107 protein-coding genes (1 of these 107 cut by a window edge) are annotated in these 112003 nt (G+C 69.7%); 42 read left to right on the plus strand and 65 right to left on the minus strand.

Features of this window, described 5'->3' with window-relative positions; genetic code table 11:
- Positions 1-411 (plus strand): lipoyl synthase (locus ABD912_RS10970; protein WP_459076936.1); only part of this gene is annotated, 411 nt, incomplete at its 5' end.
- Positions 412-458: 47 nt separating this feature from the next.
- Here the strand turns inward: ABD912_RS10970 and ABD912_RS10975 are convergent.
- From ABD912_RS10975 to ABD912_RS10985, 3 genes are read right to left on the minus strand one after another with little or no spacing between them, the layout of a single operon-like run.
- A complete protein-coding gene (locus tag ABD912_RS10975; protein WP_345150772.1) occupies positions 459-1220 on the minus strand; it encodes a hypothetical protein in 762 nt (253 codons plus the stop codon).
- A gap of 51 nt (positions 1221-1271) precedes the next feature.
- On the minus strand, positions 1272-1946 hold the full coding sequence (locus ABD912_RS10980) for a hypothetical protein (RefSeq protein WP_345150774.1): 675 nt from the start codon (positions 1944-1946) through the stop codon (positions 1272-1274).
- A gap of 2 nt (positions 1947-1948) precedes the next feature.
- Complete coding sequence (locus tag ABD912_RS10985) at positions 1949-2362, minus strand: hypothetical protein (protein ID WP_345150776.1); 414 nt, start codon at positions 2360-2362, stop codon at positions 1949-1951.
- A gap of 152 nt (positions 2363-2514) precedes the next feature.
- Between ABD912_RS10985 and purB the strand changes: the two genes are divergently transcribed.
- The gene (gene purB, locus ABD912_RS10990; protein ID WP_345150778.1) at positions 2515-3924 is read left to right on the plus strand and encodes an adenylosuccinate lyase; all 1410 of its coding nucleotides are present in this window, start codon (positions 2515-2517) and stop codon (positions 3922-3924) included.
- Positions 3925-4097: 173 nt separating this feature from the next.
- Here the strand turns inward: purB and ABD912_RS10995 are convergent, their stop codons facing one another.
- From ABD912_RS10995 to ABD912_RS11005, 3 genes are read right to left on the minus strand one after another with little or no spacing between them, the layout of a single operon-like run.
- Entirely contained in the window at positions 4098-5510 is a 1413-nt protein-coding gene (locus tag ABD912_RS10995; RefSeq protein ID WP_345150780.1) for an amidase, read from the minus strand.
- Positions 5503-5691 (minus strand): hypothetical protein, encoded by a 189-nt coding sequence (locus ABD912_RS11000; RefSeq protein WP_345150781.1) that lies wholly within the window; start codon positions 5689-5691, stop codon positions 5503-5505. Before ABD912_RS11000 ends, ABD912_RS10995 begins: the two co-directional genes overlap by 8 nt.
- Positions 5688-7055, minus strand: a complete 1368-nt coding sequence (locus ABD912_RS11005) for an amidohydrolase family protein (protein WP_345150782.1) — start codon at positions 7053-7055, stop codon at positions 5688-5690. The genes ABD912_RS11000 and ABD912_RS11005 overlap by 4 nt, the downstream gene beginning before the upstream one ends.
- Before the next feature lie 116 nt (positions 7056-7171).
- On the opposite strand from ABD912_RS11005, the gene ABD912_RS11010 reads away from it, so the two are divergent.
- The gene (locus ABD912_RS11010) at positions 7172-8080 is read left to right on the plus strand and encodes a polysaccharide deacetylase family protein (RefSeq protein WP_345150783.1); all 909 of its coding nucleotides are present in this window, start codon (positions 7172-7174) and stop codon (positions 8078-8080) included.
- Between the two features lie 108 nt (positions 8081-8188).
- Here the strand turns inward: ABD912_RS11010 and ABD912_RS11015 are convergent, their stop codons facing one another.
- The 15 genes from ABD912_RS11015 to ABD912_RS11085 all read right to left on the minus strand — a co-directional run bounded on the left by ABD912_RS11015 (position 8189) and on the right by ABD912_RS11085 (position 21319).
- The gene (locus tag ABD912_RS11015) at positions 8189-8839 is read right to left on the minus strand and encodes a maleate cis-trans isomerase family protein (protein WP_345150785.1); all 651 of its coding nucleotides are present in this window, start codon (positions 8837-8839) and stop codon (positions 8189-8191) included.
- Positions 8840-8910: 71 nt separating this feature from the next.
- Positions 8911-9528: a helix-turn-helix domain-containing protein gene (locus tag ABD912_RS11020; RefSeq protein ID WP_345150786.1), complete on the minus strand. Its 618-nt coding sequence runs from the start codon at positions 9526-9528 to the stop codon at positions 8911-8913.
- A 112-nt stretch (positions 9529-9640) separates the two neighbouring features.
- On the minus strand, positions 9641-10366 hold the full coding sequence (locus ABD912_RS11025) for an aldolase/citrate lyase family protein (protein ID WP_345150787.1): 726 nt from the start codon (positions 10364-10366) through the stop codon (positions 9641-9643).
- 59 nt (positions 10367-10425) lie between these two features.
- Complete coding sequence (locus ABD912_RS11030; protein ID WP_345150789.1) at positions 10426-10854, minus strand: cupin domain-containing protein; 429 nt, start codon at positions 10852-10854, stop codon at positions 10426-10428.
- Positions 10851-11771: a polysaccharide deacetylase family protein gene (locus tag ABD912_RS11035; protein ID WP_345150791.1), complete on the minus strand. Its 921-nt coding sequence runs from the start codon at positions 11769-11771 to the stop codon at positions 10851-10853. The genes ABD912_RS11030 and ABD912_RS11035 overlap by 4 nt, the downstream gene beginning before the upstream one ends.
- Before the next feature lie 127 nt (positions 11772-11898).
- Entirely contained in the window at positions 11899-12717 is an 819-nt protein-coding gene (locus ABD912_RS11040; RefSeq protein WP_345150792.1) for an MBL fold metallo-hydrolase, read from the minus strand.
- Complete coding sequence (locus ABD912_RS11045; RefSeq protein WP_345150793.1) at positions 12714-13481, minus strand: MBL fold metallo-hydrolase; 768 nt, start codon at positions 13479-13481, stop codon at positions 12714-12716. Before ABD912_RS11045 ends, ABD912_RS11040 begins: the two co-directional genes overlap by 4 nt.
- A 15-nt stretch (positions 13482-13496) precedes the next feature.
- On the minus strand, positions 13497-14186 hold the full coding sequence (locus ABD912_RS11050) for a cysteine hydrolase family protein (RefSeq protein WP_345150794.1): 690 nt from the start codon (positions 14184-14186) through the stop codon (positions 13497-13499).
- Positions 14187-14260: 74 nt separating this feature from the next.
- The gene (locus ABD912_RS11055) at positions 14261-15847 is read right to left on the minus strand and encodes an ABC transporter substrate-binding protein (protein ID WP_345150795.1); all 1587 of its coding nucleotides are present in this window, start codon (positions 15845-15847) and stop codon (positions 14261-14263) included.
- An 81-nt stretch (positions 15848-15928) separates the two neighbouring features.
- Positions 15929-16741 carry an MBL fold metallo-hydrolase gene (locus ABD912_RS11060; protein ID WP_345150796.1) on the minus strand — a complete coding sequence of 271 codons (813 nt, stop codon included), beginning with the start codon at positions 16739-16741 and terminating at the stop codon, positions 15929-15931.
- Between the two features lie 8 nt (positions 16742-16749).
- Positions 16750-17598 carry a hypothetical protein gene (locus tag ABD912_RS11065; protein WP_345150797.1) on the minus strand — a complete coding sequence of 283 codons (849 nt, stop codon included), beginning with the start codon at positions 17596-17598 and terminating at the stop codon, positions 16750-16752.
- Between the two features lie 43 nt (positions 17599-17641).
- Entirely contained in the window at positions 17642-18703 is a 1062-nt protein-coding gene (locus ABD912_RS11070) for an ABC transporter permease (protein ID WP_345150799.1), read from the minus strand.
- Entirely contained in the window at positions 18700-19548 is an 849-nt protein-coding gene (locus tag ABD912_RS11075) for an ABC transporter ATP-binding protein (RefSeq protein WP_345150801.1), read from the minus strand. Before ABD912_RS11075 ends, ABD912_RS11070 begins: the two co-directional genes overlap by 4 nt.
- Complete coding sequence (locus ABD912_RS11080) at positions 19545-20435, minus strand: ABC transporter ATP-binding protein (RefSeq protein WP_345150802.1); 891 nt, start codon at positions 20433-20435, stop codon at positions 19545-19547. Before ABD912_RS11080 ends, ABD912_RS11075 begins: the two co-directional genes overlap by 4 nt.
- The gene (locus ABD912_RS11085; RefSeq protein ID WP_345150803.1) at positions 20432-21319 is read right to left on the minus strand and encodes an ABC transporter permease; all 888 of its coding nucleotides are present in this window, start codon (positions 21317-21319) and stop codon (positions 20432-20434) included. Before ABD912_RS11085 ends, ABD912_RS11080 begins: the two co-directional genes overlap by 4 nt.
- A gap of 337 nt (positions 21320-21656) precedes the next feature.
- On the opposite strand from ABD912_RS11085, the gene ABD912_RS11090 reads away from it, so the two are divergent.
- The 4 genes from ABD912_RS11090 (at position 21657) to ABD912_RS11105 (ending at position 25444) form a co-directional block, all read left to right on the plus strand.
- Positions 21657-22631: a branched-chain amino acid transaminase gene (locus ABD912_RS11090; protein ID WP_345150804.1), complete on the plus strand. Its 975-nt coding sequence runs from the start codon at positions 21657-21659 to the stop codon at positions 22629-22631.
- 12 nt (positions 22632-22643) lie between these two features.
- Positions 22644-23576 carry an acetamidase/formamidase family protein gene (locus ABD912_RS11095; protein WP_345150806.1) on the plus strand — a complete coding sequence of 311 codons (933 nt, stop codon included), beginning with the start codon at positions 22644-22646 and terminating at the stop codon, positions 23574-23576.
- 7 nt (positions 23577-23583) lie between these two features.
- A complete protein-coding gene (locus ABD912_RS11100; protein ID WP_345150807.1) occupies positions 23584-25008 on the plus strand; it encodes an amidohydrolase family protein in 1425 nt (474 codons plus the stop codon).
- A gap of 142 nt (positions 25009-25150) precedes the next feature.
- The gene (locus ABD912_RS11105) at positions 25151-25444 is read left to right on the plus strand and encodes a hypothetical protein (protein ID WP_345150808.1); all 294 of its coding nucleotides are present in this window, start codon (positions 25151-25153) and stop codon (positions 25442-25444) included.
- 241 nt (positions 25445-25685) lie between these two features.
- Here the strand turns inward: ABD912_RS11105 and ABD912_RS11110 are convergent, their stop codons facing one another.
- Genes ABD912_RS11110 through ABD912_RS11120 form a run of 3 tightly spaced genes read right to left on the minus strand, consistent with a single transcriptional unit; the run spans position 25686 to position 29544 of the window.
- A complete protein-coding gene (locus ABD912_RS11110) occupies positions 25686-27227 on the minus strand; it encodes a dihydrolipoamide acetyltransferase family protein (RefSeq protein WP_345150810.1) in 1542 nt (513 codons plus the stop codon).
- A gap of 2 nt (positions 27228-27229) precedes the next feature.
- Complete coding sequence (locus ABD912_RS11115) at positions 27230-28348, minus strand: alpha-ketoacid dehydrogenase subunit beta (protein WP_345150811.1); 1119 nt, start codon at positions 28346-28348, stop codon at positions 27230-27232.
- Positions 28345-29544 carry a thiamine pyrophosphate-dependent enzyme gene (locus ABD912_RS11120; RefSeq protein WP_345150813.1) on the minus strand — a complete coding sequence of 400 codons (1200 nt, stop codon included), beginning with the start codon at positions 29542-29544 and terminating at the stop codon, positions 28345-28347. Before ABD912_RS11120 ends, ABD912_RS11115 begins: the two co-directional genes overlap by 4 nt.
- A 213-nt stretch (positions 29545-29757) precedes the next feature.
- Here ABD912_RS11120 and ABD912_RS11125 point away from each other — a divergent pair, with 213 nt between their 5' ends.
- A complete protein-coding gene (locus tag ABD912_RS11125; RefSeq protein ID WP_345150814.1) occupies positions 29758-30216 on the plus strand; it encodes an Lrp/AsnC family transcriptional regulator in 459 nt (152 codons plus the stop codon).
- 62 nt (positions 30217-30278) lie between these two features.
- Here ABD912_RS11125 and ABD912_RS11130 read toward each other — a convergent pair whose 3' ends face one another.
- Positions 30279-31031: an ABC transporter permease gene (locus tag ABD912_RS11130; RefSeq protein WP_345150815.1), complete on the minus strand. Its 753-nt coding sequence runs from the start codon at positions 31029-31031 to the stop codon at positions 30279-30281.
- Positions 31028-31972 carry an ABC transporter ATP-binding protein gene (locus ABD912_RS11135; RefSeq protein ID WP_345150817.1) on the minus strand — a complete coding sequence of 315 codons (945 nt, stop codon included), beginning with the start codon at positions 31970-31972 and terminating at the stop codon, positions 31028-31030. Before ABD912_RS11135 ends, ABD912_RS11130 begins: the two co-directional genes overlap by 4 nt.
- A 223-nt stretch (positions 31973-32195) precedes the next feature.
- Here ABD912_RS11135 and ABD912_RS11140 point away from each other — a divergent pair, with 223 nt between their 5' ends.
- Positions 32196-32681 (plus strand): GNAT family N-acetyltransferase, encoded by a 486-nt coding sequence (locus tag ABD912_RS11140; protein WP_345150818.1) that lies wholly within the window; start codon positions 32196-32198, stop codon positions 32679-32681.
- Between the two features lie 10 nt (positions 32682-32691).
- On the opposite strand, the gene ABD912_RS11145 is transcribed toward ABD912_RS11140, so the two are convergent.
- Complete coding sequence (locus ABD912_RS11145) at positions 32692-34986, minus strand: FdhF/YdeP family oxidoreductase (RefSeq protein ID WP_345150819.1); 2295 nt, start codon at positions 34984-34986, stop codon at positions 32692-32694.
- 41 nt (positions 34987-35027) lie between these two features.
- Positions 35028-35543 (minus strand): SRPBCC family protein, encoded by a 516-nt coding sequence (locus ABD912_RS11150; RefSeq protein ID WP_345150821.1) that lies wholly within the window; start codon positions 35541-35543, stop codon positions 35028-35030.
- Between the two features lie 273 nt (positions 35544-35816).
- On the opposite strand from ABD912_RS11150, the gene ABD912_RS11155 reads away from it, so the two are divergent.
- From ABD912_RS11155 to ABD912_RS11170, 4 genes are all read left to right on the plus strand, one after another.
- Positions 35817-36254, plus strand: a complete 438-nt coding sequence (locus ABD912_RS11155) for an acyl-CoA thioesterase (protein ID WP_345150822.1) — start codon at positions 35817-35819, stop codon at positions 36252-36254.
- A 79-nt stretch (positions 36255-36333) separates the two neighbouring features.
- On the plus strand, positions 36334-37275 hold the full coding sequence (locus ABD912_RS11160) for an ABC transporter ATP-binding protein (RefSeq protein ID WP_345150823.1): 942 nt from the start codon (positions 36334-36336) through the stop codon (positions 37273-37275).
- A gap of 148 nt (positions 37276-37423) precedes the next feature.
- The gene (locus tag ABD912_RS11165) at positions 37424-38392 is read left to right on the plus strand and encodes an iron-siderophore ABC transporter substrate-binding protein (RefSeq protein WP_345150825.1); all 969 of its coding nucleotides are present in this window, start codon (positions 37424-37426) and stop codon (positions 38390-38392) included.
- A 15-nt stretch (positions 38393-38407) separates the two neighbouring features.
- Entirely contained in the window at positions 38408-40516 is a 2109-nt protein-coding gene (locus tag ABD912_RS11170) for an iron ABC transporter permease (RefSeq protein ID WP_345150826.1), read from the plus strand.
- Positions 40517-40590: 74 nt separating this feature from the next.
- On the opposite strand, the gene ABD912_RS11175 is transcribed toward ABD912_RS11170, so the two are convergent.
- Positions 40591-41349, minus strand: coding sequence for an IclR family transcriptional regulator (locus ABD912_RS11175; protein ID WP_345150827.1), 759 nt, complete (start codon positions 41347-41349; stop codon positions 40591-40593).
- Positions 41350-41450: 101 nt separating this feature from the next.
- Between ABD912_RS11175 and ABD912_RS11180 the strand changes: the two genes are divergently transcribed.
- Genes ABD912_RS11180 through ABD912_RS11195 form a run of 4 tightly spaced genes read left to right on the plus strand, consistent with a single transcriptional unit; the run spans position 41451 to position 45702 of the window.
- A complete protein-coding gene (locus tag ABD912_RS11180; protein WP_345150828.1) occupies positions 41451-42650 on the plus strand; it encodes a cytochrome P450 in 1200 nt (399 codons plus the stop codon).
- A gap of 51 nt (positions 42651-42701) precedes the next feature.
- Positions 42702-44087, plus strand: coding sequence for an MFS transporter (locus ABD912_RS11185; protein ID WP_345150829.1), 1386 nt, complete (start codon positions 42702-42704; stop codon positions 44085-44087).
- 30 nt (positions 44088-44117) lie between these two features.
- Complete coding sequence (locus ABD912_RS11190) at positions 44118-44441, plus strand: 2Fe-2S iron-sulfur cluster-binding protein (protein ID WP_345150830.1); 324 nt, start codon at positions 44118-44120, stop codon at positions 44439-44441.
- Between the two features lies 1 nt (position 44442).
- A complete protein-coding gene (locus ABD912_RS11195) occupies positions 44443-45702 on the plus strand; it encodes an NAD(P)/FAD-dependent oxidoreductase (protein ID WP_345150831.1) in 1260 nt (419 codons plus the stop codon).
- A 72-nt stretch (positions 45703-45774) separates the two neighbouring features.
- Here the strand turns inward: ABD912_RS11195 and ABD912_RS11200 are convergent, their stop codons facing one another.
- Both ABD912_RS11200 and ABD912_RS11205 read right to left on the minus strand, forming a co-directional pair.
- A complete protein-coding gene (locus ABD912_RS11200; protein WP_345150834.1) occupies positions 45775-47262 on the minus strand; it encodes an APC family permease in 1488 nt (495 codons plus the stop codon).
- 13 nt (positions 47263-47275) lie between these two features.
- On the minus strand, positions 47276-48697 hold the full coding sequence (locus ABD912_RS11205; protein WP_345150835.1) for an aldehyde dehydrogenase family protein: 1422 nt from the start codon (positions 48695-48697) through the stop codon (positions 47276-47278).
- A gap of 301 nt (positions 48698-48998) precedes the next feature.
- Here ABD912_RS11205 and ABD912_RS11210 point away from each other — a divergent pair, with 301 nt between their 5' ends.
- Positions 48999-49268 carry a hypothetical protein gene (locus ABD912_RS11210; protein WP_345150836.1) on the plus strand — a complete coding sequence of 90 codons (270 nt, stop codon included), beginning with the start codon at positions 48999-49001 and terminating at the stop codon, positions 49266-49268.
- Positions 49269-49369: 101 nt separating this feature from the next.
- Here the strand turns inward: ABD912_RS11210 and ABD912_RS11215 are convergent, their stop codons facing one another.
- The 3 genes from ABD912_RS11215 to ABD912_RS11225 form a co-directional block, all read right to left on the minus strand.
- Positions 49370-50866: an MFS transporter gene (locus ABD912_RS11215; protein WP_345150838.1), complete on the minus strand. Its 1497-nt coding sequence runs from the start codon at positions 50864-50866 to the stop codon at positions 49370-49372.
- 70 nt (positions 50867-50936) lie between these two features.
- On the minus strand, positions 50937-52241 hold the full coding sequence (locus ABD912_RS11220; RefSeq protein WP_345150839.1) for an amidase: 1305 nt from the start codon (positions 52239-52241) through the stop codon (positions 50937-50939).
- 23 nt (positions 52242-52264) lie between these two features.
- Complete coding sequence (locus tag ABD912_RS11225; RefSeq protein WP_345150841.1) at positions 52265-52780, minus strand: flavin reductase; 516 nt, start codon at positions 52778-52780, stop codon at positions 52265-52267.
- A 208-nt stretch (positions 52781-52988) separates the two neighbouring features.
- Here ABD912_RS11225 and ABD912_RS11230 point away from each other — a divergent pair, with 208 nt between their 5' ends.
- Complete coding sequence (locus ABD912_RS11230; protein ID WP_345150843.1) at positions 52989-53612, plus strand: response regulator transcription factor; 624 nt, start codon at positions 52989-52991, stop codon at positions 53610-53612.
- A 113-nt stretch (positions 53613-53725) separates the two neighbouring features.
- On the opposite strand, the gene catA is transcribed toward ABD912_RS11230, so the two are convergent.
- The 8 genes from catA to ABD912_RS11270 form a co-directional block, all read right to left on the minus strand.
- Positions 53726-54583 (minus strand): catechol 1,2-dioxygenase, encoded by an 858-nt coding sequence (catA, locus tag ABD912_RS11235; protein WP_345150845.1) that lies wholly within the window; start codon positions 54581-54583, stop codon positions 53726-53728.
- Between the two features lie 73 nt (positions 54584-54656).
- Positions 54657-55619 carry a PDR/VanB family oxidoreductase gene (locus ABD912_RS11240; RefSeq protein ID WP_345150846.1) on the minus strand — a complete coding sequence of 321 codons (963 nt, stop codon included), beginning with the start codon at positions 55617-55619 and terminating at the stop codon, positions 54657-54659.
- A gap of 55 nt (positions 55620-55674) precedes the next feature.
- Complete coding sequence (locus ABD912_RS11245) at positions 55675-56463, minus strand: SDR family NAD(P)-dependent oxidoreductase (protein WP_345150847.1); 789 nt, start codon at positions 56461-56463, stop codon at positions 55675-55677.
- Between the two features lie 13 nt (positions 56464-56476).
- Positions 56477-57037: an aromatic-ring-hydroxylating dioxygenase subunit beta gene (locus ABD912_RS11250; protein WP_345150848.1), complete on the minus strand. Its 561-nt coding sequence runs from the start codon at positions 57035-57037 to the stop codon at positions 56477-56479.
- Positions 57030-58307, minus strand: a complete 1278-nt coding sequence (locus tag ABD912_RS11255; RefSeq protein ID WP_345150850.1) for an aromatic ring-hydroxylating oxygenase subunit alpha — start codon at positions 58305-58307, stop codon at positions 57030-57032. Before ABD912_RS11255 ends, ABD912_RS11250 begins: the two co-directional genes overlap by 8 nt.
- Positions 58308-58333: 26 nt before the next feature.
- Complete coding sequence (locus tag ABD912_RS11260) at positions 58334-58885, minus strand: nuclear transport factor 2 family protein (protein ID WP_345150852.1); 552 nt, start codon at positions 58883-58885, stop codon at positions 58334-58336.
- A 2-nt stretch (positions 58886-58887) separates the two neighbouring features.
- Positions 58888-59262, minus strand: coding sequence for a hypothetical protein (locus ABD912_RS11265; protein WP_345150853.1), 375 nt, complete (start codon positions 59260-59262; stop codon positions 58888-58890).
- 49 nt (positions 59263-59311) lie between these two features.
- Positions 59312-60454: an acyl-CoA dehydrogenase family protein gene (locus ABD912_RS11270; RefSeq protein WP_345150855.1), complete on the minus strand. Its 1143-nt coding sequence runs from the start codon at positions 60452-60454 to the stop codon at positions 59312-59314.
- Between the two features lie 165 nt (positions 60455-60619).
- Between ABD912_RS11270 and ABD912_RS11275 the strand changes: the two genes are divergently transcribed.
- The 4 genes from ABD912_RS11275 (at position 60620) to ABD912_RS11290 (ending at position 64443) form a co-directional block, all read left to right on the plus strand.
- Positions 60620-62164: a PAS domain-containing sensor histidine kinase gene (locus ABD912_RS11275; protein ID WP_345150857.1), complete on the plus strand. Its 1545-nt coding sequence runs from the start codon at positions 60620-60622 to the stop codon at positions 62162-62164.
- 120 nt (positions 62165-62284) lie between these two features.
- The gene (locus ABD912_RS11280; protein WP_345150858.1) at positions 62285-62866 is read left to right on the plus strand and encodes a TetR/AcrR family transcriptional regulator; all 582 of its coding nucleotides are present in this window, start codon (positions 62285-62287) and stop codon (positions 62864-62866) included.
- Positions 62863-63804 (plus strand): DMT family transporter, encoded by a 942-nt coding sequence (locus tag ABD912_RS11285; RefSeq protein WP_345150859.1) that lies wholly within the window; start codon positions 62863-62865, stop codon positions 63802-63804. The genes ABD912_RS11280 and ABD912_RS11285 overlap by 4 nt, the downstream gene beginning before the upstream one ends.
- Before the next feature lie 177 nt (positions 63805-63981).
- Positions 63982-64443, plus strand: coding sequence for an SRPBCC family protein (locus ABD912_RS11290; protein WP_345150860.1), 462 nt, complete (start codon positions 63982-63984; stop codon positions 64441-64443).
- Between the two features lie 70 nt (positions 64444-64513).
- Here the strand turns inward: ABD912_RS11290 and ABD912_RS11295 are convergent, their stop codons facing one another.
- Positions 64514-64816 (minus strand): ArsR/SmtB family transcription factor, encoded by a 303-nt coding sequence (locus tag ABD912_RS11295; protein WP_345150861.1) that lies wholly within the window; start codon positions 64814-64816, stop codon positions 64514-64516.
- Between the two features lie 85 nt (positions 64817-64901).
- Here ABD912_RS11295 and ABD912_RS11300 point away from each other — a divergent pair, with 85 nt between their 5' ends.
- Together ABD912_RS11300 and ABD912_RS11305 are read left to right on the plus strand one after the other, a co-directional pair.
- Positions 64902-65993, plus strand: a complete 1092-nt coding sequence (locus ABD912_RS11300) for an NADH:flavin oxidoreductase/NADH oxidase (RefSeq protein ID WP_345150862.1) — start codon at positions 64902-64904, stop codon at positions 65991-65993.
- 34 nt (positions 65994-66027) lie between these two features.
- Positions 66028-66681: an NAD(P)H-binding protein gene (locus ABD912_RS11305; protein ID WP_345150863.1), complete on the plus strand. Its 654-nt coding sequence runs from the start codon at positions 66028-66030 to the stop codon at positions 66679-66681.
- Between the two features lie 197 nt (positions 66682-66878).
- Here ABD912_RS11305 and ABD912_RS11310 read toward each other — a convergent pair whose 3' ends face one another.
- From ABD912_RS11310 to ABD912_RS11340, 7 genes are all read right to left on the minus strand, one after another.
- Positions 66879-67769, minus strand: a complete 891-nt coding sequence (locus ABD912_RS11310; RefSeq protein ID WP_345150864.1) for a Cof-type HAD-IIB family hydrolase — start codon at positions 67767-67769, stop codon at positions 66879-66881.
- An 81-nt stretch (positions 67770-67850) separates the two neighbouring features.
- On the minus strand, positions 67851-69062 hold the full coding sequence (locus tag ABD912_RS11315; RefSeq protein ID WP_345150866.1) for an aminotransferase class I/II-fold pyridoxal phosphate-dependent enzyme: 1212 nt from the start codon (positions 69060-69062) through the stop codon (positions 67851-67853).
- Positions 69063-69273: 211 nt separating this feature from the next.
- Positions 69274-70692, minus strand: coding sequence for a pyruvate kinase (gene pyk, locus ABD912_RS11320; protein WP_345150868.1), 1419 nt, complete (start codon positions 70690-70692; stop codon positions 69274-69276).
- Complete coding sequence (locus ABD912_RS11325; RefSeq protein ID WP_345150870.1) at positions 70689-71837, minus strand: glycerate kinase; 1149 nt, start codon at positions 71835-71837, stop codon at positions 70689-70691. The genes pyk and ABD912_RS11325 overlap by 4 nt, the downstream gene beginning before the upstream one ends.
- Positions 71834-73363: a C4-dicarboxylate transporter DctA gene (gene dctA, locus ABD912_RS11330; RefSeq protein WP_345150871.1), complete on the minus strand. Its 1530-nt coding sequence runs from the start codon at positions 73361-73363 to the stop codon at positions 71834-71836. The genes ABD912_RS11325 and dctA overlap by 4 nt, the downstream gene beginning before the upstream one ends.
- 176 nt (positions 73364-73539) lie before the next feature.
- Complete coding sequence (locus ABD912_RS11335) at positions 73540-74637, minus strand: tartrate dehydrogenase (RefSeq protein ID WP_345150872.1); 1098 nt, start codon at positions 74635-74637, stop codon at positions 73540-73542.
- Between the two features lie 118 nt (positions 74638-74755).
- The gene (locus ABD912_RS11340; RefSeq protein ID WP_345150874.1) at positions 74756-75655 is read right to left on the minus strand and encodes a LysR family transcriptional regulator; all 900 of its coding nucleotides are present in this window, start codon (positions 75653-75655) and stop codon (positions 74756-74758) included.
- A 210-nt stretch (positions 75656-75865) separates the two neighbouring features.
- On the opposite strand from ABD912_RS11340, the gene ABD912_RS11345 reads away from it, so the two are divergent.
- The gene (locus tag ABD912_RS11345; RefSeq protein WP_345150875.1) at positions 75866-77494 is read left to right on the plus strand and encodes an SLC13 family permease; all 1629 of its coding nucleotides are present in this window, start codon (positions 75866-75868) and stop codon (positions 77492-77494) included.
- A 24-nt stretch (positions 77495-77518) separates the two neighbouring features.
- Here ABD912_RS11345 and ABD912_RS11350 read toward each other — a convergent pair whose 3' ends face one another.
- Together ABD912_RS11350 and ABD912_RS11355 are read right to left on the minus strand one after the other, a co-directional pair.
- Positions 77519-79603, minus strand: a complete 2085-nt coding sequence (locus tag ABD912_RS11350; RefSeq protein ID WP_345150876.1) for an amylo-alpha-1,6-glucosidase — start codon at positions 79601-79603, stop codon at positions 77519-77521.
- Positions 79603-80067, minus strand: coding sequence for an SCP2 sterol-binding domain-containing protein (locus ABD912_RS11355; RefSeq protein ID WP_345150877.1), 465 nt, complete (start codon positions 80065-80067; stop codon positions 79603-79605). Before ABD912_RS11355 ends, ABD912_RS11350 begins: the two co-directional genes overlap by 1 nt.
- 190 nt (positions 80068-80257) lie before the next feature.
- Here ABD912_RS11355 and ABD912_RS11360 point away from each other — a divergent pair, with 190 nt between their 5' ends.
- Together ABD912_RS11360 and ABD912_RS11365 are read left to right on the plus strand one after the other, a co-directional pair.
- The gene (locus ABD912_RS11360; protein ID WP_345150878.1) at positions 80258-82120 is read left to right on the plus strand and encodes a glycoside hydrolase family 15 protein; all 1863 of its coding nucleotides are present in this window, start codon (positions 80258-80260) and stop codon (positions 82118-82120) included.
- The gene (locus ABD912_RS11365) at positions 82117-83532 is read left to right on the plus strand and encodes an MFS transporter (protein WP_345150879.1); all 1416 of its coding nucleotides are present in this window, start codon (positions 82117-82119) and stop codon (positions 83530-83532) included. The genes ABD912_RS11360 and ABD912_RS11365 overlap by 4 nt, the downstream gene beginning before the upstream one ends.
- Before the next feature lie 33 nt (positions 83533-83565).
- Here ABD912_RS11365 and ABD912_RS11370 read toward each other — a convergent pair whose 3' ends face one another.
- The 3 genes from ABD912_RS11370 to ABD912_RS11380 all read right to left on the minus strand — a co-directional run bounded on the left by ABD912_RS11370 (position 83566) and on the right by ABD912_RS11380 (position 87367).
- Positions 83566-84339 carry an oxygenase MpaB family protein gene (locus ABD912_RS11370; protein WP_345150880.1) on the minus strand — a complete coding sequence of 258 codons (774 nt, stop codon included), beginning with the start codon at positions 84337-84339 and terminating at the stop codon, positions 83566-83568.
- A 169-nt stretch (positions 84340-84508) separates the two neighbouring features.
- Positions 84509-85897 (minus strand): dual-specificity RNA methyltransferase RlmN, encoded by a 1389-nt coding sequence (rlmN, locus tag ABD912_RS11375; RefSeq protein WP_345150881.1) that lies wholly within the window; start codon positions 85895-85897, stop codon positions 84509-84511.
- Positions 85898-86224: 327 nt separating this feature from the next.
- Complete coding sequence (locus tag ABD912_RS11380) at positions 86225-87367, minus strand: cation:proton antiporter (protein WP_345150882.1); 1143 nt, start codon at positions 87365-87367, stop codon at positions 86225-86227.
- 148 nt (positions 87368-87515) lie between these two features.
- Here ABD912_RS11380 and ABD912_RS11385 point away from each other — a divergent pair, with 148 nt between their 5' ends.
- The 13 genes from ABD912_RS11385 to ABD912_RS11445 all read left to right on the plus strand — a co-directional run bounded on the left by ABD912_RS11385 (position 87516) and on the right by ABD912_RS11445 (position 101660).
- Positions 87516-88310 (plus strand): IclR family transcriptional regulator, encoded by a 795-nt coding sequence (locus tag ABD912_RS11385; protein WP_345150883.1) that lies wholly within the window; start codon positions 87516-87518, stop codon positions 88308-88310.
- Positions 88311-88400: 90 nt separating this feature from the next.
- The gene (locus ABD912_RS11390) at positions 88401-89180 is read left to right on the plus strand and encodes an IclR family transcriptional regulator (RefSeq protein ID WP_345150884.1); all 780 of its coding nucleotides are present in this window, start codon (positions 88401-88403) and stop codon (positions 89178-89180) included.
- Positions 89181-89454: 274 nt separating this feature from the next.
- Positions 89455-90723, plus strand: coding sequence for a cytochrome P450 (locus tag ABD912_RS11395; RefSeq protein WP_345150885.1), 1269 nt, complete (start codon positions 89455-89457; stop codon positions 90721-90723).
- A complete protein-coding gene (locus tag ABD912_RS11400; protein ID WP_345150886.1) occupies positions 90716-91960 on the plus strand; it encodes an NAD(P)/FAD-dependent oxidoreductase in 1245 nt (414 codons plus the stop codon). Before ABD912_RS11395 ends, ABD912_RS11400 begins: the two co-directional genes overlap by 8 nt.
- A 42-nt stretch (positions 91961-92002) precedes the next feature.
- Entirely contained in the window at positions 92003-92320 is a 318-nt protein-coding gene (locus ABD912_RS11405; RefSeq protein ID WP_345150887.1) for a 2Fe-2S iron-sulfur cluster-binding protein, read from the plus strand.
- A 352-nt stretch (positions 92321-92672) separates the two neighbouring features.
- Positions 92673-93860, plus strand: a complete 1188-nt coding sequence (locus tag ABD912_RS11410; RefSeq protein WP_345150888.1) for a cytochrome P450 — start codon at positions 92673-92675, stop codon at positions 93858-93860.
- A gap of 5 nt (positions 93861-93865) precedes the next feature.
- Positions 93866-94951: a PEP/pyruvate-binding domain-containing protein gene (locus tag ABD912_RS11415; protein ID WP_345150890.1), complete on the plus strand. Its 1086-nt coding sequence runs from the start codon at positions 93866-93868 to the stop codon at positions 94949-94951.
- A gap of 53 nt (positions 94952-95004) precedes the next feature.
- Complete coding sequence (locus ABD912_RS11420) at positions 95005-96891, plus strand: PEP-utilizing enzyme (protein ID WP_345150892.1); 1887 nt, start codon at positions 95005-95007, stop codon at positions 96889-96891.
- Complete coding sequence (locus ABD912_RS11425) at positions 96884-97654, plus strand: SDR family NAD(P)-dependent oxidoreductase (protein WP_345150893.1); 771 nt, start codon at positions 96884-96886, stop codon at positions 97652-97654. Before ABD912_RS11420 ends, ABD912_RS11425 begins: the two co-directional genes overlap by 8 nt.
- A gap of 55 nt (positions 97655-97709) precedes the next feature.
- Positions 97710-98030, plus strand: coding sequence for a 2Fe-2S iron-sulfur cluster-binding protein (locus ABD912_RS11430; protein ID WP_345150894.1), 321 nt, complete (start codon positions 97710-97712; stop codon positions 98028-98030).
- Positions 98031-98032: 2 nt separating this feature from the next.
- A complete protein-coding gene (locus tag ABD912_RS11435) occupies positions 98033-99382 on the plus strand; it encodes an NAD(P)/FAD-dependent oxidoreductase (RefSeq protein ID WP_345150895.1) in 1350 nt (449 codons plus the stop codon).
- Complete coding sequence (locus ABD912_RS11440; RefSeq protein ID WP_345150896.1) at positions 99379-100125, plus strand: HD domain-containing protein; 747 nt, start codon at positions 99379-99381, stop codon at positions 100123-100125. The genes ABD912_RS11435 and ABD912_RS11440 overlap by 4 nt, the downstream gene beginning before the upstream one ends.
- Positions 100122-101660 carry an aldehyde dehydrogenase family protein gene (locus ABD912_RS11445; protein ID WP_345150897.1) on the plus strand — a complete coding sequence of 513 codons (1539 nt, stop codon included), beginning with the start codon at positions 100122-100124 and terminating at the stop codon, positions 101658-101660. Before ABD912_RS11440 ends, ABD912_RS11445 begins: the two co-directional genes overlap by 4 nt.
- A 76-nt stretch (positions 101661-101736) precedes the next feature.
- Here the strand turns inward: ABD912_RS11445 and ABD912_RS11450 are convergent, their stop codons facing one another.
- The 8 genes from ABD912_RS11450 to ABD912_RS11485 all read right to left on the minus strand — a co-directional run bounded on the left by ABD912_RS11450 (position 101737) and on the right by ABD912_RS11485 (position 109410).
- Positions 101737-102024, minus strand: coding sequence for a hypothetical protein (locus ABD912_RS11450; protein WP_345150898.1), 288 nt, complete (start codon positions 102022-102024; stop codon positions 101737-101739).
- A gap of 37 nt (positions 102025-102061) precedes the next feature.
- The gene (locus tag ABD912_RS11455; protein WP_345150899.1) at positions 102062-102574 is read right to left on the minus strand and encodes an SRPBCC family protein; all 513 of its coding nucleotides are present in this window, start codon (positions 102572-102574) and stop codon (positions 102062-102064) included.
- A 595-nt stretch (positions 102575-103169) separates the two neighbouring features.
- On the minus strand, positions 103170-103835 hold the full coding sequence (locus ABD912_RS11460; protein ID WP_345150900.1) for a trimeric intracellular cation channel family protein: 666 nt from the start codon (positions 103833-103835) through the stop codon (positions 103170-103172).
- A 133-nt stretch (positions 103836-103968) separates the two neighbouring features.
- A complete protein-coding gene (locus ABD912_RS11465) occupies positions 103969-104406 on the minus strand; it encodes a DUF779 domain-containing protein (protein ID WP_345150901.1) in 438 nt (145 codons plus the stop codon).
- Positions 104407-104496: 90 nt separating this feature from the next.
- A complete protein-coding gene (gene adh / locus ABD912_RS11470) occupies positions 104497-106020 on the minus strand; it encodes an aldehyde dehydrogenase (RefSeq protein ID WP_345150902.1) in 1524 nt (507 codons plus the stop codon).
- 143 nt (positions 106021-106163) lie between these two features.
- Positions 106164-107354, minus strand: coding sequence for an ABC transporter substrate-binding protein (locus tag ABD912_RS11475; protein ID WP_345150903.1), 1191 nt, complete (start codon positions 107352-107354; stop codon positions 106164-106166).
- Positions 107355-107439: 85 nt separating this feature from the next.
- The gene (locus ABD912_RS11480; RefSeq protein WP_345150904.1) at positions 107440-107811 is read right to left on the minus strand and encodes a TOBE domain-containing protein; all 372 of its coding nucleotides are present in this window, start codon (positions 107809-107811) and stop codon (positions 107440-107442) included.
- Between the two features lie 276 nt (positions 107812-108087).
- Complete coding sequence (locus ABD912_RS11485; RefSeq protein ID WP_345150906.1) at positions 108088-109410, minus strand: GAF domain-containing protein; 1323 nt, start codon at positions 109408-109410, stop codon at positions 108088-108090.
- A gap of 278 nt (positions 109411-109688) precedes the next feature.
- On the opposite strand from ABD912_RS11485, the gene ABD912_RS11490 reads away from it, so the two are divergent.
- On the plus strand, positions 109689-110123 hold the full coding sequence (locus tag ABD912_RS11490) for a VOC family protein (RefSeq protein ID WP_345150908.1): 435 nt from the start codon (positions 109689-109691) through the stop codon (positions 110121-110123).
- 29 nt (positions 110124-110152) lie between these two features.
- Here ABD912_RS11490 and ABD912_RS11495 read toward each other — a convergent pair whose 3' ends face one another.
- Both ABD912_RS11495 and ABD912_RS11500 read right to left on the minus strand, forming a co-directional pair.
- Complete coding sequence (locus tag ABD912_RS11495; protein ID WP_345150909.1) at positions 110153-110452, minus strand: hypothetical protein; 300 nt, start codon at positions 110450-110452, stop codon at positions 110153-110155.
- A 109-nt stretch (positions 110453-110561) separates the two neighbouring features.
- Positions 110562-112003: the 3' portion of a SulP family inorganic anion transporter gene (locus ABD912_RS11500; protein ID WP_345150910.1), read on the minus strand. Its footprint extends 73 nt past the window's final position; only the last 1442 of its 1515 coding nucleotides appear in the window; its start codon lies off the right edge, out of view; the stop codon is at positions 110562-110564.

A 112003-nucleotide genomic window follows, 5' to 3' on the forward strand; every position in this document is an offset into this window, starting at 1 on the left:
CGCTCCCTGGGCGTCATCACCCGGGGCCGGGACAACGGGATGATCACCAAGTCCAACCTGATCCTGGGCATGGGCGAGACCCGCGCCGAGGTCTCCGAGGCCATGGCGGACCTGGCGCAGGCCGGCTGCGACCTGCTCACCATCACCCAGTACCTGCGCCCCACCGAACGCCACCACCCGGTCGAGCGCTGGGTCAAGCCCCAGGAATTCGTCGAGCTGCAGCAGGAGGCCGAACAGCTCGGCTTCCTCGGGGTCATGTCCGGGCCCCTGGTGCGCTCCTCCTACCGGGCCGGACGGCTCTGGGCCGGCGCGATGCGCAAGAAGGGCCTGCCCATCCCCGAGGCCCTGGCCCACATCGAGTCCTCCGGGACCACCCGCCAGGAAGCCGCCAGCCTGATCCCCGCCCCCTGAACCCCGCCACCTGAACCGGCCAGCCGGGAACCGAGCCCTCCTTACCGTCACCGCGGCGCAGGGCCGGCGGCGCCCGGCCCTGCCGGTGGTCCCGACCGTCCCGGTGGACTCCGCCGCAGGGACACCGTGGCAACCCGCGCGGTAGCCGCGCCCGCGAACACCGCGGCAAGCGCCGCCTGGCCTTCGGCCGCCGCGGGTCCGGACAGCGCAACTCCAGGCAGCGCGGGTCCGGGCAGGGCAGCTTCAGACAGGGCAGGCCCGCGCCCGGGCGGGGAACCCGCGGCACCGGACCCCGCAGCCCCTGCCGACAGGTATGCATAGTTCCCCAGGCCGTGGGCCGCGCCGAACCCTCCGGCATTCCGGTCGGTGCCCGGGGCGTAGCCGTCCAGATAGACGGTGACCTGGTTTCGCGTGTCCGGGTTGGGGATCCCGTCCGCTCCGGGCACCGGGTCGTCGACGTGTTCCAGATGCAGGCCGCGCACCGTTTCCGGCAGCGGAACGTTGCCCACCGGGGATCCGGTGGTGACCACGTAGTCCACCTTGTAGGCGGCCGCGATCCGGGGATCCACGGCCACGTTGGCCGCATGCACGCCGCCCTGGCTGTATCCGGTCAGCACCAGCGATTCCCCCGGCCGCGCCCCCACTGCCTCCAGGGCCTCCAGCGTCGCCGCGGCAACGTGCTGGCTGCCCAGTCCCAGCGCTTCGGACACCCCTCCGGCGTCCCACGGATTCAGGCCAACCCCGAGTGCCTCTTCCGCCTGGGTTCCGGGGAACGTCACGACGTGGACCAGCCCGGCATCGGTCCGCACCGTGGTGACCAGCAGGGACCCCGAACCGGCCGCCCCGGCCTCGGCCCGGGTCTAGAGCCCCAGCAGTGCCCCGAGGCTGCCGTCGAACGGCTCCTCCGCGGCCTGGCCGACGGCAGCGACCTCCACCGGCCCCACCCGGACCCACTGCAGCCCCTCGCCCGCACGGGCCAGCACCGGGTAGAGCCGTTCGGCGACGGTGGTGTCGAAGAGCCCTCCGTGGGCCCGGTCCTGCAGCATCCAGGCCTGGGAGGCGACCGGGCGCAGCCACGGGAAGAGGAACCCGACCAGTTCCCCCGCCAGGACGGGCGAGCGGTTGATCAGGTCCTCCGTGGTTGCGGTGCGGGGGCGCAGCCCGTTGGTGGCGAGGTCACGGGTCAGCAGGTAGGGAAGCAGTAGGGCCCGGGCATCGTTGACCGCCCGTTGCACCGAGGCTTCCGCTGCCTCGTAGACCTGCCGGCTGTGGTCCACGGCCAGGGACACCAGCCCGATCTCCGTCCGGCACAGGAGGGCCATCGCCAACGCCTGCTGGCGCTGGACCTCCACCGGCACCAGGGCCGGGTTTCCGAGCAGCGCCAGCAGCCTGCCGGCCCGTTCCCACCATTCCCCCGCCAGCCGGTGCTCGGCCTCGGCGACGAGCGCGGCCGAGCGGTCCAGCACCGCCCCGGCCCGTTCGATCTCTCGCAGGGCGAAGTCGACGCTGCCGATCCCGCCCCGCTCCGCCCCCACCGTCAGGTCCCGGCCATCAGCGGCAGCCCCGCCGACGCCAGCCCCTGCAACGCGCCCAGCAGCGCCTGCAGGACCTCCGCGGGCATCCCGGAAGGGGCCTCGAACACCGCCGCCGCCGAGCGGGCCGCGGCACCGGTCTGCTCAATGAGCAGCTCCAGCGCGTTGACCTGTCCCCGCAGCCACGCCGCGCGCTCCCGGAATGCCTCTCCCGCCGGGGATTCCCAGCCCAGCGTGTCCAGCGATGCCAGGTCCCGCAACCCCTCCTGGACCAGCGCCGCCGCCGCGGCCGCCCGCCCGGCGACCTCGGCCAGCATCTGCCGGGCCAGCACGTCCAGCAACGACGCGCCTTCCAGCGCCGATGCGCCGTCCCAACCCGCTGCGTTCCACCCCACTGTGTCCCACCCCGCCCAGTCCATCCGCCCTCTCCTTCCCGTTCCCAAGCTAGGGACGCGGCGGCGGGCGCGGGGCCGCCGGCGTCGTTCTCGGGGACCGCGCACCGCCCGGGGCGGGCTGTGGAGGGGAAGTCACCGAATCCGCGCGCCCGGGCGGTCATGAAAGAATGGGGACCATGGCTGAAACCGCGCGCATTTCCCTTGCTTCCGAACCCCTCGCCCTTGGCGCCCTGGACGGCCGCTACCGGGCCGCCGTCGCACCGCTGGTCGACTACCTCTCCGAGGCCGCACTGAACCGCGACCGCGTCCACGTCGAGGTCGAGTGGCTGATCCACCTCACCGCCCAGTCCGTGCTTCCGGGCGCCAGCCCGCTCACCGCCGAGCAGCAGGACGCCCTGCGCGCGATCGTCACCTCCTTCGACGCCGCCTCCGTCACCGAACTCGCCGAGATCGAGGCCGTGACCGTCCACGACGTCAAGGCCGTCGAGTACTACATCGGCCGCCGCCTGGCCGGGATCGGCATCGAGAACCTGACCGCGATGGTGCACTTCGGCTGCACCTCCGAGGACATCAACAACCTCTCCTACGCCGTGGGCATCAAGGGCGCCGTGGAAAACGTCTGGCTGCCGGCCGCCCGCGCGCTGGTCGCCCAGATCACCGGGATGGCCGAGGAGACCCGCGAGGTCCCGATGCTCTCCCGCACCCACGGCCAGCCCGCCACCCCCACCACGCTGGGCAAGGAGCTCGCGGTCACCGCCTGGCGCCTGACCCGCCAGCTGGACCGCATCGCCAAGACCGAGTTCCTCGGCAAGATCAACGGCGCCACCGGCACCTACGCCGCGCACTACGCGTCCGTGCCGGCCGCCGACTGGCAGGAAGTCTCCCGGACCTTCGTCGAGGGCCTGGGCCTGACCTGGAACCCGCTGACCACCCAGATCGAGTCCCACGACTGGCAGGCGGAGCTGTACGCGGACATCGCGCGCTTCAACCGCATCCTGCACAACTTCTGCACCGACGTCTGGAGCTACATCTCCATCGGCTACTTCGCGCAGATCCCGGTCGCCGGCGCCACCGGTTCCTCCACGATGCCGCACAAGGTCAACCCGATCCGGTTCGAGAACGCCGAGGCCAACCTGGAGATCTCCAACGGCCTGCTGGACACCCTCGCCGCGACCCTGGTGACCTCCCGCTGGCAGCGCGACCTCACGGACTCCTCCTCCCAGCGCAACATCGGCACCGCGTTCGGCCACTCCCTGCTGGCGATCTCCAACGTCGCCAAGGGCCTGGAGCGCCTGGACGTGGCCGAGGGCGTGCTCGCCGAGGACCTGGACCACAACTGGGAGGTGCTCGGCGAGGCCATCCAGATGGTCATGCGCGCCGAGGCCATCGCCGGTGTGGAGGGCATGGAGAACCCGTACGAGCGCCTGAAGGACCTCACCCGCGGGCAGCGCGTCGACGCCGAGCGCATGAAGGAGTTCGTTTCCGGCCTGGGCCTGTCCACCGAGGCCGAGGCGCGCCTGCTGGCGCTGACCCCGGGCTCCTACAACGGCATCGCCCCGGTGCTGGTGGACCACCTGAAGAAGTAGCGGCACGAAGCCCGCCCGCGGCGTCCGCCGCGCATGCCCGTGCGTCGTCCGCAGCCTGACGCGTCGGCCTGCGGGGCACGCATGGGCATGCAGTCCCGGAACGACGACGGCGGCCCGCACCTCCCAAGGGGTGCGGGCCGCCGTCGTTCGGGTCGCGGCGGATCAGCCCGCGATCACCGGCCCGGAATGGGGGACGGCAGTTCCCTCACCGGCACATGGGTCCGCCAAGACGTCGCCGCCTCGTAGGCCCGGGCAACGGCCAGGATCGTGGCGTCGGAGAAACGACGCCCCATCACGTGCATACCCACGGGCTGCCCGCCGGCGAAGCCGCAGGGAACGCTCAACGCAGGCATCCCGGTGAGGTTGGCCGTGGTGAGCATCCGGAGGGCAGCCGCCAGGGAGCTTCCGTCCGCCTCCCCCGTCAGTTCATGGGCCATGCCCGCGGCCGGAGGTGCGATCGCCGGAAGGGTCGGCGAGACCAGGGCATCCACCCCCGCGGCCTCCATGGCATCGGCGATGAACGCGCGCAGGTACTCCCGCACCTCGTGCGCCAGGTCGACGTCGCGGGGATCGACCAGAGCGCCGGTTTCGATCATGACGCGGGTCCCCGGAAGGTACTTGTCCGGCGCCCGGCCCAGACGCGTGCGGTGGTGCCCGAACGCCTCCGAAAGCGAAATGGCAAGGCTTGCCGGCAAGGCCATGGAGAGCTCGGGCAGGGGCAGTTCGATGACGTCGACGCCGAGATCCCGCAGCACGGTGACGGCCCGCTCCATGACGGCAGCCACCTCCTGCGTCACGCCCCACTCCGACCACATCCCCCGGTCGACGGCGACCCGGATCGGCGAGCGCAGGCTTTCGATCCGGGGCAGCAGCGGCCCCGCCAGCAGCGCGGACGCGGATGAATCGATCATTCCGTCAAGGAGTGCGGCGCAGTCCGCAACGCTCCGGGCGATCGGGCCGATGTGGTCGAGGGTGTGGCTGATGTTGAGCACCCCCGATCCGTCGACCAGGCCGGAGGTCGGCTTGAAGCCGACCAACCCGTTGACGGCAGCGGGGTTCCGGACGGAGCCACCGGTGTCCGTGCCCAGAGAGCCGGGCACGCTCCCAACGGCGACCGCGACGCCGGACCCCACGCTCGATCCTCCGGCGTACCGGTGCGGATCCCACGGGTTGCGCGACGGCGGGGTGCCCTGTCCGAAGGCGAACTCGTGCGTCTGCGTCTTGCCGAGCAGCACAGCGCCGCTCCGGCGCAGCTGGCCGACGGCCCCGGCGTCGTCCGGTGCAACGTGGCCGCGGAGCGCCTTCGACCCGCCTTCGGTCGGCATGCCGCGGACGTCGATCACATCCTTCACTCCGATGGGGATGCCGTGCAGGCTCCCGCCGAACCTTCCGGCACAGGCGTTCGTGTCCGCCGCCACCGCCGCCGAGCGGGCGCCGGCCGCGTCGACATGGGCCCAGGCATGGGCAAAGTCCTCCGTCGCCCGCAACCGGTCGAGCACGGAGTCCAGCAGTTCGACGGCGGAAAGCTGACGTGCGCGAAGCAGCTCCGCGGCCTCGGCAATACCAAGCTCCCATGGTTCAGCCATCGCTGCCGCCCCTTTCGTCCGTGTTCGCCCGCAAACGGTCGAACTGCTCGCGGAGGCCGTCGATTCCGTTCCGGAAGTCTCGGTAGGAGCGCTCCAAGGCCTGCCAGTCCTGCTGTGCCGCGGCCTCGCCCACCATCGCCAGGATGCGGTCCCGCTGCTCTGGCCCCAATGCACCGCTCATCGATGCGCCTCCTCGGTGAGATTCCCTTCGCGCACCACGCACACGCCGTCCACGAACACGTACCTCACGTCCCTGAAATCGTCGGCGTCGCAGACGACGACGTCCGCCACCCGGCCGGCGTGGAGACTGCCGCTGTTCGGAGCGATGCCCGGGATCAGGTCCGCGACGGCGGATGTCGCCATGGCAACGGCCCCCGCAAGCGGGCGATGGCCCCGGGTGAAAACGTCGTGGACTGCGGCGATCAGTTCGTCGTGGTCGCCGTCCCGCCCGTAGTCGGTGGCGAGCACCGATACGAGGTCCGGTTCGCGGAGCAACAGGTCCCAGTGCTCGCGCGTGGTGACGGTGTGCTGGCGGTACAGGAGGTCGAACACGGATGCCTCCGCGTGCCAGCCGTGGTCGCGGCCCAGCACGGCGAGTTCGAGTGCCTCCGCCGGGGTGTGGGAGGGATGGTTGGCGTGGGCCGCGATCACTTGTGGCTGGCCCTGCCGCGTCTCGGCCATGAGTTCGCGCATGACGCGCGCCGTGGCGGAGGCGCTGTGCACGATGGCGGGCACGCCCAGGCGCGCCGCGGCCCGAACGCCTTCCCGGATCCCCTCGATTGCGGGAGCGAATGAGGGCAGGACGCAGTCCTCTATCAGCTTTCGGAGCTCGGAGGTCCCGATGCGGCCGGAGAGGCCCGCTTCGTTCGCGACACCGTTCAGGGATTCGACGTCGTAGGCGGAAACGTCAATGAACCGGCCGAGCACCGCTTCCTTCATCCGCCGGGCCTGATCCATCCGGACCCGGACGCCCGTCCGCTGCTCAACCGCGGCGGGGATGTACACCAGGTCCTGGCCTCCGCCACCCAGCGTCTGGCCTCCGCCAAGTTCCCCAATGGCCACGGCACCCTCGCCGAGCATCCATTCGACGTCGAGCCTGCGCTGCCGCTCCCTGAGGCCCCGACCGTCGGCTCCGTAGGCGGCCCGAAGCGCCTCGGGCAGGTGCGTCGTGGCGCCGCGCACGTGGACCGCGTGGCGCCGGTCCGCCTCACGCACCTCATCCATCCCGGCGAAGCCGCACAGGTTTAGGACGGTGGTCGTACCCGCCAGCAAATGGCGGTCGAGGTTGCCCATCCACGCGGCCTCGGGCAGGCGGGGTGCCCCGCTGGGAAACAGCGGTCCCGGCGTGACTCCGTGCGTGTGGCAATTGATCAGGCCGGGCATCACCACACACCCCGCCGCATCGACGACCTCTCCGTCGAAGCCCGAGGCCGGGTCCCACCGCGTGAGGACATCGGCAATCCTGCCGTCGCGCAGGACCAGTGCACCGTTCTCGACGACGGTCGAACCGGCGACCACGGTGCCGCCCTGGATGAGCGTAGACATCGTCCTCCCTGTGGACTATTTTCATGATATCGAAGTTTCTTCACGATAACCGTTAGAGCGGGAACTTGGAATACCCACTTCCGCACACCCCCTTTTCCGCACAGAGGAGATCCCACGTGTCCGGTCACACCCCTGCTCGCGACTTCATTGGCTACGGCGAGTGCCCGCCCGAGTTCCGGTGGCCCGACGGCGCCCGGGTGGCGGTCTCACTGGTGATCAATGTGGAAGAGGGCGCCGAGCGCAGCGTCGCCCGCGGTGATGCCGCCGATGACCTCGGGGCCCACTGGGTTCGAGCCGGCGCGTCCCCCGCCTCGCGGAACCTCACCTTGGAGTCCGCCTTCGAGTACGGCTCGAGGGCGGGCATCTGGCGCATGCTCCGCGTACTGGAGCGCCACAGGGTTCGGGCCACCGCCTTTTGTTGCGCCGCGGCGCTCCAGGCAAACCCGGAAATCGCGGCAGCGCTGGTGCGGAACCGCCATGAAATCGCCGACCACGGCCACCAGTGGGACACCCATGCGGGACTCGCCGCCGAGGATGAACGGACGCTGATTGTCCGGTCCCGCGATGCCATCGCCGCGAGCGCGGGGAGACGCCCCACCAGCTGGTACTCCCGTGACGGCCTCAACCCGCACACCCGGCGGATCCTTGCCGCCGAGGGTTTCACCTACGAATCCAACAGCTTCAATGACGACCTGCCGCACTGGGGATCCGGTCCCGAAAACCCGCGGCTGCCCGTGTTCCCCTATGCCGGCGACACGAACGACTCGGGCCTCCTCAACCAGTTCCCCACCGCGGCCGCCTTCGCCGGCCACCTCATCGGAGCGCTGGAGACCCTGCTTGCCGACACCCGCACGGGCCCCGCCACCATGAGCGTCGGGCTGCACCCGCGGCTGATCGGCAGGCCGGCCTATGCGACCGCCCTGGATCGCTTCCTGGAGCACGCCCGCGGAAAGGCCGCCTGGTTTGCCACGCGCGAGGAGATCGTCCGCTGGTGGCTGGCGAAAGGCCAGGAGGCGCCGGCCTGAGGACGGGCAGCAAACGGCCACGGTCCAGGGTTGGCCCCCGCAGCCGTCCTGCCAGCCGGCGGCCGGCTGGCAGGACGGCGCGCGGAACGCGTCGCCCGCCGCCCGGTCTCAGGACGCTGCCAGCAGCCGGCCCCAGCCGGGAATGGGACCGGATGCTCCCGCGATCCGCAGCAGGTGCCAAAGCGTCGCGGTCGCACTGTCAATGACGGGCACACCAAACTCGGCTTCGAACTCGGCGGCAAGGTAGCCGGAGCGGAGGTTGGTCCCCACACACACCACGGCCTCGACGTCGCCCCCGAACGCCGGCCTCATTAGCGCACCGATCTCCGCGCGGCTCAGCCTGGCGATCTGCGGGTTGGACATCACTGCAGCCGGCACCGACCGGTGCACCAGGTCAATGCCGTGGCCGGCATATTCCCGTTGGATCAGCGACACGATGTCGGCCGGGCCGGGGAACACCACGGCGATTCGCGTGAGCGAGAACTCCTGCAGGGCCGCCAGGACGGCCAAGGATGCGGTCGTCGCCGGCGCTCCCGTTGCCTGGGTCAACGCCGCGCAGAGCCTGCGGTCGCCGGCAAGTCCCGTCCATGATCCAGATGTCCCGTGGAACGCGAGCGCATCCACTTCGGCATCCCCAAGCAAAAGCGGGGCGTCGCCGAGGACGTCCAGGTCGATCGCGTCGTCGAGGTTCGGCGGCAGCCGGAAGCGGCTGTAATGGACTCCGATCTCCGGCCAGTCCGCAAGCATCGCGGCGGTCATCGATTCGGCGTTGGAATTGGACGAGGGCACCAGGATGCCCAGTCTCGACGACGGGCCCGGAGCACCCACGTCTAGTGAGCCGTGCCGAGCGACGGGGGCGTCGAGATGGCGAGCATCACGGCCGCCGAGTCCGTATGGTTGCTCCACCAGTGCGGCAGGGAAGCGTCGTAGGTCAGGCTGTCGCCCGGCCCCAGCGTGGAGTCCTGCCCTGCCACCGTGGCAACGAGGGTGCCGGCCTGGACCAGGACGCATTCCTCCCCCTTGTGCGAGTGGGGGACGTGCGAGCCGTCGAAGTTGGCCGGGATCGTCATGCTGACCACGCCCAGTTTGCGGTCGGTGTTCGGGACGATCAGTTCCATGATGACCCCCTGCGAGGGGATCTCAATCCGGCGCCGGTCCGTACGGCGCACGAGCATGTGCTCCCGGCCCTCGTTCGGGGTAACGAACATGCTCGCCAGCGGGAGGTCAAGCGAATTCGCCAGGCGCAGCAGCGTGGCAAAGGAGGGATTGCCGATGCCCCGCTCAATCTGGCTGATCAGGCCGGCACTGACCCCGGCACGGTCGGCGAGTTCCTCCACCGTGAAGCGGCCCACCCGCTGGTTCTTGACCATCGCCCCCAGATGGGAGATCCAGAAGTCGCGGTCCAGGTCCGCAGCCGCGTCATTGCCCACAGTCTCCGTGCCTTCCACAAGGTCTCCTTCATTGGTCACGGGTTTGTCATCAGTATATCGAAGAGACATGGTTGGCCCCTAGGCTTTCATTCGTAAGACGGCGTCATGGGGTGATGCAAGCGGCGGCACCTCAGGCGGACCGCGCGGCCGCGAAACCGGCCAGTATCGATCCCAGCTCCCGCTCCCAGTAGACGGCGCAGCGGTCGGCTCCCCGGGCGAAAACGCTCGCGGCGTTCTGCATCCCGGGCGCCGGAAGCCCCACGCTGTGGCCGGCCCCGGAAAGGGTGTCGACCACCGATTGGATGGCACCGTCCAGGTCGTCCGGGGTGGCGCGTCCCCGGCGGTGCAGTTCCCCCGCCAGGTCCGTCGGTCCGACCCATCCTCCGCTGAAGACGGGGGATGCGGCAAAGTCGGACACCCGGTCGACCGCCTCGGCGGTTTCGAACAGCACCGTGATCCGCGGCGGCCGGGAGTAGTCGGTGCCGAAGGCCGAGGCCTGCGACACCTGCTTCGGCCGCAACCCTTCGGGGGCGTACCGGGTCACCTCGTAGGCACGTTCCAACTCCTCGACGCTGCGCACCTGGGGAAGGACGATCTCCCCCACACCCGTGTTGGCAAACGCGACGAGCGTGTTCGGCTCCAGGTCGGGGACGCGAACCGCCACGTCCACCGCCGAACCCGCCAACCGCTGCACCACGTCACCGCACTGCTGGACCGAGAGTCCCGTCTGCTCGGCGTCGAGGACCAGGAAGTCCACCTGGGCGTGCGCCAGAAGGGCGAGCAGGGTCGGAGTCGGGTCGGCGGTGATGAGACCGACGCTGCGCGCCGGAGCCGGAATGCCGTTGTCCTGTGACATCAAGAATGCTCCTAGGTAATGGTCTTCGGGGTCGGCGGCCGTCGGAACCGCCCCTGTCCTCACTCGTCCGGGACGAACTGCCAGTCCGCAGGCTTGCTGACTCCGACGATCAGGTTGACTTCGGCATCGCCGTCGTTGGTGAGGCCGTGCTTCGTCCCCCGCGGGATGTAGATGCCGTCGCCGGGCTGCGCACGGTACTCGGCGTCACCGAGGTGGACGAGGGGTGTCCCGGAGAGGACGACGTAGAATTCCGACGCGTCGGGATGGTGGTGGCACAAATGGTGCTGCCCCGGAAGGATCCGGCCCCAGCTGACACACAGGTCGTCGGAACCGCTCAGGTCCCTGGAAATGAGCGTGGACACGAGACCCTGGTCCCGTTGGCCGCCCAGGCCAATCTTGTCCAGCTCAACGAAGCCCTGGCGGTGGACATTGTGGACCAGCCGGGAAAGATCGGCCTTGGTTCCCTCCCGTGCCGTGGGCGCCATCATGCCACGCCCTCGAAGGCCCGATCGGGGTGCCGCACCGGCGGGTGCTCGAGCCACCAGCGGGCGATCTCCTCACGGGTGGCGAACCAGACCCCCTGCTGGGCCAGCGCGTACTCCAGGAAGCGCCGCACCCCGTGGGCGACGCTGGGCCGCCCCCCGATCCGCAGATGCACACCGACCGACATCATCTTGGGCACCGCCTCGCCCTCGATCAGCAGGCAGTCGAGGGTGTCCTTCAGTACGGTGAAGAACTCGTCCGCCGTGCCCAGACTCGCGCTGCCCCAGAACCGGGCATCGTTCGTATCGCCCGAGTAGGGAAGGACGAGGTGCTGCGCAGCGCCCGCCTGCACGTGGTACGGCAGGTCGTCGGCATAGGAGTTCGAATCGTAGAGGAATCCCTCCTCCACGAGGATCGCCCGCGTGTTCTCGGTGATCCCCTCGCGGACGTACCACCCCACCGGGGTAACCCCCGAGGCCGCTTCGATCGCGGCGACGCTGGCCCGGATTTCGGCCCGCTCCTCGGCCGGGGTCATGCCGACGGTGCCTCGCCACTTGTAGCCGTGTGCGCAGATCTCGTGCCCGTCGCGGACGATCGCCCGGGCGGCTTCGGGGTTCCTTTCGAGGGCGGCGCCGCAGGCCATGAACGTTGCGGGGAGCTTGTACTCCCGCAGCATGCCCAGGTAACGCCAGATGCCCACCCGGCTGCCGTACTCGAAGAACGACTCCTTCATCAGGCTCCGTCGCCCCGGGTCGGCCGACCAGCCGCCGAAGACCGAGACGTCCTCGTCGCGCTCGTCGCCGGCCTCGATCGAGCTCTCCGCCCCTTCCTCGTAGTTCAGGACGAGGGAAACCGCGACTTTCGCGCCGTGCGGCCACCTGACTACCGGGGGATTCTCCCCATATCCGATGAGGTCTCGCATTTGGTATCTCACTCCTCGCAGTTCATTGGCATCCATCGCGGCATCGCGGTGGGCCGGTTCCCGCATGCCGGCCGGAAGCGGAACGCTGGCGGCGGGAAGCCTGATTGATTCTTCATTATATTGACTTCTATTCACTATATAACGGCTTACCTTCGTACACCTTCCGGTGCGCCGCCAGCGAGGTCCGCAACATGCCGTCGACGTCGTCGATCACGTTGCCGTGGGCGGGACCGATCAGGCGGGTGGGGAAGGCATCCAGGGTTTCGTCGATCCTTCGGAAGGCATCGCTGACGTCCACGAATTTGGTCCAGTAGAGCGCGCGCCCCGTTCCGTACGCCGCCTGCTCCACGGTCGGGGGCGCCGGCATTTCGCCGGAGAGCAGCCGGCACTGCCCGGGCAGATGCACCGGTTCGTCGTCGCCGTCCGGGGCAGGCACGTCATGGATGTAGGAAAAACCGTCCGAAACAAACAGCATCCCCGCGCCGCCGTCGTAGCCCCACAGCGTGTTCTCCAGGTCCCTGATGAAGGCTGGAAGGAACCGGAACTCGCGGCCGCCAAGATCAATGCATTCGCCGGCAACCATGGGCCTGAACCGCCCCTCGTGCTCGGGGAAATGCAGGGAATAGTCCCGCACGTCACCGACGACCAAAGCCGACGGATACCGGTCCAACAGCCAAGGAAGGTTCCCTGCGTGGGGGATCTCCGGGTGGGTGGGGAAGACGTAATCCAGGGAGCGGTTCCCGAGGACGGCGTCCAACTGGCCAATTACCGTGGGCAGGTGGGCCGGGTCTCCGGTGTCGACCAGGATCGCGGCCTCGGCTCCCACCACGAGGTAGGCGGACACGTGGTAATGGACCTCCTGCCCCTGGGCATTGGCCGGGAGGCATCCGCCCAGCCAGTGGACGCCGTCGGCGATCGGCCGGGCAGCCGTGGTTTCGTTGCTCACCGTATCCCCTGTTCCCTGATGGCGGCCGCCAAGCGTTCCGCCTCTTCGGCACATTCCCCGGCGCCGACGAACGGCGCTCCGTAGCCGGGTCCGATGGCGGTCACGTCCCGTTCCCGGACGATCCGCAGGACGTCCCGGGCGATCGGGCGCGTGTCCGCCTCCGAGAACCATCGGAACTTGCGGAGCCCGTCCCGCGGGTCGGAGCCGGCGCCGCCCCCATGCGTGAAGGCATCCGAGGTCAGCAGTGCCCCGGATTGCGGGTCGAAGATCCACAGCGTCGGAAGCAGGCGGAGCAGGGGCGAAATGAACTCAAGGACGACGCCGTCCATGACCTCAACCTCAAGCGCGGTCCCCGGCTCCACCGAGACCCGTTTGGCCGTTGCCGCCGCCCGGGGTACGGTGATGCCGCCGGTGTACCAGACCGCCTCCACCTGCCGGTGGGCTTCGATTGCCGGAAGGTTCAGGCAACATTCCATTTCGGTCCGGGTCAGCACGATGGACAGCGGTTCCCTTGGGGAGAGCACACGGTCGAGCTGCTCCAAAACCTCCGTCTCGTGGAGACGGATTCCGGTATCGACGAGCACGGAACCGGAACGTCCCCTGATCAGGTAGCAGTTGACCGGCTGGCTCCTCCGGACATCCGGAGGGCACCAGCTGATCCGCTCGTCCAGCAGGATGTCGCCACCCAACCGGTGGATCCGCCCGTTTCCCGGGAAACCGGCCTCCAGGCCGGAGGACAGCGGTTCGACAGTGGATGGGCTCATCGTTGGACGCCCCTTTCAGCCGTGCGCTCGTCCTACGGAGTCCGCGGACTCCCACACGGCAATGGCCTCATCGACGGCGCACACGTCATGGCGTGCCCGCATGACGGTCAATGCCGCATCGTGGACGACGGTGTCGTAGGCCCCGACGGCGTCCTCCAGCAGGACGGCATAGAAGTCGTTGTGTACCGCGTCGCGGAGCGTGGCCTCCACGCACCCCCCGGTCGAGACTCCAACCAGGGCAACGGACTCGATCCCCTGGCTACGAAGGAGCAGTGCCAGCTCGGTGCCGACGAACGCGCTGGGCCGGCGCTTGGTGATGACGGCTTCCCCCTCCTGCGGCATGCACGGCTCGCAGAAGTCGGTTGCCGGGTCGCCCTTGAGGCTCAGCCGGCCCAGGTCGATGGGTCGCCCATTGGCCGCCGTGTACAGGGCGCGCAGCCACGCGGGCGGCGAGCTCGCGCCGTCGGGAAGGTTTTCGACCCGAATGTGGAAGACCGGCACGCCGTTCCTGCGGGCGGCCGCTATCGCTTTCCCGCAGCGCTCGGCAACGGTCGGCATCATGCTCAGGTCGTGCCCCGAATCGCCAATGGCGCCTCCGGCAGAAACCGCACCCTTTTGCATGTCGATGACGACCAGCGCCGTCGTTGCGGGGTCCAGCAGTTCCTCAAGGGTGTCGCGTACAAGTTTTCCGCACAGTTCAATCATGGTGTTCTTCCTGGTTAGGGCCGGCGCCGGCCGGCGGTTGCTGCCGCTGGCCGGCGCCGGAGAGGGGCCTGTGGCTATCGGCCGAGGGCGTTGAAGTAGATCTGGCCGTTGGTCAGCGGGGCCGCCCCGGGCAGCCCCTCCTTCGCGACGAGCATCCCGCGGGTCTCGACCAGGGAGAGGATGGGCGCCCCGGCGTCCACCCGCGAGGTCATCTTGTTGAGCAGATCCGTCCGCTTCTCCGCCTCGTCGAGAGGGGTCGCGGCCAACTCGATGCGGGTCTTGTCGAACTCCGAGTCGGACCAGCCCGTGCTGTTGCTCGGCGCACCGGTGACGTAGAAGGCGTAGCTGTAGAACGCCGGGTCGGCGATCACGATCGGCTCCGCGTAGAGCGCCGCCTGGTAGCGGCCGTCGAGCAGCGCGGTGGAGAAGTCGGTGGTGCTGGCCACGTTCTTCAGTTCCACGTCGATACCGATCTCTTTCAGCATCGACTGGATGAGGACGGAGCTCTTGGCGGCGACCGGTCCCGGCCGGGTGGTGCTGTAGGTGAGCGTCAGGGGAAATCCGTTGGCGTAGCCGGCCTCCGCGAGCAGCTTCTTGGCACCTTCCGTGTCGAACTTGTAAGAGGCGGATCCCTCGACCATGGGGAAGATCGACCCGGCGGCCTCTCCGTATCCGGCATAGGCTCCCTTGACCAGGGCTTCGCGGTCGATCGCCATCGAGATGGCCTGGCGGACCTTCTCCTCGGCCAGCGGCCCGGTCTTGGTGTTGAACATCATGGTGTCGCGGGTCTGGCTTGGGCAGTTGATCACGGCGACGCCCGGCGCCCCCTCAAGGGACTTGTACTGGTCGTAGTCAAACCCGTTGCCCACCTGCACCTCACCGCTCTCGACCAGCTGGCTGCGGGTCGCCGTGTTCGGCACGGCCTTGACGACGACGCGCCTCACGGCCCCGCGTTCTCCGCCCCAGTCCGGGTCGGCCGTTACGGTGAGGGACGTTCCGGGGCTGAACTCCTCAAGGTCCCACCCGCTGTAGTCGGCAAGGTTCTTCGAGAGCCAGTTGTTGGCCGTGGGGTCATCCGCCGTGACGTGCTTCTTGGCCTCGGTGCTGTCGTGGATGTAGAACAGGTTGTTCTGCAGGGACTCGACGGTGAAGGAGTTCATGCCCGTCGTGTTGAGCTGCACCGTCCGGGGGTCGATGACCTTGACCAGGTCGTCCACGTTGAAGCCGCTGCTCTTCAGGGTTCCAGCCATGACCGGCTGGCGCTTCATGCCAATTTCCAGGCTCCAGCGCACATCCTCCGCGGAGAGCGTGTTGCCGAACTGGCTGGTGAGCGAGCGGAGGGCGACGACGACGCCGGTGCCGTCGGCGGTGGGTTCGACGCTTTCGGCCAGCCGTCCGGACACCCCTACCGACGTGGCCGGACAGGACTGCCCACCGCTGGCGTCGGTCTTGTATTCGAGGAGCTGGGAACCGAGACCGCTCAGCACCACGTGGGAGGCGCTGCCTCCCCAGGGAGCGGGGGTGAGGCTGTCGGGAAGGGCCCCGACCGCAACGACGACGTTGTCGAGCGAACCGGCCGAGCTGCTGGCGGAAGATCCGGCCGCGCAGCCCACGAGGGATACGGTGAGGGCGGCGGTCAGGCCGCCCGAAAGCAAGCGCAAGCGATTCATAATCCAGGCACCAGTTTCTGTGAGAGATGGTCAGGGAATGCGAGGGTGCTGCTTTGTGGGTCCTACTGCGCGTCAGTAGCGGTATGCCTGCTTGTGTCCGGCCCTGATGATGGGCTCCACCTCGAGGATGTTGGTGATGAAGTTCCCGTGGGTGGGGGCGACCGAACTCACCCCGAGCTCGTCGACGAGGCGCAGCACGCGGTCATAGACGTGGTCCGCGTCGTTGGCGAAGCGTGCCCAGTACAGGGCGCTGCCGGTGAAGAAGGCGGCGTTTTCGACCGCGATGGGTACGGCCAGTTCGCCGGTGGTCAAGCCGCATTCGCCGGGCAGGTGAACGGGATCCTCGTCATCGAGCTCGGGGCGGTGCATGTAGCAAAACCCGTCGGCGGTGAAAAGCACCCCGCTTTCCGGAACGAAGCCCCACTGCGTGTTGGGCAGGTCGCGGATCATGGCCTCGACCACCACGAACTCGCAACCGCCCAGGTCGATCCGGTCGCCCGGCACCCGTGCGTGCAGGTTGGGGACGATCTGCGGGTAAAAGAGGTGGTAGTCGCGAATGTCCCCCACGATCTGCACCTCCGGGTACTTCTGCACGAGGCGGGGCAGGTTGCCCGTGTGGGGAAGCTCCGGGTGAGTGGGGAAGACGTAGGTGAGTTGCCGGCCGTCCAGGAGGTCGTCCAGCGTGCGGGAAATGATGTCCCAACTGGAGGGGTTGCCGGTGTCGACCAGGATGGACGAATGCTCGCCCTGGACCAGGTACGTGGAGTTGTGCCCGTGGATGACGCGGTCCTCCAGGTGGAACGGAAGGCAGGAGCTCATCCACGTCACGCCGGTGGCGACGGTGCGCGGAAGGTCGCTGCTCATCGTTTCGACAAGTTGTTCCATTGGTCCTCCTAGACCGTCTGGGGTGTCAGGTGGGCGCGCTGCGGCGACAGGGCGGCGAGCATGAAGTCAAGGTGCCGGCGCACCACGTCGCGCCCGCGGAGCACGCATCCTCGGGACGGGGCGATGGTCTCCGGATCGAGCGAGTCGAACTTGTCGGTGAGCCACTCGCGAAGCGGCTCGCAGGTGGACCGCGGGATCCATTCGTACTTCGCGTAGAGGTGCCCGGCGACCTGCTCCGCCGTCGTCGTGTCGTCGACGGTGGAGTCGATGATCCGGGGACCGTCGGGGCGTTGCATGACGCCGTGGGTGAAGGTGTCGGAGGTGAAGAGCGTTCCGGTATCCCCGTCCCAGCCCCAGAAGGTCGGCAGCAGCCGCAGCAGGGGCGCCTCGACCTCCACCACCCTGCCGGGAGCCACGTCGATCTGGGTTGCACGGGCCAGGGAGTCGCCCTCCCCCGTGCGCTTCGCGTCGATCTGGTGCCGGCGTCCGCGCAGGGCCATCCGGCTCAGGTCGTCGAAGGCGTCGAAGGGGTTGATGACACCGCCCGTGAACAGTCGCTCGATGTCGAACCTGCCGGCAATCGGCTCGAGGTTGGACACGCAGTCCATCTCGCTCCGGGTGAAGAACACCGAGAGGCCGCCGCCCTCACCGACCAGCGCGGCCAGGTCGTCGAGGATCTGCCCGCTGTGGATGGCAAGCCCGGAGTCGATCAGGAGCCGGGAGTCGCCTTCGGTGAGGAGGTAGCAGTTCGATGGCTGGTATCCCACGGCGCCCGCGGGAACCCAGCTCACCCGTCCGTCGAGCGGAATGGACCCACCCAGGACGGCCAGCTTGTCTGAATGAAGTATAGTGAACATGTCTTCAATCTATTGAAGTCGAAGGAATCGTGTCAAGGGTTTTTCAGGAACGCGCCGCAGTCGGCTGCGGGCTCCGCAGGCGCTGCCGGCCGGGGATGGCAGCACTGCGCGCCCGGGGGTCCAGCAGCGTGATGAGCGTGTCGAGCACGACGTAGCCGAGCAGACTCGTGGCCCCCATGATCAGGACGAATCCCTGGATGACGGGGATGTCGCCCTTCAACACCCCGTCCAGCGACCAGCCGCCGACACCGGGCCAGGAGAAGACGCTCTCGATGATCGCGGCACCGCTGAGTGATGCCGCGAAAAGCAGCACCATGTAGGTCATCAGGGACCCTCGAATGTCGCTCAGGGCGTACCGGTACACCTGGACCGGCCGCAGGCCGCAGGCCCTGGCGAACTCGATCTGGGGCGAGTTCAGGACTTGGAGCAGGCCCGTGCGCACCGTCTTGCCGAACGGGGCGGCGAAAAACAGGCCCAGGGTGACGATCGGAAGGACGGCCCTGCTGAGGATGGAGGAAACAAGGCCCCACTCTCCGGCGAGCACCGCGTCAATGGGAACGGATCCGGTCACCCGGGGCGGAGGGATGTCGGCGCTGGAGAGCATGCCCAGCGGCGCCGGAGCGACGTTCAATTGCTGGTAGAAGATGAAGAGCAGCAGCAGGGCCAGCACGAATTCGGGCATCGCCATCAGGAACGAAACTCCGCCCGTGAAGGCCTTGTCGGCCAGGCGCCCATACCGGTAGGCCGCGAGCGTGCCCGAGGCCATCCCGATGGCCAACGCAAGGATCAGCCCGGGAACCAGATAGACGAGCGTATTGGGCAAGCGGGTCCAGATCTCCTCGGAGACCGAGCTTCCCGTGAAGAAGGAGTGGCCCAGGTCGCCGGTGAGGGCCCCACCCATGTAGTCGAGGTAGCGCTCCCAGAACGGCAGGTCCAGCCCCAGCTGGGCGTTGATCCGGGCCACGTCGGCGGGGGTGGCGTATTCGCCCAGCAGGGCAACCGCCGGGTCCCCGGGAAGCAGGGAAACCAGCCCGAAACTCAAGGTGATGAGTCCGAGCAGAAGCAGGAAGGCAATCACCACCCTCGAGGCGATGTAGCGGATCATGGGGTTACCGCCTTTCCCGGGCATGGAACGCCCGTGTCGGAGACGTCGCCGGCAGCATCGGGCGAGTAGGGAATCGGCGGCATGGCCGCCGACATCAACGCTTGGGTGTAGGGCTCCTGCGGGTTGTCCAGCACCTCGCTGGTTGCGCCGGTCTCCACGATGCGCCCGCGGCGCATCACGGCCACGCGCGAACAGAAGCGGCCGACCGTTTCGATGTCGTGGGAAATGAAGACGTAGGTCAGGCCCCGGGACACCTGCAGTTCCGCGAGCATCCGCAGGATTGATGCCCGGATGGTCAGGTCCAAGGACGCGGTCGGCTCGTCCAGCACCACCAGGTCGGGGTCGGTGACGAGGGCCCGCGCGATGCCGACCCGCTGCTGCTGCCCGCCGCTGAGGTTCGCGGGGCGGCGTTCGAGGAAGTCCGCCGAGAGGCCCACCTCCTCAAGCGTCCTCGTCACGCGGCGCAGCCGCTCCGCCCGCCCGCCATAGGTACGGGCCACGATCAGCGGCTCCTCCACGATTTGGCGGATCGTCAGTCGCGGGTTCAAGGAAGCGAACGGCTCCTGGAACACGATTTGCCAATCCCGGCGCCGCTTGCGCAGCTGCCTCCTCGTCAGCGCGCGGACGTCTTCGCCGTCGAGGACGATCGACCCGGAGTCGGCCTCGTTCAGCCTCAGGATCAGCCGGCCCAGGGTGGACTTGCCCGACCCGCTCTCGCCGATGATGCCGACGCACTCGCCGGGCTCGACCGAGAGCGAAACGCCGTCGACGGCAACGACTTCCTGACCCTGGGGACCGCGAAAGGTTTTCCTGAGGTCTTTTACTTCGATGATGGGCATGGTCATGACCTCCACACGTCGGAGAGCTGGGCTGGCCTGGGGGCGGGGCCGGCCGTCGTCGTCCCCGCTCCTCCCGCCAGGGACGGAGCGGCGTGGCGTCCACCGCCCTCCTGCCGCACGACGGAGTTGAGCAGCGAGACGGTGTAGGGATGCTGCGGACGCACGAACACCTCGGACGTGGGCCCCTGTTCGACGATGCTGCCCTGGTACATCACCAGAACGCGGTCGCAGTATTCGGACACGACGCCGAGGTCGTGGGTGACGATGAGCATCGAACGGCCGCTCTCCACAGTGAGCCGGCGGAGGGTGTCGAGCACCTGGCGCTGCACCGTCAGGTCAAGCGCGGTCGTCGGCTCGTCCGCGATCACGAGGCGGGGGTTCAGGTACAGGGCCATCGCGATGACGACGCGCTGTGCCATGCCCCCGCTGAGTTCGTGGGCGTAGCCGCGCATCACGCGCTCGGGATCACCCACCCCCGTCGCGGCGAGCAGTTGGAGGGCACGCCCGCGCGACGCGGCATCGCCTTTCTGCCCGTGCGCCTTGGAGATGTTCGCGAACTGCTTCTCGATCCGCGTCACCGGGTTCAAGGCACTGAACGGGTTCTGGGCGACAAAGCCGATCTCCCTCCCCCGGATCTGCCGGATCTCCCGCTCACGCATTTCGAGGAGGTTCCTGCCGGCAAATTCCGCGGTCCCGGCCGCGACCCGGCCCGGCGGCATCAGGAGCTTGATCACCGAGCGCACCACCGTCGATTTGCCGGATCCCGATTCACCCACGATTCCGACGGTCTCGCTGTCGCCAACGTCGAAAGAGATGCCATGCAGTGCCCGCACCACACCCTGCCGGGTGTCGAATTCGGTCACGAGGTCCCGCACCTGAAGTTGTGTAGTCATCGGGCCCGCTCCACTCGCTCGATCCTGTTCTCCACTGCCCCCGCGATGACGTTGAGTGACCCGATGGCCAGAAGCATGGCCAGCGTCGGAAAGGCGGCCGCCCACCACTCGCCCCGGATCAGCATGCTGAAGCCGTCGCTGATCATCGCGCCCCAGGTCGGCTGGGGCGGCTTGACCCCAACGCCCAGGAAGTTCAGCGCCGCGATCGCTCCCAAGGCGTTCGCCGCCGTCAGCGTGGCCTGCACGAGGACCACCCCGTAGGCGTTGCGGAAGATGTGGTTGAAGGCGATGCGCACCGGCGAACACCCCGTGGCGACGGCGGCCTCCACATAGCGCGAGGAACGCAGGGAGAGCGCAGCGGCCCGTGAGAGCCGAACGAACCGGGGCGCTCCCACGATCGCAATGGCGACGATCACATCGGCCGCTCCGCCGCCCATGAGTTGGATGGAGACCACGGCAATCACGATGATCGGCAGCGCGGCGAAGGCATCGATGATCCGCATCATCGCGTCGCCGGCGCGGCCGCTCGTGGCAAACAGCCCCAAGGGGACGCCCACCAGGAGCGACAGGGCCGTGGCCGCCAGCGCGATCGGGAGGTCGAGCTTCGCGGCTTCGATGGTGCGGGAAAAGACGTCCATCCCGTTGCCGTCGGTGCCGAACCAGTGGACCAGGTTGGGCGCAATGCCGATGGCGTTCGGGTCCGGCCGCAAGGGGTCATGGGGAAGCGGCAGGAGCAAGGCTGCGAGCGGCAATCCGACGATGACCGCAACCGCGGCGGCCGTTAGGGCCGGCTTGGACTGGCCGTAACCGCGCGCCCGTCCGCGCTTGGCCCATCCCGAGACCCGCAGCCCCGGGGAGGTGGGAGGAAGCCCTTGGACGCTCATGGGGCTCCTTCACAAAGCGGGTACGGCACTTCGGAGGGACCGCGTTTCCTGGCGACTGGCGGCTGTAGCATCTCAAGCTCCCTAGGTATTGATTTCCGTGGCGACGGACGGGTTCATATCAAATGCCCATCACTTTATTGAATCGGCACTCTAGCGCCGACCAGACCGGGGAACACCCCTAGACAGGCTTGTTAGCATCACTTATATGCCGTGCGGCCTGGATGCCTAGAGCACTCTGCTGGGGATGGACCCATTGACAGCATCAACACTACCTTCAATATAGTGATGAGTGCCATAGTTTGATGAACATCCAGAGCCGAAAGAACGGGAACCAGTGATGTCACACCCGCAAGAAACCGCCACCGTCGCCTTTACCGAAGCCGCGGAAGCCGCCCCCGGGGTCCGCTACCTGCTCCACGACGGCGAACTGGTGGACTATGCCGATGCCCGCCTCCATGTGCTGAGCACCACCCTCAAGTACGGCGTCGGCGTCTTTGAGGGATTCCGCGCCTACTGGAGCGAAGACGACCAGCAGCTCTACGCCTTCCGCGTCGAGGACCACATGAAGCGCCTGGTCGAGTCCATGAAAGTCGTGGAGATCGAGGGCCCACGGGACACCGCCGCCCTCACCGAGCAGCTCCTCGGCCTGATCCGGGCGAACGGCCTGCGTGGCAACCTGCACATGCGGGCGCAGGTCTTTGTCGATTCCAGCGACGGCAAGCCCGAGGACACCGGCCCGTCGACGGTGTTCATGGCTGCGATTCCCATGGGCAACTACTTCGGCACCTCGGGGCTGCACGTGCAGATCAGCAGCTGGGCGCGCCTGTCCGACCGGTCCATGCCGCCGCGGGTCAAGTCGATCGCCAACTACCAGAACGGCCGGCTCGCCCTCCTGGAGGCCCGCCGCAACGGCTACGATGCGACGCTGCTGCTCACCGAGAACGGCCATGTCGCGGAGGGCGCCGGCTACAACGTCTTCATGGTGCGCCAGGGCCGGCTCTGCACCCCTCCGGTGACCGAGAGCATCCTTGAGGGAATCACCCGCGACAGCGTCCTGCACCTGGCTCGGACCGAACTCGGAATCGACGTCGACATCCGGCCGATTGACCGAACCGAGCTGTACTCGGCCGATGAGGTCTTTGTCTGCGGCAGCGCGGCAGAGGTCAACCACGTCGCTTCGGTGGACCGCACGGTCATCGGCGACGGGACCGCGGGCGAGACCACCCGGCACCTGCAACGCCTCTACCGGCAGGCGGTGATCGGCCGGGTCGCAGCCGACCGGAACTGGGCAACCCCCGTGTATCCGGGCTAGGGGTGGTGCCTCATGCGCAGTTTCCCCATGCTCAATGACATGCAGCGTGCCGGCCACGAGCACGCCTCCGCATCGTTCACGGCCAATGCGGCTCCGGTGCTCGAGGTCGGCCAGGGCGAGCCGTTCCGCCTGGACGCACGCAGCCTGCTCACCGGCGGCCTCTTCGAAAGCACCGGCGAGTACGAAAAGCTCTCCATCCCGGTGACGGGACCCGTTGCCGTCCGCGGCGCGAATCCAGGCGACGCGCTGCGGGTCGACGTCCACGAAATCCGGATCGACAGCCGCGGGGCGATGGTCACCCTGCCGGGGCGCGGCGGCTTCAGCGGCACGCTGGACCGCGCGGGACACGTCGTGGAAATCGTGGACGGCATGGTCCGGTTCGGCGACGGCATCACCATCCCCGTGCGCCCGATGGTCGGCAAGATCGGGGTCGCGCCGGACGGCCCGAGCCCGAACTCCAGCACGGTGGGATTCCACGGCGGCAACATGGACTGCAAGGACGTGGTCGCCGGCTCGGCCGTCATCCTCCCGGTTCAGGTGCCCGGGGCACTGCTCTTCGCCGGTGACCTGCACGCCGTGCAGGGCGACGGCGAATGCTCGCTCACCGCGGTCGAGGTTGAAGGGAGCGTGGTGCTCTCCTGCCGGGTCCTGCCGAACGCCTCGCTGCAGCGCCCCGTGGTGTTGTCCGGCGGCTCCGTCATCACCATCGGCGACGGCGACGACCTCGACGAGGCCGCCCGCCACGCACTCGACGACATGCTTGCGCTCGTCGTGGCCGACCGGGGCTGGCCCCGGGAAAAGGCCGCCATGCTGCTGAGCGCGGCCGCGGACGTTGCCGTGTCCCAACTGGTCAACGCACGCGCCTCCGTCAAGGTCACCCTGGCCGAGCGCTATTTCCTTTCCCCCCCGTTCGCAGCCACTACCCCCGACACCATGAATGCGTAGGTACCCCATGTTCGATCTCCTTCTCACCAACGGCCTTGTGGTCACTCCCTCGGGCGCCCACCGGCTGGACATCGGCATCACCGGCGGCAAGATCGTCTCGCTCCGGGAACCCGAGCTCGACGCACCGGACGAGGCCCGGCGCCAGGTGGACCTCCGTGGACAACTGGTCGTTCCCGGGGGCGTCGACCCCCATGTTCACACCAACTCGGTGCTTCCGACGGCAGCCGAGAGCGGCATCAAGTGCTTCGGCCCGGACCGGGTCAGCGAAGGTGCCATCTACGGCGGCACCACCACGCTGGTCGATTTCGCGCACTGGAAGCCCGGTGACGAACTCTCCGAATCCTTCGCCCGAAAATCCGCGGAATGGGCCGGGTCCACCTACACCGACTACGCGCTTCACGGCACCTTCAAGGAGCCGGAGATCCCCTTCGAGGTGCTCGAGCAGATCCCCGACGCCGTCGCGGCCGGGCACGGCAGCTACAAGGTGTGGATGACCAACACCACCCCCACGCGCCCCAAGCAGAAAACCGACCTGGGCAACATGTGGGGGCTCATGGAGCAGACGGCGGCGGCCGGCGCCATGCTCGCCGTCCATGCGGAGGACGACGACATCGTCATGTACGCCTACAAGAAGCTGCAGCACCAGGGCAAGGTCGGGCTCGAGTACATGCATCACGCCCACAACAACCTGTCCGAAAAACTCTCGTTCCAGCGCGCCATCACCCTCGCCCACCACGTGGGCGCCCCCATCTACCTGATGCACGTCAGCGCCCGCGAAGGCGTGGATGCCATCCGTGAGGCACGCGGCAAGGGCCAGCCGGTCTACGGCGAAATCCTCCCGCACTACGCGTACTTCACCGCGGAGGACTACCGCCAGAAGAACGGCGCGATCTACCACACCTACCCCTCGCTCAAGTCGGCGGACGACCGGGACTCGATGTGGGATTCGCTGCTCGACGGGTCGCTCAGCACCCTGGCCACCGACGGCGTTTGCACCGACCTCGAAGTGAAGACGCGCGGCAAGACGATCCTCGATGCGACCGGCGGCCACGCCGGCGTCGAAATGAGGATGGCCGTCGCCTACACGGAGGGTGTGGCCAAGCGCGGCCTGGACCTCACGCGTTTTGTCGACATCACCTCGGCGAACGCGGCGAAGATCCTCGGCCTCTACCCGCAAAAGGGCGCGATCGCCATCGGTAGCGACGCGGACCTCGCGGTGCTCGACACCACGGTCGACCGCACGATCACCGCCTCCGACCTGCACGAAGCCGACTACACCCCGTGGGAAGGCTACCGGGTGGCCGCTTGGCCGAGCATGACCGTCCTGCGCGGGCAGGTGCTCGTCGAGGACCGCCGACTGAAGATGGGTCCGGGAGGCACGCTGCTGAAGCAGCGCGTTTCCAGCGACGTTCTGAACCGCCCGGCCTGCTAGCAAGCCGGTTGCCGGCCGTCTCTTGCCGGCAACCGCCGGACCATCAACGCCAAAACACCCGTCGCCCAGGACGAAAGGCAGCCGTGAGAGCACTTGACGGTATCGGCCAGGTTCCACGCCGGCTTGGCCCGGAACAACGGCCGTGATCCGCGAAATGGCCGGCGAGGCCGCCGCCACGGTGCCCGTACGGCCGGGCGGAACTCCTGGCGTGGAACCCGGCAGCGGATGGTCCAAAGTCGTCGATATCTCGGCACTCACCAAGGGAGACCGGATCGAGGTCCGCCGCGGAGGGCTCGTACTCTTCGGCGGCCTCGTCGACGAGGCCGCTCCCGAGTTGGGCATCGTCTGGCTCCGGGAACACACGCTCAATGAACGAAGGATCCTGGATCCAGCGGGCGTCAGCATCTGGCGGAACCTGCGGGCCGACGGCTCCTAGACACTCCCCCGGCGCGGGGCCCGCACCGGCCGGCTGCCATGCCCTGCGTGGCAGCCGGCCTCTTTGCGCCTCCAGCCGTCAAGGGATTCACCCCCGCGCCCCGGTGAAGTGGCACGCGCTTGCCCTGGCGCCCCCGGATCGGCCTGGAACCGAATTCGGACCAAGCGCCGCTGCCGCGCGGTCCCGGCGCACGACGACGGCCCGCACTCCCCCGAGGGGTGCGGGCCGTCGTCGTGCGCGGCTAGAGGTCGGCAAGAACCGTGGCCGGGCTCTGGATCGCGTCCGCCACGTACCGCAGGAACCCGGCGGCGGTGCCGCCGTCGCAGACGCGGTGGTCGAACGTGAGGGTCAGTTCGGTGACCTTGCGCACCGCCAGCTGCCCGTCGACCACCCACGGGCGGTCGATAATCCGGCCGACGCCGAGGATGGCGGCCTCCGGGTAGTTGATGATCGCCGCCGATCCGTCCACCCCGAAGACCCCGTAGTTGTTCAGCGTGAACGTGCTTCCGGACAGGTCCTTCGGCGTTCCCGCGCCGTCGCGGGCGACGGCGGTGAGCCGCCCGATCTCGGCGTCCAGCCCGCGGGCGCTGAGCCGGTGGGCTCCGCGGACGCACGGGACCACCAGGCCGCGGGGCGTCTGCGCGGCGAAGCCGAGGTTCACGCCGTCGAAGGAGACGATCTCCTGGCTGCCGTCGGCGGCCGTCTCGATCCGGGTGTTCAGCTCCGGGTACCGGGCCAGGCCTGCGAGCGCGAACCGGGCGATGAAGGCCAGCAGGCCCGGGGTGTTCGCGGGGTCGGCCGCCTTCATCCCGGCGCGCAGCTCCAGCAGCGCGGTGGCGTCGACATCGACCCAGACGGTGGCCTCGGGGATCTCCGCGCGGGAGCGGGTCATGGCCTGGGCGATGGTCTTGCGCACGCCCTTGACCGGGGTTCGGGCCTCGATCGGCAGGCCCGTGGCCGCGTCGGTCTCGGCACCGCCGGCGGTCCCGACGACGATCTCCGCGCTGCCGGCCGCGCCGGAAGCAGCCGGGAGGACTTCCGCCGGCCGGGACTCCGCCGCTGCCGTGCCGGCGATCGCGGCCTCGACGTCCGCCCGCAGCACCAGACCCTCGGGTCCGCTGCCCCGCAGCGCGGAGACGTCCACCGCGTGGTCGCGGGCGAGCTTGCGCACGATCGGGGAGACCACCAGCGGGGCGGCACCGCCCTGTTCGATATGTTCCCGTTCCAGGGTGGCCACGCCGCCCTGGGCGGGAGCTGCGGAAACCGCGCGGGCTGTGCCTCCGCTTCCGGCGCTTCCGCTTCCCGGGCCCTTCCCCGCAACGCTGCGGGTCCGCGGGCGCCGGGTCCGTCCGCCGGCGTGGCCGCCGGAGGTGCCGTAGCCGATCAGCACGTTGCCGGAGCCTTCGGATTCGACGGCGGCGGCCTCCGGGCGGGCCCCGGCCCGTTCCTCCTCCGCGTACGTCTGTCCGCCGGCGGGGACTTCCGACGGCGCGGCCGCGCCGCCGCCGTCGGTCCCTCCAGCGCCAGCTCCCTCGGACTCGGCCCCTTCAGACACCGAGATCAGCGGCTTGCCGACATCGAGCGTCTCCCCCGCGGCCCCGTGCAACTGGTGCACCACCCCGGCGTACGGGCTGGGGACCTCCACCACCGACTTGGCGGTTTCCACCTCGGCGATCGGCTGGTCCACGGCCACCGGGTCGCCGACCTTGACCAGCCAGGTCACCAGCTCGGCCTCGGTCAGGCCCTCCCCCAGGTCGGGGAGCAAAAACGTCTTCACGGCCACGGTTAGTCCTCCCACTGCAGGTCGTCGACGGCGTCGAGGATGCGGTCGACGCTCGGCAGGAAATAGTGCTCAAGCTTGGGGGCCGGGAACGGCACGTCGAAGCCGGTCACCCGCAGCACGGGCGCGGCCAGCGAGTGGAAGCAGCGCTCCTGGACCCGGGCGACGATCTCCGAGGCCACGGACGCGAAGCCCGGAGTCTCGGCAACCACCACGGCGCGCCCGGTCTTGCGGACCGAGGCGCAGACCGTCTCGTCGTCGAACGGCACGATCGTGCGCACGTCCACGACCTCGAGCGAGCGGCCCTCTGCCGCGGCGGCCTCGGCCGCCGCCAGCGCGACGGGCACGGAGGGCCCGTAGGCGATCAGCGTGGCGTCGGTGCCGGGCCGCGCAACCAGTGCGCGGCCCTCGGTGCGGGAGGTCCCGGCCTCGTACTCGGCGCGCAGCGCCTCCAGGTCCACCTTCTCCTTGGAGAAGTAGAGCTTCTTGGGCTCCATGAACATGACCGGGTCGTCCGAGTCGATGGCCTCGCGCAGCATCCGGTAGCCGTCGGCGACCGTGGCCGGGACAAAGACCTTCAGTCCCGGGGTGTGGGCGTAGTAGGACTCGGAGGAGTCGCAGTGGTGCTCCACGCCGCCGATGCCGCCCGCGTACGGGACGCGGATGACCATCGGCATCTTCAGCTTGCCGCGGCTGCGGTTATGCATCTTGGCCACGTGGGAGGCGATCTGCTCGAACGCCGGGTAGGCGAACGCGTCGAACTGCATCTCGATCACCGGGCGCATCCCGTTCATGGCCATGCCGACCGCCATGCCGACGATCCCGGATTCGGCCAGCGGGGTGTCGAAGCAGCGGTTCCGCCCGAACCGCGCGGTCAGCCCGTCGGTGATGCGGAAGACCCCGCCGAGGGTGCCGATGTCCTCGCCGAACAGGACGACGGCGGGGTCCGCTTCCAGCGCGTCGGCCAGGGCGGTGTTCAGCGCCTTTGCGAACGTCACCGGGCCCAGGTCCGGCTTGGCGGCGGGGATGCCGGCATTGCCCGCACGGCTGGAGGCCTGGCGGGCGGCGGCCGCGGCCACGGGGACGTCGGCGGTGGTCGCAGGGGTGGTGGCGGTCTGGCTCACTTGGTGTCCTCCTCACGGGAGAGTTCGTCGGCAAGCCGGGCGGACTGCTCCACCAGCTGCGGCGTGGGGGTGGTGTAGACGTAGCGGAACAGGTCCTGCGGGTCGATCTTGGCCTCGGCGTTCATGCCGTCGCGCAGGGTGGTGGCGGTGGCCTCGGCGGCGGCGGCGATGCGCTCCTCCCCCGCGTCGTCCAGCAGCCCGCCGTCGCGCAGGTAGGTGCGCATGCGGGCCACCGGGTCCTTGGCCAGCCACGCCTGGACCTCGGCGTCCTCGCGATAGCGGGTGGCGTCGTCGGCGTTGGTGTGGGCCTGGATCCGGTAGGTGTGGGCCTCGACCAGCAGCGGGCCGGACCCGTTGCGGGCCAGCTCCACGCCCCGGTCCAGGACCGCCAGCAGCGCCACCAGGTCGTTGCCGTCGACGCGCTCGCCGGCCATGCCGTAGCCCACGGCCTTGTGGGCCAGCGACGGGGCGGCGGACTGGGCCGAGAGCGGGACGGAGATGGCGTACCCGTTGTTCTGCACGAAGAACACCACGGGCAGCTGGAACACGGCGGCGAAGTTCAGGGCCTCGTGGAAGTCGCCCTCGCTGGTGGCGCCGTCGCCGCACATGGCCAGAACCACGGTGTCCTCGCCGCGCAGCTTGGCGGCGTGGGCAACGCCCACGGCGTGCAGCAGCTGGGTGGTCAGCGGGGTGCACTGGATGCCGACCTTGTGCTTGAGGGAGTCGTAGCCACCGTGCCAGTCGCCGCGGAAGATGGTCATGGCCTCCACCGGGTCCACGCCCTTGGTCATCACGGCCACCGAGTCGCGGTAGGTGGGGAAGAGCCAGTCGCCCTCGCGCAGGCACAGCGCGGCGGCGACCTGGCAGGCCTCCTGGCCGTGGCTGGACGGGTAGACGGCCATGCGGCCCTGCCGCACCAGGGCGGAGTTCTGGTCGTTGACGCGGCGGCCGATCACCAGGCGCTCGTAGGCGGCCAGCAGCTCGGGGCCCTCCGGCAGCGGGTACTCGTGGCCCGGAGCGGTGCCCTGCTCGGCGGCCGGCCGGAGACGCCCCTGCTCGTCGATGATCTGGATCTGCCCGCGGGTGGGGAGCATGTAGTCCTCGGGGGTGATCCCGAAGGCCCGGGCTGCGGCGTCCGGCCGCGCGGACGGCGTGCCCGGACGCACGGCCCCGGCACTCGATGCGGCTTGGGTCATGGGGTGCCTCCCTGTCGATGGATGGGCCGCCTGCGGTGTGGCGCACACCACTGCGGACGACGTGTCGAACTCCAGTATGGGAAGGAGAACGGATCGTATCCAGACGCAACGCAAAACGTGGAAGATTGGTCACTATCGGGTTATTTTGGTGGACAAAACCCCAAAACGGAGGGCCCGGAAGTGCCACCCGTCACGTCCCACCGAAAGACCCCCATGGAACCGGCACGCACCCCCCTGGACGAGATCGACCGCCGCATCATCGCCGAACTGACGCGGGACGCCCGCCAGTCCATCACCCAACTGGCGCAGCGGACCCACATCTCCCGGGCCCACGCCTACTCGCGCATCCGCCGGCTGGAGCAGGAGGGCGTCATCCTGCGCTATTCGGCCGTCGTCGACCCGGTGAAATCGGGCCTGAACGCCTCCGCCTACGTGACGCTGAAGCTGCGCCAGCACTCGTGGAGGGAGCTGCGCGAACGGCTCGCGGCGATCCCGGAGGTCCAGCACATTGGCCTGGTCGGGGGAAACTTCGACGTCATCCTGCTGGTCCGGGCCCGCGACAACGTGGACCTGCGCCGGGTCATCTTCGACCACCTGCAGTCCATGCCCGGCGTCCTGGACACCCAGACGTTCCTGATCTTCGAGGACGTGGACACGCGCCTGCCCGGGTAGCCGCAGCGCTGTTGGATTACAGCGTAGTTGGGTTACGGCGCAGTCAGATACCGCGCCGGTGGCTACTGCCGGCGCCGCCCGCGGCGCACGCCCACCACCGCCGCGGCTCCGAAGACCAGCGCCCAGGCCACGAAGTTGGCCACCAGGACCCACAGCTCGTCGCTCCCGGCCCCGCTGGCCAGGGTGCCCTCCAGCTGCGGCCAGCGCACCAGCCCGACGTACCCGTACATCGGGGTAAAGCGGGCGAAGTCCAGCATGCCGCCGCTGAGCGGGGTGAACACGTTGCCCACGAAGGACATCAGCACCAGCACGCCGGTGGCCACGCCCAGCGCGGATTCGCTCTTGCCCAGCGTCGCCACGGCGAAGCCGAACAGGCCGAACATGGCGGCCCCGGCCAGGGTGATCAGGAAGGTCTGCGCCCAGATCAGCGGGTCGTCGGCGGTGGCGCCGGTGAGCGCGCCCAGCAGGTGGACCGCCAGCACGGCCACCGAGGTGATGGCCAGCGCAACGGCCACCTTCCCGGCCACCAGCGCCGCCGGGCGGGCGGGGGTGAGCGCCACCTGGCGCCCCCACCCCTGCATCTGTTCGACGGCGGCGCTGCCGGTCACGCTGGTCGCGGCCAGCGCGGCGCCGTAGGCGGCCATCGAGGCCATGACGTAGAAGCGGACGTTGCCGGACCCGGCGGCGTCCTCCCCGCCGCCGAGGGAGACGCCGAACACCAGATACATGACCGCGGGCATGAGGACCACGAACATCAGGTTGCCGGTGTCGCGCAGCTGGCGGACAAGGTCGATGCGCAGGTAGGTCGCGTTCATGAAGGGCTCCCGGCGGTGGTGAGGGCGACGAAGGCGGATTCGAGGCTGGGCGCGGAGATCTCCAGGTCGCTGGCCCCGAATTCGGTGAGCAGGGCGCGCGCCAGCGCGTCCGACTCGGTGGTGACCACCGCGGCGCGGTTGCCGTTCAGCCCCACTTGGCGGACGCCGTCGTACGCCTTCAGCCGTTCGACGGCGGCCCCTGGGTCCCCGGGCAGCGTGGCGGTGACGGTGCGGCCGGCGGCCATGGCGCGGATGCGGTCGGTGGGCCCGTCCGCGACCAGCTTTCCGGAGCCGATCAGCACCGTGCGCTGGGCGAAGCTCTCCGCCTCCTCGAGGTAGTGGGTCGCGAAGAGGACGGTGCGCCCGGAGTCGGCGTCCTGGCGCATGGTGTCCCAGAACTCGCGGCGGGCGTTGACATCCATGCCGGCGGTGGGCTCGTCCAGGATCAGCAGGGCGGGGTCCGGCAGCAGGGCGAGCGCGAACTTGAGCCGCTGCTGCTCCCCGCCGGAGCACTTGGAGACCCTGCGGGAGCCGATGCGGGCAGTGTCGGTGCGCTCCATGACCTCGTCGATCCGGTGCCTGGCCTTGATCCCTTGTTTGGCAGAGTGCAGGGAGGCGATCGCGGTCATGGTCTCCCTTACGGTCAGGTCCCGCAGCAGGCCGCCGGTCTGCATCACGGCGGACACCCGCCCGGCCTGCACGGCGCGGCGCGGACTGGTGCCGAGCACCGAGATGGTGCCCGCGTCCGGCACGGTCAGGCCCAGCACCATGTCCAGGGTGGTGGTCTTGCCGGCGCCGTTGGGACCCAGGAACGCCACGATCTCCCCGGGGTACACGGCCAGGTCGATCCCGTCGACGGCGGCGACGGGTCCCGCGGCGCCCGGAAACGCCTTGCGGACCCCCTCAAGGAGCAGGGCCGGATCCTTGCTGGTGGTGGTCATGGGTCCATCCTTGCGGTCGGGGCCGGGACGGGGAAGCCGCGCCGCGGCACGCTCCCCCACCGGCCACTCTTCCCGACCGGAGCCGCGTCGCGTGCGGCAACACGCTGTTGCGACGCTGCTCACACGGCCGAAACGCCGGTGAAACCGCCGCCTCCTAGGGTTGTGGGTACCCCGACGGCGGGGCCAAGGCGCGGCACCGGATGCCGATGGATGAGGAGGCGGAATGCACACCCAATGGCTGACTTTCGCGGAGGTCGACTGGTCCAACCCGGTGGGGGCGGCCCTGCGCGAGGCGCAGCAGCGCGAACTGGCCGTCCTCTCCGGCGATCCGCTGCACGAACCCGGCCCGCCGCCGACGGCCGCGGACATGCCGATCTTCCTGGTCGCCTACAAGCGCAGCTCGGGCGAGCCCCTCGGCTGCGGCGGCCTGCGCCGGCTGGACGGGCACACGGCCGAAATCAAGCGGGTCTACGTGGTCCCCTACGCCCGCGGCTCGGGGGTGTCCTTCGAGATCCTCGAGGCCCTCGAGGCCCGGGCCGTGCAGGAGGGCTACCTGGAACTGCGGGCGGAGGCCGGATCGTTCCAGCACAACGGCCGCCGGTTCTATGAACGCGGCGGATACTCGGTGATCCCGGGCTTCGGCCCCTACGCCGGCAACGGGGACTCGCGCTGCTACGCCAAGGCGCTGCGGCGCACGGTGGCGGTGTAGGGCACGCCCCTCACTCCTCGGCGGCGGGCTCCAGCCGAACGACGACGCCCTTGAAGGTCGGCTGGTTGCTGATCTCCGCCACGCTGTCCAAGGGCACCAAGACGTTGGTCTCCGGATAGTACGCGGCGGCACAGCCCAGCGCCGTCGGGTAGGGAACCGTCCGGAAACCTTCCGCGCGGCGCTCCAGGCCGTCCCCCCACACGCTGACCAGGTCCACGAGCTGCCCTTCGGCCAGCGCGAGCCGGGAGAGGTCCTGGGGGTTCACCAGAACCACGCGGCGGCTGCCGTGGATGCCCCGATAGCGGTCGTTGTCGGTGTAGGGGATCGTGTTCCACTGGTCATGGGAGCGCAGCGTCTGCAGCACCAGGTGTCCCTCGGGAGCCTCCGACATCTGCCAGGCGTTGCAGGTAAACAGCGCCTTCTCGGTCCGGGTGTGAAACACGCCTTCGTTGACCGGATTGGGCAGCCTGATGCCGCCCGGGCGGACCACCCGCCGGTTGAAGTGCTGGAAACCCGGGATGACATTGGAGATCCGGTCGCGGATCAGCCCGTAGTCGCCTTCGAACTGGTCCCATGGGATGTCAGCCTCGCCGTCGAGGGTGAGGCGTGCGAGCCGGCAGATGATGGCGACCTCGCTGAGCAAGGTCCTGGAAGCCGGTTCCAGGCGTCCCTGGGTGGTGTGGACCTCGCTCATGGAGTCCTCCACGGTGACGAACTGCTCGCCGGTGACTTGGATGTCCCGTTCGGTGCGGCCCAGGGCCGGCAGGATGAGCGCGGTTCGGCCGCAGACCGTGTGGGACCTGTTGAGCTTGGTGGAGATGTGCGCGGTGAGGCTGCACCGCCGCATGGCGTCCTCGGTGACCTCGCTGTCCGGGGTGGCCCGGACGAAGTTGCCCGCCGCGCCGACGAAGACCTTGATGCGGCCGTCGCGCATGCCCCTGATCGCGTTCACCGCGTCGACTCCGTGGGCGCGGGGCGGCTCGAAGCCGAACTCCTTCCGCAGCCCGTCCAGGAACGAGTCCGGCATCCGCTCCCAGACCCCCATCGTCCGGTCACCCTGGACGTTGCTGTGTCCACGCACCGGGCAGGCCCCGGCTCCGGGCTTGCTGAGGTTTCCGCGCAGCAGCAGGAAATTCACGATCTCCCGGACGGTGGGGACCGCGTGCCGATGCTGCGTCACTCCCATGGCCCAACAGACGATGACGCGTTCGCTGCGCATGACGTCGTCCGCGGCCTGTTCGATTTCCTCCCGGGCCAGCCCGGTCGCGGCAAGGATGTCTTCCCAGGCGATCGTTCGGGCGTGCCGGGAGAACTCCTCGAACCCGCTCGTGTTGGAGCGGATGAAGTCGTGGTCGAGCACGGCGCCCGGCCGGACGTCCTCGGCTTCCAGCAGGAGCCGGTTCATGCCCTGGAAGAGCGCAAGGTCGCCGCCGCTGCGGATCTGGAGGAACCGGTCGGCGATCTGGACCCCGCGCCCGACGATCCCGCGGGGCTTCTGCGGGTTCTTGAACCGCATCAGTCCGGCCTCCGGCAAGGGGTTCACTGCGATGACGCGGGCACCGTTGTGCTTCGCCTCCTCGAGCGCGGAGAGTTGGCGCGGGTGGTTGGTGCCGGGGTTTTGCCCCACCAGGAAAATCAGGTCGGCGTGGTAGATGTCCTCCAGGCTCACCGTGCCCTTGCCGGTGCCCAAGGTCTCGGCCAGCGCGAATCCGCTGGACTCGTGGCACAGGTTGCTGCAGTCGGGCAGGTTGTTGGTGCCGAAGGCCCTGGCAAAGAGCTGAAGGAGGAAGGCGGCCTCGTTGCTGACCCGGCCCGAGGTATAGAAGGCCGCCTCATCCGGCGAGTCCAGCCCCTTCAGCTCCCCGGCCAGCAGCCCCAGGGCATCGGGCCAGCTGATCGGCTCGTAGTGGTCCGAATCGGGCCGCTTGACCATCGGCTCGGTGAGCCTTCCCTGCTGGTTGAGCCACAGGTCGGACCGCTGATTCAGGTCGGAGACCGAATACCTGCGAAAGAAGTCGGAGGTGATGCGTCGCGAGGTGGCCTCGTCGTTGATGTGCTTGGCGCCGTTCTCGCAGTACTCGTTCAGCTGCCGGTGCCCGGGAGACGGATCGGCCCAGGCGCAGCCGGGGCAATCGATTCCGTTCACCTGGTTTATGGACAGCAGCGTCGTTCCCACCCGCGACACCGACGTTTGGTCCAGGGAGTACTCCAAGGCATGGGTTACCGCCGGCACCCCCGCGGCCCATTCCTTGGGCTTGGTCACGGTGAGCCGTTCGTCCGGTTCTTCGCTTGCAGGGTTCTTCATCAGGCGCGTCCCTCGCTCCAGGGTTATCAGGCAGGCCAGCGTTATCCGACGGGCCACTGGGGGACCCGGCTTCTGGCCGGGTCCGGTTGCGCGGGATAGACGTGGCCGTTGCGGATGCTGCCGCGCCAGGCCCCGCCCTCTTGTCCCACACTCTCGATGAATTCTTTGAAGTGGCCGAGTTCGGCTTGGACCACACGGCGGGTGAGCCCCGGGATCCGGGCGATGAGGCCCGCGCCGTTTGCGCTGAACTGCATACGTACAACGAGCTCGGTGCGGTCCGGGGCCGTCGCGCGGAACGAGACCTTGCCCTGGTGCATAAAACGCCGGTCGAGGCTCCGCCATGCCACGTGGGAATCGGGCACCTGTTCCACGATCTCCACGTCGAACTCGTGCCGCAGCGGGCCGCGTCCTATCACCCAACGGGTGAGGTTGGGGCGAATCTGGTCGACGTCCTTCACCACGGTCATGAACCGCGGGAAGCTCTCGAACTGCGTCCACTGGTTGTAGGCGGTGTGCACCGACACCGCGAGTTCGATCGTCTCTTCAACAGTATTCATGACCGCCCCGATCGAAGCCCCGGAGCCCGTTACTTGCCCCGCCTGTCCTTGCGCCGCGGCGGAGAATCCCACTCCCACTAGCGGCTTTCCGCATACGCCCACCAAGCGCCATGGTCCCCAGTATGACCGGCTCATTTGCCCAGTCAAGGCTCGGCACAGGAGGCCGCAGCCCTTGCGGGGAAAGTCCCACCGGGAGGGGCTGCGGCCGGTTGCCGGCGGCGGGCCGCAGCACCAATCCCCCACCCGGGTCCAGGAGGCCGCTACTGTCTGTTCATGGCACGCGACAACGACATCACTTTCCACACCCGCAAATGGGTCCGCCCCGAGGACCTGAACGCCAACGGGACGCTCTTCGGCGGTTCGCTGCTGCGCTGGATCGACGAAGAAGCGGCGATCTACGCGATCATCCAACTCGGCAACGGCAACGCGGTCACCAAGTACATGTCGGAGATCAACTTCGTGTCCTCGGCGCAGCAGGGCGACCTGATCGAGATGGGCCTGAGGGCCACGGCGTTCGGCCGGACCTCGCTGACCATGCGCGCCGAGGTGCGCAACATGTTCACGCGCCAGTCCATCCTGACCATCGAGAAGATCGTCTTCGTCAACCTGGGCGAGGACGGAGTCCCGGCCCCGCACGGCTACACGGAGATCACATACGACCGCGACCGGGTGCCGCGCGAGCATCTCCCCCGCACCCAAAACGACGCATAAGGTAGGCCATAGCGCCGCGGCCGCGCAATAGGTGACATCTGAATCGCGAAATTAGGCAAGCCTGAGCTAATGTTGGCCCGTGATCGATGAGAAGGCAGAATCCGGGCTCGCCGGAGACGACCTGGTGCTCCGCTACGGGAGCAGGGAGGTCGTCCACGGGGCGGGCGTGCGCCTGGAACCGGGACGCGTCGTGGCGCTGGTCGGGCCGAACGGCAGCGGCAAGTCCACCCTGCTCCGCGCCTTGGCGCGCCTGCACGACGTCGCGGACGGGACCCTGACGGTCCACAACGCCTCCGGTGGGGACCACGACGCGCTGCTGATGAAGCGCACCGACTTCGCCAAGCACGTCACCCTGCTCTCGCAAAGCCGCGACGTCCCCCACGGGCTGAGCGTGCGCGACGTCGTCGAGTTCGGACGCCACCCCTACCGGGGACGCTGGCGCGCCGCGGATCCGGACGGGCCTGCGGCCGTGGAGCGGGCGATGCTCCTGACCGGCGTCGCGGACCTGGCCGATCGGGGCGTCCACGAACTCTCCGGCGGCCAGCTGCAGCGGGTGTGGTTTGCCAGCTGCCTGGCCCAGGACACCTCCGTCCTGCTGCTCGACGAGCCGACCAACCACTTGGACCTGCGGTACAAGATCGAGCTCCTGGACCTGGTGCACGAGCTCGCCCGCGAGCACGGGGTCGCCGTCGGCCTGGTGCTGCACGACCTCGACGAGGCCGCCGCCGTCGCCGACCACGTCGTCGTGCTCTGCGAGGGCCGCGTCGTCGCGGCCGGGCCCGCCCACGAGGCCCTCGAGGCCGGGCTGCTCAGCGAGGTCTACCGCATCCCCATCGTCACCGACATCGACCCGCTCACCGGCCTGCTGCGCACGCGTGCCGTCGGCCGGCACGCCCAGCCGGCCAAGAGCCCATCCGCCACGGTCCATTCCGGCCCAGCCCAATCCGGCCCAGCCCACTCCGCCAAGGCGCGCCCCGTCCAGGCCCACCCGGTCCACCCCCTACCGGCCCAAGCCAGCTAGCCCGCCCAGGCCACCCCAACCGGCCTGGATCAAACCTCTAGGCCCAACCCTGCCTAGGCCCCGCCCTGTCTAGTCCCAACCCTGTCTGGGCCCCACCCGCCTACGCCTGCTCCACCCACACCCACTTTCGGAAGGACCCCTGAGAACCATGAAGACCCACCTCTCCCTGGCCGCCGCGGCTGCCGCCGCAGCGCTGTTGCTCACCGGCTGCGGCACCACCGAGGCACCCGCCGCCTCCGAATCCTCGACCGCCGCCGAGGCGATCACGGTCACCGACGCGCGCGGCAAAGAGGTCAAGCTCGACGGCCCCGCCACCCGCGTGGTCGGCACCGAATGGAACGCCGTCGAGAACCTCGTGACCCTGGGCGTCATGCCCGTGGGCGTGGCCGACGTGGAGGGCTACTCCGCCTGGGTGACCGCCGGCGCCCTCGACGACTCCGTCACCGACATCGGCACCCGCGGGGAGCCGAGCTTCGAGACGGTCGCTACCCTCGACGCTGACCTGATCATTGCGACGACGGACCTGCCCGAGGCCGCCGTGACCCAGTTGGAGGAGCTCGCGCCGGTCGTCGTCGTGGAGTCCGCGAACGCGAAGGGCCAGATCGCGCAGGCCGAGGAGAACCTCAACCTGATCGCCGAGGCCACCGGCACCGAGGAGAAGGCCACCGAGGCCATCGCCGCGTTCGACGCCGCGGTCGCCAAGGGCAAGGCCGCCCTCGAGGAGGCCGGGCTCGCCGGCAAGCGCGTGGCGTTCGCCGACGGGTGGGTGGCCGACGGGAAGGTCTCGATCCGCCCCTTCGTTGAAGGCGCGCTCCTGACGGACATCAACACCGAGCTCGGACTCGTCTCCCCGTGGGAGATGGAGGGCGACGCGGCCTACGGCCTGGCCAGCACCGACGTCGAGGGCCTGACCGCCGTGGACGCCGAGCACTTCGTCTACATCACCAACGGGGCCGATGACTTCACCAAGTCCCTGACCGACAACTCCGTCTGGAAGTCGCTGCCCTTCGTGGAGTCCGGCAACGTGCACCGCCTCGCGGACGGCATCTGGATGTTCGGCGGCCCCGCCTCGATGACCCAGTACGTGGACGCCATCGTCCAGTCGCTGACCGCGTAAGCGGATCGGCCCCGCGTGAGCGACACCGCGACAAAAGCGGGTCCGGACGCCCGGACCGTCCCGGCACCGGCGACCGCCATCTGGCGGCCCGGGGTCGGGACGGTCTGTGCCTGCGTGCTGGCCCTGCTCGCCCTCCTGTCCCTGGTCCACCTCACCCAGGGCACCGCCGCCGTGGGCCCGCGTGAACTGCTGGGCCTGCTGGCCGGCACCGGAACGGACCAGCAGACCGCAGTGCTGCTGGATTCGCGCATTCCGCGGCTTTTCGCCGGAGCCCTCGTGGGCCTGGCCCTCGGCATGGCGGGGGCGGCCCTGCAATCGGCCACCCGCAACGTGCTCGCCTCGCCGGACACGCTCGCGGTCAACGCCGGCGCCCACCTCGCGATCGTCGCGACCGCCGCGCTCGGGCTCAGCCTGCCCTCGCTGCTCTCCGGCGGGCTCGCCTTCATCGGCGGACTCGCCGCCGCCTCGCTGGTCCTGGCGCTCTCCGGCGGCGGCGCCAACGGGAACGGAGGGCCCATTCGGCTGGTGCTCGCCGGCACGGCCCTTGCGCTCGGGCTCGCCTCCGTCACCTCCGCCCTGCTGCTGCTCTTCAGCCAGGAAACCACCGGGCTGTTCGCTTGGGGCAGCGGCAGCATCGCCGTCACCGACATGGGCAAACTGGCCGAGTTCGCTCCGGTGATCCTGCTCGCGGCCACCGGCCTGCTCCTGAGCGCACGCCGCCTGGACCTGCTGGGCCTGGGGGACGATGCCTCGCGCCTGGCCGGCGCCGACCCGCGCGTCGCCCGCGTGACCGCCTTCGTGCTGGCCGTGCTGCTCTCGGCCTGCGCGGTGACCATCGCCGGCCCGATCGGCTTCGTGGGCCTCTGCGCCCCGGCGATCGTGCGGCTGCTGGCCCCGCGTGTCCGGGGACTGGCCCGGCACCGCGCCCTGCTTCCGATCTCCGGACTGCTGGGCGCCGTTGTGGTCATCGGGTCCGACGTCGTCGTCCGCGTCGTCCTGGGCGCCAGCGCCGGCGTCGAAATCCCCACCGGTTCCGTCACCACCGTGTTCGGCGCGATCTTCCTGGTGCTGCTGGCCGTGCGCATGACCGACGCCGGCCTCAGCTCCGCCGGTGACGCCCTCTCCCGCCTGCGCTCGCGCGGCACCTTCATCACCGTCACCGCGGTCCTGGTGCTCGTGCTCGCCGGCCTGCTGGTCGCCGGCTCCCTGCTCGGCGACGCGAAACTGCTGCTCGGCGACGTGCTGAACTGGATCACCGGACAGTCCGGAAACCGGGTGACGGCCATTCTGGACACCCGCATGCCGCGCGTGGCCGCGGCACTGCTGGCCGGCGTGGCGCTGGCCCTGGCCGGGACGCTGGTCCAGGCCGTGTCGAGGAACCCGTTGGCGGAGCCCAGCATCCTTGGCGTCTCCGCCGGCGGAGGCCTGGCCGCAATCGTGGTCATCACCGCGGTGCCGATGGCGGGCGCGTGGCTTGTCACCGGGGCCGCTTTCACGGGAGCGGCGGTGACGGCGCTGCTGGTGTTCGGCCTCGCGCTGCGGGGCGGCCTGCAGCAGAACCGCCTGGTGCTGATAGGCATCGGCGTGTCCGCCGGCCTGACCGCCCTGGTGACCGTGGTGCTGACCACCACGGACCCCTACAACCAGACGAAGGCCCTCACGTGGCTGTCCGGATCCACCTACGGGCGCACCTTCCTTTCCGTGCTCCCGCTGGTCATCGTGCTGGCACTCTGCCTTCCCCTGCTGGCCACGTTCCGGCGCGACCTGGACCTGCTTACGGTCGACGACGACACGCCGCGCGTGCTGGGGATCTCCCTGGTTCGCACCCGCCTGCCGCTGCTGGCCGCCGCGGTGCTCCTCACCGCCGGAGCGGTTTCCTCCGTCGGGGTGATCGCCTTCGTTGGCCTGGTCGCCCCGCACGCCGCCCGCACGCTCGTGGGGTCCCGCCATACGCGGGTGCTGCCGGTCGCGGCGCTTTTGGGGGCGTCCGCGGTGGTGCTCGCGGATACGATCGGACGCACCGTGATCGCCCCGGCACAGATCCCCGCCGGCATCATGACCGCCCTGGTCGGGACGCCCTACTTCATCTGGCTGCTCTGGCGTTCGCGGGCACGCCTGCGCTGACGGCTCCCGGCACAACACAACACTGCAGAGCACGCTGCCCTCCGGCCCCGAACGGGCCGGAGGGTAGCGTCGTCCTATGCGGTGAAGGATTTCCTCAGTTCCTCGCCCACGGTGCGTGCCGCCGGGACCAGCACTCCCAGGACGGGCTCAAGCTGGAAGCCTTCGGAGGGGACGACGACGGCGAGGGAGGCGGCCGCCCGGCCGTAGGGGCCCCGCACGGGGACGGCGACCGCGGTCGAATCGTGGTGGACGTATCCGCGGGTGACGGCGTGGCCCTGTTGCCGGACCTGGGCAAGGCGGGCCATAAGCGCCGGGTTGCCTTCCTGGGGTTCCGAGGAATAGCGGGGGCGGGGCATCGCCAGGATCCGGTGCTGTTCTTCCGGGCTGGCGTCGGCGACCAGGACCAGGCCGCTGGAGGTTGCGTACCAGGGCATGCGTCCGCCCACCGCGGTGAAGTTGATGGCCGAGTTGGGGGCGGACAGCCGCTCCAGGTACAGGACCTCCGTTTCCTGCAGGATGCCCAGCTGGGCGTGCTGCTTCAGGCCGTCGCGCACCTGCTCAAGATGGGGCAGCGCGAGCTCCCGCAGGCCGAAGACGCCGGGGGCGCGGACCGCGATCTCCCACAGCCTGACCCCGAGAATGAGCTCGCGGCCTCGGCGCTCCAGCAGTCCCAGCTCCACGAGTTCGGCCACGATGCCATGGACGGTGGCGATGGGCATCGAGGTGCGGGCCGCGACCTGCGTCAGCGTGAGCTCGCTGCGCGAGGGTTCGAAGGCCTCCAGGACGCGTACCGCCCGGGACATGGCCGACCTGCCATCGGATGATCTCGCCATGCCGCTTTCCCTCTTCTTCGTTTGATGCGAATTCCCCGGCGGGGCGGGGGTGACCCACATCATACTTTCGGAACAGCTCCCCTCCTTCCGAAAGGCTCCATATGAGCGTCACCTCGACAGCAACCTCGCTGGACCTGCCCGTTGTGGATTGGCTGGACCCGGCCGAACTGGCACGCGATCCCTACCCGAGTTACCGGCGCCTGCGGGCGGAGGCGCCGGTGGCCTGGTCGCCCGCCGTGAGGAAGGTCCTCATCTCGAGCTTCGAGGGGTGCTCGGTCGGCGAGCGCCACCCCGAGATCTTCTCCTCCAACGTTGCCGGGGGCACGATGGTGCGGGCCCTGGGGGGCCGGCCGCTCATCCGCAAGGACGACCCGGACCATGCCGCGGAGCGTGCCCCCATGAACAGGGCGCTTCGGCCCAAGCAGATCATGGACGTCTGGGCGGAGAAGTTCGAGGCAAACGCCCGCCGGCACCTGGACCGGATGCTCGCCTCCGGCAACGGGACGGCGGACCTGAACACCGACTACGCAGTCCCGGTGGCGGCCCGGAACCTGTGCGACATGGTGGGCATGTCCGGCGTGGACCCGACGGATCTGGCCCGCTGGTCCAAGGACTTCATCGCCGGGACCGGCAACGTGCTGGACCGGCAGGACATCTGGGACCGCTGCGACCGTTCGCGCGCCGAATGCGACGCCGCCCTGGACGAGACGATCGCCCGCCTCCGGCGCCGGCCGGACGCCTCCATCACCTCGATGCTCCTCGAGGGTGGCATGGACGAGGACAAGGTCCGCAACAACGTGAAGCTCACCATTTCCGGTGGCATGAACGAACCGCAGCACATGGTCACCAACATGGTGCGGCTACTCGAACGTTCCCCGGCGCAGAAGGCCGAAGTGCTCTCCGACGCCGGGTTGTGGAAGCAGGTCTTCGGGGAGGCCGTTCGCTACTTCTCGCCGATCGGCATGGTCACCCGGCAAACCGCCGCCGCCGTCGAACTCCACGGCGCCACCATTCCCGAAGGCACCCAAGTGGGCATGATCCTGGCCTCCGCGAACCGGGACGCCGCCCGGTTCACGGACCCGGACGTGTTCAACATCCACCGCCCGGCCGGAACCAACCTGGCGTTCGGCAGCGGGGTCCACCAGTGCGCCGGCAAGTGGGCCGTGCAGAAGGCCATCGGCGAAATCGCCGTGCCTTTGCTCTACCGGGAGCTGCCCGGCCTCCAGCTGGACCCGTCCCGGACCGAAACCTGGGACGGCTGGGTCTTCCGCGGCCTGACCAGCCTGCCCGTCACCTGGTAAGACTCCCCACCACACTTCAACCGCCACCGCACCCCAATCGAAGGGACAACGATGTCTTCAACCAGCCATGCCCACACGCCCGCGGCCCCCAACCTGGTCCGCGACCGGCGCCGGGTCGTCTTCTCCAGCTATTTGGGCACCACGATCGAGTTCTACGACTTCCTGCTGTACGCCACGGCCTCCGCCGTGGTCTTCGGGCCGGTCTTTTTCTCCGGGCTTGCACCGTGGGCGGGTACCGTCGCCGCGTACGGAACGTTCGCGGCGGGGTATCTCGCCCGCCCGCTGGGAGGGATCGTCTTCGGCCACTTCGGCGACCGGATGGGCCGCAAGAAGCTCTTGGTCATCTCCATGACCATCATGGGCCTGGCCTCCACCGCAATCGGCCTGGTGCCCGGCCCGGAGCTGATCGGCGCGTGGGCCGCGGTGCTGCTGGTGCTGCTGCGCGTCATCCAAGGCATCGCCATCGGTGGGGAGTGGGGCGGTGCGGCCCTGATGGCCCTCGAACACGCCGACCCGAAAAAGCGGGGCTTCGCGGCGTCCTTCACCAATGCCGGAGCGCCGACCGGCTCGGTCCTGGGCCTGCTGGTCATGGGCGGATTCTCGGCCATGCCGCGGGAGGCGTTCCTGGTCTGGGGCTGGCGGGTGCCGTTCCTGTTCTCCTTCGTGCTCCTGCTCGTGGGCCTCTACGTCCGTTCCCGCGTCTCCGAAAGCCCGGTCTTCACGGAAGCCATGGCCCGCCTCGACGCGGAAGCCGCGCGCACCAAAAACGCGCGGCGGCCGCTGCCGCTGTTGCAGGTCCTCCGCCGACCCGGCCTGCTGGTGACGGTCATCCTCGCGGCGACCTCGGCGTTCGCGCTGCAGACGCTGCTGTCCACCTTCGCCATCTCCTACACGGTGGCCGGCGGCACGCCACAGTCCCAGGTGATGCTGGCCTTTGCCGGCGCCGGAACCATCAGCATCGGCACCACCCTGCTGATGGGCAGGATCTCCGACCGGATCGGACGCAAGCCGCTGATGATCGCCGGCAACGTCCTCTTCATCCTCATTCTCCCGGCGGTCTTCGCGCTGCTCTCCAGCGGCAACCTGGCCCTGATCTTCCTGGCCTTCACCCTGGGCATCGTGACGCAGACCGTCCTCTACGGGCCGATGGCGGCGTTCATCGCCGAGCGGTTCGGCACCGCGTCCCGCTACACCGGCGCCTCCGTGGGCTACCAGATCGCCACCCTCCTGGGCGCCGGCTTCACCCCGCTGGTGCTCGCCACCCTCTACGGCTCCAGCGGACAGTCCACCACCCCGGTCATCGTCTACCTCTGCGCCGTCGCCGTGGTCAGCCTGGTCACGGTGGCCTTTATGCCCGAGTCCAAGGACCTGGACCTGGCCGAACCGGCACCGGATGCCGGGGAACCTTCCACCCCGGTCCGGACGACGGCGAACTGATCCAGACACCAACCATTCAAAGGATCCACCATGGCAAAAATTACCTTCAACCACGCCGACGGCCTCGTCGACGTCCTGGACGTGGAGCCGGGCACCTCGGTGATGCGCGCGGCCGTCACCGGCGGCGTGCCCGGCATCGTCGGCGAATGCGGCGGGCAGGCCATGTGCGCCACCTGCCACGTCTATGTCCGCCAGGAGCACCTGGGCATGCTGCCGGAGATCGGGGACGACGAGGAGGAGATGCTCGACTGCACCGTGGCCGAGCGCACCAGCCGCTCCCGCCTGGGCTGCCAGATCACGCTCGGCGAGGGCCTGGGTGAACTGGAAGTCGACGTTCCGGAAAGCCAGGTCTGAGATGTCCGCGCCAGCACGCATTGTCATCGTCGGCAACGGCCAGGCCGGCATCCAGCTGGTGGATTCGCTGCGCGCGGGGGGCTTCGCCGGCACCATCACGGTGGTCGGCGAGGAGGAACACTTCCCGTACCAGCGGCCTCCGCTGTCCAAGGACTACCTGGCCGCCGGCGGCACGCCGGGGCCGTTGCCGCTGCGGGCCCGGCAGTTCTTCGCCGGGGCCCGCGTCGAGTCCCTTCAAGGTGTCGCCGTCACCGGCATCGACCGGGCAAACCGCACCGTCGCGCTCTCGGACGGAACCGTGCTCGGCTACGACAAGCTGGTCCTGGCCACCGGGGCAGCCAACCGGGCGTTGGGGGTGCCGGGGGCCGGCCTGGGCGGCATCTTCACGCTCCGGACGTTGGCCGAGGCGGAGGCGATCCGGCGTCGCCTGGAAGCGGTGCGCAGCGCCGTTGTGGTCGGCGCAGGGTTCATCGGCCTGGAGTTCGCCGCAGCCGCCCGGGCCCGCGGCATCCCGGTCACGGTGCTGGAGTACGCCTCCCGCCCGATGGCCCGCGCCCTGACGCCGGTCACGGGTGCCTGGTTCGCCAACGCCCACCGCAGGATGGGCACCGTCCTGCGCCTGGACGAGGGCATCGCCGGCTTCGCCTCCGACGGTGCCGGAAACGTCGAAGCCGCCGTGTCCACCTCGGGAGAAACCTACCCGGCGGATCTGGTGCTGGCCGGCGTCGGCGTGGTCCCGCGCACCGAACTGGCCGAATCCGCCGGACTGGCTGTGGAGAACGGCATCGCGGTCGACGGGCAGCTGCGCACCTCCGATCCTCACATCTACGCGCTGGGTGACTGCGCGAGCTATCCCAGCGCCCATGCCGGGACGCGCATCCGGCTCGAGTCCGTGCAGAACGCCACGGACCAGGCCCGGCATGCCGCCCGCTCCATCCTCGGCACCCACTCCCCCGGAACGCCTGACTATGCCGAGCTTCCCTGGTTCTGGTCGCAGCAGGGCACGGCGAAGCTGCAGATCGCAGGCCTGTCCGCCCCCGACGACCGGACGGTCGTGCGCGGGGACCCGGGGACGGGCAGGTTCTCCGTCTTCTGCTACCGCCAAGGCACCCTGGCCGCCGTCGAATCCGTCAACCAGCCTGCGGACCATCTGGCTGCCCGCCGCCTGCTCGCCGGCGGACTTCCCCTGGCCCCGGAGCAGGCCGCCGATCTCGGCTTCGACCTCAAGGCCCACTCCAGGCAGGCTCCGGCCGCCGTCTGACCAGCCACCGGCCGCCGCCGGCCCGCGGCTTTTCGCGGGCCGGCGGATGGGTGATCCCTTCCCGGGGACCTGTTATGGCCTGGCCGCGGGTTGGGGGATCTCGGGGTCAAGAAGACTCCGGTTGCGGGCCTGGAGCAGCTTTGCCCTGACGGCACCGGCGACAAAAACGGCGACGACGGACAACACGAGCACGGCGGACAACTCGTTGGTGCCCCCGACCAGGGTGTTGAAGTTCAGAATGATCACCCAGAGGGTCGCGCCCATGGTGAGGAGGGAAAGCGCCGGCGCAATCAGGGAGTTGAACAGGCGGGCATCCTCCGTCCTGTTCCGCCGGAAGTAGACCAGGACGGAAAGCGAGACCAGCAGGTACGCCGCCAGCAGTCCAATGACCGCGATTCCACCGGACCAGCTGAAGACGACGGCAATCGGATCCGCGTTCAGGAGTGCGAAGAGGACAATGATCCCGGCGGCCCCGGCCGTCTGTGCCACGGAGGCAACGAGGGGGGCTCCGGTTTTCGGATGGACCCGGCCGAGTGCGTCCGGAAGGAGGCCGCCGCGCCCCAAGGCAAAGAGGTAGCGCGCGATTCCGTTGTGGAAGGCAAGGGCGGCCGCGAACGTCGAGGTCACGACGAAGATGCTCATCATTACCGGTGCCCAGCCGCCCAGGTACCTGTCGCCCAAGGCGTAGATGAAGGACGCGGTGTCCCCGGTTTCGAGGGCCTTGCCCGCTTCGGCGACCACGTTGCCCGGCCCGTAGCCCACGGTGATCATCCACGTCGTGAACGCGAAGAAGGCCATGATCAGGACCACGGACAGGTAGGTGGCCCGGGGGATCGACTTGCGCGGGTTTTTCACTTCCTCGCCGAAGACGGCGGCCGCCTCGAATCCGAGGCTGGACGCGAAGGCGAACATGAGCGCCACTCCCGGAGCCCCGGCGACGAGCGCGTCGAAGGAGAACACCTCCCCCACGGCAAACCCTTCTCCGGCGCCGCCCTGGATGGCCACGGAAGCGGCCATCGCGAGCATAACGCCCCACTCCCCCACCAGGAGAACGCCCAGCACCTTTGCGCCCAGTTCCAGGTGCAGGTATCCGAACACCTGGACCAGGCAGATGAGGGCCAGCGAGGCAACCCACCAGGGGATGTCGGTGCCCAGCAGGGGGTTGACCATGGCGGTGGAGACGGCGCCGAAGAAGCCGTAGATGGCGATTTGCACCGCGGTGTACGCGTAGACGGCGATGCCGGCGACCCCGGCGCCGGCGGTGTTCCCGAGGCCCTTGGCGGCGTAGGCATACAGCGCCCCGGCGTCCGTGACGTGACGGGACATCAGCACGTACCCGACGGCGAACAGCAGCAGGACCAGCCCGATGACGATGTAGGCGAGGGACACCCCGATCCCGTTGCCGATGACAATCGAAACCGGGACGGCGCCGGTCAGGCCGATCACGGGGCTTGCGGCGGCCAGTACAAGGAAAACGATTCCGGCAACGGAAATCGAATCGCGCTGCAGGTTGCTTTCGGGCGCGGCCTTGACCGCGCTGGGAGCTGGTGTGGTGCTCACGTTATCCTCCTGGTCAGCCGTTGATGATCTGGGGGACGCTGACCGCCTTGAGGCCCTCGACCCCAAACTCCAGCCCGTACCCGGACTGCTTCGCCCCTCCAAAGGGAATCAGCGGGTTGACCATGCCATGGGAGTTGATCCACACGGTGCCTGCCTCCAGGCGGGACGCGACCTCACGGGCGGCGGCGGAGTCGGAGGACCAGACTGAAGCGCCGAGTCCGACGTCGAGCGCGTTCGCCTTGGCGACCGCCTCCTCAACGGTGCTGTAGCGGATGATCGGCAGCGCCGGGCCGAACTGCTCCTCGGCCACCAGCGGGTTGTCGTTGTCGATGTCGGCGACCAGGGTGGTCGGGTAGAAGTAGCCGGGCCGGTCGGCGTCCGGGTTGCCGCCGAGCAGCACGCGGGCGCCCGATTCCTTCGCCGCGTCCACGAGGCGGGCGACGACGTCGAACTGCTGCTTGTTCTGCAGCGGACCGAGCACGTTGTTCTCGTCCAGGCCAACGCCCATCGGCATGGCCTGGGCGACGGCCGTGAGCGATTCGCAGACGGCCTCGTAGATGTCCTCATGCACGTACAGGCGCTTCAGGGCCGCGCAGGTCTGGCCGGTGTTGATGAACGCGCCCCAGAACAGGCCCTCGGCGATCGCGGCCGGGTCGGCGTCGGGCAGGACGATGCCGGCGTCGTTGCCGCCGAGCTCCAGGGTCAGGCGCTTCACCGTGTCCGCGCTGGAACGGATGATGGCCTTGCCGGTGGCGGTGGAGCCGGTGAACATGACCTTGCCGATGTGCGCGTGGGACGCCAGGGCCTCGCCGACGTCGCGGCCGCCCGAGACCGCCGTGAGCACGCCCTCCGGAAGTTCGCCGTTGATGACCTCGACCAGCGCGAGGACGCTCAGCGGGGTGTACTCGGAGGGCTTCACCACCACGGCATTTCCCATGCGCAGCGACGCCGCGATCTGCCAGACCGTAATCAGCATCGGCCAGTTCCACGGCCCGATCGCGCCCACGACGCCGATGGGCCGGTAGTGCAGCTCGGCACGCGTTTGGCCGTCGTCCACGACCGTCTCCGGCTCCAGCACCGTTGCCGCGGCCGCGCGCAGCCAGGCGGAACAGGCTCCCACCTCGAAGCGGGCGTTCGGGCCGTTCAGCGGCTTGCCCTGCTCCCGGGACAGCAAACGTGCCAGGTCCTCGGCTGAACGGTCGATGGCGGCGGCCGCTCGGTTCAGGGCCGCGGAGCGGGCGGCATGCCCCAGGGCCGCCCAGGCCGGCTGCGCCGTCCGGGCCGCGGCGACCGCGGCCTCCAGGTCCTCGACCGTGTGGACCGGCGCCTCGCCAATGCGCTCGCCGGTGGCGGGGTCGTGGATCGGGCGGCTGGTGCCGGGGGTGCCAGCCACGGACGTGTGGTCGAGGTTCAGGCCAGAGGTGCTGATGCTCATCGTGCTCCTTAAGGGTGGGTTGCAGGGGTACCGTGCCGGGAAAACGGAAGCGGCCTCGGATTGTGCCCTGCGTCACAAGAGTAGGGTTTTTCCCGTCTTTTTTCTACGTGGGGCGAATAAAGGTTTCCCCTACCCCCTTCACCGGACCGCGGGCCATCCTCCCTTCTGGCCCCCGCCGGGTGTCCGGCCGCCCCTCCCAAAGCAAGCAGGCCGAAGCGCAGGCGAGCCGGTAAAGGAAACCCCCATTTTCCGTTTGCCGCAGGCCCCATAGCATGCAGGAAAACAGTCACTGGAGGTCCCCATGCCCTACCCCACCAAGCACCACCGAATGCATCTGACCTGCTACATGGACACGTTCAACTACGGCTGGCACCACGTTGACCTCTTCGTCCATGACGAGCACGACCGCGAGGTCAACTGGGTCCACTGGACCGTGGCGGAGGACGGGCCGGAGGCCGCTGACGCGTCCATCCAGCTGGTGGAGCCCAAGCTCAGGCGGACCACGGAGTGGAAGCACGGCTTCAGCGCCAACGGACTGGAGTACTGGACGGCTGACGCCGCCTGGGCCTGACGGCCCGCCTCATGCGCCAAACGCCTGGGCCCGTCCTTCACAGGACGGGCCCAGGTGTTTAACCTGTTCCGGCAAGCGCGGGGCAGCCCGGTCCCTGCGCGTTAGCCGGCCGGCGTCCGCGCCGACACGTCCGGGGATCCGGCGAACCGCCGCTGCAGCCGTTCCCCGGTCCGGTCCGGGTTCAGGAAGAGCAGGGAGAGTATCCCGGCCAGGAGCAGCAGGGCCCCGGCGATCACGAAGGACTGGTTGACCCCCGCCGTCATGTTGGCGATCATCTCCACGCTGTCCCGGGTCCCCGGGGCGGGGGGCCGGTAGCCAGCCCCCTCCATGAAGAGGCCCACCGCCGTCGGCGAGACGATGGCGCCGACCGAGGCCACGCCACCGAGCACCGCCATCAGCACGGGGCGCTGCTTCGCGCCGACGGCGTAGGCCATGGCGCTCGGGGCCATCGGATAGATGACGCTGCAGCCGGCAGCGAGCGTCAGCAGCAGGACGGAGGCGGCACCGGAGGTGGCCGGCAGCAGCACGAAGGACAGCCCGGCCACGGTCAGGCAGGCGCCGAACGGGATCGCGATGGCCGTGCGGACGCTGTGTCCCCGACGCATCAGGGTGCGCCCCAGGAATCCCAGCCCGAGCAGGGTCAGGGCGCCGAAGATCCAGGGGAAGGTGGTGAACAGGGCCACCGTCTCCGGCGGCAGGCTGACGACGCCGGCCAGGTACTTGGGCGACCAGGTGGTCAGGAAGCCCTGGGTCCAGAAGTTCGTGAAGCCGGCGAAGACGGCGATGAGGAAGGAGGAGCTGAGCAGGATGGCGCGCCAGGGGACGCGCTGCTGCAGCTCGTAGCGCTGAGCCCGCTCGTCGGCCGCCGCAGCGGCCGGGTCGGAGGCTTCCGCTTGGCCTTCCGCCTGGCCCACGGACGCTTCGTCCTTCGCGGCATGCCGGAGGGCCTCGGCGGCCGCCTTGCCGTCCTTGCCGGCGAACGGCCCGTCGGCGCCCAGCTTCCACCACAGCAGGATCCAGGCCAGCCCGAGGATGCCGAGGGCACCGAACGCCCAGCGCCAGCCGAAGCTGCTGATGACGAAGGCCAGGAACGGCGCGGCAAGCACCGGCCCCAGCGTGGAACCGATGGCGATCAGGTTGCTGGGCAGCACGCGCTCGGCCGGCTTGAACCAGGAATGGGCCGAGGACAGGCTGACGGCGGTGGCCGGTCCCTCCGCGCCGCCGAGCAGGATCCGGGTGATGAGCAGCACGGCGGCCCCGCCGCCGAAAAGCATGGGGAACTGCAGGACCGCCCAGGCCACCCCCATGGCGAAGATGACCCACTTGATCGAGGTCCTGCCGGCGGCCAGGCCGATCAGCACCGAGCCGATCGCGTACAGGAAGAAGAAGGCGCTGCCGATGAGGCCGAACTGGACGGTGGAAATGCCCAGTTCCGGGATCGCCTGGTAGGCGACCAGCCCGAGCACCGCCTTGTCCGCGAAGGCGACAATCTGGAAGAGCACCAGCATGGTCGTGACGGTCCAGGCACGGCGGTTCATCCGTCCGGTGCGCAGGGCCTCCCCCAGCGTGCCGGAGGGGTCGGTCGTGGTAGTTGACATGGGATACCTCGGGGTTGGGTGAGGGCGCGGGTGTCCCGTGGAAAACGGGCGCCCCAACGCGGGATGGGGATTAGGCAGAAGGGGGAAATTGCCCGGAAGGCGCGTCCGGCAAGGCGCGGCCAAGCCACGCCGCGACATCGAAGAGCCTGCCTTCGTTGCCCGGCAGGCCGATGAGCTGCAGCCCCAGCGGCAGGCCGCCGTCGTCCTTCAGCCCGGGCACGGTGACCACGGGCAGGCCCATGGCCTGCCACGGGCGGCTCAGCACCGGATCGCCGGTCGCATCGAGGCCGGCCGGGGCCGGGCCCGGGGCGGCCGGAGCCAGCACCGCGTCGAAGCTGCGGAGGCGGGCGGCCACCTCGCGCCGGGCGGCGGCGATGCCGGCCGCGGCCTGCGCGTATTCGGCCGCGGGCAGCGCCCGGCCCCGGGCCAGAAGCTGCGCCAGGGGAACGCTGATGTCCGCGTCCCTGCCTTCCAGTTCCTTCCGCGTGCGTGCCGCCTCGTACGCCATGACCACGCCGTGCAGTTGGGTGAGGTCCCGGACGGCGGCGCTGAGCCCCAGTGATTCCACCCAGGCGCCGCGGGGCCGCAGGGTGGCCAGGACACGCTGGAGACCGGCCTGCATGGCATCGGAGATCGGGGCGACGTCGCTGCCATCCCAGAGCAGGAGGCGCGGCGCCCTGACGTGCCGGGGTTCGTCGTCGACGCCCGCTATGGCAGCCCAGGCGGTGCGCACGTCGTCGACGCCGGCCGCGAGGAATCCGATGGAATCCAGGCTGTGGCTCAGGCCGGTGACCCCGGCCGTGGGGATGGAGCCCGCCGCCGCCACGAACCCCGCCACGCCGCAATACGACGCGGGGCGGGTGAGGGAGCCGGCCGTCTGGGTTCCGAACGCGAAGGGGACCATTCCCGCGGCCACCGCGGCGGCCGAACCGCTCGAGGACCCGCCGGGCGTGTGGTCCGGCCGGTGCGGGTTGCGGGTGGGACCGGGGGCGAAGTACCCGTATTCGGTCGTGACGGTCTTGCCCAGGACGATTCCGCCCGCCCGCCGCAGCGAGGCCACGCAGGCCGCATCGGCACCGGCGGCCGGGGCGCCGTGGCGGATCGTGGAACCGCAGCCGGAGGGCACCCCGGCAACGTCAATGATGTCCTTGACCCCGGCGGGTATGCCCCACAGGGGTCCGCGGGCCGGCGCACGCCCCAGCGCCTCGGCGGCGGCCAGCGCTCCGTTGGCGTCGAAGGACACCCAGGCGCGGATGCCCGGGTCCAGGGCCTCGATGCGGTCCAGGCAGGAGCGGACCAGGTCCGCCGGGGTGGCCGCGCCGGATTCCAGCTGGCGTACCAGCGCGGCCAGCGACTGGGTGGGGGCGGTGGTCATCGGCATTTCCTCTTTCCCCCGGCTCAGACGGCGACGTGCTCGCCGAGCGGATTCACGCGCACGAAGTGGCGGTTGAAGTAGATGAGCCCGTGGCTGGATTCGTCCACGGCAACCCTGTCCACCCTGACGAACAGGACGGAATGGGAGCCCTGTTCGGCGACTCCCTCAACGGTGCCGAGGACCTTCACGTGGGCTCCGGAGAGCACCGGCACGTCCTGCCCTTCCTCCCAGATGTCCCAGGCAAAGCGTTCCTCCATCGGTATTTGGGTGGCTCCGGAGAAGTGCCGGGCCAGTTCCTCGTCCTCGCCGCTGAGGACGTTGATGCACACCTTGCCGTTTCTGCGGAAGATGTCGTGCGCGGCGCTGCGCTTGTTCACGCAGACCAGCAGGGTCGGCGGAGCGTCGGTCACCGAGCAGACGGCGCTGACGGTGATCCCGATGCGTCCGTGGGGCCCGTCGGTGGTGATGATGCTGACGGCCGCGGGCAGGTGCGCCATGGCCGTGCGGAAGTCTTTTTGGATCTGGGTCAGCTCGTTCATGGTTTCCTCCTGATCGGGTTGCGCCGAATCTATGGCCGGGAAGATTGCTGCGACATCCCGAGTTGCCCTAGTGCGGCGATGCGATCGCCCTAGCGCCGTAGGTAGTTTCCTTACCGGCAATCACGTTGACGGACCGTTGTCTCCTGCCTACCGTCGAGATGATGCTTTCGGGCGTCCTTGCTGTTTTGCGCTCACAGGGAGTTGGACCGTGGAAAATGCGGAAGCGATCGTGTACATCGTCGACGATGACGAGGAGTTGTGCGCGTCGCTCTCCTGGCTGCTGGACTCGGTGAACATCCCGTCCCGCAGCTTCAACGACGTGGCTTCCTTCCTGGCCGCCTACGATCCGGCCAGGCCCGCGTGCCTGGTCCTGGACGTGCGGATGCCGCGCACCGGCGGCTTCCAGCTGCAGGAGACGCTCAACCAGTCCGGGTCCCCGGTGCCGATCATTTTCGTCTCCGCCCACGGGGACGTGCGGATGTCCGTCAAGGCCCTGCAGCAGGGAGCCGTGAACTTCCTGGAGAAGCCGTACGATCCGCAGCAAATGCTCGACGTTGTCCAGGAGACGCTGGAGCTTGCGGTCACGCGCTTCGAGGAGGATGCCGAACGCCGCTCGGTCAACGAGCGCCTGGCGTCGCTGACGCCCCGGGAACGGGAAATCCTGGCCCTGGTGCTGGACGGGATGCCCAGCCAGAACATCGCGCGCAAGCTGGGCACGAGCGTGAAGACCATCGACGTGCACCGGGCCCGGATCAAGTCCAAGACGAATTCGGAAAGCATTTCGACTCTGGTCCGCGACATCCTGCGGCACCGCATCGACATCACCCCCTGACGCGCAGGCCCGCACGCCCGCTTCGGATACGACGACGGCGGCACCGGGCGTGCGCGCGCACGCCCGGTGCCGCCGTCGTCGGCAGGCGTCGGCGCGGGGCCGGGCCCCGCCGGCTAGCCTTGGGCCGGGTCCAGGGCGAAGTCGTAGGTGGCTTCGTGGCCGCGGCCGTCCGCGCGCGGGACGGGAGCGAGGATCAGTTCGGGCTTGACCGCCGAGGCGATGTCGTCGCCGATGTGGCTGTCGCCGGCGAAGTACAGCTGGGTGGTGATCAGCTCGTGTCCCGGAGCGGAGACCTTCAGGTGCAGGTGCGCCGGGCGCCAGGCGTGCCAGCCGGCGGCGGCGATCAGCTGCCCGCAGGAACCGTCCGTGGGGATCTGGTACGGGGCCGGCTGCACGGTGTGGATCCGGTACCGGCCGTCGGCGTCGGCGATCACGGTTCCGCGCAGGTTCCATTCCGGCAGCCCCGGGGCGTACTGGGAATAGAAGCCGGCATCGTCCGCGTGCCAGATCTCCACCTGTGCCCCGGCGATCGGCTCGCCGTCGACGTTGGTGACCCGGCCCTGGAACAGCAGCGGGGTGCCCTGCTCGCGTTCGCGCATCGGCAGCGTGGCCGGGCTTGGGAGCGCGGGAGCGCCGGGCACGTAGTACGGGCCCTCGATGGTGCCCTTGGATCCCTGGCGGTGCTCGCTGGCCACCTGCTCCACGGAGTGCTCCACCCAGACATCCAGGAACAGCGGCCATTCCCCGTCCTCGCCGACCTTGATCAGCCAGGCCTTGAACGCGTTGTACTCGTCGTAGCTGACCTTCTCCTCCAGCACGGCGTCGTTGATCGCCTTGATCACCCGGGAGGCGAGCAGGGCGACGCGCTCGGTGCCGGTCCCGGCGGCGGACTGCTTGTTCTCGCGGAACCGTTCGGTGGCACGGCTTCCGGAGGCGGCGGCGGTGGCCTGGGTTTGGGTTTGGGTAGTCATTTCCTGGTCTCCTCAGGGTTGGTGTCGACGGATTGGAGGGGCTGCGGGCCCGGCTCCGGGAAAACGGCGGGGGCTAGAACAGCTCCAGCATCAGCCGCGCCGAGCGGGCCCGGGAGACGCAGGTGGCGATCTGGTCGTTGGCCTTCTTCTCGCTCGCGGACAGGCAGTTGTCCCGGTGCTCGGGCTCGCCTTCCAGCACGCCCATGACGCAGGTGCCGCAGATCCCTTCCTTGCAGGAGGTGTCCACCGGGACCCCGTTCTCCTGCAGCACCTCGACGATGGAACGGTCGGCGGGGATCTCGAAGACCTCCCCGGAGTCCAGCTCCACCTCGAAGGCCGCGTCTCCCGAGGTGTCCGCCGGCTCCCCGGCTTGGAAGTGCTCGATGTGGACGTTGTCCTCGCCAAGCACCGGCCCGGCCAGGGAGAGCACGCGGTCCATGAAGCCCTCGGGCCCGCAGGTGTAGACGTGGGATGCGCCGGTGAGGCCTCCCAGGATCTCCCGCAGCACGGCAGGCTGCCCGTCGCGCGGAATGCCGAAGTGGAAACGGACCTTCTCACCGAAGCCGCAGCGTTCCTCCAGCAGGTCCGTGAAGGCGGCCAGCTCCCGGGAGCGGGCGAAATAGTGCAGCTCGAACGGCTTGCCTTCGCGCTGCAACTGGTAGGCCATGCTGATCATCGGCGTCACGCCGATGCCCGCGGCCACCAGCACGTGGCGGTCGGCGCTCCCGGCCACCTGCATCAGGTTCCGCGGCGCGCTGATCTCCAACTCGCTGCCGACCTCCAGCCGGTCATGCAGCGCCGCCGACCCGCCCCGCGACTCCGGTTCCCGCTTGACCGCCACCACGTAGGCGTCCAGGTCGTAGGGCGGGCTGCACAGCGAGTACTGGCGCACCACCTGGGTCGGGCCGACGATGTCGATGTGCGCCCCGGCCGGGTAGGGGTCGAACCCCCGGCCGTCCGCACGGACCAGCTTGAACGATTTGATGTGGTCGGTTTCCTCGAGGATCTCGGAGACCAACACCTTGAACATTCCCATGTCCGTGCTCCTTACTTGCTTCAGGTTCTGGGCCCAGGGCCGACCGCTGCGGCGGTCAGCGCATGAACAGCCCGCCGTTGATGTCCCAGCAGGCGCCGTTGACGCTGGCCGCGTCCGGGGAGGCCAGCAGGGCCACGGTGGAGGCGATGAACTCGGCCGAGCCCAGCCGTCCCACCGGAATGTTGGCCTTGATCCCCTCGAGCTTGTCCGCTGCGACGGTCTCGTAGACCACCGGCAGGTCCAGCGGCCCGGGCGAGACGGCATTGACGGTGACGCCCCCGGCCGCCAGGTCCCGGGCGAACACCTTGGTCAGGGTTCCGACGCCACCCTTGGCCGCCGCGTAGTGCGCGCCGGTGGCGGTGCCGCCGTTCTGGCCGGCCAGCGAGCCGATGTTGACGATGCGGCCGTAGCCCTGGGCCGCGAAGTACCGGCCGAACACCTGGCAGCCGAAGAACACCCCGTCCAGATTGGTGGACACGATCGCGGAGAATTCCTCCGGGCTGATGTCCATGACCGGCTGGACCTGGGAGCGGCCGGCGTTGTTGACCAGCACGTGCGCCCCTCCCCAGCGTTCGACGGCGGCGGCCAGCGCCGCTTCGAAGTCGCCCTTGCGGCGAACGTCCACGGCGACCGCGGCCACGGTGGAACCGCTGGGATCGAGGTCGTCGGCCAGTTCCTGCACCTTCTCCAGGCGACTGCCCGTGGCCAGGACCCGGTAGCCCTCGCGGTGCAGGGTCCGGACGATGACCTCGCCCAGTCCCCGGGTCGCGCCGGTGACGACGGCGACCGGCCGGTTCCCGGCGTCGGCCGCGGAGGGTGCCTGCAGGCTTTGGGTTGCTTTCATGACCGTGCCTTTCCTAGAGGAGGAACCCGGAGGCCGTGACGGCCCCGTCGGAATTGACCAACCGGACCACCTTCAGGTCGATCAGCGCGCCCTCCTCCGTGAACCGGACGCGGTGGGTGAGGTCGGCCGCGAGCAGGATGTGCTTTTCGCGCTTGAAACCCACCAGCACCTGCGCCGAACGCAGGGTGACGGCGTCCTCGGTCAGCTCCCCGACGGTGAAGCGGGAGATCGTGCGGGCGGTGCGGGCGGCGGCCACTGCCGACATCGAGTAGCCCTCGACCAGGCGGGTGACGCGCATGCGGCGCATCCGCGCGTCGTCGTACACCATGTTCAGGCGCGCCTCGAAGTCCTCGGTCTCCGGGTCGATCGGGATGACGTACTTCCCGTCCGCGGTCCACAGCCGCTCCCAGTCCTCGTACGCCTTGGCGTCCAGCAGGGTGGCCTCGTGCCAGACCAGCTCGATGGCCTGGGCCACCCGCGGGTCCGCCAGCCGGCCCAGCCGCAGCTCGAGACCCGGGGCGGTGTTCAGTTCGGTGGCGCTGTCCAGTTCGGTCGCGGTGCTCTGGCTAGTCATTGCTCATCATCTTCTTCCACTGTCCGTAGGCCTCGCGCATGCCCGATTCGTCGGTGACATGCGATGTCTTCCAGCCCTCCTCCGTGGTCCGCTCGCGGCCCAGGCCGCGGTTGACCAGGATGGGCATGTCCTTGTTCGCGTAGGCGCCGCGCTGCACGCGGTCCCAGGCCTCCGAGTCGTCGGGAGTGCCGAAGCCGAAGGGTCCCTGGAAGTGCTCGTGGATGCGCAGCCGCTCCCGGTTGACGGATTCCGGCCCGCCGTCCAGGCCCAGGGCGATGTGCTGGATCTCGGTCTCGTTGACGGCGATGGGCCGCAGGACGCGGAAGAAGGACATGGACATGGCCACGTTGGGGAACAGGTTCAGGTTGAAGCCGGCCCCGTGCATGGAGCGGACGATCCGGCGGACCTGCTCCGGCGGCATGGTCTGGGAGAGTTCCTCGATGATGTGTCCGAAGCGGCCCTGCAGGTCCTCGGTGCCGTCGTCCTCCTCCAGGTCCACGTGCTCGGGGACCATGATGGCCACGCTGTGGCCGTTGCCCAGGGCGTGGGTCACTGCATTTTCGTCGGTCATGAAGGAGAGCATGTCGGCGGTCTCGGCGTCCACCGAGGCCATCCAGGACCGGTGCACGATCGGGAAGTGGTAGCCGTCGGTGGTGTTCTCCAGCTGGATCTTCCAGTTGCCGTCGAACCGGAACCGGTGTTCGCCCTGGGCCTTGACGGGGTAGCCGGCGCCCTGCTTCATGAACCGGTCGATCCAGATCTTCGCGTCGCCGAGGAAGTCCTCCAGCGGTTCGATCTCCTGGTTGAAGCTGGCGAAGATCATGCCCGCGTAGCTTTCCACGCGCAGGCGCTCCAGCGGCATCTCCTTCTTCTCCACCACGCCCTCGTAGCCCTCCGGGTAGGGGATGCCGCGCAGCTGGCCCTCCAGCGAGTAGGACCAGGAGTGGTAGGGGCAGGTGAAGCCGTTGGCCTTGCCGCGCGGGACCTCGCAGACGCTGGCCCCGCGGTGGCGGCAGCGGTTGAGCAGGACGTTGAAGTTGCCCTTGCGGTCGCGGTTGACGATCACCGGCTGGCGGCCGATCGTGGCCGTCTTGAAGCTGCCGGCCTCGGGGATTTCGCTCTCGTGGGCGACCCAGATCCAGGTCCGGTAGAAGATCTTCTCCAGCTCCTGCTCGAAGATGTCCGGGTCCGTGTAGAGCTGTCCGGCCACCCGGTCGGTGCCGGCCAGGGCCGCGAAGCCGCGGCCGCTATCCACTGGTGTGGTGGTCATGGGGGTTCTCCTTCGTGGTGCTGCGGTTAGCGGGCGGTGCCCGCGGTGCTGAGGGTGGCTGTGCTGGGGATGTCCACCGGGGTGCCGTCCAGCGGAGTGGCGAAGAGCCTTTCGGTGCGGAAGCGGCTGATGGTGGCCAGGGCGCCGTCGAGGGCGAAGTCCACGTTCAGCCGGGCGGCCGCCAGTTCGCTGCTCCCGTCGGCATGGGCGGAGAGCTGCTGCATGATCCACGTCCCGTGGGCGGTGCTGCCGGTGACGTTGATGCGTCCCTCCCCCAGCACGTGGGCGTTGGCGGTGAAGTGCTCCGACGGCGGCAGGTAGCCCGCGAGCATGGCCACGATGGCTTCGCGCCCGGCGTGCCGGCCGAACTTGCCCTGGTAGTCCCGGCCGGTGCCTTCCCACACCGCGTCCGGCGCGAAGAGCGAGCCCAATTCGTCCAGGTCAAGCTCGGGATTCGGGACGTCGCAGAGCTGGAAGTAGCGGCCCATCACCCAACGCACGGAGTCGGCGGCCTCCAGCACCCGCAGCCGGGCTTCCAGCCCGGCGACGGTGGCCCGGGGACGGGAGGTGGTGACCATGGTCAGGAGCCCGTCTCGACGTCGTCGCGGATGGTCAGCGCGCGGCCCATCCGGGCCTCGATGGCCGCGTAGCGCCAGAGCGCGTGCTCGCCGACCGGGGTGGTACGGAACAGGTTGCAGGCGGCCTTGACCGTCTCCTGCGTATCGACGTCGGCCATGATGTAGCAGGTCCAGGGCCAGCCGGCGGACGGGCCCACCATGTGGGAGTCGTCGTCCATGGTGCCGACGACGTTTACGCCGGGCAGCGCGGCCAGCTCGCTCATCATGCCGGAGAAGGCGGTCCAGACCATGCCGATCCGGTCCTTGGGCAGGTCGAAGAAGTTCTGGTTGATGCCGATACAGAACAGCACGCGCAGCGGTTCGGGCGTCTCAGCCATGGGGGATGCTCCTTGCGGGGGTCGTGGGTGGTTCGGGGGCGCGGACGGTTCAGAGGAAGGCGGGGATGCCCGGCTGCTGGCCCATCAGGACCGCGCCGGCGCCGTCATATATGCCGTCGCCCAGGAAGGCGTGTTGGGTGACCACGGAAGCGTCGCGCAGGTAGCCCTGCAGCGGGTTGTCGTCGTAGATGGCGGCGGTGCCGGAGAGCGAGTAGGCGGTCTGGGCCGCCGCGGCGCCGGCCTTGGCCGCATGGGTTCCGGCCAGGCGCAGCAGCGCCTTCTGCTTGTCCGTGGCCGGATCGCCGGCGGCGACCGTGGCGTAGGTTTCCTCGGTGATGTCGTAGAAGAAGGCGGCGGCGGAGCGCAGCGCGGCCTCGGCCTTGGCGACGTCGATGCGGTAGTAGGCGCGGTCGGCGAGCTTGGGGGCTCCGGTGACTCCCGAGCGGCCGGCGCCGATTTCGATGGCGTAGTCCAGGGCCGCGCGGCCGGCACCGAGGTTGACGACGGCGAGCACCTGGGCCGCGTAGGCGATGGCCGGGTAGCGGTAGAGCGGCTCGTCGACGGTGGGTTCCCCGCCGCGGATGAACGTCCATTCCGCCGGCACGTCGACGCCGTCCACCACGATGTCGTGGCTGCCGGTGCCGTGCAGCCCGATCACGTCCCAGTTGTCCTCGATCCTGGCCTGGTCCGGCCGCAGCAGCGCCGTGCGCGGCTTGCCGTTGGCCTCCTCGCCGCCGGCGATGCCGACCCCCAGGATGTCCGCGCCCTTGCTGCCGCTGGCGAACCGCCACCGGCCGGACACCCGGTACTTCTCGCCGTCGAACTCCGCCCGCTGCACGGGGAACAGGCCGCCGGCGAAGGCCAGGTCCGGGCCGTCCTTGTACAGCTCGGCCTGGGTGTCCAGCGGCAGCGCCGCGAAGTAGATGAGGGCGGAGCCGAAGCTGGCCACCCAGCCCGAGGACGGGTCGACGGCGGAAATCCGCTCGATCTTGCGCAGGAACTCGGCCGGGGGCAGGGCGTCGCCGCCGAACCGCCGGGGCGTGGCCGCGCGGTAGAGGCCCGCGCGCTTCAGGTTGGCGATCACGTCCTTGGGGACGAACCGCTGCCGCCCGAATTCGGTGCGGCGGGCGGCGATCTCCGCGAGGACGCCCTCGAGTCCGTCGGTGGCGGGCGTGTCCAGCACTGCGGTCATTCCAACCCCTCCTTGTGGCTTGTGGTTCCGGTGTTGCCGATCACGCTATTTCCGCAATTACTGCGCCTCAATCGGTGCTTTTCCGCCCCGGCGCATAGGTTTCCGCCGCCCCGGTAAGGGAAGTACCTATGGGAAAGTAAGGGCGAGCCTGTACAACTAGGGACTGTGGACGCCCTGACCTTCCAGCCCTCCGACGGCGACTTCGAGGCCATGCTCGATGCCCTGCAGCACTGCATCCTGATCCACGACGCGGACAGCAAGGACATCCTGTGGGCGAACCCCGCGGCCTGCACGATGCTCGGCTTCACCCTGGAGGAACTCCGGCCGCTCAAGGCGCCGGACATGAGCAGTTCCGAACGCCGGTACCGCCGTTCCGTCGGCCGGCAATGGCTGCAGAACGCCGTCGAGCAGGGCACCAGCAGGACCGAATGGATGTACCGGACCAAGGCCGGCGTCGATTTCCTGACCGAGGCCATCGCCACCAGGGTCCAGCTTTCGGAGCGGACGGTGGTGATGGTCCAGTTCCGCGACATCGAGAAGGAGGAAGCGCTCAAATCCGACCTGCAGCGGACCGAAAGCCGGCTGCAGACGTTCACCGACAGCATGCGTGAAGGGCTGCTGGTGGTGGCCGACGACGGCGTGGTCAGCTACGCCAGCCAGTCGGCCGAATCCCAGCTGGGGATCTGCCTGAGTGAGCTCCTGGGCGCCCGCCTGGCGGATTACTGCACCGACGAATCCCGCCCGGCCTTGGAGCAGGCCCTCTCGGTCACCGACGCCTCGCCGCGCACCAGCAGCTTCCGGCTGGCCCTGCGCCGGGAAAATGGCGGCAGCACCTGGTACGCGGTCAATCCTCACCGCATCGACCTCCAGGACGACCTGCGCGGCACGCTGCTTTTCCTGCACGACATCACGGACCGGATCAGGACCGAAAAAGAGCACCAGCGCGACCAGGACCGGCTCAACTACCTGGCCCGGCAGAACGTCATGGGCGACCTGGCCATGGCCCTGGCGCACGAGCTGGGACAGCCGCTGACCGCGGCGACCAACTTCATCACCGGCGCCAAACGGCGGGCGGAGGCGGCCGGCGAGGTGCCCGAAGCCCTGGCGTACGGGCTGGACAATGCGCAGAAGCAGATCGAACGGGCCAACCGGATCCTGCACAGCCTCAAGGGATTCGTCGGCACCCTGGAAACGTCCGAGCAGCTGGTGGACCTGAACAAGATCGTGCGCGACTGCCTGTATTTCATCCACCTCACCGCGGAAGCCCACCGCACCACGGTGAAGGTGCAGCTGCACGAGGCCCCCATCCCGATCCGCTGCGAGATGGTGCTCATCGGCCAGGTGGTGATGAACCTGTGCCGCAATGCGATCGAGGAAATGGCGCGGTTCCCCGAGCAGGAACGGGAAATCACCATTGAAACCCGCCCGGTGGACGGCTTCGGCGAGTTCAGCGTCAGCGACCGCGGCCGCGGGCTGGCGCACTTCCCGGACGGACGGATTTTCGACGGGGCCTTCACCACCAAGGCCGGCGGCACCGGCGTCGGACTGGCGCTGAGCCACCGCATCGTGACCCGCCAGCGCGGCACCATCACCGCCGCCGAGAACAGCCCGCGCGGTTCCGTGTTCACCTTCCGGCTGCCCAGGGCCGGTGCCGAGCAGGTTCCGCGGCAGGACCTGGCCCGGACCGCGACCCCGAAATCCATCGGCTGAGGCGGACGGGCCCGGAACCGGCGGTTCCCGGCGAGCGCGGCCCGGCCTTCCCCCCGGAGTCGGGGGTTTACGCCTCGTCCCTGTGGTAGGTAGACTGGTCTACCTACCACAGGAGGACGCATGGCATCCACGGAGAGCCGCCCGGCATCGGCGCGCGAGCGCTTGCTCGACGCGGCAGCGAGGCTGTTCTACGCCCACGGAATGGTGGCAACCGGCATCGACACGATCACCGCCGAAGCGGGCGTGGCGAAGAAAAGCCTGTACAACAACTTCTCCTCCAAGGAGGAGCTGATGCTCGCCTACATCGAGGCCCGGCACGCGGAATGGCTTGACCTCTACCGCACCCGCGCCGAGGCCGCAGCGACCCCGCGGGACGGCGTGCTGGCGGTGTTCGACGCGTACATCGACCACGCGGAGGCCGGCTATGTGCACGGATTCCGCGGCTGCGGCCTGCTCAACGCCGCCGCCGAACTCCCGGCGGGCTCCGCGGGACGCGAGGCGGTCCGCCGCCACAAGGAACAGGTGGAGTCGATCCTGGCGGCGCAGCTGGCCGGAATCACCTCACCGGACCGGGCCGCCGGTGCCGCGGAGCACTGCGCCTTCCTGCTCGAGGGGGCGATGGCGCGCGCGGGGCTGGAGGGCGGCCCGGACCGGCTCGCACACGCACGCCAGCTCGCTTCGGCACTGGTGGACGCGCTGTGACCCGCGGCAGGCTGGCCGGCATCGGCGCCATCACCGTCACGTCGGTGTTGTGGGGCACCACCGGCACCGCAGCGACCTTCGCACCCGACGCCGGCCCCTTGGCCATCGGCTCCGCGGCGCTCGGCATCGGGGGCATCCTCCAGGCGCTGATCGCCGTGCCCGCGCTGCGTTCGGCCTGGCCCGCCCTGCGGGCCAACCTGCGCCTGATCCTGCTCGGTGCGGCCGCCGTGGCGGTCTACCCGCTGGCGTTCTACAGCTCCATGCATTTGGCCGGAGTCGCCGTCGGCTCTGTGGTCTCCCTGGCCTCCGCCCCCTTGGCGTCGGGCCTGCTGGAACGCCTGGTTGAGCGGCGCCCGCTGAGCCGCTGGTGGATGCTCGCCGCAACGCTGGGGATCATCGGCAGCGCGCTCCTGTGCCTGTCCAAGATGACCGGCCCCGCGGAGGCGACGGCCTCGACGCTGGCGGGCATGGCGCTCGGCCTCGTCGCGGGCGGGACCTACGCGACCTACTCCTGGGTCGCGCACCGGCTCATGGGCCAGGGGCTCGGCCGGGCGGCATCGATGGGATCCGTCTTCGGCGCCGGCGGCGTGCTGCTCCTCCCGGTGCTCCTGGCCACCGGAGGGCCGCTGCTTGCCTCTTCCGGGACCTTCACCGTGGCGGCCTACATGGCCCTGGTGCCGATGTTCCTCGGCTACCTGCTGTTCGGGTTCGGCCTTGCCCGGGTCTCGGCCAGCACCGCCACGACCGTCACCCTGGCCGAGCCGGCGATCGCCGCGGTCCTCGCCGTCCTCATCGTCGGGGAACGCCTCACCTCCCTCGGCTGGATGGGCCTGGGGGCCATCGCGCTGGTCCTGGCCGTCCTCGCCGTCGCACCCACGAACGGCACCGCACCCACCCCCAGGCAGCCAGCACCCCAGCGCATCCCGGCCGCCAGCTGACGAAAACGGCGGCCCTTTCAACAAATCAAGGTTCCATCCGATGCCGTCGAGCACCCCGTGCGGGCCGGTCCGCTTCATTGCCGAAGGCGCGGGCAGGCACTAGCCTGCGGGCATGGCAGTGATCGGGTTCGAGCACGTGGGCGCCGTGGCACGGAACCACGGAAAAGGAGAGCAGCGATGACCGACGCGCCCAAGGGCTTCACGCTTGTCCGCACGTTCGAGTCGGCTCCCGAGGACATCTGGGAGGCGTGGACGGACCCCGATGCGGCATCGGAGTGGTGGCATACGCTCCGGGCGAGCACGCCCCGCGAAGAAGTGGGGATCGATGCGCGGGTGGGTGGCCGCTACACCTACACCATGGTCAACGACGCAAGCGGCGACCGGGTGGTCACCGGCGGCGTGTACCGCGAAGTGGTGCCGCTCAAGCGCCTCGTGTTTACCTGGGGCGAGCCGGACGGCGACCCCGAGGACACGCCGGTCATCACGGTCACCCTGGAGCCGGAGGGCGAGCTCACGCGGATGACGCTCGACCTGCGCGGCGTCGAAGGGACCAAGGGCGACGGGAGCTTCTACGACGGATGGCACGAGGTGCTCGATTCCCTTGGGGAGTACCTGGGAGAGCCCTTGGGAGGCGAGTGAGGAGACAGCTTGGCCCGTGAGGCGAAGGGTGCGGACCCCTGCGGGGCCCGGATCGGCCCCGGTTCCCGGGTTACCGCGCGGCGAGGATCGCGTCGAGCAGGCCGGGGAAGCGTTGGTTCAGCGCGTCGCTGCGCAGGCCGTTGAGGATCGCGGTGCCCCGGTAGTGCTGGGAGATGACGCCGGCCTCGCGCAGCACCCGGAAGTGGTGGGTCGAGGTCGACTTGCTCACAGGCAGCTCGAACGCGATGCATGCCTGGTCGTCATGGCCGTCGGCCAGCTGCCGCACGATGGTCAGGCGTACGGGGTCGGCCAAGGCGGAGAGGACGGCGTCGAGCGTCATCTCCTCCGGCTCCGGATGTTCAAGGCTTCGCATGGCTCCCATTATCCCAACCCGCTTGCTTGTACTAAATCCATCGTACTACGATGCTCCTCGTACTACCTGCCTGAGGAGACCCACGTTGACGAAACTCTTTGACCCCCTGATGATCCGCGGCACCGAGATCCCGAACCGGGTGTGGATGTCACCCATGTGCACCTACAGCGCACTGCCGAGCGGACCCGAGGCGGGCGCACCGAACGACTTCCACCTCGCCCACTACGCTCCCCGCGCCGCCGGCGGGGCGGGCCTGGTGCTCGTGGAGGCCACCGGCGTCGTGCCCGAAGGCCGGATCTCTCCGTTCGACCTGGGTCTGTGGAGCGACGCGCAGGTCCCGGCCCACCGGCGGCTGGCGGGCGCCATCGCCGCCGCCGGCGCGGTCCCGGGAATCCAGCTCGCCCACGCCGGGCGCAAGGCTTCCACGGAGCGACCCTGGCTGGGCGGGGAGCCGGTTCCCGCGTCCGACGGCGGCTGGCCAACCGTCGGCCCAAGCGCGCTGGCCTTCCCGGGTTACCCGGCGCCGGCCGCCATGGAGGTCCGGGACATCGAGGAGGCCGTACGCGCCTGGGCCGAAGCCGCCACGCGCGCGCTCGCGGCCGGCTACGAGGTCGTGGAGATCCACGCCGCGCACGGCTACCTGCTGCACTCCTTCCTCTCCCCGCTCTCCAACACCCGCACCGACAACTACGGCGGAAGCCTGGAGAACCGGGCCCGGATCGTGCTCGAGGTCATCGACGCGGTGCGCGCGGTGTGGCCGGAGGACAAGCCGGTGCTCCTGCGGATCTCCACCACCGACTGGATCGGCGAGGACCCCGCGGACGGTCGCGCCGCGTGGGGCCTTGAGGAGTCGATCGTGCTCGCCGGCTGGGCCCGCGAGCACGGGGTCGACGTGGTGGACTGCTCCTCCGGCGGGCTGGTGCCAGCCCCGATCCCGAACGCCCGCGACTACCAGAGCGCCTACGCCGCGCAGGTGCGCGCCGAATCCGGCGTCCCCACGGCCGCGGTCGGCCGGATCGACGATCCGGAATGGGCGAACGAACTGGTGGAGACGGGACAGGCCGACGCCGTCCTCATCGGCCGCGGTCTGCTGCGCGACGCCTCCTGGGCCAACAACGCCGCCGCCCTGCTGGGCGCGCGCGGCCGTTTCATAGAGCAGTACGATTACGCCCTCTAGCCTCCGGGTGGAGGAACCAACCGAAGGAGCAGCCATGAAGGTCTTCCAGATCGGCGCGGCCGGAGGCGTGGGGTCGCGCCTGGCCCGCCTGCTGGCTGAGCACGGCGACACGTCCACCGGCATGCACCGGCGCCCCGACCAGGCCGAACGGATCCGCGAGGCCGGCGCTGATCCGGTGCAGGGCGACTTGATCCTCGACACCGTTGACGACCTGGCGGAAAAGCTCCGCGGGCACGACGCGGTGGTCTTCTCCGCCGGCGCGCACGGCACGGGCAGGGACCAGACGACGCTCATCGACGGGAAGGGCCTGGAGAAGGCCGCCGCGGCGGCTGCGGCCGCCGGCGTCACCCGGTTCGTGCTGGTCTCGGTCTTCCCCGATGCCGGGCGCGGCGGCAGCCTCGGCGAGGGATTCGAGCACTACATGCGGGTGAAGAAGTCCGCCGATGTGCACCTGGCCGGCACCGGCCTGGACTGGGTCATCGTCCGGCCCGGGACGCTCAGCGACGAGCCCGGCGACGGCCGCGTCGCCGCCGGGCTGGCGGTCGAGTACGGCACGGTGCGGCGGGACAATGTCGCCGCGTTCATCCACGCCGCGCTGCACACTCCCGCCCTGAACCGGACCATCGTCGAGCTCACCGACGGGCCGACGCCGGCGGCCGAGGCGGCCGCGGCCCTGGCCGCGGGGTAGTCCGCAGCAGGCGTCCCGCCGCCCGCCGTCGTGCCCAGCGCGGGGGCTCGTCGGGCCGAAACGGTCTTGCGCAAATGGCTGGAAACGCTCGTCCATTCCAGCCATTTGCGCAAGACCGCTGGCGGGGCCGCGCCGCCTGGAACCACACGATCCACGGAGGCTTCCAAGGCTGGGACTGAGCCCGCCGGCTGCCGCCGTCAGAGGTCGAACAGGCGCCGGAGAACGGCGGCCACGCCGTCGTCGGTGTTTGCCGGGGCCAGCCACCGTGCGCGGGCGGCGACGTCGGGATGGGCGTTGGCCATGGCGAACGACCAGTCGGCGGCCTCCAGCATCTGGAGGTCGTTGAGGTAGTCACCGAACACCACCGTCTGGGCGGGTGTAACGCCGACGGCCTGCTGCAGCTGCCGCACCGCCCCTCCCTTGTCCACGCCTTGGGCCATGACATCCACCCAGTGCTGCCCCGACACGACCACCTGGTGCGTATCGGCCAGCGGCGCGAGCGGCCCTGCGGCGAGGTCCTGGGCGCCGTCGAAATCGAAGACGGCGAGCTTGAGGACGCGGTCCGTGACCAGGGACAGGTCCTTCACGACGTCCAGCCGAACGTAGTACTTGCGTGCCTCCGCGAGGAAAGCCTGATCGTCCCGCTCCACGTAGGCGCTGTCCAGCCCGCAGACCACGAGCCCCAGGTTCCTGCCGCTGCCGCCTTCGCGGGCACCGGCGGCCTGGCGGACGATCTCAATGATCCGGCGCGAGGCATCGAGGTCGAGGCCGTGGGTGGCGACGGGCCGGCCTTGGTGGACCACGAGGTTGCCGTTCTCGGCGACGTAGGACAGCCCGTCGTCGAGGCCGTGGAAGATCTGGTGCAGGGTCGCATACTGGCGGCCGCTGGCGGGCACGAACGTGATCCCGTGGCCGCGCATCCAGTCCAGCACCGGCCAGAACGAGGAGGGAACCGCGCCATGCTCGTTGAGCAGCGTGCCGTCCAGGTCGGCGACCACCAGGCGGATGTCGTGCGGTCCTGCCGGCAGGTCCCGCCACGGGGTCGCCGGCGTCGGTTGTCCTGGAGGGGCGTGGGAAGGGCGGCTCATTGCAGCGATGCTACGCGAGGGCCGGCCCGGCCGCTTCAATTTGCGGCGCATTCACCGCAATCCGAGGGGGCGTCGCATCCCCTACTTGCGCCGCGCCGCCTGGAACCGCACGATCCGCTCGACCGCCTCTTCCACGGCCGCGCGCCCGGCGGCCAGGGACAGCCGCACCGCGCGCCGGCCTCCGGCCGCGTCGAAGTCCGCGCCCGGCACCAGCGCCACGCCCGCGGACTCCAGCAGCGCGGCGCAGTATTCGGACGAGTCCGCGAACCCCTCCAGCGCCGGGCCAAGGTCCGCGTAGAGGTAGAACGCGCCGTCGGCGGGTGCCGCATGGCCCCAGCCCAGCCGCGGCAGCGCGTCCAGCAGCGCGGCGCGGGCGTCGGCGAAGGCGGCCACGGCCTGCTCCGCCTCCGCGTAGGACTGCTCGGTGAACGCCTCCACCGCGGCGAACTGCGCCGGGGCCGAGGGGCACAGCGCGACGTTCCCGGCCAGGGCGTCCACCGCGGCCAGCAGGTCGTCCGGAACCAGCGCCCAGCCCAGCCGCCACCCGGTCATCCCCCAGTACTTCGAGAAGGAGGAGACCACCACCGTGTTGCGGTCCAGCTCCCACGAGCACACGCCGTCCGGGTCCGCCGCGCCCGGCTCCGGGTAGGTGATGCCGTGGTAGATCTCGTCGCTGACCAGGCGTGCGCCATGCTCGGCGCACCAGTCGGTGAGGGCTGCCAGCTCCGCGCGGGTCACCATGGTGCCGGTCGGGTTCGCCGGGGAGGCCAGGATCAGCCCGGACAGCGGCCCGTGCTCCCGCTCGGCGGCGTCGAGCAGCTCCGGGGTGGGCTGGTACCGGGTGGCGGGGCCGCAGTCGATCTCCACGACCTCGATGCCCAGCGCGCGCAGGATGTTCCGGTAGGCCGGGTACCCGGGCCTGGCCAGCGCCACCCGGTCGCCGGGGTTGAAGGCGGCCAGGAAGATCAGCACGAACGCGCCGGAGGCGCCGCCGGTCACCGCGACGTTCGCGGCCGGCACGTCGAGCCCGTACCAGCGCCGGTAGTGCCCGGCGATGGCGGTGCGCAGTTCGGTGGCCCCGAGCGCCGGGGTGTAGGTCAGCGGCGTGCGGGCGGCGTGGATCCGGGCCGCGGCCTCCGACACGCCCGAGGGCGCCCCGCCGCTGGGCTCCCCCGCGCACAGCGAAACCACGTCGCGGCCCGCCGCGCGCAGCTCCGCCACGCGGCCCAGGATGTCCATGACCTGGAACGGGGGCACCTTGGCCCGGTCGGCGACGGTGAGCGGCTTGGCCATGGAAGCTCCTGGTGCGGCTAGGTCTGATGCCGCTGAGTCTGGTGCGGCGGGACGGGTGCGGGACCGTTCCGCCACCAGTACGACGGCGGCCGGCCCGGTTCCAGCGTGCCATACCCGATGCACGCCATACCCGCCGCGCGCCAGACTCACCGCGCGCCAGGACGCTGACCGCCGCGGACAGGTTTCGGGACCTGACCGCTGCTGCGGCGGGTCAGTCGTCGGTGTCTCCGATGCGGTGGACCTTCAGCGCGTTGGTGGAGCCTGCCCGGCCCGGGGGCGATCCGGCGGCGATGACGGTCAGGTCCCCGAGCGCGGCGAGTCCCCGCTCGCGCAGGAGCCGGTCGACCTGTTCGGTCATGCTGTCGGTGTTTTCGGCCTCCCGGATCCGCAGCGGCCGGATCCCCCAGGTCAGGGCCAGCACGTTCAGGGTGTCCGCCGAGGGGGTGAACGCCAGGACCGGCCTGGCCGGGCGCAGGCGGGAGAGGCGGCGGGCCGAGTCCCCGGTCTGGGTGAACGTGCAGATGCAGGTCGCCTCCAGCTGGTCGGCGATCTCCACGGCCGCCTTGGTGACCGCACCGCCCCGGGTGCGGGGCGTGGTGCCCAGCGCCGGGACGCGCTCGAGGCCGTGGCGTTCGGTGGATTCGATGATCCTCGCCATCGTCTGGACCGTCTGGACCGGGTATTTGCCGACGCTGGTTTCCCCGGAGAGCATGACCGCATCCGCCCCGTCCAGGACCGCGTTGGCGCAGTCCGAGGCCTCGGCCCGGGTGGGGGTGGGGTTCCCGATCATGGATTCGAGGACCTGGGTCGCCACGATCACCGGCTTGGCCCAGCGCCGGGCCAGCTCGATCGCGCGCTTCTGCACCAGGGGCACCTCCTCCAGAGGCAGTTCCACGCCCAGGTCCCCGCGGGCGACCATGATCGCGTCGAACGCGTCCACGATCCCCTCCAGGGCGTCAACGGCCTGGGGCTTTTCGATCTTCGCGATCACCGGCACCCGCCGGCCCTCCTGGTCCATGACCTCGTGCACCCGGGCGATGTCCGCGGCGTCGCGCACGAAGGACAGCGCGACCAGATCCACCCCGGTGCGCAGCGCCCAGCGCAGGTCCTCCTCGTCCTTCTCGCTCAGGGCCGGCACGTTCACCGCGACCCCGGGCAGGTTGATGCCCTTGTTGTTGGACACCGCCCCCGCGACGACCACCTCGGTCAGGACCCGCGTGCCGTCCACGGCCAGGGCGCGCAGCTCCACCTTCCCGTCGTCGATCAGCAGCCTGTCCCCCACGGACACGTCCCCGGGCAGCCCCCGGTGGGTGGTGGAGCAGATTTCGGCGGTGCCCGCCACGTCCTCGGTGGTGATCGTGAACCGCTGCCCCACCGCCAGGTGGTGGGTTCCGGCGGCGAACCGGCCGAGCCGGATCTTGGGTCCCTGCAGGTCCGCGAACACCGCCACCGGCCTGTCCAGCTCCAGCGCGGCCTTGCGCACGTGCCGGTAGGTTTGTTCGTGCACCGAATGCTCCCCGTGGCTCATGTTCAGCCGGGCCACGTCCACCCCGGCCTCCAACACCGCCAAGGTGGCCTCGTAGGTCGAAATCGCCGGGCCAAACGTGGCCACGATCTTCGCGCGTCTCATGGGTTGATGGGTTCCTTGTCGGTGAGGGAGTCTATGATGCGCTTCCCGAGGGTGGCGAGCAGGGCGGCCGAGAGTTCGGGATCGACAGCGCTGTCCTGATCGGTCATGGCGCTCAGGGCGTGGATCGCCGCGATGTGGTGTTCGGGGAGCGCGTCCGCGGGCAGCGCGTTGTGCCCGACCACCGCGACCACGGGAACGGGCGCGGAGCGGCGCGCGACCACCAGGGGCAGTTTCCCTGAGAGGGTCTGCTCATCCATCTTGCCCTCGCCGGTGATGACCAGGTCGCAGCCTTCCAGCGCCCGGTCGAACTCGAGCAGGTCCAGGAAGAAGTCCGCTCCGGAGACCATCCGCGCGCCGAGCAGCATCGCTGCGTAGCCCAGTCCCCCGGCGCTTCCCGCCCCGGCCGCCGCCGCGGAGGCGGTGCCGGGCCAACCGGCCTCGTCGAGCCGCCGGGCCAGGTTGGCCAGACCGGCTTCGAGCAGCCGCACGTCGGCGGGGGTGGCCCCCTTCTGGGGCCCGTAGACCGCGGCCGCTCCGTCGGGGCCGAGAAGCGGGTTGCGGACGTCGTTGGCCGCGACGAGGTCCACGCCGTCAAGCGGGATCAGCCCCGCTGTGTCGATTCGGGCGATGTCCTGGAGCGTTCCCCCGGTGGGGGTGAGCGGGTTCCCTGCCGCGTCCAGGAAGCGGACGCCGAGGGCTGCGAGCATGCCTGCGCCGCCGTCGGTGGTCGCGCTGCCGCCCAGGGCCAGGACGATCCGCCGCGGCCCCCGCTCCAGCGCCGCGCGGATGGCCTGGCCGAAGCCGGTGCTGCTGCTGGCCAGCGGGGCCGGCTTCCCGGGCGGGAGCATCTGCAGCCCGCAGGTGGTGGCCACCTCGACGACGGCTGTGGAGCCGTCGAAGGCGATCGTGGCCTCGGCCGGTTCCCCGGTGGGGCCCTCGATGGGGGTGCTGAGCGGCGCGAAGCCGGCGTCGAGGGCGGCCTGGACGCTGCCGTCGCCGCCGTCGGCCAGGGGCAGGGTGCGGCAGGTGACCGGCCGCTGGCCGGAACCGGCGGCGAGGCCGGTTCCGAGCCAGTGGGCGACTTCCGATGCCGTGAGCGAGCCCTTGAACTTGTCCACGGCGATCAGGACGTTGAGCGGTTTCATCGTGCCGTGGCCTCCGCGAGTTCCTCGTCGCGGCCATCCGCCGCGTTTGTCCGTGCGCCGCGCTCCTGCGCTGAGTGCACCGGCGCCGCGGGCACCTGGGCGGCGGACTCGCCGTCGGACGCCGGAACGTACGCGGCGGCGACGCCGGCCTGCGTGCTGCTTTCCTGCGTGCCAGGAACGGCTTCCGTGCCGTGGAGGCCTTCCGCGGATTCCACCGCGGCGGGCGGGACGTCCTCGCCGTTGAACACGCGTCGGACGCGGTCCACGTCCAGGCTCTTGTCCCACCAGGCGATGAAGAGGGTGGCGACCGCGTTGCCGCAGAAGTTGACCAGGGCCCGGCATTCGGACATGAACTTGTCGATGCCGAAGATCAGCATGATCCCGGCCGCCGGGATGGTTCCAAGCGTGCTGAGGGTGGCCGTGAGGGCAATGAATCCGCCGCCGGCGACGCCCGCGGCCCCCTTGGAGGTGAGCAGCATGACGGCGAGCATACCCAACTGCTGCCCGATGGTCAGGTCGGTGTTGGTGGCCTGGGCGATGTACACGGCGGCGAGCGAGAGGTAGATCGCGGCGCCGTCCAGGTTGAAGCTGTAGCCGGTGGGCACCACCAGGCCGACCGTCTCCTTCTTCACTCCGGCGTGCTCAAGCTTGCGCATCAGGCCCGGGAGCGCCGGCTCGGCGGTGGAGGTGCCCAGGATCAGCAGCAGCTCCTCCTTGAAGTGCTTGAGCATCTTGAAGATGTTCAGCTTCAGGAAGGCCATGACCCCGCCCAGGACCACCACCACGAACACGATCGAGGTCCCGTAGAAGAGCAGGATCAGCCAGCCGAGGCTGGAGAGGGTCTCGACCCCGTACTTGCCGACCGCGAAGGCCATGGCGCCGAACGCGCCCAGGGGCGCGGCCTTCATGATGAAGTTCAGCACCTTGAAGATCACCTTGGTCAGGCGCTGGACGACGTCCAGGATCGGCGCACCGACCTTGCCGACCGCGTTCAGCGCGATGCCGAAGACCACGGCCATGAAGATGATCTGGAGGATGTCCCCCTCCACGAACGGTTCGGCCACGCTGCCCGGGATGATGTGGGTCAGGAACTCCCACCACTGCTGGTTCTGGCCCTTTTCGATGAGTTCGGCCGCGGTGCCGGTGGTCTCGATCTTGCTTGCATCGGCGTTTACTCCGTCGCCGAGCCGGAAGACGTTGATCGCGACCAGGCCCATGAGCATGGCGCAGATCGTGCCGATCTGGAAGTAGCCGAGCGCCTTCAGCCCGGTGACGCCGACCTTCTTCAGATCCGCGACGCTGGCGATCCCGCCGACGATCGTCAGGAAGACGATCGGGCCGATGAGCATCTTCATCGCCTCGACGAACGTGGTGCCGATCGGCTGCATCGCCTGCCCGGTGTCCGGGGCGAGCCAGCCGACCAGAATGCCGATGGCGATCGCGACGAGCACCCAGAAGTACAGCTGCCGGTACCAGCGCTTGCGCGCGGCCGGCGGGCGGACGGTTGCGCCTGTGGAGTGGTCCATGGTTCCTACCTCATTGTTGGAAAGGCCGTAGTGGGAAAAGGCCGTGCTCCGCATGCACAACTGGTTTCGGAGTCGCGGGCCGGAAGAAGATCGGGGGTCCGGAGGGGGTGTCCGGGATTCATGCCCGGTCCGGCGTCGGGGTGTCCGCGCCGGACCGGGCGGTCCAACCTGGAAGGTCAGACGGTGACGAGCTTCGCGCTCAGGGCGGCGACGATCGATTCGGTGATCTCGTCGGTCGTGGCGGTGCCGCCGATGTCGCGGGTCAGGGCCCCGGCGGCGGTGGTGGCCTCGATCGCGGCTTCGATCCGGCGGGCCTCCTCGTGCAGGCCGAAGTGGTCCAGCATCAGGGCGGCGCTGGCGATCGCGCCGATCGGGTTGCTGATGCCCAGGCCGGCAATGTCCGGCGCCGAGCCGTGGACCGGCTCGAACATGCTGGGGAAGCGGCGTTCGGGGTTCAGGTTCGCGCTGGCCGCAAGGCCCAGGCTGCCGGCCAGGGCCGAGCCCAGGTCGGAGAGGATGTCCGCGTTGAGGTTGGAGGCGACGACGACGGAAAGCTGCTCCGGGTGCAGGATGAACTTCGCACTCATCGCGTCGACCAGGACGCTTTCGGTCTCCACGTCCGGGTAGTCCAGGGCGACCCGGTTGAACACCTCGTCCCACAGCACCATGCCGTACTGCTGGGCGTTGGACTTGGTCACGGAGGAAACCTTCCTGACCGTGCGGGTGCGGGCCAGGTCGAAGGCGAAGCGCATGATGCGCTCGCAGCCCTTTTCGGTGAACAGGGCGGTCTGCAGGGCAACCTCGTTGCCGGGGCCACGGCCGCTGAGGTTGCGCCCGCCGAGGCCGGCGTACTCGCCCTCGCTGTTTTCGCGGACCACGATCCAGTCGAGCTCGGTGTCGTCCGCCTTGCGCAGCGGGGACTGGACGCCGGGCAGGAACTTGACCGGGCGGATGTTGGCCCACTGATCGAAGTTCTGAGTGATGTTCAGCCGCAAGCCCCACAGGCTGGTGTGGTCCGGGACGTTTTCCCAGCCGACCGCGCCGAAGTAGATGGAGTCGAAGGCCTTCAGCGTCTCCAGGCCGTTCGGATCCATCATGATCCCGTGCTTGGCGTAGTACTCGCAGCCCCACGGGAACTCGGTCCACTCGAAGGCGAACTGTCCGTTGGACTGCTCCTGGAGGACGTCGAGCACGCGGCGGCCCGCGGCGACGACCTCCTTGCCCACGCCGTCGGCCGGGATGGAAGCGATCTTGAAGACCTGGGTCTCACTCATGGGTTTCTCTCCTGAATCGAATGTGCTCCGCATCACATATGCGGCTTCGAATTCAATTAGAGCGCCCGGCTTACCATCGCGTCCAAGACCGAAAGTTCATGCGCCAAATAGGAACTTCCTATGGTTCGGCGTGGGAGGCGGCATGGTCTGCGGCGACGCCCAGGAAGGCGCGGGCGGCGGGAGTCAGGTCCGACTGCCGGCTCAGGACGGCCACGTGGAGTTCGGAGACCGGCTCGATGCGCGCCACGCGCAGGCCGGAGCGCTGGGCGAGCGGCACCCAAGAGGACGGCATGACCGCGTGCCCAACGCCGGCCAGGACCAGGGGCAGGACGGAGGTGCGGTGCGCGACCTCGGCCGCGATCTCCACGCTCACGCCGCGGGCCAGGATGTCGTCGACCAGCCACCGCATCAACGACCCCCGCTGGGAGACGACGACCCGGTGTCCGCCCAGGTCCTCGCGGGCGAGGGTGCCCCGGCCTCCAAAGGTGTCCGCGAAGGGGTTGATGATCAGCACCAGGGGCTGGCGTTCGAGCTGCATCACGTCCACGTCCGGAACCCGGATGGGGCGGTCGGAGCCCAGCAGGCCGATCTCGGTGCTTCCGCTGCGGACCGAGGCGACGACCTCCTCGGGCGTGAAGGCCGCGTCGACGCTCACCGTCACGGACGGATGCAGGAGCGCGAAGGCGGCGATCATCGAGGACAGCGGCTCGACCCCGGGCGAGGGCATCGCGGTGAGGTCGAGCCTTCCGCTGCGCACTCCCTTCAGGGCATCCAGCGCGGACTGCGCCGCCTCCATGTCGCGGACGACCAGCCGGGCAGGCCCCACGAGTTCCTTGCCGGCGTCGCTGAGGACCACCCTGCGCCCGACCCGGTGGAAGAGCGGCAGGCCGACCTCCCGCTCTAGCGTCTTGATGGTCTGGGACAGGGAGGGCTGCGCGATGAGCAGCTTCTCGGCGGCGCGGCTGAACCCCTGATGGTCCACCACCGCCAGGAAATACCTCAGTTGCCTGACGTCCATGATTCCTCCCGGTTTTCCGCGTTCCGCCCGGCCGGGGTCCGACGGCGGACGGCTGGGCCGCACGCATAGGGCATCGCCGCTTCCCGCGGCGGACCCATTGGTTTTGCCTATCCCCAATGTAGGGCACGGGCCTTGGACGCGACGTGCACCCCGGGGCCATAGTGAAGCTAGCCATCCAGCGACGGAACGGACACGGAACGGGGGACGCAGGTGAGCAGCGATCCCGCAGCCCCGGCCGTGGGCCCGGGGCCCCCGCGGCGGACGGACGTCCGCGCGGCCTTGCTGGGCGGAAAGACCTTCCGCAGCCTGAGCGAACAGACCCTCTCCCCCAAGGAGGAGAGGTTCGAGCGCGCCAGGCAAACGACCGGGCTCTTCCTCGCCCCGGCTGCAGCGGTCACCTTCGCGCTCCTGCCGGTGCCCATGGATCCCACGCAGCATCTGCTGGCGGCGATCCTCCTGGGCGTGATCATCCTTTGGATCTGCGAGCCGGTCCCACTCCCCGTCGGAGGCCTGCTCGGGGTGGCCGCCATCGTGGTCCTCGGTGTCGCCCCTGTCCGCGAGGTGCTGGCTCCGTTCGGGTCGAGCACCATCTTCACCTTCATCGGCGCGTTCATCCTGGCCCAGGCGATGCTCAAGCACGGCATCGCCCAGCGCTTGGCCTTCGCGGTCCTTGCCCTTCCGGGCGTGGCCAAGTCCACCTACCGCGTCGTCGTGGCGTTCGGCGTGATCACGTGCATGTTGTCGGCCTTCGTCTCGAACACGGCGACCGTGGCCATGCTCATGCCCACCGCGCTGGGCATCCTCACCGTCATCGCCCAGCTCATGCAGAACCGCGGGATCGTCAAGGCCGACTTCGACCCCCTGCGCCTGCGCGTCGGCGCGGCGCTGATGCTGATGCTCGCCTACGGCGCCAGCGTCGGCGGACTGCTGACTCCCGTGGGCTCCCCCGCGAACCTCGTAGGCCGCGGCCTGATCGAGGAGGCCACCGGGGAACGCATCTCCTTCGCCCAGTGGGCGGTCGTCGCCGCTCCGCTCTGCCTGGCCATGTTCGTTGTGCTGGCCGCGACCATGTTCCTGCTCAACAAGCCCGAGATCCGCCATCTGGAGGGCGTCGACGCCTTCGTCCGCGAACGGCGGGCCACCCAAGGCAGGATGACCCGGGCCGAGGTCAACACCCTGGTCGCGTTCGGGTTCACCGTGACTCTGTGGCTGCTCCCGGCATTCGCCGGCTTGGTCGCGGGCACCGGCTCCGAGCTCTACGCCTTCCTTGACGACCGGCTGGACGAGGGCATCGTGGCCGTGCTCGGAGCGTCGCTGCTGTTCATCCTGCCCACCAACTGGAAGGAACGCCGCGCCACCCTCACGTGGTCCGACGCCGCCAGGATCGACTGGGGAACGATCCTCCTCTTCGGCACCGGCATCATCTTCGGCTCGCTGCTTGCGGCGACCGGTCTCGCCGAGACGATCGGCGCCACCGCCTCCGCGGCCCTCGGCTTCACCGGCGCCCTAGCCATCACAGTGTTCGCCACGGTCCTCGCCATCGTCATCTCGGAGACGACCAGCAACACCGCCTCCGCAGCCGTCGTCGTGCCGATCGTCATCCCGCTCTGCACGGCCATGGGAGTGGACCCGTTCGTGCCCGCCCTGGCGGCGACCTTCGCCGCCTCCTTCGGGTTCATGCTTCCGGTCTCCACCCCGCAGAACGCGATCGTCTACGGCTCCGGCACGGTGCCCATCACCCGGATGGTCCGCACCGGCCTGGTCTTCGACGTCCTCGGCGCGATCCTGATCATCGCCATCCTCCCCGTAATGGTCGCCGCGGCCGGGATCGGCGCGTAACCGCCGGGACGGCGCCGGAGGTCACTACCGCGGGCCGGTCACCCGTGACGTGTCGACGCGGCCGCGGCCGAAGGCGTCAATCAGTCCCCAGCGGCCCGGGATGTCGAGGAGCTCCAGCCGCCCGATGCTCGTCGGGAGCGCCGGATCCACCACGAGGTGGTCTCCCAAGGGTTCCAGGCCGAGCATCGTGCGCAGGAACAGCAGCGGCGCACCGGTGGACCACGCCTGGGGGCTGCACGCGGTGGGATACTGCACCGGGTACTTCGTCATCGACCGCGGATATCCGCCGAACGCCTCGGGGAGGCGGCCGTCGAAGTACCGGGACGCCTCGAGGATGCCGGCGGCAACCACGGCTGCCTCGTCCTTGAAGCCGTAGCGGCGCAGTCCCCAGGCGATGAACGAATTGTCGAACGGCCAGATGGTCCCGTTGTGGTAGCCGATCGGGTTGTACCGGCTCTCGCCCTCGGCAAGCGTGCGGATGCCCCAGCCCGTGAAGAGCCGGTCGCCCAGGAGGTGTGCCGCGACGGTCTTGGCCTTCGACTCGTCGACGATGCCGCTCCACAGCAGATGGCCGTTGTTCGACGTGAGCGAGTCGACCTGGCGGCCATCGGCGTCAAGGGCGATCGCAAAGTACTCGCCGTCGGCAACCCAGAAGTCGTGGTTGAAACGCCGCTTCAGGTCGGCGGCCTGCTTTTCCAGCTCTGCGGCGTAGTCGGGATCGTTCCACACCTCCCGTGCCAGCCGCGCGCCGCGCACCTTCGCGTCGTAGGCGTAGCCCTGCAGCTCGCAAGTGGCTCGGGGGAAACCGGGCAGCGTGCCGTCACGGTAGGAGATCGAGTCCCACGAGTCCTTCCAGCACTGGTTCTCCAGGCCGGTTTCGGCGTTGCGGCGCCGGTAGGAGATGTAGCCGTTGCCCTGGAGGTCGGCGTAGGCGTCGATCCAGTGCAGCGCGGCACGTGCCTCGTACTCGAGTTCAAGCACGAGCTCCCTGTCACCCGTCCACCGCTCGTACTCGTCCAGCAGGACCACATACAGCGGCGTGGCGTCGGCGGTCCCGAAGTACGGGGAGTGCGGACGCTCCTCGAACGCGGTCATCTCGCCATAACGCATCTCATGCAGGATCCTGCCGGGATCCTCGTCGCGGAAGTCATCGATGCGGGTGCCTTGGCGCAACCCGAGCTCGCGCAGCGTCGTCGCCGCCAGCTCCGACGTGAAGGGCAGCGCCTGCAGGCTCGTGAAAATGCTGTCGCGCCCAAACATCGTCATGAACCACGGAAGGCCTGCCGCCGGGAGGCTGTGGCTCCCGGCCGTCATCGGGGAGAAGCGGAGCGCGGCCAGGTCGATGAGGCTCCGGCGATAGGTCCCGAGCAGTGTTTCCCAGTCACACTCGAGTTGCGGCGCCTCGTCGAGCCAGCCGGCCAGGTTCCGCGCCATGTCCGGTATCGGCCGCTTCACCTGGTCCGCGAGCGACCGGGGTGCACCCTCGATTTCCTGTTCGGGCTCCCCGATTTGCTGTCCCAGCATTTCGATAGCGACGTCGAGCCCAGTCGTCCAGGTCTCGTGCGGCCCGATCGTGATCGAGAACGTCAGCCCGTCCTCGTCAAACGAACAGGGCTCCGACGACGAGATTGCCGTGGACCGCTCGTAGGTGTCGCGCCGGTATTTCAGAAGCAGCGAGCCCTCGCCCGCCTGCCTGGCATAGGACCCCTTCTTCTGCAAGGTGTCCTTAACCTCGAACAGGTCCGCAAAGTCGGAATCGGCCTCGATCCGCACCGTGAGATCGACCGGCGCGTCGTCATGGTTCAGGATCGCCACCTCTTCGTGGAAGCCGTTGCCGACCGAACGCTGGCGGATCACCGACAGCGTCGCGTTCACATAGACGCTCCCGACGCCGGGGACCAGGAAGAACCGGGCCTCGTAGTACTGCAGATCGTCGGCCGACAGCGACATGAGACGGTCGCCGTTCACGGTCAGCACCCACTTGGACAGGAACCGGGTGTCGAACGAGAACAGCCCCGTCGGGTCCGACGGCGAGGCCTCGATGTCGCCCCGCACGTCGCTAACGACAAAGGTATTGCCGTTGAGGATCTTCACCATACCGTCGCTCATCATCCGCTCCTCGTGTCGGCAGTCGGATCCCACCCGCGCGGCGGGGCCGGGAAGATCCGCTGGATCGCGAACATCAGTTCGAGGTCGCCCTGGCACGCCAGCGCACCCCGCAGGACCGCAGCCACGAAGTTCCTGCGGCCACTGACCAGTTCCTTGAAGACCGGAAGTTCGCCCCGGATCGTGCATTCGGCCTCAGCCGAATCACCCGTCACGGTGAGCTTGCCCTTGTCGATAACCACCAGCCGCGGCTCCAGGTTGGAGCCGTCCACAAGATCAAACCGGACGCGCCCCGAAACCTTGCGCAGCAGCGGCTCGTAGCCACGCCGCGCGAGTTCGTCAAAGAACGCCGCCACGGGATCGTCGGTAGGTGCCTTCCCGGACGCTGAAGTCGTCATCCGATCATCGCCTTTCACCAGGCCGGACCCACCCGGGAAACCCGGCTGCTGCCCGGCCGATTCGGTCACTGCCACCCATGGTGCGGGCCCGCGGGCAGGGACGCATCACCCGATGGGGATGATGACGGGCGCCTGGGGCGGCCGGATGATGAACCCAGATGGTGAGAGGCTCGGTTCTGCGCTCCAAGCGAAAACGCCTGCTGCCGCTGCCAAGTGTCCACCCCCCTGCTTGCCGGTACCGGAGGAATGGGTCGACCAGATGAACGAATATCCACTGATCGCCGACCACGGCCTCATCGGTGATCTGCAAACGGCGGCGATGGTCGCAACGGATGGCACCCTTGACTGGTTCTGCAGTCCACGCTTCGACTCTCCGAGCATTTTCGCGTCCCTGCTGGACCATTCCCGCGGCGGCCACTTCAGCACACGGCCGCTCGACAAGGCGTTCGCCACGAAGCAGCTCTACCTGCCGGACACGGCGATCCTCATCACGCGGTTCCTGACGGAGGGCGGGGTCGGTGAACTGATCGACTTCATGCCGATCAGCGGCACGTCGCCCAGCGATGAGCATCGCCTGGTTCGGGTGGTGCGCTGCGTGCGGGGACGGGTCTCATTCGACATCGAGGTGGCTCCCCGTTTCGACTACGGCCGGCAGGAACACCACCTGAGCGTCAGCGACGACGGTGCTCTCTTCGATGCCGGCGAAACTCGCCTGGTCCTCCACCTCGTCCGCGAGGAGGGGGATGAACGGTTGGGCCGGCACGACGCCACGGACGAAGGCGACCTGCATGTCTCCCTGGCTCTTGAGGAGGGCCAAATGCGCGGCGTCGTCCTGCAGACGGGTCCGGACCTGGTGCCCCGCGTGATGCGGCCCGCCGAAGTCCGGCGGCTGCTCGACGACACCGTGGACTTCTGGCACGACTGGGTGGGCCAATCCACCTACGCGGGGCGCTGGCGCGAGGAGCTGGAACGCTCGGCCATCACACTGAAGCTCCTGACTTATGCGCCAACCGGCGCCCTGGTGGCCGCTCCCACCGCCGGCCTGCCGGAACAGATCGGCGGTGAACGCAACTGGGACTACCGGTACACCTGGGTGCGTGACGCATCCTTCTCGATCCACACGCTGATCCGGATGGGTTTTGCCGACGAGGCGGTGGCCTTCAGCCGATGGCTCTACGACCGCTTCATCGAGCGCCGGGAGAGCGGCAGCGGCCCGCTGAACATCATGTACCGCATCGACGGCAATCCTGACCTCCAGGAGGAGATCCTGCCCGACTGGGAGGGCTACCGTGGCTCGTCCCCGGTGAGGATCGGAAACGGAGCCGCCGGGCAACTCCAGCTGGACATCTACGGCGAAGCGATGGACGCCCTCTACTATCTGCACGGTTTCGGGGTGGGGATCGGGCAGCCCGGATGGCTCGCCGTCTGCGAACTGCTCGAGTGGCTCGCCGACAACTGGGATCAGCCCGAAGAAGGAATCTGGGAGACCCGGGGCGGACGCAAGGACTTCACCTATGGAAGATTGATGTGCTGGGTCGCGTTCGACCGCGCCATCCGGCTCGCGACGGCGCACGGCCGGCCGGCGCCCCTGGAGCGATGGATCGCCGAGCGCGACGCGATCTACAACCAGATCATGAACAAGGGCTGGAGCCCGGAACGCAAGGCCTTCGTACAGCAATACGGCGAGACCGTCCTGGACGCCTCGCTGTTGAAGATGCCGCAGGTCGGCTTCGTGGTCCCCGGCGACCCCATGTGGCAGTCGACCCTGCACGCGATGGATGCCGAACTGGTCTCTGACAGCCTGGTCTACCGCTACGACCCCAGCGCCTCCCCCGATGGGCTCCTCGGTTCGGAGGGCACCTTCTCCCTGTGCACGTTCCTGTACGTGGACGCCCTGGCGCGGTCAGGGCGGCTCGATGAAGCGCGAGTGGTCTTCGAAAAGATGCTGACCTACGCGAACCATTTGGGCCTGTATTCCGAAGAGATTGCCGCCACCGGTGAACAGATCGGCAATTTCCCGCAGGCGTTCACGCACCTGGCGCTCATCGATGCGGCCATCACGTTGAACGACTGCCTGGACGAAGCTGCGGGCAAGGCCCGGCGGAAGGATGGTGCCAAATGAGCGGAAGCAGCGTGGCGGGCCGGCCGACGAGCGCCTTGCGAAAGGTGCTCATTCCCCTGGCCCTCGCCCAATTCATCTGCAGCTTCGCCGGTTCGAACATGAACGTGATGATCAACGACATGAGCGAGGACCTCAATACCACCGTGCAGGGCATCCAGACGGCGATCACCATCTTCCTGCTCGTCATGGCGGCGTTCATGATTCCCGGCGGGAAGCTGACCGACCGTTACGGACGGAAGCGGTGCCTGCTCGTCGGCCTCGCCATCTACGGGGTGGGCGCATTGATCAGTGCCGTCTCTCCCAACCTGGGCATCCTCATCCTCGGAAACTCGATCCTCGAGGGCATCGGCACGGCGCTGCTGATCCCGCCGGTGTACATCCTCACCACGCTGCTGTACAGGGACCTCACCTCGCGTGCACGCGCCTTCGGGGCGATCAGCGCCATGGGAGGCGTCGGCGCCGCTGCGGGGCCGCTGATCGGTGGCCTGATCACCACCGCGATCAGCTGGCGGGCCGCCTTCATCTTCCAGGCAGTGATCATTGTGCTGATCATCATACTCAGCCGCCACATCGAGGATCCCCTGCCGCCGGACCCGACCAGCGTCTTCGACACGGGCGGTGCGGTCCTCTCCGCCGTCGGCCTCATCCTGGTGGTCATGGGCATTCTTGCCGCTGACAACAATTTCTGGCTCATGGTGACGTTGCTCGTCGTCGGTGCCCTCATGCTGCTGTGGTTCTTCCTCTGGATCCGCGCCAAGGAGCGTGCCCACAAGGAGCCGCTGTTGTCGACGAGCCTGTTCCGCAACCGCACGTCCAACCTCGGCATGGTCACGCAGAACGTCCAGTGGCTGGTCCTGATGGGCACGTCGTTCACGGTCGCCGCCTATCTGCAGGTCGTGCGGGGCTACAACGCCATCGAGACAGGCGTCATCTTCACGGCGGCGACGGTAGGCCTGCTCCTGTCCTCGTTCGGAGCCGAGCGCTTCGCCAAGCGGCGTGCGCAACGGACCCTCGTCATGGCGGGCTTCGTCCTCACGATCGCAGGCATCGTCATCCTGATCGTCATGGTGGGCGAGTCCTCGAGCCCCTGGGCGTTCGCGCCGGGCCTTTTCGTGACCGGATTCGGCATCGGCTTGATGCTGACGCCCTCGGTCAACATCGTCCAGTCCAGCTTCGGCGAGGAGCAGCAGGGCGAGATCTCGGGCCTGTCGCGCAGCGTGTCCAACCTGGGCTCCTCGCTCGGGACGGCGATCGCCGGCACCATCCTCGTCGTCGGCCTCAGTCACGGCGGATACGCCGCCGCCATGATCACGCTGGCGATCGTCGGGCTCGTCGGACTCGTGGCCGGGGCCCTGCTCCCCCGCGGCCGGGTTCCGGGCCTCGCCCCTGAAGGCTCGCTCGGACCCTCCTGAGAACCGGACGCACGCTGGCACCGGACCCGCGCGCTATCCGGCGCGCAGGTAGTACCGCATCGGCGCATGCCGGACGGCCCGGGGCAGACGCGGGTAGACCGCCGCGACGGTCCGCAGCACCGTTTGGAAGGCCCGCTCGTGCCGCGGGGACCACGGCAGGCCGAAGGGTTCGCGCAACTGCTCCGGCAGCAGCCCGGTAGTCACCAGGCGCGCCAGGGGCATGGCTGGACGCAGGAACCAGGAAACCTTGCGCGAATGCAGCAACTCGTGCGCCACCGCGCGGGTGGTCGCGTCCACCCGCAGTCCGGCCACCCCGCGCTCCCAGTACTCGGAGAAGTCAGCGCGCGTCGCCGGCCACATCCCCTCCGGCAGCTGCAGCGCGGTGCCCAGCACCGCGTACCCGCGGTACACCTCCTCGGCGGCCTCCTCCGGGACCACCGGATAGACGGCGTCATAGACCCTCATCGCCGAATCGTGCAGCGTGGCCGCGACCCACAGCTGCAGTTCCGGGTCGCGGGCGTCGTAGGCGGGATGGCTGCCGTCGCCGGCGGCGGAACCGCGCACCCGTGCATGTACCGCGTCCACGTGCGCCGCCACCTCGGCCGCCTGCTCCGGGGTCCCGGCCGTCAGTGAATAGATGTACCGCAGCGTGCCGTGCAGGCGCTTCATGGGGTCCTGGGCGAAAACGCTGTGCCGGGCCACCCCGTGGCCCACGGCCGGGTGCGCCAGCTGCAGCAGGATGGCGCGGCCGGCGCCGAGCAGCGTGACCGATTCGGCCGCGATGTCGCCGATCTCGCGGACCTTCATGCCCCGGCGGGTCCCGGACCCTAGGCCGGATGAACCACTCGCAGTCTCACTCTTCTGGGGAAACATCAATGCTCCGTACCTTTGCGGGACCGGTCGGGCGCGGTACGACGCCGGTGCCCGGGTTCCGTGGCCGCGGAACCCGGGCACCGGCGTCGTACCGGGAACAAACCTACTCGGCGGCGGCGAGTTGGCCGCAGGCGCCGTCGATCTCCTTGCCGCGGGTGTCCCGCAAGGTGGTGGGGACGCCGGCGGATTCGAGCCGGTCGATGAATTCGGCGGTGACGTCCCGCTCCGAGGCGGTCCAGATGGACCCGGGGGTCGGGTTCAGCGGGATCGGGTTCACGTGCACCCAGCCGCGGCCGCGGGCGTTGAGCTTGCGGGCCAGCAGGTCCGCCCGCCAGCCGTGGTCGTTCATGTCCTTGATGAGCGCGTACTCGATGGAGACGCGGCGGCCGGTGCGCTTGTAGTAGTCGTAGGCGGCGTCCAGCGCCTCGTCGACCTTCCAGCGCGAATTCACCGGGATGAGCTCGTCGCGCAGCTCATCGTCCGGGGCGTGCAGGCTCAGCGCGAACGTGAACGGGACGTTCTCGTCGGCGAGCTTGTTGATCGCCGGGACCAGCCCCACGGTGGAGACGGTGATCCCGCGCGCGCTCATGCCCAGGCCTTCGGGGGCCTCGTCGACCATGCGGTGCACGGCGGCCATGACGCGCTTGTAGTTGGCCAGCGGCTCGCCCATGCCCATGAATACGATGTTGGTGACGCGCTCGGCGTCGTGCCCGCCGTCGCGGCGCTTGCCGCCCAGCCCGCCCTCGGCGATGACGCGGTTGGCCTGGACGATCTGGTCCAGGATCTCCGCGGTGGACATGTTGCGGGTCAGCCCGGCCTGGCCGGTGGCGCAGAACGGGCAGTTCATGCCGCAGCCGCACTGGCTGGACACGCACAAGGTGATGCGGCCGGGGTAGCGCATCAGCACCGACTCGACGAGCGAACCGTCGAAGAGCCGCCACAGGAACTTGATGGTGTCGCCCTTGTCCGTGCTCAGCCGCTTGACCTCGGTGAGCAGCGTCGGGAACATCGCCGCCGCCAGCTCCTCGCGTCCGGCCTTGGGCAGGTCGCTCATGCGCTCGGGGTCGGTGGTGTAGTGCTGGAAATAGTGCACGGAGAGCTGCTTGGCGCGGAAGGCCGGCAGGCCGAGCTCCTTGAGCTTCTCCTGGCGCTCCTTCAGGGAAAGGTCGGCCAGGTGGACCGGCGGCTGGGAGACGCGCGGACGCTGGGCGAACTGGAGCTGCGGGCGTCCGTCCGGGCCCATGGCCTGCTTCCAGCCCTCGGCGGTCGGCCGCACCTGGGCACGGCCCTCCTTGCGGGCACGCAGCTCGGAGATGCGCTGGGCCTTCTTGGCCTCGGCGTGGTGGACCTCGGAGTCGTGGTGCTTGGCCGCCCGGTCGGCGCGGGCAGCCACCGCCTCCGAGGTACGGGTGCGGTGGTGCTCCGGCGCGCTGGCGTGGACGGCGTCTTGGGCAGCGTCGACGGCAGGAGGGGTGTTTTTGGGGGAAGTCATCCTTTCCATTGTCCCATGCCTGTCCAGTCCTGCGCCGTGGTCTCGGCCACGTCCACGGGAGGTGCGCGTCCGGACGGTCGGATTCGACGTCGCGCGGGGCATCGCGGGCCTGGTGGAGGGCAGCAAAGGCCTGCAGGCCGGGAGCATCCGCCCCGTCCGCCCGGGCAGCCGAGCCGGGCCAACTCCCACGTCGCACACAGGGATCTTGCAGACTGGCTCTCTAGTGTTGAAAGCACCTGAAAAGGTGCGAGTGATGAAGAAGGCCCCAGCTTCCCCCCAGGCTGGGGCCTTCGCTCGTCTGGGTCCTTCCCTTGTCTGGGGCCGGGATTAGGGCGGGGCAGGACCGGCACCCGCGATCCGCACCAGGGAGCGGTTGACGACGGCGAGCACGGCGATCGTGACCAGCGCGCCGAGCAGCAGCGCGGCATCCTCTCCAGGGCCGAGCAGGCCCAGCGTGGTACCGAGCGTGGCGGCGGCGACCGGCACCCCGAGCTGCCCGGCGGTCGCCGCGGCCACGGGCAGCGGCTGACCGGTCAGCGCCATCGACGCGTGCACGACTGCCGCGCCCGCGCCGAGCACGAGGCCCAGGGCGAGGGCTTCGGGCCGTTCCACGACCTTGGTCAGGTCCAGCGAGGCACCGAGCCAGACGAAGAACACGGGTCCGAAGAACCCCTCGGTCAGCGCGAACGCCTGGTGCGCGAGGCGGTGCGGCTCCCCCACCGCGGCAACGATCAGCCCGAGCACGAAGCCGGCCAGCATGATCGACACGTGCACGAAGACCGCCAGCGCGGCAAGGCCGAACAGCAGCGTCAGGGTCACCCGCAGCTCAAGGGCCAGGCCGCGATCCTCGGAGACGTCGTGCATTCGGCGGCGGGCGCCGCTGCGCTGGGCCCGCCGGAGGAACAGGTAGACCGGGACGCCGGCTGCCAGCACGGCTGCCGCCCCGAGTCCCGCCCGGGTCGCGTTCGCCGGATCGATCGCCAGCGGAAGCAGCACGATGCACGCGGTATCGGCGATGGCTATCTGCGGCAGCATGGCCACGATCGAGGGCGCGGTCAGTGGCAGGCCGGCGAGCGCGGGCATGACCAGGGCGGCCGAGGAGGAGGCGATCAGGACCGCATACAGCCAGCCGTGGCCGGTGCCGAACAGCGCCGCGATGCCCAGCCCCGCCGGAACGGCGAGCGCGCCGATCGCCAGGGCGCGCAGGATGCCTTGGCTCAGGCCGGCGCGAAGGTCCGGGCTGCGCAGCGGGATATGGGTGCCGGTGACGAACATGACCAGGGCGAATCCGATCTGGGCCAGGAACGTGAAGGTGGGATCGTCCGCGTGCAGGACCCCCAGCCCGGTGGCGCCGAGGACCAGGCCAACGAGGAGTTCGCCCAGGACCACCGGCAGGGACCAGCGCTGCAGCGACATGACGGGACCCAGAATCGCGACGGCGCAGATCAGCGCCAAGGTGGCGAAGTTCATTCAACGCCGCTCACGGGACGGGTTTCATCTCGCGCGACCTCCGTTTCCGGCCCTGCACCGGAGCTTACCCTTGGCTCCCGGCAAGGGCAGGACCGGGGCGGCTACAATCGCCGCACGGGGGTCGTCCCCGGCAGCGAAGGGGGCATCCATGGCCGGCGGCAGCCGCGAGCCGGGCCGGACGGTGACGTCCAAGGTCCTGGCCGTCATCGAGCCGTTCGAGGAACACCGCAGGTCCCTGAGCCTGACGGAGATCTCCGAGTATTCCGGGCTGCCCCTGAGCACCACGCACCGGCTGGTGGGCGAGCTGGTGGAGTGGGGCTTCCTGTCCAAGGGCGTGAACGGGCGCTACCAGCTGGGGCTGCGCCTGTGGGCGCTGGCGCAGAACACTGGGCGGCAGCTGCGCGACGCCGCGCGCCCGTTCGTCCAGGACCTCTTCGCGATCACCGGTGAGCTGTCCCACCTGGCCGTGCGCGACGGCTTCGACGTGCTCTACATCGAGCGCATCTACGGCACCAAGCGCGTTCCGCGGGCCTCCCGCGTCGGCGGGCGGCTGCCCATGCACTCCACCGCGGTGGGCAAGGTGATCCTCGCGTTCGAGGAGGACTGGTTGCGCGAGGCGTACCTGGGCCGCCAGTTGGAGCAGTCCACCCCGCACACCCACACCAACCCCGCCCGGCTCGCCGAGGAACTGGTCCAGATCCGCGAGCAGGGTTATGCCATCACGGCGGAGGAGGTCCGTCTGGGTGCGGCATCCATCGCCGTCCCTGTGTTCCATACCGGCCGGGTCGGCGCCGGGCTGGGGATCGTGACGCTGTCCTCGCAGGCGTCCACGCTGGTCCGCCACCTGCCGGTGCTGCGCGGGATTTCGGCGCAGATCGAGCGCGCCACCGCACACATCCCGCTGGAGACGCTGCTGGGCAGCGTGCTCCCCAGCCGGTCGTAAACGGAGCCAGGTCCTGGCTCCGACGTCGGCCGGCACGGGGATCGGGCTCCGCCGCGACGGGCGGCGGGCCCGTCCTGCATACTCGTCGTTATGCCTAATCCGCCCACGCGCGACTCAATCATCAGCCGGGTGGTGCGCCTCATGGGCGCCTTCGACCGCACGCAGCCGTCCATGACGCTGTCCATGCTGGCGCGCCGGGCGGGCCTGCCGATGACCACCACGCATCGCCTCGTCGACGAGCTGGTGCGCCACGGCCTGATCGAGCGCCAGCCCGGCGGCGACCTGCGCGTGGGCCTGCGCATGTGGGAACTTGCGGCGCGTGGGTCCCACGCCCTGTCGCTGAAGGAGATCGCGCTGCCGTTCATGGAGGACGTCCAGTCCGCGCTGGGGCAGCACACCACCCTGGCCGTGCTGGACCGGGGAAGCGTGCTCTACGTGGAACGGCTGTCCCATCCCGATTCGCCGCTCGATGCGGCCCACATCGCCCAGCGCATGCCCATCCACGCCTCCTCAAGCGGGCTAGTGCTGCTGGCCCACTCCCCCACGAACTTCCAGGCGGAGGTCCTGGCTGGGGACCTGGAAAAGGTGACGCCGGAGACGGTGACCGACCCCGCCGTCCTGCGCCGGCAGCTGGCCGACATCCGCCAGCGCGGCTTCATCGCGGTGCCGGGAATCGGCCGCACGGAATGGACAGGGGTCGCCGTACCCGTCTTCGGGCCGGACAACCGGATTGCCGCGGCCCTGAACGCGATCATCCCGCGCGAGGACACCGGCATCCCTCGCGTCGTCGCCGCCCTGGTGACCGCGGCCCACGGCATCTCCCGCGCGCTCGGCGCCGAGAGCCCCCGGCGCGGCTTCCCGGTGGCCTAGGCGGTACTCCGAGGATCGCGGCGGTCCTCCACGGCACCCGCGGCATTCCGCGGCTGACGGACGATCTTTTCCGACTACCGGAAAAGCGTGTCCCGCGCCACACCTCCCCGGGCCATCCTTGTTGCAGGCGCAGACCACGCCTACGCCGGGGGATCGGCCGGACGCGCAGCAACGGCCGCTTCCGACCGATCCCCCGCACCCCGATTCCCCCTAACCAGGTCCGCACGGACGCGCGATGAGGCGCGCCCGGAAACGGTCCGGAAAGCAAGGAACGATGACCATCGACATCCACGGCGTCGGCGCCGGCACCACCGCCACGGCCGGCCTTCCGCCGTACTCGCACGAACTCGACTGGCCCGAGGGCCTGGAACCCTTCAAGGTCGTCGACGACGGCAGCCAGTCCGACCCCTACCCGCACTACCGCTGGATGCTGGCGAACGCGCCGGTGCTGCGCGCCCACACCGCGGCCTCCGACGTCTGGTTCATCTCCCGCTACGACGACGTCCGCAAGGCCATGCGCGCGCCGAAGGTCTTCTCCTCCCAGGTCGTGGACCCGGTGCCGCTGACGTTCCTGACCCTCATGGACGCCCCGAACCACAGCCGGCTGCGCCAGGTCGTCGCCCAGGCCTTCACCCCGAAGGCCATCGCCCTGTTCGAGGACCGTGTCCGCGAGAACGCCGCCCTGTACCTGGAGGCGATGCTGGCCAAGGGCGGCGGCGACGCCGTCGAGGAGTATGCGATCCCGCTGAGCATGTCCACCATCAGCGCCCTGCTCGACGTTCCCGCCGAGGACTTCGAGAAGATGAAGTTCTGGTCCGACGAGACCTTCAGCTACTTCGGCCGGCTGGCCCGCAACGCCCCGGGCACCGGGACCGACGAGCAAAGCACCTTCGAGTTCTTCGCGTACCTGAAGGACACGCTGGAGCGCCTCCACGCGGAGAGCAGCCCGTCCGTCGGCGGGCACATCGCCCGCATGTGGAAGGAGGGCCTGCTCACCGAGAAGGAGGCCAAGGAACTGTGCGCGTTCGTGTTCGTCGCCGGGCACGACACCACCACCATCCTGCTGGCCAACGCCTTCCGCGTCTTCAGCGAGCAGCCGGAGCTGCTCGAGCGCATCCGACGCACCCCGGAGGACGCCGACCTGTTCGTCGAGGAACTGGCCCGCTTCCGCGGCACCGTCCAGCGAGCCAGCCGCATCACCACCGAGGAGGTCGAGGTCGCCGGAGTCACGATCCCCCGGGGCGCGATCGTCCGCCTGCTTCCGGCCGCCGCCAACCACGACGACGCCAAGTTCCCCAACGCCGCCGTCTTCGACATCGACCGCGACACCAACGGGCACCTCGGCTTCGGCCACGGCGTCCACAGCTGCCTCGGCTCGCCGCTGGCCCGGCTGGAAACGAGGGTGACCGTGCAGCTGCTGGCGCAGGAGCTCTCTGGCATCTCCCTGGACCCGGCGCGGCCCATCGAGTACGTCCGCGGCAACAACCTGACCAATGCCGGCCCGGAGCACCTCCACGTGGAGCTGGAGGCCCACCGTGGCTAGCGCGGACCGGGTCGTCATCATCGGCTCCGGCCACGCCGGCGTCTCCGTCGCCGCCGGACTGCGCACGCGCGGCTTCTCCGGACGCATCGTGCTCGTCGACGGCGAGCCCGGGCTGCCCTACGAGCGCCCGCCGCTGTCCAAGGAACTGCTCAAGCCCGGCGCGCCGGACGGCGCGACCCCGCTGCGCAAGGAGTCCTACTTCGAGGGCAAGGACATCGAACGGATCGCCGGCGCCACCGCGGTCTCGATCGACCGGGCCCGCGGCATGGTCGCCCTGTCCGACGGCCGCGAGGTGGGGTACTCCAGGCTCGTGCTCGCCACCGGCTCCCGGCCCCGCCTCCTCTCCGTCCCCGGGGCCGACCTGCCGGGCCTGTTCACGCTGAAGACCTTCGAGGACGGCCGGGCGCTCAAGCAGGTCCTGGCGCCCGGGGCCAGGGTGGTCATCGTGGGCGCCGGATACATCGGCCTCGAGGTGGCCGCGGCCGCCGCGAAGCTGGGCTGCGACACCACGATCCTTGAATTCCAGGACCGCATCATGAGCCGCGTGACCTCCGAACCGGTCTCCCGGTTCTTCGAGCAGGTCCACCGCGCCAACGGCGTGCGCATCAGCTTCGGCACGGCCGTCACCGCCTTGGGGGGCGACGGCCGGGTGGAGTTCGTCGCCACCGCCGACGGGACGCGCTACCCGGCGGACGTGGTCGTGGCGGGGATCGGCGTCGTCCCCAACCAGGACCTGGCCGAGGCGGCGGGGCTGGAGTGCTCCGACGGCGTGCTGGTCGACGACGCCGGCCGCACCTCGGCCGAGGGCATCTACGCCGCGGGCGATGCGACGCGCTTCGCCAGCCTCTTCGACGGGGCCAGCCAGCGCCTGGAGTGCATCCAGAACGCGCAGTCCCAGGCCGACCGGATCGCCGCCGATATCACCGGGCAGGAACCCGGCGAGCCCGGGGTGCCGTGGTTCTGGACGGTCCAGCACGGCGTGCGCCTGCAGACCGCCGGCGTGCGCCACCCCGACGACGAGACGGTGGTGCGCGGGGAACCGGCCACGGGGAGGTTCTCGGTGGTCTACCTCCGCGACGGGCGGATCTCCGCCGTCGACACCATCGGCGGGCTGTCCGACTTCAATCCGGGCAAGCGGCTCGTTGCCGAACGCGCCACGCTCGACGCCGCCCTGGTCGCCGACCCCGGTACCCCCTTGGCCGATTCCGCAGTCCCGGCCCTGGCCCCCTCCCGCTAGACACCGATCGACCAGACACCTTAAGACCCTGAAGGACACACGATGACGACCATCACCGCGATCGACCGCGATGGCTCCTCCCACGACCTGCCGTGGGAGGAGGACCAGAGCCTCATGGAGGTCCTGCGCGACAACGACCTCCCCGTGCTGGCCTCCTGCGGCGGCACCGCCTCCTGCGCCACCTGCCACGTCTTCCTCGCCAAGGAGGTCTTCGACTCCCTCGGCGAGCGCGGCCCGGACGAGATCGAAATCCTCGCCGACGCCGAGGGCTACCGCGAGTGCGGCTCCCGCCTCTCCTGCCAGGTGGAGCACAGCCCCGCCCTCGACGGGATCACCGTCGAGCTGGCCCCCGAGGGCTGAGCCCACCGGCGAATCCCGCCCGCGGCAGACCCGAACGCCGCCCCGCCAGCCCGCCCTGCATGCCGGGGCCGCAGGCGGGGCGGCGTTTTGGTCCCGGGCCCGGACCCGGGCTCCTCCGACGGCAGAGGGAACCTGCGCGGGAAAGTGCGCTTCCACTGAGTGGAAGTTTTTGCTGCGCGAAACGGTGTGATGCGCGCAACACTTGGGGAGATGAAGCAGACCGGCCGGCAACGACGCGGACGGGAACCCCGAGGAGTACAGATGTCAGAAGCGACGGAGGCGGCCCCCCCGCTGCCCGTTCGGCCACGGCGCGGAGGCGCCGGCCGGCCACCACGGCTACGAACCCTTCCAGATGAAGGACCCGTTCCCGGCCTACGCCGAACTCCGCGCCGAGCAGCCGGTCATGTTCGACGAGCGCACCGGCTACTACGTGGTCTCCCGCTACGACGACATCAAGGCGGTCTTCGACGACTGGGAGACCTTCTCCAGCGAAAACGCCCAGGCACCCGTCCGCGAGCGTGGCCCCCAGGCCAAACGGATCATGGAGGAGGGCGGGTTCACCGCCTACTCCGGGCTGTCCGCACGCCGCCCGCCGGAGCACACCCGCATCCGCGCGGTGGCCCAGAAGGCGTTCACCCCGCGCCGCTACAAGGTCCTGGAACCGTTCATCCGGCAGAACATCGTGGACCAGATCGAGCGGATGCTGGCCCGCCCGGAGCGCCGCGGCGACCTGTTCCGCGACCTCGCCTACGACGTCCCGACCATCACCATCCTCACGCTGATCGGCGCGGACACCGGCATGGTGGACACCTACAAGCGCTGGTCCGACTCCCGGGCCGCGATGACCTGGGGCAACCTGAGCGACGAGGAGCAGATCCCGCACGCGCACAACCTGGTCGAGTACTGGCAGGAATGCCAGCGCCTGGTCGCCCACGCCAAGGAGCACGGCGGCGACAACCTCACCGCGGACATGGTGAAGGCCCAGGCCGAGGGAGCGGAGATCTCCGACCACGAGATCGCCTCCCTGCTCTACTCGCTGCTCTTCGCCGGCCACGAGACCACCACGACGCTGATCTCCAACACCTTCCGCGTGCTGCTCGCCGACCAGGCGCAGTGGCAGCGGGTCGTGGAGGACGAGAAGCTCGTCAACGGCACCATCGACGAGGTCCTGCGCTACTCCGGCTCGATCGTCGCCTGGCGCCGCAAGGCCCTGAAGGACACCGAGGTCGCGGGCGTGCCGATCCCCGATGGCGCCGGGCTCCTGCTCCTGATGGGGGCGGCCAACCGCGACGACACCCAGTTCGAGGACCCGGAGGCCTTCGACATCACCCGCCCGAACGCCCGCGAGCACCTGAGCTTCGGCTACGGCATCCACTACTGCCTGGGCAACCAACTGGCCCGGCTGCAGGCGCGCATCGCCCTGCAGGAGATCGCCGGCCGCGCCCCGGGCCTGCGGCTGGCAGATCCGGAGTCCATCACCTTCCGCGAGAACATCTCCTTCCGCGTCCCCGAATCCGTTCCCGTCACGTGGGAGGCCTAGCAGCAATGAACGATTTCCAAAGCAACGAGTACGTCCAGTTCTTCGACGGCGGCATCGCTCCGACGCTGGAGAACCTGGGCGGCAAGGGCGCCTCCCTGGTCACCATGACGGAGGCCGGCATGCCGGTCCCGCCGGGGTTCGTGGTCGCCACCGCGGCCTTCGACGCGTTCATGGACGCCGCGGGCATCACCGCCGAGATCCACGCGCTGCTCGCCGGCGTCGACCCGGAGGACGTGGCCGCCGTCGACCGCGTCTCCCTGCGCATCCGCGAGGACATCACCTCCCGCCCCATCCCGGAGCGGATCCGCGAGCTGACCCGCCGGGCCTACGACGCCCTGCAGGCCCGCTTCGACGCCCCGGCGCCGGTCGCCGTCCGCTCCTCCGCCACCGCCGAGGACCTGCCGGACGCCTCCTTCGCCGGACAGCAGGACACCTACCTGTGGCTGGAGGGCTTCGAGTCCGTCGGCGAGCACGTCCGCCGCTGCTGGGCCTCGCTCTACACCTCCCGCGCCATCATCTACCGGCTGCGGAACAACATCCCCAACGAGGGGCTCTCCATGGCCGTCGTGGTGCAGAAGATGGTCAACGCGCGGGTCTCCGGCGTCGCCATGACGCTGGATCCGGCCAACGGCGACCGCTCCAAGATCACCATCGACTCCTCCTACGGGGTGGGCGAAATGGTGGTGTCCGGCCAGGTCACCCCGGACAACTTGGTGCTGGACAAGGTCACCCTGGCCATGGTGCGCGAGCACATCGGCGACAAGCACGCCGAACTCGTCCCGGATCCGCAGGCGCACGCGCTCGTCGAACGGGAGGTCGACGCCGGCCGCCGCGCCGTGCGCTCCCTGACCGACGCCGAACTCGAGGCCGTCGCCCGGATGGCCAAGCGCGCCGAGAAGCACTACAAGTGCCCCCAGGACATCGAGTGGGCGCTGGACCGGGACCTGCCCGACGGCGAAAACCTCCTGCTGCTGCAGGCGCGCCCCGAGACCGTCCACTCCGCCAAGGCCCCCGCGGCACCCGCCACGCCCGCCTCCCCCGGCTCCCTGTGGGGCGGGTTCTCCGGCACCCTCCTGAAGCCCTCCGCCTGACGCACCCAGCCTCCCCATTCCGCTCGACGCCGAGCACCGACGAAGGGACCCCCATGTCCATGAAGTCCTTCCCGAAGCCCTCCGAACTGCCGGTTCCCGCCGGCGCCGAAGGCTGGGAAAAGATCTACCCCTACTACCTGGTCTTCCAGGACGAGCTCAAGGAAGCCGAGGACGCGAAGTTCTGGTTCTGCGACTCCCAGCACTGGCCCACCGTCTACAAGCCTTTCGAGACCATCGGCGGGGAGTTCGCCGTCAAGTGCCTGGGCCAGTACAACGCCCGCCACCTGATGATCCCCAACGCCAACGGGATCGAGTTCCGCGTCCACCTCGGCTACCTCTACATGTCCCCGATCCCGGTGCCCGAGGACCAGATCGCCGCCCGCGTTCCGCTCTTCGAGGAACGCGTGGGCCACTACTTCGCCAACTGGGAGACGCTGCTACAGCAGTGGCACACCAAGGTTCGCGGCACCATCGACGAGATGGAGACGCTGCGCTTCGCGAAGCTGCCGGAGATTGTGCCGATCGAGGACATCCGTTCCGGCAAGGCCAAGGACGGCTCCGAGGTGCTGCTGGAGAACTACGACCGGCTCATCCAGCTCTGCTACCAGAACTGGCAATACCACTTCGAGTTCCTCAACCTGGGCTACATCGCCTACCTGGACTTCTTCAACTTCTGCAAGGAGGTGTTCCCGAACATCCCCGACCAATCGATCGCGACCATGGTGCAGGGCGTGGACATGGAGCTCTTCCGCCCGGACGACGAACTGAAGGAGCTCGCCGCCCTGGCCGTGGAACTGGGCCTGCAGCCGCACTTCTCCCACACCGACGCCCCGGAGGCCACCCTGGCCGCCATCGGCGCCGCGGCCGGCGGCGAGCGCTGGCTTGCCCGCTGGGACGAGGCGCACGAGCCGTGGTTCAACTTCACGGTCGGCAACGGCTTCTACGGCCACGACAAATACTGGAACGAGCACCACGAGATCCCGCTGGGCTACATCGCGGACTACATCCGCCGGCTCGACGACGGCCAGGACATCATGCGCCCCAAGGAGGCCCTGATCCGGGAGAAGGAGCGGATCGTCGAGGAGTACCGCGACCTGCTGGACGGCGAGGCCCAGGCCGCGTTCGACGCCAAGCGCACGCTGGCCGCGACCGCCTACCCGTACGTGGAGAACCACAACTTCTACATCGAGCACTGGACGATGGGCGTGTTCTGGCGCAAGATCCGCGAGCTGTCCCGGATGATGCATGCCGAGGGCTTCTGGGCCAAGCCGGACGACCTGCTGTACCTGACCCGCAACGAGGTCCGCGACGCGCTCTTCGACCTGGTCACCGCATGGGGCGTCGGCGCCGCCGCGCCGATCGGTGCGACCTACTGGCCCGCGGAGATCGAGCGCCGCCGCGGCATCGTCGACGCGCTGAAGACCGCCCGGCCCGCCCCGGCGCTGAACACCCCGCCCGCCTCCATCACCGAGCCGTTCACCCGGATGCTGTGGGGCATCACCACCGAGCAGGTCCAGCAGTGGCTGGGCGCCGGCGAGGAGGTCCCCGGCGGCGGGCTGCGCGGCATGGCCGCCTCCCCCGGCGTCGTCGAGGGCATCGCCCGCGTGGTGCACGACGCCGACCAGCTCTCCGAGGTCCAGCAGGACGAAATCCTCGTGGCCACCGTCACCGCACCGTCCTGGGGCCCGATCTTCGGCAAGATCAAGGCCACCGTCACGGACATCGGCGGCATGATGAGCCACGCGGCCATCGTCTGCCGCGAATACGGCCTCCCCGCCGTCACCGGCACCGGCTCCGCCTCCACCACCATCCGCACCGGACAGCGGCTGCGGGTGGACGGGACCAAGGGGACCGTCGAGATCCTCGACGCCCCCGCCGTCCAGGGACCGGGCGCCCACAGCCACCACCACGGGCACGACGCCGAGCCGGCCAATGTCTGAGCAGAACCAGCCCTCCCCCGGGGCCGCCCGCACCGCGCTCATCACGGGCGCGGCGGGCGGCCTGGGCCGGGCCTTCGCCCTGGGCTTCGCCTCCCGCGGCTACCGCGTGGCGGTCGCCGACGTGAACCTGGACGGGGCGGAGGAAACCGCCCGCCTGGTCCGGGACACCGCGGCCGCGGCCGCGGCCTTCCGCGCCGACGTCACCGACGCCGCCTCCACGGAGGAACTCGCGCGGAAGACGGCGGAGTTCGGTGACGGCGGCATCGACGTCGTGCTGAACAACGCCGCGATCTACGCGACGGTCACCCGCAGCCCCTTCGAGGAGATCGACCCGGCCGAATGGGACCTGGTCATGAACGTGAACCTCAAGGGCCCCTGGCTGGTGACCCGGGCGGCCAGCCCGCACCTGCGCGAGGGCGGACGCGTCATCAACCTCTCCAGCGCCACCATCTTCTCCGGCTCCGAGCAGTGGCTGCACTACGTCGCCTCCAAGGGCGGGGTGGTGGCCATGACCCGGGTGCTGGCCAAGGAACTGGGCCGGCGCAACATCACCGTCAACGCCATCGCCCCCGGCTTCACCCTCACCGAGGCCAGCTACGGGCTCATGGAGAACGCGGAAAGCTACGGCGTGGACCGCGGCGCGCTCAAACGCGCCAGCCAGCCCGAGGACATCGTTGGAGCCGCACTGTTCCTGGCCGGACCGGAGAGCTCCTACATCACCGGGCAGACCCTCGTCGTCGACGGCGGACGCCAATTCATCTGACCCCCTTTCCAGCCACATCCGGGCCCCGGCCCGGCGAACCACCAGGAGGACCCCAATGACCACGGTCCATTTCACCGACTTCGAGGGCACCGTGCGCGACGTCGAGGCCAACCCCGGCGACTCCGTCATGGAGACGGCTGTGCGCAACGGCATCCCCGGCATCGTCGCCGAATGCGGCGGGTCGCTCTCCTGCGCGACCTGCCACGTGTTCGTCCGCGAGGACTGCCAGGCCGGGCTGCCCGCCCCCAGCGAGATGGAGGACGAGATGCTCTACGGCACCGCCGAGGACCGGCAGGACAACTCCCGCCTCTCCTGCCAGATCCGGCTGGCCGAGGGCGCGGACCTGCACGTGACCACCCCGGAAACGCAGGTCTAGCCATGGGCACCACCATTGCCGCCGCCGCTCCGGCCCCCGCACCCGCCCCGGATTCCCGCCCCGCCCGCACCGGGCTGCTGGTCATCGGGGCCAGCCAGGCCGGCGTACAGCTCGCCGTCTCGCTGCGCGCGCTGGGCTTCGAGGAGCGCATCACCCTGCTCGGCGAGGAGAACCACCGCCCCTACCAGCGCCCCGCCCTGTCCAAGGAGTTCCTGCAGGGGACGGTGGAAAGCGAATCGCTGATCTTCCGCTCCAACGACTACTGGGCCGAGCACAACGTGGACCTGGTCAAGGGCGAGCGGATCGTGCGCATCGACAAGGAACCGGACGGGTCCGGGACCGCGTTCGCCGCCTCCGGCGCCGCCTTCCCGTTCGCCCGGCTGGCCCTGACCGTCGGCGCGCGGGCCCGGAGGCTGCGGGTGTCCGGCGCCGAACTGGACGGGGTTTTGTACCTGCGCAACGCGGACGACGCCCTGGAGCTGAAGGCCCGCGTCGGGGACGCCCGCGACGTCGTCGTCATCGGCGGCGGATTCATCGGACTCGAGGCCGCCGCCAGCCTGCGGACTATGGGCAAGAACGTGGTGGTGCTCGAACAGGGCCCGCGGCTGGTCGGACGCGCCGTGGGCGAGCAGACCGCGGACTTCTTCCTCGCGGCGCACCGCGCCCGCGGGCTGGACATCCGGCTGGATACCGCCGTCGCGCGGATCCTCCCGGACGACGCCGGAAGGCCGGCCTGCGTGGAACTGGCGGACGGCACCGTGCTGCCCGCGCAGATCGTGCTGGCCGGGATCGGCGTGGAGCCGAACACCGCCCTCGCCGAGACGATGGGGCTTACCGTGGACAACGGGATCGTGGTGGACCGGCACGCACTGGCCTCCGACGGGACCACCGTGGCCGTGGGCGACTGCGCCAACATGCCCCACCCCGTCCCCGGGGCGCCGGAGGGCGCGCGGATCCGTCTCGAAAGCGTGAACAACGCGATCGAGCATGCGAAGGTCGCCGCCTACTCCCTTACCGGGCGGAGCGAGGAGTACGCGGGCGTGCCCTGGTTCTGGTCCAACCAGGGCGACCTCAAGCTGCAGATCGCCGGGCTGTGCGGAGCCCCCGGGGAGGGCCACGACGCCACCGTGGTGCGCCGCGACGACGCCCGGGGCAAATTCACCGTCCTCTACTACCGCGCCGGGCGGATCGTGGCCGCCGACTGCGTGAACGCGCCGCTGGACTTCATGGCCGTCAAGAATGCCCTCGCCACCGGGCGCAACATCCCCGCCGGCCCCGCCGCGGATCCCGGAGTCCCGCTGAAGGGCCTCACCGTGGACGCGCCATCGAACCTCTCCAAGGAAACTCCATGAGCACCCGGAACACGGGCACACCCACCCCAGCCGCATCAGCCCCGGAATCCCCCGAGGCCGACCCGCGCGCCCGCGCCTTCGCCGCGGCCCACCCCGTCCGTCCCGTGCCCGCCCAGGGCCTGGTCGAGACCGCCCCGATCTCCGCCACGCCGGCCTCCGATGGGCTGGATGCCCTCTGGAAGGCCGTGGTCCACGAGACCCGGACCCGCGGCAACGACATCCACCTGCCGATCTCGATGGCCTACGCCGAACGGCTGTGCCGGGCCTACCCTTCAGCCGATGCGGAGCTGGTGCTTGTGTCCGTGCTGCTGCACGACACCGGCTGGGCACACGTGGACGAGTCGCGCATCATCTCCGAGGGCTTTGCCGGCGACTGGCGCAAGGCGGCCATCCGCTACGAACACGAGCAGCAGGGCTGCGAGGTGGCGCGCCGGGTGCTGCCGGGCCTGGGCTACGGCGCCGGGTTCATCGAGCGGGTCTGCGAGATCATCGACGGCCACGACACCCGCCCGGTCGCCTACTCGCTGGAAGACGCCCTCATGCGCGATGCCGACCGGCTCTGGCGCTTCGACCAGGCCGGGATCGCGCTGGCCTCCTCCTGGTTCGCCATGGACCCGGCCGCCTACACCGACCGGCTGGCCGTCGAGATTGTGCCCGAACTGATCACCCAGGCCGCCGTGGACATGGCCACCGCGGACCTGTCCCGCTCCAATGCCCTGCTCAAGACCGGAGTGCTCAGATGACCCCGAACCCCGCCGCCGGCCCAACCCAGGCATCGGCGCAGGCGCACGCGCCGGCGTCGGACGCGAAGACGGCCCGCGCCGCCCTGCAACTGCCCTACACGCACGTGCGCGACGTGTTCGTGGACGGCGAGTGGACCCCGGCGCTCGGCACCGGAAGCAATCCCGTCACGGACCCGGCCACCGGGGAGACCTGGGGCTCCGTTCCCGACGGGACCGCCGGGGACGTGGACCGGGCGGTCGCCTCCGCACGGCGCGCCTTCGGCGGCTGGGCGCGGCTGGCGCCCTCCGAGCGCGCGGCCTGCCTGCGGCGGATCGCCGACGAGGTGGAAAAGCGCGCGGAGGAACTCGCCCTGACCAACACGCGGGAGAACGGCTCCCCGGTGGCGGAGTCGCGCGGGGCGGCCGCCAACGCGGCCGGCATCCTGCGCTACTTCGCGTCGCTGGCCGGGTACCTCGAGGCCGAGGACGTGCGCCCCTTCCCCCTCGGCGGCGGCGAGTCCGTGGTGCGGCGGGATCCCCTGGGGGTGTGCGCCCTGATTGCGCCGTGGAACTTCCCGATCAACCTGGTGGTCATCAAGCTGGCCCCGGCGCTGCTGGCCGGGTGCACCGTGGTCATCAAGCCCGCCTCCCCCACGCCCCTGTCCATCCGGCTGATCGTCGACGCGGTGGCGGCCGCGGGCGTGCCGGCGGGCGTGGTGAACCTGGTGACCGGGTCCGGCCGGCTCGGCGATCACCTGGTGCGCCACCCCGGCGTGGACAAGGTGGCGTTCACCGGCTCCACCCCGGTGGGGCGGAAGATCGCGGCGGCGTGCGGCGAGCTGCTGCGCCCGGTGACCCTGGAACTGGGCGGGAAGTCCTCGGCGATCGTGCTGCCGGACGCGGACCTGGACGCGATGTCCTCGGTGCTGGTGCGCTCCTGCATGCGCAACACCGGGCAGACCTGCTACATCTCCACCCGCATCCTGGCCCCCGCCTCCCGGTACGCGGAGGTGGTGGAGCGGGTGACCGCGACGATCGCGGCCGGGAAGCAGGGCGACCCGCTGGACCCTCAGACGGTGTTCGGGCCGGTGGCGACCGCCGCCCAGTTCCGCTCGGTCATGGGCTACGTCGAGTCCGGCCACGCGGAGGGCGCCCGGGCCACCACCGGCGGGCGGGCCGCCCGGCTGGGTAACGGGCTGGAGGAGGGGTCCTTCATCGAGCCCACCGTGTTCGCGGACGTCACCCCGGGCATGCGCATCTCCCGGGAGGAGATCTTCGGGCCGGTCATCTCGATCCTGAAGTACGGCGGCGTCGACGATGCCGTGGCGCTGGCCAACAACACCGAGTTCGGGCTGGGCGGGCTGGTGTTCGGGCAGGACCCGGACGCCGCGCTGGCCGTGGCGGACCGCGTTGATTCGGGCTCGGTGGGGATCAACTTCTTCGCGTCCAACCACGCGGCGCCGTTCGGCGGCCGGCACGACTCCGGGCTCGGCACCGAGTACGGGATCGAGGGCCTCAACGCGTACCTGGCGTACAAGTCGATCCACCGGCGGTGACCGGCGGCAGTGACTCACGACGGCGGCGCCGCCTTCCCTGAGGAAGGTGGCGCCGCCGTGGTGGTTGTGCGGCCGGTCAGGCGTTCGTGCCGCCGTGCGGGTGGTCCAGCGCCGAGGGGCCGCGGAACCAGCGGAACAGCCCGTAGCCGAACATGATGGCCCCGAAGGCGACCCCGAGCCACATGGGGGAGGCCGTGTCGAGGCCAGCGGCGAATTGGGTGTAGATGAAGGCCCCGAACACGATCATGACCAGCAGGCCCGTGATGGTCAGGACAAGGCCGGTCCGGCGCATCGTCTGCGGGGTGCCGGCGTGTGCCGGATGGTTGAAGGAGTCGCTCGCGCGGCCCTGGGGGTTTTCCGCCATGGTGTATCTCCTTTGGTCGGTCCTATGCCGCTCGGTCCTATACCGCGTCGGTCGTTGCGGCGTCGACGCGGCGCTTCTCGACGTACTCGCGGAAGTGGCGCAGGTCCTTCTTGACCTTGCGCGAATCGGTGCCGAAGGCGGCTCCGAAGTGTTCGGCCCTGGTCTTGTCCTCCCAGGAGAGCCGAGCCGTGATGCGGGTGTGCGTGTCGGCGGGGGCCACCCCGCCGTGTTCCCCGGTCGCCCCGTGGAGGGCTTCGCGGAATGCCGCGGACCGGCTCTGCACCGGCTCGAAGAGCAGCGTTCCCTCGCCGCCCAGGGCCCCGTCGCTGCGCCAGTGGATCAGCTCGCCGGGGCGCCGTTCGATGACGTGGGTGTCGAACTCGCGCTGTTCCCCGTGCACGGCCACCACCCAGTGGGTGGTGGTGTCGTCCACGCGGGTGACGCTGACGACCCCTTCCAAGAACTCCGGGAACGCGTCGTACCGCGTCCAATACTCGTAGGCCACCGCGGGGACGACGTTGACTTCCACGGATTCCTGTATGTGTGCCATCGTTTCCTCCTTTACCTGGTCACTCAGGGGTTTTGGCGCGCTCCGCGGGGGCCGTTAGCTGCTCGGGGACCACCGTCGCGCCCGCAGCGTGCGACTCGTGGATGGGCAGCTCCGGAACATGGACCGGTGTCACCGGGCCTTGCAGGACCGCTGACACCATGGCCACCTCTCCGTGAGGGTCGGCGGACCGCAGTTGCGGCTCGGCGGCCAGGAGATGCAGCGCAAGCTTTTCCTCGGCCTCACGACGGCGGCGGGCGACATCCCGCATCCGGCTAGTCGCGGTCGAGGCTCCAAAGTCCTCGGGCCACGCTACGCGGTCCTGTGATTCCATTTTGGCCTCGCTCTTCGGGGATGGCGCGGTCGGGGGGTTTTGCGCATGTCCCATGCCCCCAGCATCCCCCTCCGCGGCGAAACACGGAAGTACCCCAGCGCACAGTCTTGGACGGGACCGGTTGTTTCCGGTCAGGCCGGGGAGTCCCCGAGCCCGTGGATTCCGCGCCGCCGGACACCCTCCATTCCGCCGCTGGCCTACCCCGTCACCGCCCGAACCGCGCCCTAGCGGCACTGGGCCTGCAGCCCGGGACGGATCGGGCGGCTAGCGTCTTCTGGTACCGGTGGCGGACGGCCCGCCGCGGGGCAGCCGGGCGGCCAGCGGCACGCGCCAGCCGAAGCGCAGCGAGAGCATCCGCAGCGCAAAGACCGCAACGGCCACCGCCGCCCCGGAGGGGATGCCGAGCCAGCCGGCCTGGGCCAGCAGCGCCGTGGCCCCGGCCCCGAGCAGCGCCGGTACGGCATAGACGCCGCGCGGGTTGAACAGCTGGGGCACCTCGTTGGCCACGACGTCGCGCAGGACCCCGCCGCCGACGGCCGTGGTGACACCCAGGAGCGTGGCGGGGGCCGGGCCCATGCCCGCCTCGAGCGCCTTGAGCGTGCCGGTGACGCAGAACAGGGCGAGTCCGGCGGCGTCGAACGCCAGCAGTGACCGCCGGTGCCGTTCCACCCGCACCACGTGGAAGTAGACCAGGCCGGCGGCCAGGATCGGGGGAAGCATGTACACCGGTTGGGCAAAGGCGTTGGGGATCCCCCGGTCCAGGATCAGGTCCCGCACGATGCCCCCGCCAAGCCCGACGAGGGAACCGAGCAGGAGCGAGCCGACGATGTCGAAGCGGCGGCGGGCGGCGAGCAGGCAGCCGGACACGGCGAAGAAGAAGACCCCGACCAGGTCCAGCCCGGTCTGGATTCCCGGCAGCAGGTCGGTCATCGGCCGCGCCCCGGACAGCTGCGGGGCGCCGCGCCGGAAACGCCCCGGCGGGCATCAAGCAAGTGGAACAAGGCCGGCCTTTCGGGTGGTGGGCGCCCGGTCCGTCCCAGTCTAAGCCGAGGGCAGGGCCCGGCTACCCGATGATCCGGCTGCGGATCAGGAAGCGCTTGCCCTCCGGAGCCTCCACGGAAAAGCCGGAGCCGCGTCCGGGCACCACGTCCACCGTCAGGTGCGTGTGCTTCCAGTACTCGAACTGTTCCCGCGACATCCAGAAACCGATCTGTCCCACGCTCGCTGCGCCGTCGTCGTCCACAGGCTCCTCGTGGGCCGGGCCGCCATCCAGGGGGAGGTCGAACACGCCCAGGAGCACGTCCGATCCCCCGGTCTTGAAGTCGCCTTCGGGAAAGCACATGGGCGAGGAGCCGTCGCAGCAGCCGCCCGACTGGTGGAACATCAGCGGGCCGTGGCGCTCCCACAGCGTCCGCAGCAGGGCCGTGGCCTCCGGGGAGAGGGCCACCCGGGAGAACTCCTCACCCTCGATGGCCGGCCGCGCGTCGATCCTGGCGCCCATTCCTACCTCCTGGGGGTTTGGCGATGAATGCTGCCGGGGAAGTGCACGCCTGGGCGGTTCCCGAAGCGTGCACTTCCCCGGCAAGGCAGGTTAGAAGAAGCCGAGCGCGTCCGGGGAGTAGGACACCAGCAGGTTCTTGGTCTGCTGGTAGTGGTCCAGCATCATCAGGTGCGTCTCGCGCCCGATGCCGGAGGACTTGTACCCGCCGAACGCGGCGTGGGCCGGGTAGGCGTGGTAGTTGTTCACCCAGACGCGGCCGGCCTGGATCTCGCGCCCCGCCTGGTAGGCCACGGAGCCGTTGCGGCTCCACACGCCCGCGCCGAGCCCGTAAAGGGTGTCGTTGGCGGTCTTGATCGCGTCCGCGTACTCGCCGAAGCGGGTCACCGAGACCACGGGGCCGAAGATCTCCTCCTGGAAGATGCGCATGGAGTTGTCGCCCTCGAAGATGGTCGGCTGCACGTAGTAGCCGCCGGCCAGGTCTCCACCCAACTCGGCGCGGCCGCCGCCGGTGAGGACCTTAGCGCCCTCCTGCTTGCCGATGTCGATGTAGGAAAGGATCTTCTCCAGCTGGTCGTTGGAGGCCTGGGCGCCCATCATGGTGGCCGTGTCCAGCGGGTTGCCCTGGACGATCCGCTGCGTGCGGGCGACCGCGTCGCCGAGGAACCTGTCGTAGATCGAGTCCTGGATCAGCGCCCGCGACGGGCAGGTGCAGACTTCGCCCTGGTTCAGCGCGAAGAGCGTGAAGCCTTCCTGCGCCTTGTCGTAGAACGCGTCGTTGGCGTCGGCGACGTCCTCGAAGAAGATGTTCGGGCTCTTGCCGCCGAGCTCCAGGGTCACCGGGATCAGGTTTTCGGAGGCGTACTGCATGATCAGCCGGCCGGTGGTGGTTTCGCCGGTGAACGCGATCTTGCGAATGCGCTTGCTGGAGGCCAGCGGCTTGCCCGCCTCCAGCCCGAAGCCGTTGACGATGTTCAGCACGCCGGCCGGCAGCAGGTCGCCGACCAGTTCGGCGAGCACCAGGATGGACACCGGCGTCTGCTCCGCCGGCTTGAGCACGACGGCGTTGCCCGCCGCCAGCGCGGGCGCCAGCTTCCACACGGCCATCAGGATCGGGAAGTTCCACGGGATGATCTGCCCGACCACGCCCAGCGGCTCGTGGAAGTGGTAGGCGGTGGTGCTGTCGTCGATCTGGGACAGCGTGCCCTCCTGGGCGCGGATGGCTCCTGCGTAGTAGCGGAAGTGGTCGATCGCCAGCGGCAGGTCCGCGTTCAGCGTCTCCCGCACCGCCTTGCCGTTGTCCCAGGTCTCGGCGACCGCCAGCAGCTCCAGGTTCGCCTCCATGCGGTCGGCGATCTTGTTCAGGATGACGGCGCGCTCGGCCGCGGAGGTGCGGCCCCACGCCGGGGCCGCACCGTGCGCCGCGTCCAGGGCCGCGTCGATGTCCTCGGCGGTGCCGCGGGCGACCTCGGTGAAGACCTGCCCGGTGACCGGGGTGACGTTCTCGAAGTACCGGCCCTTGAGCGGGGCCTTCCATTCGCCGCCGATGTAGTGGTCGTAGCGCGGCTTGAAGGTGATCAGCGATCCCTCGGTGCCGGGGTTGGCGTAGACGGTCATGGCAACTCCCTTGTTGTCGGCTGACGGCGTGGGCCGTGGTGTTTCGGGGCCGGAACCCTTACCGAGAGGCTATGCCGGGCGAGGTTGCATCCGGGTTGCATCGGGCCACTTCCGGGCTTGGCAGGGCCCGGCGCCGCGGATCCTCAGCCCCTGATGTCAGCCCACGCCTGCGCCCAGGCCGAATAGTCGGTGCATTCGGCGTTGTTCCGCCCGTCGAGGCACTTCTTCACGGGAGTGGTCCAGAACCAGATCCGCTCCGCGTAGGCCTCGTCCCCGGCGTGGTAGCTCTGGCAGTGGTTGGGGTCCTGGGTGAGTTCGCAGGCCTTGGGATTGGCCGGCGCCTCTCCGAAGGATTCGGCGACCTGCGCGTTGACCTCGGGGCTGGCGATGTGGTCCAGCCACAGGTAGGCGCAGTTCGGGTGCTCCGTCCCGGCCCCGATCATCCAGGTGTCGGACCAGCCGGTGCCCCCCTCGGACGGGAGGATGGCCTCCACGTCGGCGCCCTGGGACTTGGCGACGTTGGCGATCACCTGCCAGGAGGTGCCGACCACCGTGCTGCCGGAGGAGAACGCCTGGACCGCTATGGCGTAGTCGGACCAGTACTGGCCGATGTTCTCGCGCTGGGCCTTGAGCAGGTCCACGGCGGCGGCCAGTTGGGCCTGGTCCAGGGCGTACGGGTGGGTGATGCCCAGTTCGGGCCGGTGCTTCATGAGGTACAGGGCCGCGTCGGCGATGTACATCGGCGAGTCGTAGGCGGTCACCTTGCCCTTGTGCTTGGCGGCGTCGTCGAACACCGCGGACCAGGAGGCGGGCGCCGGTTCCACCAGGTCCGCGCGGTACATCAGCAGGTTTGCGCCCCAGCCGTGCGGCATCCCGTAGTGGACGCCGTCGACCGTGTTCCACTGGCGGTCTCGCAGGAAGGGGTAGATGTCGCCGTAGTTCTCCAGCAGGTCCACGTTCACCGGCTGCACGTCCCCACCGGTGATCAGCCGCAGCGAGGCGTCCCCGGAGGCGGAGACGACGTCGTACTGCCCGCTGCCCATGAGCGTGACGGCCTCATCGGACGTTCCGAACGTCGTGACGGTGACCTGGCATCCGGTGGCTTCCTCGAACGGAGTCACCCAGTTCAGGTCGGGGTTGTTGCTGCCGTCCTCGGCGTAGCCGGGCCAGGCCAGGACGGACAGCTGTCCTTCCCCCGCACCGATCTCCGTCTTGATGGCCGCGGCGGGACTGCTGGACTCCCCGCCCCCGGTGGAGGTGTCGCAGGCGGCGAGCGCCAGACCCGCGGCGGCGAGCGCGGCAGCCACCCGCAGCGGCCGGCGGATCCGTTGCATCGTCGGTTCCCTCCTTGGGTGCGGAGCGCTTCCCAGCGGCGCCGCGGTCCCGAGGCGCACCTGCGGGCGGCCCCGCGCGGAGCGCCTATCCCCCCGGCAGCCAGGCGACCGCCGATTCGGGCCAGGTGACGTCGACGGTGCTGCCCAGCAGTTCGGTCTCGGCGGGCAGGTCCGCCAGGACCACGACGGCGGGGCCGTCCTCCGGCTGCACCCGCACCTGCGTTGCGCGCCCCACGTAGGCCAGGGCGGTGACGGTTCCGGACAGGATGGGGCCTCCCGGCGGACTGGCGGCGGTGCCGGCCGTGCGCCAGTGGACCAGCATCCGTTCGGGGTGGACCGCGAACGCCTGCTCCCGTCCGTGGAAGCGCCGTCCCGCGGCGGCGTCGAAGATGTTGGAGGTGCCCGTGCCGCACCCGAACCCGGCCTTGCCGGGTCCGCGCAGCCGAAGGTCCCGCACGGGTGCGCCGGCCGTGCGGCCATCTGCCGGACGGCCATCGCTCGGACGGTCCCCGAAAGGCACCGTATCTTTCACTGTTTCCGTTACTGTCACGTCTCTCCCCCGGAGCCGGATCCCGCGGCCCGTAGGGGCCAATGGTGTGCGCCACGCTAGTACCGGGCGCACGGGCTGCCTAGGGGGCTGGCATACTCGCTTTTCGGGCGGGGGTACTTGGATTCGGCTCTGCGAGTTCGGCCAAGCGGATTCGGCTATGCGGATTGGGCTAGGCGGATTCGGCTAGGCGGATTCGGCTTCCAGCCGCTCCAGCCGGGCCACCAGCACGGACCGGCGCGGGGACCGCGCCGGCAGGATCCGCAGGGCCGTGCGCAGCGCGTCCTCGTCGTCGGCGGCCTCCGGCAGGGCGAGGTAGCCCATAAGCGCCTCCGCGCCGGCGTCCTGCAGCATGGCTTGGCGCAGCCCGTTGCCGACCTCCGCGCGCAGTTCCTCGATGCCGGGTGCCACCGAGCGCGGCAGGACCGGGCCGGCGTAGGCCGCCAGCGCCCGGCGGTGCCGCCCGCGCCCCACCAGCTCCAGCACGGCACGCGCATCCAGGTCCACCGGGCAGCCCAGGCGGTAGGGCCGGGACAGCGGGCCCAACTCCGCGAAACCCGCAGCGGCCAGGACCCGGCGCAGCCGCACCATCTCGGGGCGCAGCGTCGCCGCCTGCGCGGGGTCCCCGTAGAGCCTCAGGGCCAGCTCGTCCGCGCCGAGGCCGGCCGGGTTCCAGGCCAGCAGGGCCATGATTTCCGCGTGCCGGTTGCCCAGCGCCAGGTCCCGCCCCGCGGCGGCCAGGGTGCCGCCGTCGTGCCCCAGCACCGACAAACGGACGGCGCCGTTTCCAGGCTCCCTGTGCGCCGTCCGGCGGGCGGCGGCCGGCGCGGGGGCTCTGTGGGCCAGGCCGGCTGCGAGCCGCTGCAGGCGTATTTCGGCCTCGGCGGCGGCAACGGCCGCCCGCACCAGGGACAGGCTGTGGGTGGAGACCGCCTCGGATCCGCCGGTCAGGTCGACCACCCCGATCACCTCCCCGGTGGCGGGGTCGCGCAGGGGGACCGCGCTGCAGCTCCAGTGATGCGCGGTGGGGCTGAAGTGTTCGGCCCCGCTGATCTGGACGCCCAGGCCGGTGGCCAGTGCCGTCCCTGGGGCGGAGGTTCCGACGGCGCGTTCGGACCAGTCGGCCCCCGGCTCGAAGGCCATGGTCGCGGCACGGCGGCGGGCGGCGGCATCACCCTCCACCCACAGCAGGCGTCCGGCCGCGTCGCCGACGGCAGTGATCAGGCCGGTGTCGCGGGCGGGATCGACCAGCAGCCGTTCCAGGACGGGCAGCGCGACGGCGAGCGGGTGGGCGGCGCGGTAGGCCTCCAGTTCGCCCGCGCCGAGCCCCTGCAGCGGAGCGGCACGGGCGGGATCGGGCAGGAAGCCCAAGGAGCGCAGCCAGGAATCCCGGACCACGGGACGCAGCCCGGACAGCGCGGCGGGCGGGGCCTCCGGCGGGCCCGAACCCAGCACCCCGTGCGCGTCGAGGGCACGCCGCTGCAGCGTCCGCGAGGCGGGCGAGATCATGCGCATCCTCAAGCACCATCCAGTGTCGGGCCGGGGCGGCGGGGTCATGGTCCAGTGGTTGTTATGGCCAGTGGCGTGGACCACAGTCTAGGCAGGCATGCCGCCCCTCGGGAAGGGGCGCGCCCGGGTCCCCGGGCTTCCCTTGGCAGCGCCCGCGCCCGGTGCCAGAGTGGGAGGGTCGCGGGCGGGGCTGGGCCCGCCTCGCCTAGCAAAAAACCACCCAGCAAGAATCCACCCAGCGGGATCCACCCAGCGAAAGGAACGGCACGATGGGCCGCATGATCTTCGTTAACCTCCCCACCCAGGACCTCTCCGCGTCGGACAGGTTCTATTCGGCCATGGGCTTCGAAAGGAACTCCGCATTCTCCGACGAGAACGCGACGGCATGGATGATCACCCCGGACATTTGGGTCATGTCCCTTGCCGACGGGTTCTACAAGACCTTCCTGCGCAACGACGACGCCCCGGGCTACGGGCAGGGCGTGCGCGAGACGCTGACCTGCATCAGTTGCGATTCCTCCGCCGAGGTCGACGACCTCGCCCGGCGGGCGGCGGACACCGGCGGCGCCGTCTACCGCGCGCCGGAGGAGGTCATGCCGGGGATGTATGCCGGGGCGGTCACCGATCCCGACGGGCACGTGTGGGAATTGGTCTGGATGCAATCCCCGGGCGGCGGCGACGCACAGGTGCCCACCGAGGAATCCGGGGAATAGGCGTCCGGACGGGTGCATCCAGGCCTAGATCAGGCGCGGTAGTCCGCGCAGGCCTCGTTGGAGCAGCCGGCGTCGCGCGGCAGCCAGCCGCCGGCGCCCTCGGACGCCTTGTCCTCGTGCCCTTTGTCCTCGTGCCCCTTGTGGCCCCCGGCATTCTTGTGGTCCGCAGGTTCCTTGCGCCCCTTGGTTTCCTGGTGTTCCGCGGCTTCTTGGCGTTCCGCGGTTTCCTGGTACTCCCAGCGCACGTGCCGGTGCTGGCCGCAGAGCGAGCACGAGGGTGCAAGGTAGGTGGATTTCTCGCTTTCCGCATACAGGCGGTAGTCGCCCATGGTTCCCTCCCGGGTCTAAACGGTAGCGCCACTCTACGCCGGGCCCCCGGAGCTTGGAACCCTGGACGGGACCCCGTGGACAGGGGGCGGACAAGGGGTGGAGGGAGGGTCAGCCGGCGGCGCCGAGGCGCCCGGCCAGGCGCGCGTTCATCGCCGCGGAGGCGTCGTTGAGGCCCATGATGCGCACCTCCTTGCCGTGCCGGCGGTACTTGGCCTGGATGGCATCCAGCGCGGCCACGGTGGAGGCGTCCCAGATGTGGGAGCGGGACAGGTCCACCACGACGTGTTCCGGGTCGCCGGCATAGTCGAACTGCGTATAGAGGTCGTTGGAGGAGGCGAAGAACAGCTCGCCGTCGACCGCGTACACCGCCGTGGCGTCCGCCCCCGTGCCGGTGACGATGCGGGTCACCGCGACCAGGTGGGCGACCCGGCGGGCGAACAGAAGGGCGGCGGCGAGGACGCCCGCCCCGACCCCGATGGCGAGGTTGTGGGTGGCGACGACGACGGCGACGGTCGCCACCATCACGGCGGTCTCCGACTTGGGCATGCGGCGCAGGGTTGCGGGGGCGATCGAGTGCCAGTCGAAGGTGACCGCGGAGACGAATATCATCACGGCCACCAGGGCCGCCATCGGGATCAGGCCCACTACGTCCCCGAGCGCCACCACCAGGAGCAGCAGGAAGGCTCCGGCGAGGAACGTCGAGATGCGGGTGCGCGCGCCGGAGGCCTTCACGTTGATCATGGTCTGCCCGATCATGGCGCAGCCGCCCATGCCGCCGAAGAGGCCGGTGACCAGATTCGCCACCCCCTGCCCCCAGGCCTCGCGGGACTTGTTGGAGCGGGTGTCCGTGACGTCGTCAACCAGCTTGGCGGTCATGAGCGACTCCAGCAGGCCCACCAGCGCCAGGGAGAGCGCGTAGGGGAAGATCACCTGCAGCGTTTCCCACTCGAAGGGGACCTGGGGCAGACCGAGCGTGGGCAGCGCGTGGGGCAGTTCGCCCTTGTCCCCCACCGTGGGCACCACGATGCCGGCGGCCACCGTCACCACCGTAAGGACCACGATCGCCACCAGCGGCGCGGGCACCGCCGTCGTCAGCCTGGGCAGTCCGAAGAGGAGAAGCAGGCCCGCCGCCGTGAGCGGGTACACCGCCCACGGGACCCCGATCAGCTCCGGCAGCTGGCCCATGAAGACCAGGATCGAGAGCGCGTTGACGAAGCCGATCATCACCGAGCGCGGGATGAAGCGCAGCAGCCGGGCGACGCCCAGGACCGAGAGCAGGACCTGCAGCAGGCCTCCCAGCAGGACCGCCGCCACCAGGTGGTCCAGTCCGTGGCTGGCGACCAGCGGGGCGATCACCAGGGCGACGGCGCCGGTCGCGGCCGAGATCATGGCGGGCCGTCCGCCGGTGAAGGCGATCGTGACCGCCATCGTGAACGCCGAGAACAGGCCCACGCGCGGATCGACTCCCGCGATGACGCTGAACGCCAGCGCCTCCGGAATCAGCGCCAGCGCCACCACCAGGCCTCCAAGGACCTCGGTCTGGAGCAGCC

The sequence above is a fragment of the Arthrobacter ginkgonis genome (assembly GCF_039540195.1).
GTDB lineage: Bacteria > Actinomycetota > Actinomycetes > Actinomycetales > Micrococcaceae > Zafaria > Zafaria ginkgonis.

Excerpts from the sequence above, each read along its gene's own strand:
- ABD912_RS10985 (WP_345150776.1), bottom strand. The coding sequence starts at position 2,362 with ATGGACTGGGCGGGGTGGGACACAGTGGGGTGGAACGCAGCGGGTTGG.
- purB (WP_345150778.1), top strand. The coding sequence starts at position 2,515 with ATGGCTGAAACCGCGCGCATTTCCCTTGCTTCCGAACCCCTCGCCCTT.
- ABD912_RS10995 (WP_345150780.1), bottom strand. The coding sequence starts at position 5,510 with ATGGCTGAACCATGGGAGCTTGGTATTGCCGAGGCCGCGGAGCTGCTT.
- ABD912_RS11000 (WP_345150781.1), bottom strand. The coding sequence starts at position 5,691 with ATGAGCGGTGCATTGGGGCCAGAGCAGCGGGACCGCATCCTGGCGATG.
- ABD912_RS11005 (WP_345150782.1), bottom strand. The coding sequence starts at position 7,055 with ATGTCTACGCTCATCCAGGGCGGCACCGTGGTCGCCGGTTCGACCGTC.
- ABD912_RS11015 (WP_345150785.1), bottom strand. The coding sequence starts at position 8,839 with ATGACCGCCGCGATGCTTGCGGACTGGCCGGAGATCGGAGTCCATTAC.
- ABD912_RS11025 (WP_345150787.1), bottom strand. The coding sequence starts at position 10,366 with ATGTCACAGGACAACGGCATTCCGGCTCCGGCGCGCAGCGTCGGTCTC.
- ABD912_RS11030 (WP_345150789.1), bottom strand. The coding sequence starts at position 10,854 with ATGATGGCGCCCACGGCACGGGAGGGAACCAAGGCCGATCTTTCCCGG.
- ABD912_RS11035 (WP_345150791.1), bottom strand. The coding sequence starts at position 11,771 with ATGCGAGACCTCATCGGATATGGGGAGAATCCCCCGGTAGTCAGGTGG.
- ABD912_RS11045 (WP_345150793.1), bottom strand. The coding sequence starts at position 13,481 with ATGAGCCCATCCACTGTCGAACCGCTGTCCTCCGGCCTGGAGGCCGGT.
- ABD912_RS11050 (WP_345150794.1), bottom strand. The coding sequence starts at position 14,186 with ATGATTGAACTGTGCGGAAAACTTGTACGCGACACCCTTGAGGAACTG.
- ABD912_RS11060 (WP_345150796.1), bottom strand. The coding sequence starts at position 16,741 with ATGGAACAACTTGTCGAAACGATGAGCAGCGACCTTCCGCGCACCGTC.
- ABD912_RS11065 (WP_345150797.1), bottom strand. The coding sequence starts at position 17,598 with ATGTTCACTATACTTCATTCAGACAAGCTGGCCGTCCTGGGTGGGTCC.
- ABD912_RS11070 (WP_345150799.1), bottom strand. The coding sequence starts at position 18,703 with ATGATCCGCTACATCGCCTCGAGGGTGGTGATTGCCTTCCTGCTTCTG.
- ABD912_RS11075 (WP_345150801.1), bottom strand. The coding sequence starts at position 19,548 with ATGACCATGCCCATCATCGAAGTAAAAGACCTCAGGAAAACCTTTCGC.
- ABD912_RS11080 (WP_345150802.1), bottom strand. The coding sequence starts at position 20,435 with ATGACTACACAACTTCAGGTGCGGGACCTCGTGACCGAATTCGACACC.
- ABD912_RS11085 (WP_345150803.1), bottom strand. The coding sequence starts at position 21,319 with ATGAGCGTCCAAGGGCTTCCTCCCACCTCCCCGGGGCTGCGGGTCTCG.
- ABD912_RS11090 (WP_345150804.1), top strand. The coding sequence starts at position 21,657 with ATGTCACACCCGCAAGAAACCGCCACCGTCGCCTTTACCGAAGCCGCG.
- ABD912_RS11095 (WP_345150806.1), top strand. The coding sequence starts at position 22,644 with ATGCGCAGTTTCCCCATGCTCAATGACATGCAGCGTGCCGGCCACGAG.
- ABD912_RS11100 (WP_345150807.1), top strand. The coding sequence starts at position 23,584 with ATGTTCGATCTCCTTCTCACCAACGGCCTTGTGGTCACTCCCTCGGGC.
- ABD912_RS11120 (WP_345150813.1), bottom strand. The coding sequence starts at position 29,544 with ATGACCCAAGCCGCATCGAGTGCCGGGGCCGTGCGTCCGGGCACGCCG.
- ABD912_RS11125 (WP_345150814.1), top strand. The coding sequence starts at position 29,758 with ATGGAACCGGCACGCACCCCCCTGGACGAGATCGACCGCCGCATCATC.
- ABD912_RS11130 (WP_345150815.1), bottom strand. The coding sequence starts at position 31,031 with ATGAACGCGACCTACCTGCGCATCGACCTTGTCCGCCAGCTGCGCGAC.
- ABD912_RS11135 (WP_345150817.1), bottom strand. The coding sequence starts at position 31,972 with ATGACCACCACCAGCAAGGATCCGGCCCTGCTCCTTGAGGGGGTCCGC.
- ABD912_RS11140 (WP_345150818.1), top strand. The coding sequence starts at position 32,196 with ATGCACACCCAATGGCTGACTTTCGCGGAGGTCGACTGGTCCAACCCG.
- ABD912_RS11145 (WP_345150819.1), bottom strand. The coding sequence starts at position 34,986 with ATGAAGAACCCTGCAAGCGAAGAACCGGACGAACGGCTCACCGTGACC.
- ABD912_RS11150 (WP_345150821.1), bottom strand. The coding sequence starts at position 35,543 with ATGAATACTGTTGAAGAGACGATCGAACTCGCGGTGTCGGTGCACACC.
- ABD912_RS11155 (WP_345150822.1), top strand. The coding sequence starts at position 35,817 with ATGGCACGCGACAACGACATCACTTTCCACACCCGCAAATGGGTCCGC.
- ABD912_RS11165 (WP_345150825.1), top strand. The coding sequence starts at position 37,424 with ATGAAGACCCACCTCTCCCTGGCCGCCGCGGCTGCCGCCGCAGCGCTG.
- ABD912_RS11175 (WP_345150827.1), bottom strand. The coding sequence starts at position 41,349 with ATGGCGAGATCATCCGATGGCAGGTCGGCCATGTCCCGGGCGGTACGC.
- ABD912_RS11180 (WP_345150828.1), top strand. The coding sequence starts at position 41,451 with ATGAGCGTCACCTCGACAGCAACCTCGCTGGACCTGCCCGTTGTGGAT.
- ABD912_RS11185 (WP_345150829.1), top strand. The coding sequence starts at position 42,702 with ATGTCTTCAACCAGCCATGCCCACACGCCCGCGGCCCCCAACCTGGTC.
- ABD912_RS11190 (WP_345150830.1), top strand. The coding sequence starts at position 44,118 with ATGGCAAAAATTACCTTCAACCACGCCGACGGCCTCGTCGACGTCCTG.
- ABD912_RS11195 (WP_345150831.1), top strand. The coding sequence starts at position 44,443 with ATGTCCGCGCCAGCACGCATTGTCATCGTCGGCAACGGCCAGGCCGGC.
- ABD912_RS11205 (WP_345150835.1), bottom strand. The coding sequence starts at position 48,697 with ATGAGCATCAGCACCTCTGGCCTGAACCTCGACCACACGTCCGTGGCT.
- ABD912_RS11210 (WP_345150836.1), top strand. The coding sequence starts at position 48,999 with ATGCCCTACCCCACCAAGCACCACCGAATGCATCTGACCTGCTACATG.
- ABD912_RS11215 (WP_345150838.1), bottom strand. The coding sequence starts at position 50,866 with ATGTCAACTACCACGACCGACCCCTCCGGCACGCTGGGGGAGGCCCTG.
- ABD912_RS11220 (WP_345150839.1), bottom strand. The coding sequence starts at position 52,241 with ATGACCACCGCCCCCACCCAGTCGCTGGCCGCGCTGGTACGCCAGCTG.
- ABD912_RS11225 (WP_345150841.1), bottom strand. The coding sequence starts at position 52,780 with ATGAACGAGCTGACCCAGATCCAAAAAGACTTCCGCACGGCCATGGCG.
- catA (WP_345150845.1), bottom strand. The coding sequence starts at position 54,583 with ATGACTACCCAAACCCAAACCCAGGCCACCGCCGCCGCCTCCGGAAGC.
- ABD912_RS11240 (WP_345150846.1), bottom strand. The coding sequence starts at position 55,619 with ATGGGAATGTTCAAGGTGTTGGTCTCCGAGATCCTCGAGGAAACCGAC.
- ABD912_RS11245 (WP_345150847.1), bottom strand. The coding sequence starts at position 56,463 with ATGAAAGCAACCCAAAGCCTGCAGGCACCCTCCGCGGCCGACGCCGGG.
- ABD912_RS11250 (WP_345150848.1), bottom strand. The coding sequence starts at position 57,037 with ATGACTAGCCAGAGCACCGCGACCGAACTGGACAGCGCCACCGAACTG.
- ABD912_RS11255 (WP_345150850.1), bottom strand. The coding sequence starts at position 58,307 with ATGACCACCACACCAGTGGATAGCGGCCGCGGCTTCGCGGCCCTGGCC.
- ABD912_RS11260 (WP_345150852.1), bottom strand. The coding sequence starts at position 58,885 with ATGGTCACCACCTCCCGTCCCCGGGCCACCGTCGCCGGGCTGGAAGCC.
- ABD912_RS11265 (WP_345150853.1), bottom strand. The coding sequence starts at position 59,262 with ATGGCTGAGACGCCCGAACCGCTGCGCGTGCTGTTCTGTATCGGCATC.
- ABD912_RS11270 (WP_345150855.1), bottom strand. The coding sequence starts at position 60,454 with ATGACCGCAGTGCTGGACACGCCCGCCACCGACGGACTCGAGGGCGTC.
- ABD912_RS11280 (WP_345150858.1), top strand. The coding sequence starts at position 62,285 with ATGGCATCCACGGAGAGCCGCCCGGCATCGGCGCGCGAGCGCTTGCTC.
- ABD912_RS11290 (WP_345150860.1), top strand. The coding sequence starts at position 63,982 with ATGACCGACGCGCCCAAGGGCTTCACGCTTGTCCGCACGTTCGAGTCG.
- ABD912_RS11295 (WP_345150861.1), bottom strand. The coding sequence starts at position 64,816 with ATGCGAAGCCTTGAACATCCGGAGCCGGAGGAGATGACGCTCGACGCC.
- ABD912_RS11305 (WP_345150863.1), top strand. The coding sequence starts at position 66,028 with ATGAAGGTCTTCCAGATCGGCGCGGCCGGAGGCGTGGGGTCGCGCCTG.
- ABD912_RS11310 (WP_345150864.1), bottom strand. The coding sequence starts at position 67,769 with ATGAGCCGCCCTTCCCACGCCCCTCCAGGACAACCGACGCCGGCGACC.
- ABD912_RS11315 (WP_345150866.1), bottom strand. The coding sequence starts at position 69,062 with ATGGCCAAGCCGCTCACCGTCGCCGACCGGGCCAAGGTGCCCCCGTTC.
- pyk (WP_345150868.1), bottom strand. The coding sequence starts at position 70,692 with ATGAGACGCGCGAAGATCGTGGCCACGTTTGGCCCGGCGATTTCGACC.
- ABD912_RS11325 (WP_345150870.1), bottom strand. The coding sequence starts at position 71,837 with ATGAAACCGCTCAACGTCCTGATCGCCGTGGACAAGTTCAAGGGCTCG.
- dctA (WP_345150871.1), bottom strand. The coding sequence starts at position 73,363 with ATGGACCACTCCACAGGCGCAACCGTCCGCCCGCCGGCCGCGCGCAAG.
- ABD912_RS11335 (WP_345150872.1), bottom strand. The coding sequence starts at position 74,637 with ATGAGTGAGACCCAGGTCTTCAAGATCGCTTCCATCCCGGCCGACGGC.
- ABD912_RS11340 (WP_345150874.1), bottom strand. The coding sequence starts at position 75,655 with ATGGACGTCAGGCAACTGAGGTATTTCCTGGCGGTGGTGGACCATCAG.
- ABD912_RS11350 (WP_345150876.1), bottom strand. The coding sequence starts at position 79,603 with ATGAGCGACGGTATGGTGAAGATCCTCAACGGCAATACCTTTGTCGTT.
- ABD912_RS11360 (WP_345150878.1), top strand. The coding sequence starts at position 80,258 with ATGAACGAATATCCACTGATCGCCGACCACGGCCTCATCGGTGATCTG.
- ABD912_RS11365 (WP_345150879.1), top strand. The coding sequence starts at position 82,117 with ATGAGCGGAAGCAGCGTGGCGGGCCGGCCGACGAGCGCCTTGCGAAAG.
- ABD912_RS11370 (WP_345150880.1), bottom strand. The coding sequence starts at position 84,339 with ATGAAGGTCCGCGAGATCGGCGACATCGCGGCCGAATCGGTCACGCTG.
- rlmN (WP_345150881.1), bottom strand. The coding sequence starts at position 85,897 with ATGACTTCCCCCAAAAACACCCCTCCTGCCGTCGACGCTGCCCAAGAC.
- ABD912_RS11380 (WP_345150882.1), bottom strand. The coding sequence starts at position 87,367 with ATGAACTTCGCCACCTTGGCGCTGATCTGCGCCGTCGCGATTCTGGGT.
- ABD912_RS11385 (WP_345150883.1), top strand. The coding sequence starts at position 87,516 with ATGGCCGGCGGCAGCCGCGAGCCGGGCCGGACGGTGACGTCCAAGGTC.
- ABD912_RS11390 (WP_345150884.1), top strand. The coding sequence starts at position 88,401 with ATGCCTAATCCGCCCACGCGCGACTCAATCATCAGCCGGGTGGTGCGC.
- ABD912_RS11395 (WP_345150885.1), top strand. The coding sequence starts at position 89,455 with ATGACCATCGACATCCACGGCGTCGGCGCCGGCACCACCGCCACGGCC.
- ABD912_RS11405 (WP_345150887.1), top strand. The coding sequence starts at position 92,003 with ATGACGACCATCACCGCGATCGACCGCGATGGCTCCTCCCACGACCTG.
- ABD912_RS11410 (WP_345150888.1), top strand. The coding sequence starts at position 92,673 with ATGAAGGACCCGTTCCCGGCCTACGCCGAACTCCGCGCCGAGCAGCCG.
- ABD912_RS11415 (WP_345150890.1), top strand. The coding sequence starts at position 93,866 with ATGAACGATTTCCAAAGCAACGAGTACGTCCAGTTCTTCGACGGCGGC.
- ABD912_RS11420 (WP_345150892.1), top strand. The coding sequence starts at position 95,005 with ATGTCCATGAAGTCCTTCCCGAAGCCCTCCGAACTGCCGGTTCCCGCC.
- ABD912_RS11425 (WP_345150893.1), top strand. The coding sequence starts at position 96,884 with ATGTCTGAGCAGAACCAGCCCTCCCCCGGGGCCGCCCGCACCGCGCTC.
- ABD912_RS11430 (WP_345150894.1), top strand. The coding sequence starts at position 97,710 with ATGACCACGGTCCATTTCACCGACTTCGAGGGCACCGTGCGCGACGTC.
- ABD912_RS11435 (WP_345150895.1), top strand. The coding sequence starts at position 98,033 with ATGGGCACCACCATTGCCGCCGCCGCTCCGGCCCCCGCACCCGCCCCG.
- ABD912_RS11440 (WP_345150896.1), top strand. The coding sequence starts at position 99,379 with ATGAGCACCCGGAACACGGGCACACCCACCCCAGCCGCATCAGCCCCG.
- ABD912_RS11445 (WP_345150897.1), top strand. The coding sequence starts at position 100,122 with ATGACCCCGAACCCCGCCGCCGGCCCAACCCAGGCATCGGCGCAGGCG.
- ABD912_RS11450 (WP_345150898.1), bottom strand. The coding sequence starts at position 102,024 with ATGGCGGAAAACCCCCAGGGCCGCGCGAGCGACTCCTTCAACCATCCG.
- ABD912_RS11455 (WP_345150899.1), bottom strand. The coding sequence starts at position 102,574 with ATGGCACACATACAGGAATCCGTGGAAGTCAACGTCGTCCCCGCGGTG.
- ABD912_RS11460 (WP_345150900.1), bottom strand. The coding sequence starts at position 103,835 with ATGACCGACCTGCTGCCGGGAATCCAGACCGGGCTGGACCTGGTCGGG.
- ABD912_RS11465 (WP_345150901.1), bottom strand. The coding sequence starts at position 104,406 with ATGGGCGCCAGGATCGACGCGCGGCCGGCCATCGAGGGTGAGGAGTTC.
- adh (WP_345150902.1), bottom strand. The coding sequence starts at position 106,020 with ATGACCGTCTACGCCAACCCCGGCACCGAGGGATCGCTGATCACCTTC.
- ABD912_RS11475 (WP_345150903.1), bottom strand. The coding sequence starts at position 107,354 with ATGCAACGGATCCGCCGGCCGCTGCGGGTGGCTGCCGCGCTCGCCGCC.
- ABD912_RS11485 (WP_345150906.1), bottom strand. The coding sequence starts at position 109,410 with ATGATCTCGCCCGCCTCGCGGACGCTGCAGCGGCGTGCCCTCGACGCG.
- ABD912_RS11490 (WP_345150908.1), top strand. The coding sequence starts at position 109,689 with ATGATCTTCGTTAACCTCCCCACCCAGGACCTCTCCGCGTCGGACAGG.
- ABD912_RS11495 (WP_345150909.1), bottom strand. The coding sequence starts at position 110,452 with ATGGGCGACTACCGCCTGTATGCGGAAAGCGAGAAATCCACCTACCTT.